Source organism: Pseudoalteromonas sp. MMG005, assembly GCF_018101015.1.
GTDB lineage: Bacteria > Pseudomonadota > Gammaproteobacteria > Enterobacterales > Alteromonadaceae > Pseudoalteromonas > Pseudoalteromonas aurantia.
Genome location: NZ_JAGJEK010000025.1, coordinates 1 through 110,982, shown reverse-complemented (window position 1 = coordinate 110,982; position 110,982 = coordinate 1). Strand labels below are relative to the sequence as shown.

Annotated in this window: 89 protein-coding genes and 25 tRNA genes; 51 read left to right on the top strand and 63 right to left on the bottom strand. The window is 40.3% G+C overall.

The window, feature by feature from the left end; all coding sequences use genetic code 11:
* Positions 1-220 precede the first annotated feature (220 nt).
* Together J8M01_RS19250 and J8M01_RS19245 are read right to left on the bottom strand one after the other, a co-directional pair.
* The gene (locus tag J8M01_RS19250; RefSeq protein ID WP_211058997.1) at positions 221-1,546 is read right to left on the bottom strand and encodes an SEC-C metal-binding domain-containing protein; all 1,326 of its coding nucleotides are present in this window, start codon (positions 1,544-1,546) and stop codon (positions 221-223) included.
* Between the two features lie 360 nt (positions 1,547-1,906).
* A complete protein-coding gene (locus J8M01_RS19245; RefSeq protein WP_211058996.1) occupies positions 1,907-2,872 on the bottom strand; it encodes a DUF5050 domain-containing protein in 966 nt (321 codons plus the stop codon).
* A 119-nt stretch (positions 2,873-2,991) separates the two neighbouring features.
* Here J8M01_RS19245 and J8M01_RS19240 point away from each other — a divergent pair, with 119 nt between their 5' ends.
* Positions 2,992-3,237 (top strand): hypothetical protein, encoded by a 246-nt coding sequence (locus J8M01_RS19240; RefSeq protein ID WP_211058995.1) that lies wholly within the window; start codon positions 2,992-2,994, stop codon positions 3,235-3,237.
* 75 nt (positions 3,238-3,312) lie between these two features.
* Here the strand turns inward: J8M01_RS19240 and J8M01_RS19235 are convergent, their stop codons facing one another.
* Both J8M01_RS19235 and J8M01_RS19230 read right to left on the bottom strand, forming a co-directional pair.
* Complete coding sequence (locus tag J8M01_RS19235; protein WP_211058994.1) at positions 3,313-5,199, bottom strand: PKD domain-containing protein; 1,887 nt, start codon at positions 5,197-5,199, stop codon at positions 3,313-3,315.
* Positions 5,200-6,363: 1,164 nt separating this feature from the next.
* On the bottom strand, positions 6,364-7,734 hold the full coding sequence (locus J8M01_RS19230) for a hypothetical protein (RefSeq protein WP_211058993.1): 1,371 nt from the start codon (positions 7,732-7,734) through the stop codon (positions 6,364-6,366).
* 328 nt (positions 7,735-8,062) lie between these two features.
* Here J8M01_RS19230 and J8M01_RS19225 point away from each other — a divergent pair, with 328 nt between their 5' ends.
* Genes J8M01_RS19225 through J8M01_RS19210 form a run of 4 tightly spaced genes read left to right on the top strand, consistent with a single transcriptional unit; the run spans position 8,063 to position 11,558 of the window.
* A complete protein-coding gene (locus tag J8M01_RS19225; RefSeq protein ID WP_211058992.1) occupies positions 8,063-9,175 on the top strand; it encodes a hypothetical protein in 1,113 nt (370 codons plus the stop codon).
* Positions 9,172-10,251: a hypothetical protein gene (locus tag J8M01_RS19220; protein ID WP_211058991.1), complete on the top strand. Its 1,080-nt coding sequence runs from the start codon at positions 9,172-9,174 to the stop codon at positions 10,249-10,251. Before J8M01_RS19225 ends, J8M01_RS19220 begins: the two co-directional genes overlap by 4 nt.
* Before the next feature lie 19 nt (positions 10,252-10,270).
* On the top strand, positions 10,271-10,696 hold the full coding sequence (locus J8M01_RS19215) for a capsule biosynthesis GfcC family protein (protein WP_192508238.1): 426 nt from the start codon (positions 10,271-10,273) through the stop codon (positions 10,694-10,696).
* A gap of 10 nt (positions 10,697-10,706) precedes the next feature.
* A complete protein-coding gene (locus J8M01_RS19210; RefSeq protein ID WP_211058990.1) occupies positions 10,707-11,558 on the top strand; it encodes a pesticin C-terminus-like muramidase in 852 nt (283 codons plus the stop codon).
* Between the two features lie 177 nt (positions 11,559-11,735).
* Here J8M01_RS19210 and J8M01_RS19205 read toward each other — a convergent pair whose 3' ends face one another.
* A complete protein-coding gene (locus J8M01_RS19205) occupies positions 11,736-12,485 on the bottom strand; it encodes a hypothetical protein (protein ID WP_211058989.1) in 750 nt (249 codons plus the stop codon).
* A 23-nt stretch (positions 12,486-12,508) separates the two neighbouring features.
* Positions 12,509-13,291: a CPBP family intramembrane glutamic endopeptidase gene (locus J8M01_RS19200; RefSeq protein WP_211058988.1), complete on the bottom strand. Its 783-nt coding sequence runs from the start codon at positions 13,289-13,291 to the stop codon at positions 12,509-12,511.
* Between the two features lie 205 nt (positions 13,292-13,496).
* Here J8M01_RS19200 and J8M01_RS19195 point away from each other — a divergent pair, with 205 nt between their 5' ends.
* From J8M01_RS19195 to J8M01_RS19185, 3 genes are all read left to right on the top strand, one after another.
* Complete coding sequence (locus J8M01_RS19195; protein ID WP_211058987.1) at positions 13,497-15,026, top strand: winged helix-turn-helix domain-containing protein; 1,530 nt, start codon at positions 13,497-13,499, stop codon at positions 15,024-15,026.
* Between the two features lie 585 nt (positions 15,027-15,611).
* Positions 15,612-19,775 (top strand): hybrid sensor histidine kinase/response regulator, encoded by a 4,164-nt coding sequence (locus J8M01_RS19190; RefSeq protein WP_211058986.1) that lies wholly within the window; start codon positions 15,612-15,614, stop codon positions 19,773-19,775.
* 285 nt (positions 19,776-20,060) lie between these two features.
* Positions 20,061-21,095, top strand: a complete 1,035-nt coding sequence (locus tag J8M01_RS19185) for an AraC family transcriptional regulator (RefSeq protein ID WP_211058985.1) — start codon at positions 20,061-20,063, stop codon at positions 21,093-21,095.
* 61 nt (positions 21,096-21,156) lie between these two features.
* Here the strand turns inward: J8M01_RS19185 and J8M01_RS19180 are convergent, their stop codons facing one another.
* The 4 genes from J8M01_RS19180 to J8M01_RS19165 all read right to left on the bottom strand — a co-directional run bounded on the left by J8M01_RS19180 (position 21,157) and on the right by J8M01_RS19165 (position 24,568).
* On the bottom strand, positions 21,157-22,005 hold the full coding sequence (locus J8M01_RS19180; RefSeq protein ID WP_211058984.1) for a hypothetical protein: 849 nt from the start codon (positions 22,003-22,005) through the stop codon (positions 21,157-21,159).
* Between the two features lie 34 nt (positions 22,006-22,039).
* Positions 22,040-22,834, bottom strand: coding sequence for a hypothetical protein (locus J8M01_RS19175; protein WP_210995556.1), 795 nt, complete (start codon positions 22,832-22,834; stop codon positions 22,040-22,042).
* 34 nt (positions 22,835-22,868) lie between these two features.
* The gene (locus J8M01_RS19170; RefSeq protein WP_211058983.1) at positions 22,869-23,693 is read right to left on the bottom strand and encodes a hypothetical protein; all 825 of its coding nucleotides are present in this window, start codon (positions 23,691-23,693) and stop codon (positions 22,869-22,871) included.
* A gap of 653 nt (positions 23,694-24,346) precedes the next feature.
* Entirely contained in the window at positions 24,347-24,568 is a 222-nt protein-coding gene (locus J8M01_RS19165; RefSeq protein ID WP_211058982.1) for a hypothetical protein, read from the bottom strand.
* 445 nt (positions 24,569-25,013) lie between these two features.
* On the opposite strand from J8M01_RS19165, the gene J8M01_RS19160 reads away from it, so the two are divergent.
* Positions 25,014-26,003, top strand: a complete 990-nt coding sequence (locus J8M01_RS19160; protein ID WP_192508227.1) for an FHA domain-containing protein — start codon at positions 25,014-25,016, stop codon at positions 26,001-26,003.
* A gap of 175 nt (positions 26,004-26,178) precedes the next feature.
* Here the strand turns inward: J8M01_RS19160 and J8M01_RS19155 are convergent, their stop codons facing one another.
* The 5 genes from J8M01_RS19155 to J8M01_RS19135 form a co-directional block, all read right to left on the bottom strand.
* Complete coding sequence (locus tag J8M01_RS19155) at positions 26,179-27,408, bottom strand: hypothetical protein (RefSeq protein WP_211058981.1); 1,230 nt, start codon at positions 27,406-27,408, stop codon at positions 26,179-26,181.
* Positions 27,383-28,795, bottom strand: a complete 1,413-nt coding sequence (locus J8M01_RS19150) for an MBOAT family protein (protein ID WP_211058980.1) — start codon at positions 28,793-28,795, stop codon at positions 27,383-27,385. Before J8M01_RS19150 ends, J8M01_RS19155 begins: the two co-directional genes overlap by 26 nt.
* Before the next feature lie 200 nt (positions 28,796-28,995).
* Entirely contained in the window at positions 28,996-30,555 is a 1,560-nt protein-coding gene (locus J8M01_RS19145; protein WP_211058979.1) for a M56 family metallopeptidase, read from the bottom strand.
* Positions 30,556-30,597: 42 nt separating this feature from the next.
* Positions 30,598-30,978, bottom strand: coding sequence for a BlaI/MecI/CopY family transcriptional regulator (locus J8M01_RS19140; RefSeq protein WP_210995563.1), 381 nt, complete (start codon positions 30,976-30,978; stop codon positions 30,598-30,600).
* 286 nt (positions 30,979-31,264) lie between these two features.
* The gene (locus J8M01_RS19135) at positions 31,265-32,533 is read right to left on the bottom strand and encodes a DEAD/DEAH box helicase (protein WP_211058978.1); all 1,269 of its coding nucleotides are present in this window, start codon (positions 32,531-32,533) and stop codon (positions 31,265-31,267) included.
* A 776-nt stretch (positions 32,534-33,309) separates the two neighbouring features.
* On the opposite strand from J8M01_RS19135, the gene J8M01_RS19130 reads away from it, so the two are divergent.
* The 5 genes from J8M01_RS19130 (at position 33,310) to J8M01_RS19110 (ending at position 39,705) form a co-directional block, all read left to right on the top strand.
* Positions 33,310-34,824 (top strand): S8 family peptidase, encoded by a 1,515-nt coding sequence (locus J8M01_RS19130; RefSeq protein WP_211058977.1) that lies wholly within the window; start codon positions 33,310-33,312, stop codon positions 34,822-34,824.
* Between the two features lie 30 nt (positions 34,825-34,854).
* A complete protein-coding gene (locus J8M01_RS19125) occupies positions 34,855-35,634 on the top strand; it encodes a Hint domain-containing protein (protein WP_210995566.1) in 780 nt (259 codons plus the stop codon).
* Positions 35,635-35,699: 65 nt separating this feature from the next.
* The gene (locus tag J8M01_RS19120; protein WP_211058976.1) at positions 35,700-36,485 is read left to right on the top strand and encodes a hypothetical protein; all 786 of its coding nucleotides are present in this window, start codon (positions 35,700-35,702) and stop codon (positions 36,483-36,485) included.
* Positions 36,478-37,938, top strand: coding sequence for a hypothetical protein (locus J8M01_RS19115; RefSeq protein WP_211058975.1), 1,461 nt, complete (start codon positions 36,478-36,480; stop codon positions 37,936-37,938). The genes J8M01_RS19120 and J8M01_RS19115 overlap by 8 nt, the downstream gene beginning before the upstream one ends.
* A 132-nt stretch (positions 37,939-38,070) precedes the next feature.
* Positions 38,071-39,705, top strand: a complete 1,635-nt coding sequence (locus tag J8M01_RS19110; RefSeq protein ID WP_211058974.1) for a hypothetical protein — start codon at positions 38,071-38,073, stop codon at positions 39,703-39,705.
* 55 nt (positions 39,706-39,760) lie between these two features.
* On the opposite strand, the gene lnt is transcribed toward J8M01_RS19110, so the two are convergent.
* From lnt to miaB, 5 genes are read right to left on the bottom strand one after another with little or no spacing between them, the layout of a single operon-like run.
* On the bottom strand, positions 39,761-41,338 hold the full coding sequence (gene lnt / locus J8M01_RS19105; protein WP_211058973.1) for an apolipoprotein N-acyltransferase: 1,578 nt from the start codon (positions 41,336-41,338) through the stop codon (positions 39,761-39,763).
* On the bottom strand, positions 41,316-42,194 hold the full coding sequence (gene corC / locus J8M01_RS19100) for a CNNM family magnesium/cobalt transport protein CorC (protein ID WP_192508215.1): 879 nt from the start codon (positions 42,192-42,194) through the stop codon (positions 41,316-41,318). Before corC ends, lnt begins: the two co-directional genes overlap by 23 nt.
* 21 nt (positions 42,195-42,215) lie before the next feature.
* Positions 42,216-42,674 (bottom strand): rRNA maturation RNase YbeY, encoded by a 459-nt coding sequence (gene ybeY / locus J8M01_RS19095; RefSeq protein ID WP_211058972.1) that lies wholly within the window; start codon positions 42,672-42,674, stop codon positions 42,216-42,218.
* A gap of 8 nt (positions 42,675-42,682) precedes the next feature.
* Entirely contained in the window at positions 42,683-43,720 is a 1,038-nt protein-coding gene (locus tag J8M01_RS19090; RefSeq protein WP_211058971.1) for a PhoH family protein, read from the bottom strand.
* A gap of 54 nt (positions 43,721-43,774) precedes the next feature.
* Entirely contained in the window at positions 43,775-45,208 is a 1,434-nt protein-coding gene (gene miaB / locus J8M01_RS19085) for a tRNA (N6-isopentenyl adenosine(37)-C2)-methylthiotransferase MiaB (protein ID WP_211058970.1), read from the bottom strand.
* 253 nt (positions 45,209-45,461) lie between these two features.
* On the opposite strand from miaB, the gene J8M01_RS19080 reads away from it, so the two are divergent.
* Entirely contained in the window at positions 45,462-46,625 is a 1,164-nt protein-coding gene (locus J8M01_RS19080; protein WP_211058969.1) for an FAD-dependent oxidoreductase, read from the top strand.
* Between the two features lie 190 nt (positions 46,626-46,815).
* On the opposite strand, the gene J8M01_RS19075 is transcribed toward J8M01_RS19080, so the two are convergent.
* The 17 genes from J8M01_RS19075 to lolB all read right to left on the bottom strand — a co-directional run bounded on the left by J8M01_RS19075 (position 46,816) and on the right by lolB (position 54,030).
* A tRNA-Leu gene (locus tag J8M01_RS19075) sits at positions 46,816-46,900 on the bottom strand.
* Positions 46,901-46,961: 61 nt separating this feature from the next.
* Positions 46,962-47,036: transfer RNA gene (locus J8M01_RS19070), tRNA-Gln, on the bottom strand.
* 140 nt (positions 47,037-47,176) lie between these two features.
* Positions 47,177-47,261 (bottom strand) — tRNA-Leu (locus tag J8M01_RS19065).
* Positions 47,262-47,320: 59 nt separating this feature from the next.
* A tRNA-Gln gene (locus tag J8M01_RS19060) sits at positions 47,321-47,395 on the bottom strand.
* A 139-nt stretch (positions 47,396-47,534) separates the two neighbouring features.
* Positions 47,535-47,619: transfer RNA gene (locus J8M01_RS19055), tRNA-Leu, on the bottom strand.
* A 59-nt stretch (positions 47,620-47,678) separates the two neighbouring features.
* Positions 47,679-47,753, bottom strand: a tRNA-Gln gene (locus J8M01_RS19050).
* Positions 47,754-47,893: 140 nt separating this feature from the next.
* Positions 47,894-47,978, bottom strand: a tRNA-Leu gene (locus J8M01_RS19045).
* Positions 47,979-47,994: 16 nt separating this feature from the next.
* Positions 47,995-48,071, bottom strand: a tRNA-Met gene (locus tag J8M01_RS19040).
* Between the two features lie 2 nt (positions 48,072-48,073).
* Positions 48,074-48,148 (bottom strand) — tRNA-Gln (locus tag J8M01_RS19035).
* A 146-nt stretch (positions 48,149-48,294) separates the two neighbouring features.
* A tRNA-Leu gene (locus tag J8M01_RS19030) sits at positions 48,295-48,379 on the bottom strand.
* A 45-nt stretch (positions 48,380-48,424) separates the two neighbouring features.
* A tRNA-Met gene (locus tag J8M01_RS19025) sits at positions 48,425-48,501 on the bottom strand.
* Between the two features lie 559 nt (positions 48,502-49,060).
* Entirely contained in the window at positions 49,061-50,152 is a 1,092-nt protein-coding gene (ychF, locus tag J8M01_RS19020; protein ID WP_211058968.1) for a redox-regulated ATPase YchF, read from the bottom strand.
* Between the two features lie 49 nt (positions 50,153-50,201).
* Positions 50,202-50,786, bottom strand: coding sequence for an aminoacyl-tRNA hydrolase (gene pth, locus J8M01_RS19015; protein ID WP_211050849.1), 585 nt, complete (start codon positions 50,784-50,786; stop codon positions 50,202-50,204).
* Between the two features lie 18 nt (positions 50,787-50,804).
* On the bottom strand, positions 50,805-51,419 hold the full coding sequence (locus tag J8M01_RS19010; RefSeq protein ID WP_210998370.1) for a 50S ribosomal protein L25/general stress protein Ctc: 615 nt from the start codon (positions 51,417-51,419) through the stop codon (positions 50,805-50,807).
* Positions 51,420-51,594: 175 nt separating this feature from the next.
* Positions 51,595-52,542 carry a ribose-phosphate pyrophosphokinase gene (locus tag J8M01_RS19005; protein WP_192508208.1) on the bottom strand — a complete coding sequence of 316 codons (948 nt, stop codon included), beginning with the start codon at positions 52,540-52,542 and terminating at the stop codon, positions 51,595-51,597.
* An 83-nt stretch (positions 52,543-52,625) separates the two neighbouring features.
* The gene (ispE, locus tag J8M01_RS19000; protein WP_211058967.1) at positions 52,626-53,471 is read right to left on the bottom strand and encodes a 4-(cytidine 5'-diphospho)-2-C-methyl-D-erythritol kinase; all 846 of its coding nucleotides are present in this window, start codon (positions 53,469-53,471) and stop codon (positions 52,626-52,628) included.
* Between the two features lies 1 nt (position 53,472).
* Entirely contained in the window at positions 53,473-54,030 is a 558-nt protein-coding gene (lolB, locus tag J8M01_RS18995; protein WP_247671199.1) for a lipoprotein insertase outer membrane protein LolB, read from the bottom strand.
* Positions 54,031-54,140: 110 nt separating this feature from the next.
* On the opposite strand from lolB, the gene hemA reads away from it, so the two are divergent.
* The 12 genes from hemA to rlmM all read left to right on the top strand — a co-directional run bounded on the left by hemA (position 54,141) and on the right by rlmM (position 65,475).
* Positions 54,141-55,397: a glutamyl-tRNA reductase gene (gene hemA, locus J8M01_RS18990; RefSeq protein WP_192508206.1), complete on the top strand. Its 1,257-nt coding sequence runs from the start codon at positions 54,141-54,143 to the stop codon at positions 55,395-55,397.
* A 7-nt stretch (positions 55,398-55,404) separates the two neighbouring features.
* The gene (gene prfA, locus J8M01_RS18985) at positions 55,405-56,490 is read left to right on the top strand and encodes a peptide chain release factor 1 (protein WP_211050855.1); all 1,086 of its coding nucleotides are present in this window, start codon (positions 55,405-55,407) and stop codon (positions 56,488-56,490) included.
* Between the two features lie 2 nt (positions 56,491-56,492).
* Positions 56,493-57,338: a peptide chain release factor N(5)-glutamine methyltransferase gene (gene prmC, locus J8M01_RS18980; RefSeq protein WP_211058965.1), complete on the top strand. Its 846-nt coding sequence runs from the start codon at positions 56,493-56,495 to the stop codon at positions 57,336-57,338.
* A gap of 43 nt (positions 57,339-57,381) precedes the next feature.
* Positions 57,382-58,923 (top strand): DUF3369 domain-containing protein, encoded by a 1,542-nt coding sequence (locus J8M01_RS18975; protein ID WP_210998365.1) that lies wholly within the window; start codon positions 57,382-57,384, stop codon positions 58,921-58,923.
* A 22-nt stretch (positions 58,924-58,945) separates the two neighbouring features.
* Entirely contained in the window at positions 58,946-59,320 is a 375-nt protein-coding gene (locus J8M01_RS18970) for a SirB2 family protein (RefSeq protein WP_192508202.1), read from the top strand.
* Between the two features lie 182 nt (positions 59,321-59,502).
* Positions 59,503-60,306, top strand: a complete 804-nt coding sequence (locus J8M01_RS18965) for a tetratricopeptide repeat protein (protein ID WP_211058964.1) — start codon at positions 59,503-59,505, stop codon at positions 60,304-60,306.
* Positions 60,307-60,333: 27 nt separating this feature from the next.
* Positions 60,334-61,584, top strand: a complete 1,251-nt coding sequence (locus J8M01_RS18960) for a DUF819 family protein (RefSeq protein WP_192508200.1) — start codon at positions 60,334-60,336, stop codon at positions 61,582-61,584.
* A gap of 12 nt (positions 61,585-61,596) precedes the next feature.
* Complete coding sequence (gene kdsA, locus J8M01_RS18955) at positions 61,597-62,451, top strand: 3-deoxy-8-phosphooctulonate synthase (protein WP_211058963.1); 855 nt, start codon at positions 61,597-61,599, stop codon at positions 62,449-62,451.
* 51 nt (positions 62,452-62,502) lie between these two features.
* Complete coding sequence (locus tag J8M01_RS18950; protein WP_192508198.1) at positions 62,503-63,396, top strand: transcriptional regulator GcvA; 894 nt, start codon at positions 62,503-62,505, stop codon at positions 63,394-63,396.
* A 2-nt stretch (positions 63,397-63,398) separates the two neighbouring features.
* Complete coding sequence (locus tag J8M01_RS18945; RefSeq protein WP_211058962.1) at positions 63,399-64,028, top strand: alpha/beta family hydrolase; 630 nt, start codon at positions 63,399-63,401, stop codon at positions 64,026-64,028.
* Positions 64,021-64,389 carry a DUF423 domain-containing protein gene (locus tag J8M01_RS18940; RefSeq protein WP_211058961.1) on the top strand — a complete coding sequence of 123 codons (369 nt, stop codon included), beginning with the start codon at positions 64,021-64,023 and terminating at the stop codon, positions 64,387-64,389. The genes J8M01_RS18945 and J8M01_RS18940 overlap by 8 nt, the downstream gene beginning before the upstream one ends.
* A gap of 12 nt (positions 64,390-64,401) precedes the next feature.
* A complete protein-coding gene (gene rlmM / locus J8M01_RS18935) occupies positions 64,402-65,475 on the top strand; it encodes a 23S rRNA (cytidine(2498)-2'-O)-methyltransferase RlmM (protein WP_192508195.1) in 1,074 nt (357 codons plus the stop codon).
* A 68-nt stretch (positions 65,476-65,543) separates the two neighbouring features.
* On the opposite strand, the gene J8M01_RS18930 is transcribed toward rlmM, so the two are convergent.
* Together J8M01_RS18930 and cysZ are read right to left on the bottom strand one after the other, a co-directional pair.
* Entirely contained in the window at positions 65,544-66,848 is a 1,305-nt protein-coding gene (locus J8M01_RS18930; protein ID WP_211058960.1) for a glycerophosphodiester phosphodiesterase family protein, read from the bottom strand.
* Between the two features lie 112 nt (positions 66,849-66,960).
* Positions 66,961-67,686 carry a sulfate transporter CysZ gene (cysZ, locus tag J8M01_RS18925; protein ID WP_211050866.1) on the bottom strand — a complete coding sequence of 242 codons (726 nt, stop codon included), beginning with the start codon at positions 67,684-67,686 and terminating at the stop codon, positions 66,961-66,963.
* A 623-nt stretch (positions 67,687-68,309) separates the two neighbouring features.
* Here cysZ and J8M01_RS18920 point away from each other — a divergent pair.
* Positions 68,310-68,900 carry a hypothetical protein gene (locus J8M01_RS18920; protein ID WP_211058959.1) on the top strand — a complete coding sequence of 197 codons (591 nt, stop codon included), beginning with the start codon at positions 68,310-68,312 and terminating at the stop codon, positions 68,898-68,900.
* 111 nt (positions 68,901-69,011) lie between these two features.
* Here J8M01_RS18920 and J8M01_RS18915 read toward each other — a convergent pair whose 3' ends face one another.
* Positions 69,012-69,308 (bottom strand): hypothetical protein, encoded by a 297-nt coding sequence (locus J8M01_RS18915; protein WP_210998352.1) that lies wholly within the window; start codon positions 69,306-69,308, stop codon positions 69,012-69,014.
* Positions 69,309-69,745: 437 nt separating this feature from the next.
* Here J8M01_RS18915 and J8M01_RS18910 point away from each other — a divergent pair, with 437 nt between their 5' ends.
* A complete protein-coding gene (locus J8M01_RS18910; RefSeq protein WP_210998351.1) occupies positions 69,746-70,453 on the top strand; it encodes a response regulator transcription factor in 708 nt (235 codons plus the stop codon).
* On the opposite strand, the gene J8M01_RS18905 is transcribed toward J8M01_RS18910, so the two are convergent.
* The 5 genes from J8M01_RS18905 to J8M01_RS18885 form a co-directional block, all read right to left on the bottom strand.
* Positions 70,446-71,240 carry a CsgG/HfaB family protein gene (locus J8M01_RS18905; protein WP_210998350.1) on the bottom strand — a complete coding sequence of 265 codons (795 nt, stop codon included), beginning with the start codon at positions 71,238-71,240 and terminating at the stop codon, positions 70,446-70,448. The two genes, J8M01_RS18910 and J8M01_RS18905, sit on opposite strands and share 8 nt — an antisense overlap.
* Positions 71,237-71,650, bottom strand: a complete 414-nt coding sequence (locus tag J8M01_RS18900) for a curli assembly protein CsgF (protein WP_210998349.1) — start codon at positions 71,648-71,650, stop codon at positions 71,237-71,239. Before J8M01_RS18900 ends, J8M01_RS18905 begins: the two co-directional genes overlap by 4 nt.
* 1 nt (position 71,651) lies before the next feature.
* Positions 71,652-72,035 carry a CsgE family curli-type amyloid fiber assembly protein gene (locus J8M01_RS18895; protein ID WP_192508187.1) on the bottom strand — a complete coding sequence of 128 codons (384 nt, stop codon included), beginning with the start codon at positions 72,033-72,035 and terminating at the stop codon, positions 71,652-71,654.
* A 65-nt stretch (positions 72,036-72,100) separates the two neighbouring features.
* Positions 72,101-73,615, bottom strand: coding sequence for a curlin (locus J8M01_RS18890; RefSeq protein WP_192508186.1), 1,515 nt, complete (start codon positions 73,613-73,615; stop codon positions 72,101-72,103).
* A 24-nt stretch (positions 73,616-73,639) separates the two neighbouring features.
* Entirely contained in the window at positions 73,640-74,119 is a 480-nt protein-coding gene (locus J8M01_RS18885) for a curlin subunit CsgB (RefSeq protein ID WP_210998347.1), read from the bottom strand.
* Between the two features lie 497 nt (positions 74,120-74,616).
* On the opposite strand from J8M01_RS18885, the gene J8M01_RS18880 reads away from it, so the two are divergent.
* From J8M01_RS18880 to msrB, 7 genes are all read left to right on the top strand, one after another.
* Entirely contained in the window at positions 74,617-77,136 is a 2,520-nt protein-coding gene (locus J8M01_RS18880) for a S8 family serine peptidase (protein ID WP_210998346.1), read from the top strand.
* Positions 77,137-77,284: 148 nt separating this feature from the next.
* Entirely contained in the window at positions 77,285-78,016 is a 732-nt protein-coding gene (locus J8M01_RS18875; protein WP_211058958.1) for an RNA methyltransferase, read from the top strand.
* A 49-nt stretch (positions 78,017-78,065) separates the two neighbouring features.
* Positions 78,066-81,458 carry an AAA family ATPase gene (locus tag J8M01_RS18870; RefSeq protein ID WP_211058957.1) on the top strand — a complete coding sequence of 1,131 codons (3,393 nt, stop codon included), beginning with the start codon at positions 78,066-78,068 and terminating at the stop codon, positions 81,456-81,458.
* Between the two features lie 17 nt (positions 81,459-81,475).
* Positions 81,476-82,207, top strand: a complete 732-nt coding sequence (gene zipA, locus J8M01_RS18865) for a cell division protein ZipA (RefSeq protein WP_211050884.1) — start codon at positions 81,476-81,478, stop codon at positions 82,205-82,207.
* A gap of 85 nt (positions 82,208-82,292) precedes the next feature.
* Positions 82,293-84,311 (top strand): NAD-dependent DNA ligase LigA, encoded by a 2,019-nt coding sequence (gene ligA / locus J8M01_RS18860; RefSeq protein WP_211058956.1) that lies wholly within the window; start codon positions 82,293-82,295, stop codon positions 84,309-84,311.
* A gap of 69 nt (positions 84,312-84,380) precedes the next feature.
* On the top strand, positions 84,381-84,863 hold the full coding sequence (locus J8M01_RS18855) for a DUF2919 domain-containing protein (RefSeq protein WP_192508179.1): 483 nt from the start codon (positions 84,381-84,383) through the stop codon (positions 84,861-84,863).
* A gap of 554 nt (positions 84,864-85,417) precedes the next feature.
* The gene (msrB, locus tag J8M01_RS18850) at positions 85,418-85,864 is read left to right on the top strand and encodes a peptide-methionine (R)-S-oxide reductase MsrB (protein ID WP_211058955.1); all 447 of its coding nucleotides are present in this window, start codon (positions 85,418-85,420) and stop codon (positions 85,862-85,864) included.
* On the opposite strand, the gene J8M01_RS18845 is transcribed toward msrB, so the two are convergent.
* The 8 genes from J8M01_RS18845 to J8M01_RS18810 all read right to left on the bottom strand — a co-directional run bounded on the left by J8M01_RS18845 (position 85,861) and on the right by J8M01_RS18810 (position 88,344).
* Positions 85,861-87,495: a tetratricopeptide repeat-containing response regulator gene (locus J8M01_RS18845; RefSeq protein WP_211058954.1), complete on the bottom strand. Its 1,635-nt coding sequence runs from the start codon at positions 87,493-87,495 to the stop codon at positions 85,861-85,863. The genes msrB and J8M01_RS18845 overlap by 4 nt on opposite strands.
* A 173-nt stretch (positions 87,496-87,668) precedes the next feature.
* Positions 87,669-87,744: transfer RNA gene (locus J8M01_RS18840), tRNA-Val, on the bottom strand.
* Between the two features lie 21 nt (positions 87,745-87,765).
* Positions 87,766-87,841 (bottom strand) — tRNA-Val (locus J8M01_RS18835).
* A gap of 34 nt (positions 87,842-87,875) precedes the next feature.
* Positions 87,876-87,951, bottom strand: a tRNA-Val gene (locus J8M01_RS18830).
* 16 nt (positions 87,952-87,967) lie between these two features.
* Positions 87,968-88,043 (bottom strand) — tRNA-Val (locus J8M01_RS18825).
* Positions 88,044-88,081: 38 nt separating this feature from the next.
* A tRNA-Val gene (locus J8M01_RS18820) sits at positions 88,082-88,157 on the bottom strand.
* Between the two features lie 16 nt (positions 88,158-88,173).
* Positions 88,174-88,249: transfer RNA gene (locus J8M01_RS18815), tRNA-Val, on the bottom strand.
* A gap of 19 nt (positions 88,250-88,268) precedes the next feature.
* A tRNA-Val gene (locus J8M01_RS18810) sits at positions 88,269-88,344 on the bottom strand.
* A gap of 1,210 nt (positions 88,345-89,554) precedes the next feature.
* Between J8M01_RS18810 and J8M01_RS18805 the strand changes: the two genes are divergently transcribed.
* The 8 genes from J8M01_RS18805 (at position 89,555) to J8M01_RS18770 (ending at position 92,713) form a co-directional block, all read left to right on the top strand.
* Positions 89,555-89,630 (top strand) — tRNA-Ala (locus J8M01_RS18805).
* Between the two features lie 39 nt (positions 89,631-89,669).
* Positions 89,670-89,745: transfer RNA gene (locus J8M01_RS18800), tRNA-Glu, on the top strand.
* A gap of 193 nt (positions 89,746-89,938) precedes the next feature.
* Positions 89,939-90,014: transfer RNA gene (locus J8M01_RS18795), tRNA-Glu, on the top strand.
* A gap of 93 nt (positions 90,015-90,107) precedes the next feature.
* Positions 90,108-90,183, top strand: a tRNA-Glu gene (locus J8M01_RS18790).
* 162 nt (positions 90,184-90,345) lie between these two features.
* Positions 90,346-90,421: transfer RNA gene (locus J8M01_RS18785), tRNA-Glu, on the top strand.
* Between the two features lie 164 nt (positions 90,422-90,585).
* A tRNA-Glu gene (locus J8M01_RS18780) sits at positions 90,586-90,661 on the top strand.
* Between the two features lie 164 nt (positions 90,662-90,825).
* Positions 90,826-90,901, top strand: a tRNA-Glu gene (locus J8M01_RS18775).
* A gap of 231 nt (positions 90,902-91,132) precedes the next feature.
* Positions 91,133-92,713 (top strand): PAS domain-containing methyl-accepting chemotaxis protein, encoded by a 1,581-nt coding sequence (locus J8M01_RS18770; RefSeq protein WP_192508176.1) that lies wholly within the window; start codon positions 91,133-91,135, stop codon positions 92,711-92,713.
* A gap of 450 nt (positions 92,714-93,163) precedes the next feature.
* Here J8M01_RS18770 and J8M01_RS18765 read toward each other — a convergent pair whose 3' ends face one another.
* Positions 93,164-93,802: a class I SAM-dependent methyltransferase gene (locus tag J8M01_RS18765; RefSeq protein WP_210997283.1), complete on the bottom strand. Its 639-nt coding sequence runs from the start codon at positions 93,800-93,802 to the stop codon at positions 93,164-93,166.
* Positions 93,803-93,941: 139 nt separating this feature from the next.
* Here J8M01_RS18765 and J8M01_RS18760 point away from each other — a divergent pair, with 139 nt between their 5' ends.
* Entirely contained in the window at positions 93,942-94,838 is an 897-nt protein-coding gene (locus tag J8M01_RS18760) for a LysR family transcriptional regulator (RefSeq protein ID WP_247671198.1), read from the top strand.
* Between the two features lie 347 nt (positions 94,839-95,185).
* On the opposite strand, the gene J8M01_RS18755 is transcribed toward J8M01_RS18760, so the two are convergent.
* On the bottom strand, positions 95,186-95,779 hold the full coding sequence (locus J8M01_RS18755; protein WP_247671197.1) for a DoxX family protein: 594 nt from the start codon (positions 95,777-95,779) through the stop codon (positions 95,186-95,188).
* Between the two features lie 9 nt (positions 95,780-95,788).
* On the bottom strand, positions 95,789-96,049 hold the full coding sequence (gene grxC / locus J8M01_RS18750) for a glutaredoxin 3 (RefSeq protein WP_210997284.1): 261 nt from the start codon (positions 96,047-96,049) through the stop codon (positions 95,789-95,791).
* Between the two features lie 82 nt (positions 96,050-96,131).
* Between grxC and J8M01_RS18745 the strand changes: the two genes are divergently transcribed.
* On the top strand, positions 96,132-97,040 hold the full coding sequence (locus J8M01_RS18745; RefSeq protein WP_192508173.1) for an AraC family transcriptional regulator: 909 nt from the start codon (positions 96,132-96,134) through the stop codon (positions 97,038-97,040).
* Positions 97,041-97,129: 89 nt separating this feature from the next.
* Here J8M01_RS18745 and J8M01_RS18740 read toward each other — a convergent pair whose 3' ends face one another.
* From J8M01_RS18740 to J8M01_RS18715, 6 genes are all read right to left on the bottom strand, one after another.
* Positions 97,130-97,609 carry a YHS domain-containing (seleno)protein gene (locus J8M01_RS18740; protein ID WP_192508172.1) on the bottom strand — a complete coding sequence of 160 codons (480 nt, stop codon included), beginning with the start codon at positions 97,607-97,609 and terminating at the stop codon, positions 97,130-97,132.
* A gap of 312 nt (positions 97,610-97,921) precedes the next feature.
* Complete coding sequence (locus J8M01_RS18735; RefSeq protein WP_211058953.1) at positions 97,922-99,154, bottom strand: HAMP domain-containing sensor histidine kinase; 1,233 nt, start codon at positions 99,152-99,154, stop codon at positions 97,922-97,924.
* Positions 99,155-99,166: 12 nt separating this feature from the next.
* Entirely contained in the window at positions 99,167-99,856 is a 690-nt protein-coding gene (locus J8M01_RS18730; RefSeq protein ID WP_192508170.1) for a response regulator transcription factor, read from the bottom strand.
* Between the two features lie 87 nt (positions 99,857-99,943).
* A complete protein-coding gene (locus J8M01_RS18725; RefSeq protein ID WP_192508169.1) occupies positions 99,944-101,203 on the bottom strand; it encodes a serine hydrolase domain-containing protein in 1,260 nt (419 codons plus the stop codon).
* A 387-nt stretch (positions 101,204-101,590) separates the two neighbouring features.
* Positions 101,591-102,886 (bottom strand): HAMP domain-containing sensor histidine kinase, encoded by a 1,296-nt coding sequence (locus J8M01_RS18720; protein ID WP_211058952.1) that lies wholly within the window; start codon positions 102,884-102,886, stop codon positions 101,591-101,593.
* Positions 102,883-103,581, bottom strand: a complete 699-nt coding sequence (locus J8M01_RS18715; RefSeq protein ID WP_211058951.1) for a response regulator transcription factor — start codon at positions 103,579-103,581, stop codon at positions 102,883-102,885. The genes J8M01_RS18720 and J8M01_RS18715 overlap by 4 nt, the downstream gene beginning before the upstream one ends.
* A gap of 148 nt (positions 103,582-103,729) precedes the next feature.
* On the opposite strand from J8M01_RS18715, the gene J8M01_RS18710 reads away from it, so the two are divergent.
* Together J8M01_RS18710 and J8M01_RS18705 are read left to right on the top strand one after the other, a co-directional pair.
* Positions 103,730-104,425 carry a DUF4386 family protein gene (locus tag J8M01_RS18710; protein WP_211058950.1) on the top strand — a complete coding sequence of 232 codons (696 nt, stop codon included), beginning with the start codon at positions 103,730-103,732 and terminating at the stop codon, positions 104,423-104,425.
* Between the two features lie 10 nt (positions 104,426-104,435).
* On the top strand, positions 104,436-105,125 hold the full coding sequence (locus tag J8M01_RS18705) for a hypothetical protein (protein ID WP_211058949.1): 690 nt from the start codon (positions 104,436-104,438) through the stop codon (positions 105,123-105,125).
* A gap of 216 nt (positions 105,126-105,341) precedes the next feature.
* Here J8M01_RS18705 and J8M01_RS18700 read toward each other — a convergent pair whose 3' ends face one another.
* Positions 105,342-107,066, bottom strand: coding sequence for a 7TM diverse intracellular signaling domain-containing protein (locus J8M01_RS18700; protein WP_211058948.1), 1,725 nt, complete (start codon positions 107,064-107,066; stop codon positions 105,342-105,344).
* Positions 107,067-107,169: 103 nt separating this feature from the next.
* Between J8M01_RS18700 and J8M01_RS18695 the strand changes: the two genes are divergently transcribed.
* From J8M01_RS18695 to J8M01_RS18685, 3 genes are all read left to right on the top strand, one after another.
* Complete coding sequence (locus J8M01_RS18695; RefSeq protein WP_211058947.1) at positions 107,170-108,264, top strand: serine hydrolase domain-containing protein; 1,095 nt, start codon at positions 107,170-107,172, stop codon at positions 108,262-108,264.
* Positions 108,265-109,007: 743 nt separating this feature from the next.
* The gene (locus J8M01_RS18690) at positions 109,008-109,715 is read left to right on the top strand and encodes an AraC family transcriptional regulator (protein WP_192508162.1); all 708 of its coding nucleotides are present in this window, start codon (positions 109,008-109,010) and stop codon (positions 109,713-109,715) included.
* Between the two features lie 100 nt (positions 109,716-109,815).
* Complete coding sequence (locus tag J8M01_RS18685) at positions 109,816-110,760, top strand: EamA family transporter (RefSeq protein ID WP_211058946.1); 945 nt, start codon at positions 109,816-109,818, stop codon at positions 110,758-110,760.
* Positions 110,761-110,982 lie beyond the last annotated feature (222 nt).

Below are 110,982 nucleotides of genomic sequence, written 5' to 3'. Positions count from 1 at the left end.
CCAATGCCAACTGGACAAGTCAAAGATGCTGAGGGGGATGAGATTTATAAGCGCGGGTATGTGAGCGGGTTGAGGAAGTTGCTTTGAGGTGAGCGAATTCTAACCTGGTGGTTGTCTAAATGTCAGAAACGGACCATCAGCGTAAGTCGTTTCTGCCCCATTCAAAGTGAGGTACTGATAGAAAATATCCATTTTTGATCTTTTTTAGCGATGCTTACAATTAAGTAAGAAAATAACAACATTTTTTATACTTTATTCCACTGTTACATGGACACGGAGCGTTCCTACCAGTTTTTTTTCTTTTGTGTTTTTCCCCAAAGCGTTCTGAATAAAATTTAGTCAACTTTTCATCACTTCTTTTCTTTTCTATATCCATAAAATCTTGAAAATATTTCTCTTCATTTGCAATATCTTCTTCGTATAAGTGACGGTTGTATTGGAGTTCAGCCTCTCGCATAAAAATTTCTTTAAGAGGTCTTCGTTCTGTAATTCTTGTTCTTATTGGACGTAATCTACCTTCGGAAAAAGTAAACGAACTGAAATCACTAGTAATTTCCATTATTTTACTCTGTGAAAACTTTTCAGAAGATAGTTTTATTTTTGCTTTAGGATTATGGAAAATATATAAGCCATCAAATAAAGATTCGGGAGTAGTGGGTGTTACTTCCATTGGCATGCTGCGAATGAAATCCCCATCAATATTTTCATCAAGCAATTTGATCAAAATCGATGACTTGAATGATGGCATGCCTTGTGAAATGGCGAGTGAAGTAAGTTTGCCTAAGGTTAAATTACATGTAAATATAACTGCTGAAATGTCAGAAAATGACTCATCTTTAAAAATACCTAACTTTATATCTGAATCTGTATCAGGCTTTTTTATAGATTCTTTTACTTCATATTCGTACTTCTCTGGAGAAAAATAAATTCCATACAATAATGCTAGCATTGAATAAAACGATTCTTTTCCATATTCAATTTGGTCATAAGAAGCAAGAGCTATTACGAAAGGTTTAGTTTCATCTACCCAAGAAAGATCTCTATAACCTTTCTTTATTTTGCCATTATTGCTGTGCCCAATGTATTTTTTTAATTTCGATTGCATCGAGTTTGAGTGCCTGACAATAGCCTCATCAATTATTGAAGAAAACTCCTCATCACTGCTAAATTCCATCAAATTTTGAAGGAGGTGCTCATATGTTCGGCTACTCTCGGGTTCTCCGTCAGCTTTAATATTTGAAACAACAGCTTCAACGTTAAATCCATCTTCTCCATTTAATATAAAATCTGGCGCGTAGTGCTTCGGGTCGAAATCTATTGAAAACCCCATTTCATTAAAAGCTTTATGTAAATATAGCTCCCAAAATGATGAATGAAACGTAGTTTGGAACTCATTGACAAATTTACCATCTTTATCCTGAAAATTTATCGCCCAATCGCTAATAATGTCTTTTTCAATACAATACGCAGGTTCTGTGCAGAGCATCGAAAATTTATTGTGGTACTTACCGTCTTCCAATGGTAATTGAACATCAAATAATTTCATCTCGTTGTACTCTCATTAAATTATTATTTTTCAAAATAAACCTATTTTTTGATCTCAAAAGTAGCTTAACAGCAGGAGCATCAACTTTTAACCCCTAATAATGCAAAAATTTATTGCTTAATAACAATTACTTGTTTAGAGATTTCTAATACGTTTCTGTCCAAAAACGAGTTTACTGGCCGTCTACTTCTCGCTCTTAACTGCCTGTCAGGTGGACTCTTAACCAATCTACCAGAAATGTATTTTTAGATATGTTATTAGTTACTAAATTTGTAGACTTCCCTGACTTTGCTAGATACAGATAAGAGTACCTGTATCTAGATGATGATTCTTGCCAATACTCCGTTACGCCATGTTTGTTTATTGTTGTCTGGCGTGCGCTAACCTTTCTAGATAGTGCTTATCAACGTGATAGACAGTGGCTGTTTGAGACGCATTAATTAGCACTCTTTCAGTGGATGAGCCATCTTTGTCGACCTTATAAATATCATAAATTCCAAATACGTTCTGTGATGTAAAAAAGACTTTAGAACCGTCAGGAGACCAGGCAGGGTCACCATCTCTAATTCGGTTTCTAGTAAGCCGTGTTTGGTTGGAGCCATCGACGTTCATCACATAAACCTCTTGATTACCATCTCGATTTGAAAGGTAAGCGATTTGGGTGCCATCAGGCGAGATCTTTGGGTTGAAGTTATCTGTATCATCATTGGTAAGTTGGATCACGTTACTACCATCGATATTGGCAATGCTTATTTGCGCTGCAGCCGTTTTAGAAAAGCGGCCTTTAGAATGAAAGAGTAGTCGTCCATCGGGCATATACTCAGGAGCGCCTCCCTCTAATCCTTTTATCTGGTGTTGTTCGGTGCCGTCTGAGTTCATCAGCCAAATTCCTTCTTGCATGTCGCCGTTTTTATCAGTGTACTCTCGGCCGAATACAATGGTTTTCCCATCAGAAGAAAAAGCAGGGCCGTAGTCCCAAGCGTTTTTTAAATCGGTTAAACGGCGCATGTTGGTGCCATCGATATCAGCGGTGTGAATAGACCAAGTTTTTCGTTTGTCGTATTTACCATAAAAAGCAATTTGCTTACCTGTAGGCGAAACAGCAGGGTAGCCGCCTGCGTTATTAGGAACATCAATAATTTTTATACGTTTCTTCCCTTGTTCATCGCTCAAATAAATTGATTTATTATCACCTTCTTTGAACCCATAAATAATGGAAAAAGGTTGGGAAGTCACTTTTTCATTCGTTTGACATCCAGTCGTTACGCTAAGAAAGCAGATAGAAAACAGTAGACATTTTATTCCTGAAATTTTTTTAGATGACATAGAGCACCGTCTTTATTTTAATGAAAAATTTAGGGAAATTATAAAGATATTAAAGAGGTAAACATGACGTTTTACTGATTTTTCACTGATTCTTGACGCTATAGTATTTATAGGAGGTATTGAGTAACGGAGCGACTGTAGAATATCTGATCCATGATTTATTGGAGCAAGCATCTAGTTTTCGTGTAATTGAATTGACATCATACTTGAAGAAAGGGCGCCTGCTAAAATACTCTGCGTTAATAGCATATGATGCTGATATATTGGAGCTAAATAGTACTGTAAAGCAAGCGGCTGACCCGCATTATTTAGCGAATTATACACTTTCTAGTATTCAGCCACTAACCGTCACATCTATTTTATAAACGTGGAAATAAAAGGTTGAACCAAGTCAAGGCTAGCACTTTAACTCGGTTCAATCTTGTATTAGTTCAAATCACTTAATTACAGTTTCTCACCCATTTCCAAACAGCCCATGTAGACGAGTTATCTGCCGGAGACTGAGCTTGTGTCCACCATTTCGCTTCATAAACGCTGCCATTTTGAGACGCTTGGTCGCCTTTGAGGTAAACACTTGAACTATCCCATACGGCAACATTACAGTTGCTATCCGAAATGACGACTGAACTTGATTTAGTCGATTGTTCACCTTGTGCATCGGTCACTGTGAGTGTGACAGGGTAAGTACCTGCAGCAACGTAGGCATGAGATGGGTTTTGCATTTGGCTGCTATTGCCATCACCAAACGCCCATAAATACTCTATAACGCCTGAGTCATCTGTTGAAGCATCGGTAAAGTTCACTGCCAGACCATTAGTTGAATACGTGAAGTCAGCTACAGGAGCTTGGTTACCTGTTGCGGTGACTGTCACCTCAACTACGGCACTGTCTTGCGCGTTGCCGTTGTCTGTCACAACCAGCGAGACGTTATATGTTCCGGCTTGCTGATAGGTATGTGTGACTAATCCAGCAGTCGTACTTGTTGTACCATCGCCAAAATCCCACGCAGTCGCGACAATATTACCGTCAGAGTCAGATGACATGCTTGAATCAAAGCTGCATGTTAATTGCGAACACTGTGTCGTAATCTGAGCAACTGGCGGGTTATTGCCTGAGTTACCATTATCTCCTACTGGTAACACACCACCAAAATGGGTGGCTACTTTTGGCCAAATTAACTCAATACGTGTGCCGCGGTTTAATTTAGTTGTACACTGCGTGCTATTACCATAATGGTGTAGGGCAATAACATCGTTGTTTTTTGCCGACAGTACAGGTGAGCCTGAAGAGCCTCCGATGGTGTCACATTTGTAACCCATGTCTGTATCGCTACCACGACCCGCTGTGACGGTTTGGTCAATCTGACATAGCCCATTTGCGTTTAAGTCACTTTCAATTGCCAACTCTTTCGGGTTACCCGCACCATGCTGCGGGATATAGATACGCTCGCCTTGATTTTGTGCATTTGCATCTAGCCCAAAGTGGCCAAACTGTTTAATTTTTTCAAACTCTTGCACAGTAAATAAGGTGTAATCTAGCGCATAATCGGTGGCCAAAAGCTGATCGCCGTTTACTTTCACTGTGCTATTGGTTGTGCCAGTACCACAGCCTGTGCGCTGGTAATTAAACCACACTTCAACATTTTTGGTATCTGCTGCACTACTAAAGCAGTGATTGTTGGTAAACATATGATTATCGGCACCAACACGCCACGCAGTACACAGGCTACGACCACCGATAAGCAAGCGTGCAACAGGGCGGCTACGTTCATATTCAACCGGGTGAGACTCTTCCCAACAGGCAACGTCTTGACGCTCATTAACACCGCAAGTCGAGTTAGGCTGAATATCACCACTTTCAAAAATAGCGGCTCTTTCAGCTAATTCAAAATCAGAGAAGCCGGCATAGAAATCTTGTATTTCAACACCATGACTTTCGTCCCATTGTACTGAGCTAGGTGAAACTAGCGTTACTTTAACGGTGTCTGATGACACCGACATAGATGCTTTGACATCGCTGTCATTGTGGTCATAACGATAGCTTTCTGTACCTTCTAAATTACTGACTTCAATGTATGCGCCTTCAGGTAACGACAACTGCGCAAAGTTTATTTTAATAAACTGTGCATCAGGGTGATTAATAATATGCTCTTTAACATCTTGGGTGGTGATCCCAGCGTGCCCCGCATTAAGCGATAGCTGATGAGAAACAATTTTAGCGATGTCTGTTTTTTGCGCTGAGGCGTCTAATACACCAGCAAAAGTAGCTGATGACAAAAGCAATGCACATACTGGAAGCACGGCCTTGCGAACTTTACACGGTATCATAGGTATTATCCTTTAATTTTAGTTGTTGTGTTTTTGAACAAAACACAGAGAATGTATGTTAATTAAAGGTTTCATTCAAGTGTTTTAAATGTATCAAAGAAAGTGGGGTAGAATTTTTATTATCAGGAGTAAGTGACTTAGTGCTTTATTTTTGGGCGTTTTATTTAGATCAAGATTACGTTAATACTACAGCAAGGTATATAGCGTTTCTTGAGGTGGTGTATTAGACGAGTAAGAAAACACGCCCTTGTTAACTCCTGACACTAAACAGTCGAAATTCGATTCAATGGCTAATATGAGGAATATTATTACTCTGATCGAAGTCGGGGGTAATTAATATGACATTAATTACAAAGCAATTTAATACACCTCATTTAATATCTGCTTTTGGAAGTTTCTTAATGATATTTTAAACACCAGAATATTCTGACGCAGAAGCGTATGGCATGCTATGTTTTTGTGTTACTGAGATACGAAAGAACGCAAAACTACTTAGTAGCAACTATGTTAGTAGTTATGTTAGCGACTTGAAGGATGAGCTCTTGTTTGCTTTTGAGCAAGATGAATCGTTTTGGCATTGGCTAAATTCTCTAGGAGTAGTCACTTATGATTTTGATTGGGGGGCAAATGATCGTGATTGAAATGTGTGAAATGACTTATCCAACAGCTTATGATGACTTATCCAACAGCTTATGATGACATAGACGACAGCGGTGAAACCTGTCAATTATGAAATGTTGAAACTATAGATGAGAAAGAGTGTATGGGGGTATTATTTTCAGGTGAAATACCGCCAAATTATACTGAACTAAGCTCAGGTTATTTCCCTTATTTTGAACAGCTGAAAAGTCAGCGTTAATTTCATTAGTCTATGAGTTCCAAATTTTTTCTTTATAAAAACTAAGAAAAGGGTATTTGTTAACATGCTTGGAGTTAACGGTCACAGTATTGATGGTATATGTTCAACTATATAAACTATTCAATATCTATTATTAATTGCCTGATAGTTAAACATACTTTTTATTTTCCTAAGCAGTCATGTATAAGCCATTGCGGTATTAAGTCATTAAGATACGAATGCGATAATTTTATTCATATGCTGATCACTTTTTGACAGATTATAATTGACGCTTCCAAGTTTCATTGATGTAGCGCTTTTGTAGATTACTCTGCTACTGCTTCGTCCATCAGTTCAATCGCAACAATTTCAGAACGATTCATGGTGAGTTTGTAACGTTCTAGTTGCGTACTGTGATCGGTTGAAAAACGTAGTACAAGGTTAATTTGGTAGCGCCGTTCTACCGACTTTTTAGATACTTTTTGGCCTTCTAAGGTATATAGCTTTCCAGCACCTTTCTTCAGGTAGCGAACAAATGAAGCCATGTTGAAGGTAATACGCTGCTGCACTTCATCGTAACCGGGCAAGAATTCACTGACATGAACTTGATCTTTAGTACAGAAATGCATTAAATGTGCAGCCTGCTTATTTTGCTGTCGGCGTTGTTTAAATAGTTTATTAACCTCAGATGGTAGGTCTTTTTTGCGAATGTGCTCGAGCCAAATGGTTTGTGTGCAGACGATATCGTCACTCACGGAGTTTTTAAATCTATTACGCCATTTGGGGCGACCTCGCTGTATTAAGCGCCATGCCCATTGGGTTAAATCTTCTTTGAATGTTTCCCTGAGTCCATAAATTACACCTAGTAGCGCGATGAGGGCAACGGTAACCTCTTGAAAATTAGAGCGCGCGTTAAGCACAATAAACATCACAAATGCCATGATCACACCGGTTACGAGTCCTTTTACTAATCGCTTTAAGTTTAACGTTAAGTCAGTGGTTTGTTTATTAAACACCACCCCATATTCAATCAGTCGTTCGAGTAGCTTCATTTTATTGGTGATGCGATTCGGGTCGTCCAATGTCACTTGTGAGTTGTAGGTTTGTTCAGTTCTGTATTGGCTTTCTTGCTGACAAAAATCAATTAACGTGGCACGTTCTTCGCTAAACTCACTTGATTTAGGGCCTCTGGAGAGTAACTTTAAAAATGTTTGTTCGGTATGCCAGCTGAGGTAGTTGTCAGCATTTTGAAAATATGATTTGAGCTTGTTGTCGGGCGGGGTATAGCGCCTTAAACTTTTCAGTAAGCGGTCTGTTTGTTCAACTAACATAGCCACGGCAGGGAAAAATTCATCAGGCTCTTTAAGTTGTAGTGTGGCTTTCACATCGGCGTCTAGTGCGATTCTGAGCTGGTAGCAAAATAAATTTAAGTTGAGCCGATAACCGGTTTTTTCTCGCTTGGTTTGGCTGATAAAGCGACTATGAACCAATGGTAAATGTAATTGCTCAGAGTAGTAGGCACTATGAGATTTAATGTTGGCATTGAAGAAGTCGACTTCATTGAGTGTATTTGTATTGATCCCCATATCGGTTGGGATTGAAAAATACAGGTCGAGTTGATTGGTTTCTTTGGGAAGAAGTTGATAGTTGATCTTGAAGGATAAGTTCTCATCTTGACTTAGCTTTGCTCTACTCACTCTTAGTTACAGCCTCCTGAGTTAATGTCTTTTATAGTTTAGCACAAATGCTTGAGTTACATTGGTTTATGTTAAACCATATTGTTTAGCTTGAATCAAATTGAAGACTAACACATATAAAATATCGCCTTACTGAGTGACTTTTTATTACCCAGATGTATTTTTCTCTTGTGTTGTTACTAGGGTGAACTATTTCGAGCACTTTCATTGAGTCATTGTGGCTTCAGCATAGATTACTTGCGCTTTTTTAAATTATCCCCTATATCTGTATAGTGTTGTATGAAAATTGTACAGATTAAGCTCACTACTATTAACTATGGATGGTTATATGTTCACACCTCAGCAAAGTCGAAAGTCAGGGCAAACTTTTGTTAGTGGTTTAATCTTATTGACCATTTTTTGGGTGATTTTGTATGTTGTATCTCACTCTATGTCGGATGAACAGCTTAACTTCACTAAGATCAATTTGAGTGAATCTTACCGTCTCTCTCCACAAGGAGAATTCTTTCTTTATGATACCGTCGCGATTAATTGGGCAATGGGAGAAGCGAATGCATCGCCGATACTAAAACGTTTAAATGAGAGAACGAATCAAATAAGACTTTTGATGGAGAACCTTAGATTAAGCTCAGACCAATTAGCGAAAAGCTTAGGCCAGGAAAGTGACATAACTGCACTTTCAAAAAACAACCCTGTTACAGTTATTGATGATGCACTGGCTCATTCTCTGTGCGACCAAAAAAAGATTAGGTGTGCTGTTTGGGACCAGGCAAAAAGCAGTTTGCAACGTTTATCTGAAGAGCTAGCTTCGATAAAAAGCTTTGAAGAATCTAACAACATTATGAATAAATTATTAATTACGTTGTCTGATTTACAACAAAAAACCTATGCCCAACATTTAGATGCAAATGCACTTAGACTCAGTAATGCCCGTTCATTTTTTTGGTCAAGCCCAGCAGGTAGCTCAATTGAGATTATATTTTTTGCCGTATTTGGTGTACTAGCTAACTTGTTAGTGACTTCTGCTGAGTATCTACGCCATAACAACTTTAGGCCAAGTGAACGGTGGGTTGCTTACACCAAACTAGTTTATGGCCCGATTTTAGCGTGGATATTAGTGACGGCAATTGCTGTTGGCTGGTTTGATTTAGGTGAGTATGAAGTTGGTGTATATAGTCTACCGTTACTTGCCTTTATTCTTGGCTTTTATTCGCGAAAAACCGTTGCGTTATTTGATAAGTTCGGTAAAAAGTTACTCGGAGAAGCGGGTAAATCTATCGAAAAAGGACCTGCCCACATTGCTGCTAGGCGACGAGCAAGTTTTGAGCAATATTTACATTCATTACATCCTCGAGACTGTAATCAAATAAAGCAATCTGCTTTTGATATCCATAAGGATATTGTTAAAACCATTGTATTTGAAAAGGAAGCAAATAAATGAAATCTTCACTGCTTGTTTTTATGTTAATTGCGCTTTTTCTAAATGGTTGTATGAATACTTCACAAACAACACAAGAAGTTGCGAGCACCGTTATTGATACAGCCGAAAGTTTGCATATCAGGCATATTCAAACAATTGACGCTTATATTAAGTCATTAGAAGCCGCTAAGAGTGATACTGAACGCTTACTCAATGCAATACAAGGCGATCGAAAAAAGATAGTAAAGCTCAAAAAACAGATCATGTCTATGAGAGCAGAAATCTTAATTGGTAAGGCGTTACAGTCATACCACAACCAAGCACAAGAAGATATATTTAGTAAACTTGACCAACAGATTGAAGCTAACTTCTGGCCAGAAATCGTTGCACAGCATGCTGTATATCGAGATCAGGCCGATGCTTTTGGTGAAGAGATAAAGGCCCATCCTTGCAATAATCGAGATAGCGGTTGTACCAGTATTTCAGCTACTAATTTCAATATGATACAAACGAAATATCGAGATAGCAGTGTTGCTGCTGAATATATTTTGCATCTTGGCTACGAACAAGAGACGCTGATATGGCAAAACGCCATTGAGTCATATCAGAAACAAACAAAAATGATTGAAGCGGAAGTATTTCGGTTTTTAGCAAAGCAACCCAACGAACTTAATATCTCAGTTACGACCTTGGCTAATGAGTTAACGCAGGTCGACAATAAATTTGCTCAGACCATTACGCAGTTAAAACGTGAAAAAGCGCAAATAGAGCAGCACTGGGCCTCAACGAAAGGTGCCATGCAATTGTTACAAAAAGAGATTTCTAAACCGGCTGTGTGGAAGTTGATTTTAAAGGGAGCCTCTACACAAACTAAAGGTATTTTGGCCGGTTATAGTAGCAATATTAACCAAGCGGTCAGCGGCATATTTGGCAGTGACATTGGCAAGATTATGGGTGATAGATACCAAAAGAAAGTTATGGAAATAGCTGGTAGCGGTTTTGAAAAGTTAGAATTAGTCATAAATAAGACGATCGATAAAGCCACCAGTAAAGTCACAAAAAGTGTTGATGAATTTAGTCATTCAGGTCAAAATTAGATAAAAGAAGGAGTTACACATGCCTAGCTTTCGGCCACCAGATATTGATCCTGCATTAACTCAAGAAGCTCAAGAGGTTGTTAATGAAGCTTCTACCAAAATTGAAAACTGGCTAGTTGAAGCGTTTGGTAAACTTGAAAAGGATTTTGATAATAGTCTTGATGTTATTCAACAAAAACTAGATGTTGAAAAAAAAGCATTTATCGAGGAGGAAATGCGTCAAGCCAAGCAGTTTCAACAACAGCTTGAACAATTAAAGGCGGCAGCACGTTATCTTACCCCTATGGATCCTGACCAACATGATGTTATTGAAAAACTAAATAAACTCGTTGAGCAGGCAGATCGAGATTTAAATACACGTGAACAAAGGTGGACAAGCTTTGGTAGCAAAGCTGTGTCTATAGCGCACTCAGGAGTAAAAACGCTGCTTAAAGGAGCTATTTAAGGGCTAATGTATGTTGAAACTTGATGATGGCTTTAATCGTGGCAGAGTAGAATTTAGAGATGAAGTTCGACATTTGCAGCGTGTTTTAAGACTAATAGGTATTCGCTTGGAAGCAGATGGGTACTTTGGTGTTAGCACACAAGATGCGATAAAGAAGTTGCAGCAAGAAAACGCATTGATTGCATCGGGTGAAGTAGATAATAACACCTGGCTGGTGATTGAAAATAAACTCGTTGATGATGTTAAATCAGATGTAACCGAGCTAGAAGCACCTTCAGAAACAGTCATTAACTTGTTGCAGTCATTTCGAGGTGATTTGGCTTGGATACATACTCGTGAAGGGCATGCAGGAAAAGCTTACTGGCCAGGCGGCCACTCAGGGGTTACATTAGATCCGGGATTTGATTTAGGGCAACAAAGTAAAGATGAGTTTCTTAAACACTACACTCATATTTTGAACCAAACGCAATTAAACGCATGTATAGATTGTATAGGCTTAACAGGTAGAGAAGCGAAAAGTCATTTAAATAAGGCTAAAAATCTGATTGATATTCGTATTAGTAAAGGCCAAGCATTGCAAATACTGCCAGTAATTATTGACCCTTACTGGGTCGCTATTGGCAAGAGGTTTCCGCATTTGTTGCACGCAACAACTCCGGATAGTGTGCAAACAGCATTATTGTCTTTAGCCTTTAATCGGGGGGCTCATAATCGAGGACTAGATATTTTAAATACACCAATAGCGCAAGGAAACTGGAATGAGTGCGCTAATTTTATTGGGAGTATGCAGCAAAACCACCAATTAGAAGGGATCCGTAGGCGTCGCCGTATGGAAGCTGCATTAGTTCAAACGTCGAGGTAAACAATATTATTTGTTACATCATACCAATTTTAAAAGGTTAGGGGTGGCCTAAGCCTTTTAAAACAGTATTTATTGCAAATGTAAACTGATATTCCAACACTTCGCCCTCACTGTTACTTTAAAGTATGCCGGTTATGCTAAATTCTTGTTATTTAGTGTGAACGCTGTTTTTAAATTTTAGGGTAATGAAGGTTGTTTAACCATTCGAAAGTCAAGGAACTTTGTGTTAGATGATTCATCAACTGTCATAAAAAATGCATAGCTGCCTTTCACGACTCTTGAAATAGACTTAGCTACCCAAGGACCGTCTGGCCAAGTTTGTCCATAGTCTATATTTACGTGGAATTTACTGATCTTCACTAAAGACTCAGGTTTAAACGCTTGTTTCGAATATGTTTTCAATGACAAAAAGCGCATTGATTGTTTAGAAACCGTTAGCTCAGACGTTAACGCTGACATCAACCGTGCGTTGACTTTATTGTTGTCTACTTGCTCCACTGTGTCGTCAATATCTGCGCTGACCATAGTTGGAATATGGAATATCCACGTCGTTTCGGTTTCATTAATAAGTGCGGGGTTATCTGGAAATCTAGCGGAGTTAATTAATAAACTGCTTTCCCAGTTTAGCCCAGTTTGTGCTTCACGCTGTGTCGAGTTATCCAATAGTGTGATATGTTCTTCTCCACTTGAGGTTAAACTCAGTAACTTTGCAGTGGATTTTGATTCCCCTGTTGGTTCCTCGTGAACTTCTACAAATGAAATAGACTTGCTTGCCAGCAGCAATGCCCGATCAGACTCAACTTTAAGTAATGCCTGTTGGTAAGCTAATTGCGCGGCGGTCGTCGCTGTACTTTCGTTTTTATTCTCAGCAGCCATAATGGGCATAACGGCCAATGATAAAATTAATAATATTTTATATAGTGTCATATTTAACCTCTGCGTCTATTTTCTCAGTAGCCGTTTTGTTCTGTTACATGCAGCTGACTGGCTTTAATATAAAGCAAACCGGGTAATGTTGAGAGTAGTAAAAAAATCACAATGATCACAATATACCCAGTAAAACCAGGGCTTTGTAATTCATTCGTGTGCGGTACTAGATAGTCGTTAATGGTGCCAGCGCAATTGATTATGGTATGCACGATAATGGCAGGCCATAGTGACTGTGTGAAGTACACGAGCCCAGCAAAACCGATGCCGATCAAAGTCGCAAATATGACTTGTGCGCCAACGTCTATCATAGGCATATGGTATAGGTTACCAAGGTGCGCTAAACCAAACACGATGGCTTGGAACACAGCGGCAAGGAGTACGCCTTTCTTGGTCGCTCCCCAAGCTTTAAGTAATATGTAAAAACACATACCACGCATGAGAACTTCTTCGAAAAACCCAGTTGCAAAATTTGAAAAGAGCCAGGCAATTAGCACCTGCGTTGAAAGTTGTACTTCAGCCCAATTTGCACTTGTCATACTTAAAAGTGCAATGAGTAGTAGTGGGGTGGTACAAAGAAGCCACTTAGGGTGCCAAGATGAGTATGGTGAAGTGACCCCGACGCTTTTAGTCCAACCAAATTGTTTTAGCATACTAAGTATGGCAGCAGAACTGACCGTAATGAGTATTAATCTTGGCCAATTAAATAATGGAGCTGGGGTTGGCTCGAATACTTTGACAACAAATAATGCGCCGACAAACAAGCACGTCATGATGATGGTGACCATTGCAGGGTATATATGCATATATTTTTTAAGTTTGTTCAATTGTAAATTCACAGGTTGCGTTGATTTGGCGCTACAATATCGTAAATAGCGTAGTATCGCGTATTATAAAACTCTATAAGTTTCTATAATTTCATATTTAACAGTTGCTTACTGTTTTTTTTGAAAGGGAGAACCCATGATGTTTTATATGACCTAAACAGTAAAAATTGAATTGAGAACAAGCATGTTAAGCTATTTTCAGGTTGGTGAGTGGTTATTTTACCCCCATAAAAATGAAATTCATTGTAAAGAAGAAGTGTTTAAGATCAGGCCTAAAACAGCCGAAGTATTTAAGGTATTACTGCAAGCTAATGGTGAGATAGTCAGTAAACATGATTTACTGCAACAAGTCTGGAACGACGTAATCGTTGAGGAGCATGTTGTTTTTCAGTCTATGACTGAATTGCGTAAAATTTTTAAGGGCACATCAACGATAAAAACACACCCACGCAAAGGGTACTCCATATCTGAAACTATCACTGAAATTGATATGCACAGTGGACGTGAAGAGCCAGCCTCTAGCATAAGGTCGCGTTTTAAATTAGACGACCATAAAAAATATTATTACTTAGCTCCCCTGATTGTTTGTTTATCTTTGTTGCTTTTATTAGCTGTAAAGTACAGCACGGGAAATCACGTTGCGAAACAGGGTTCTGTCATGGTATTACCGGTCACGAACAGAATCGAAGACTCTGAACATATGTGGGTCAAATATGGCGGTATGGATCTGTTGATTAAATACTTACAACCTCAGTTAGATGCACCAGTATTACCTACTGAAGAGGTACTTGATACATTAAAACGTGTTGATGTTAACCAAGAAGAATTTGATGAAGTAACGGTTTCAAGGTTATTTGAAGTATCAGGTGCAGAGGTTATTGTTGTGCAAGCTATGTCTGGGTACAGCGGAGATTATCAGCTTGTGTATAGTATTTATAAGAAGGGGAGTATCACGCGAGGTGCGTTATTTGCCGATAATACCAACCAGCTATACTCCGATTTATATTCACTGATACTTCATTCTATGGGGGTGAACGAGATTAGTGAGATTCAAACGTATCAGCACAACTTTGCAAATGAGATGCTTGCGAACGCGATAGATGAGATGCAATCCGATAGTTTTACAACCGCAGTGACTATGCTTCAAGCTGTGCTTGTCACTGAACCTGAGAATCTCTTAGCAAGTAGAATGCTAGTAAAGTCATTGGTTTATTTAAATAAATATGAAGAAGCTAAGCAAGCAGCCAAGCGAGGGATTGAGTATGCGATTAAAAATGATGATACGAAAAATTTAGGCAGACTCCTGTTTTGGCAGGCGTTAAGCACGACTCAGCAAAGGCAGTTCGATGAAGCTTTAGCGATTTTGTATCAAGTTAAAATTAAAAGCAAACAAACCAATGACTTACTGTACTTAGCTAATACATATAGAGTGATTGGTAAAATACACCTTCATAAGAAAAGATTCAGCCAAGCAAGAGAGGCTATCTTTGAGGCGTTAAGGTTTTATCAAACCATTCAAGAGCCGTATGGGCAATCGAGTATGCATATTGATTTGGGGGAACTGGCATTAGCTGAACAAGATTGGCAAGCAGCCATGTCATCGTTTAATACCGCGTTGGCCCTTGCAACTAAAAGTAACATAAGTCAGCTTGTTGCTATGTCAAATGAATGGATAGCGAAAACTAATGAGGCAAGAAATGACACAATAAACTAAATTGAGAGTGATTTAGGTTGTTACCTATTCTGGGACTTAGCTGGGAGTTTGTTCCTTTTTCATTTTTTGTATCTGAAAATAGCCAGCGCTTTTTTGATGCGTTTGAAATGAATAAAGAGGGTCATCATTACGTAAAGTGTTTATGAATGGGTCTCAAATTGCCACTGTGACATAGCGAGATAAGCACGCTTTAAACCATTCACGTCAAAGCTATTTAGGAAGAAGTTGATTTAAGGGCGTGCATTTAAGGATATGCATTTAAGTCATGTGTATTTCAGGTAAGTTGGCTGTCCCACATTAGACAATGGCTCAAAGGCAAGTATTGTTTAATGTGGTACTTCCTAACCTAATTCATAGCGTTACGATCCCTTTTTGAAGCATTCATAGCAAAATCAAATACTAATCAAGCAAGTGCCAAGCGAGTTGTTTAATAACTCGTGGTTCAGTGCAAGTTCACCAGCTAGCCTAAAAGCTTTATAAAATTTAATATCTTAAGGATAGAAATAGTTTACGATATAAACTAATCTAAGATTACTTGCATTTCATTTTTCATGTGATGAATTACGGCGGCTTCAAAAACTTCTTATGAATAAACAGTTCACTTTAATCCGCATCATCGTATTGCTTACAACAATAGCTTCAACGTATTGTTTTGGCCAAATCCCCATGCTTGCGAATGAATATTCTGTGAAAAAGCTCACCGCAGAAGATGGCTTTGTGTCCTCAGAAATTTATTCGATTATTCAAGATCAACAGGGGTTACTGTGGTTTGGAACCGCAGAAAATGGGGTGATGCGATATGATGGACGTAAAGTCACCCTGTTTGAGTTTGATAGTACCAGTACTAATGGATTGTCACACAATGATGCTGGCAACTTAATGCAAGATAGACATGGTAATGTATGGGTTGGTACCTGGGGCGGCGGTGCAAATCGATATGATCCACAAACGGGGCAGTTTGAGAATTTTTTGCATGATCCGAAACGCCCAGAGTCATTATCTGCAAACCGGATCCAGTCACTGTATCATGACTTAGACGATTCAATTTGGTTAGGTTCTTATGATAAAGGGTTAAATCGATACCTGGGTAACAACCAGTTTGAGCACATCGTCAAAGCCCAGCAAGGAAATTTAGGCTTGTCACATAATCGAGTCTGGGATATTGAAAATAATGACGTACATAGCTTATGGGTCGCCACAAGTTATGGTTTAAACTTGTATAATAAGACAACGCAAACCTTTCACTACTTCTTCCCGAATCCAGATAACAATACGCCCACAGGCGCTAATGAAATAAGACATATATTAAAAGCATCAAATGGGAAACTTTATGTGGGTACACAAAAAGGCCCTTTTATTTTTGAACCGACGGTAGGCCAGTTTACACAACTTGGTGTTGTGGGTGAAAGCCATTTAGGTCAAGTAAATTCAATGATTGAAGATCATGAAGGGCACATTTGGTTTGTGACGAGTAAAGGTGTGTTTAGGTTGTCACATTTGAGCCAGAAAATAGAACAGCTTGATCTTGAGCACAATAGTGGCCTACGCGTGATTTTTGAAGATAATTCGAAAACAATTTGGATCACAAATGAAGTACATGGGATATATAAACTGGTACCACATCGAAAGTTTAAATCTATTAATAGCCCAGAACTTGTTGCACCTAATGGCATTATAACGGATGACAATGGTGATTTGTTGATAGTGACGTCATCATCTGAATTATTTAAATGGCATACTTCAACACAAAAGTTAGAACCACTTACTTCTTCAATTTTTCATGCGCTTAATGGCTTTGACGAAAATCGATTATTAGAGCGACCAGTCTTATACCTCAGTGATGCCCACACATTATGGGTAGCGCAAGATGAAGGGTTGGCTAAATTTGATTTAGCAACGAAACACATAGAGTTATTAACGTACCCTGATACTGAGCCGCATCATGAAGAGTTTCGAGAAATACGGGCATTGAATGTTGATAAACACGGTAAACTTTGGATCGGTACCTATAAGAATGGTGTTTACACTTATGATATTAAGAATAAGAAATTTAGTCACTTAGATGAAAGGCTTGGCCTGTCACACCCGGAAGTTTTGGAGATATACAAAGATAACGCACACAATATGTGGGTTGGTACCGGTGAAGGTGTCAATTTGTGGCTCGAAGAGCGTCATCGTTTCCAGTCTTTCATAACTAACAAGTACAAATCAGATAGTTTATTGGGCAGTATTGTCCAAGATATACATCAGTCACGAGATGGTAATATATGGATTGCCACACAAAAAGGGCTGAATTTATATCAACCACAATCGCAGAGTTTTACCCATATAAGCACGGAACATGGGCTACCAACCACATTAATACGGGCCATTGCTGATGATAAAGAAGGTAATTTGTGGTTAACCACGAATAAAGGTGTTTCTAAGTACGCGCCGCTGACCGGTGATGTGGACAATTTCGACAGCCAAAATGGTTTACTCGGATTAAACTATTACCCTAGTAGTTTAATTAAGGGTAAAGATAATACGCTATTTACGAGTAGTCAGAGGGGAATAGAATACTTTAGTACCTTACCCCTTGAGTTGAGTCAAAGTGAGCCTAACTTGATTCTAACGGGTTTTAGTAAAATGGGGCAGTCAGCAAAGCTTGGCATGCCATACTCTTATGTAACTGACATTGAAATATCTTATCTAGATTATATTTTCTCTTTTGAGTTCTCTGTGCTCGACTTTATTTCTCCTAGTAAAAATCAATACGCTTATAAATTGGTTGGGTATGATGATAATTGGATTGAAATAGGCAATAGAAATACGGCTTCATTCACAAACTTAGATGGTGGCTCGTATCAATTTCAGGTCAAAGCAACAAACAGTAATGGTAAGTGGGGAGAAAATATTCTCTCTATTAACTTGTATGTGTCACCGCCGCCATGGCTAACGTGGTGGGCATACTGTTTATATGCACTGATACTTGCGTCAATTATTTTTGTGGTTATTTACATGCGGACCCGTTTGCAAAAAGCGGAAATTATTCGACAGAAACAGTTTGTTGTGCAACTCGAAGAGCAAGTATCAGAAAAGACGGCATCACTCGAAACACAAGCGCGCGACTTGGCCGATGCGCTACAAGAAGCGGAAGCTGCGACACAGCTAAAATCAGAGTTTTTAGCCAATATGAGCCATGAGATCAGAACACCCATGAATGGTGTTTTGGGTATGCTAGACATTTTAAAGAACACTGAATTGACCTCAGAGCAAGCCCACTCGGTCAATATAGCCAGTGCAAGTGCACACTCCTTATTGACTTTAATAAATGATATTTTGGACTTTTCAAAAATCGAAGCAGATAAACTTGAATTAGAATACATCGATTTCGATTTAAGAAAGCTCATTGAACAGCTATCGGAATCAATTGCTTTGCCCGCTCAAAAAAAAGGGGTGGAGATCATCCTAGATTTAGCCGATATCCATACGCAACACGTTAATTCTGATCCCGGTCGTATTAGGCAAATTCTCACTAACATATTAAGCAATGCGATTAAGTTTACCGAGCAAGGAGACGTTACCATTAGTGCGCAGCTTGAAGCCACGAATGATGCGGATCAATATGTATTTAAATGCCTTATTCGAGATACTGGAATAGGGATCCCCAAAGCGAAAATTTCCGCGTTATTTGATTCTTTTAGTCAGGTTGATACATCTACAACAAGAAAATATGGTGGCACGGGGCTCGGACTCAGTATCACAAAAAGGCTGTGCCAATTGCTCAATGGAGATGTGACGGCATCAAGTGAAGAGGGGCTAGGGAGCTGCTTTACCATAACATGCTTGGTGAACAAAAGTACTGTTGAAGGGAAAGAAACCCCATCGTATGAGCACCTAAACCTAAACTTACTTATTGTTGATGGAAATGCCTCTAGCATTGATGCGCTTCGCAAACAGTATGAGCAGTGGGGAGTGAAAGTGTTTCAAGCAATGAATGCAACCGATGCCATATACATGTGTAATAAACATTCTATATCTAATGATTTGGCTAAATTCGATACTGTGCTTTTCAATAACAACTTGCCTGACATGACAGGTGAACTGTTGGTGAAAGCGCTTAAAAAAGAAGAAAAGTACGCGAATTTAAAGCTGGTAATGATGACTCAGTTAGGTGAACAGTATGATACCAACGAGATAAAGAAAAGTGGGGTGAATAGTGTCTTTTCAAAACCGGCTACAGCTTTTGATTTACTTAATACCTTAGCGATTACCAATGAAGAGATCAAAGCTACTTTATCTGATGGGCACCAGAGCACACAACAAGCAACTCATGATGAGTTGACTGTCAGTGATAATGAATGGGTTAAGCGGACTCACGTACTGTTAGTCGAAGATAATAAGGTCAACCAGCTTGTTGCATTAAGAGTGTTAAGTAATATGGGGTTAATAGCCGATGTGGCTGAGAATGGGGTGGAGGCATTAAGTAAACTCAAGGAGTCAAATGATACTCGCCCTTATACCGTCATTTTGATGGATTGCCAAATGCCTGAAATGGATGGCTATGAAGCGACAAAGCATATCAGAGAAGGGCAAACGGGTCGTTATTATATGTCTATTCCAATCATTGCTATGACCGCAAACGCCATGCAAGGAGATAAGCAAAAGTGCTTAGACGCCGGTATGGACGACTATATAACGAAGCCAATAGATGCAAGCAATGTTTTGCAAGTCGTACAACATTGGGCTCATCAGATTCATGGCTGAAGCGGTGACAGGTTCAGGCTTACTTACTGGGGTTTATACTTAGTTAATTCGTTTGGCGTCTCACATTTAATGAGGGGTAAGCCATCGTGTCACTTTATAGCAATTCACTTTGTCTTAAGTTCAATTAAACGCTAGCGAACACATTCTTTTTAGTCATTAACGTATCGAGTTGGATTTGAAATGGGTATTTAAGAAATAAAAATGAGGTTTTTTTGTAGCTGAAATGTAATTTATTTTGAGGTGGGCGGTCTAGTACGGTAATAAAGTCAAATAAGGAATGTTGAAATGTTACAGATTTTTATTGAAATTACTCGTAACTTTTATGTATTAACCCTATTGTTAGGCTGCTTACTTTGCTTTTTGCTATTAACAAATAAGTCTAAAACTCAAGCGTGCAGCTTATTAAGTGTGTGGATTCTAGTTTTTACCTTAGAACTTGTACAAGTTGCATTGATTTTTTTTAATGTCGTTCAATATAAGTCATACCTCACTTTTGACCCGTTTTATGGCCCTTTGTTTTACTTGTATGCTAGATCTTTAATTCACAATACGCGGCTGTCTCATAACGACATATTTCATTTATTACCTATTTCAGCGTCTTACTTATTTATGTTTACATGGCCATTTTGTTTTGGTGTTGTGTGCGCTTTGGGCTATTCAGTGTATACGCTGATACATCTTAAACAGCCGATGTTTACGCAAGAGACTCGCAAAAACTTAATTTGGTTGCGTCGCTTGAGCCAATATCAATTGAGTACTTGGGTTATTGTTTTTGCTATGTTGTGTATCGATAATGTGTTTCCGGTGCCTTTGAGCAAATGGGTATCACTTGCCAGTTATATACCTATGAGCGTAGGCCTGTTTATTCTCACTTACCTTAACTTAACGAAACCTAATACAGTGCAACGCTTATCTTCGTTGGAGGATATAAGCAGCCCTCAAAAAAAGTTCAAATGTGCGGAGCACGTCGATTTAGTGAAAAAATTAACTTATGCGATGCAATCTGAAAAGTTGTTTTTGAATCCTCAATTGAGCCTTTCAGAACTGGCTGAGCATATTAAAATTAATAACACCGATGTATCTGCAACGCTTAATATATGCTTACAAATGAGCTTTTATGATTTTGTTAACCAATACCGCATTGATGAAGCTAAGCGGCTGTTATGTAAAAGCAGGTGTAAAATTTTGGCCGTTGCATATGACGCAGGGTTTAATAGTAAATCTAATTTCAACCGCTTATTTAAAGCGCATACGGGTGTCACGCCCAGTCAATATCGTAAACACAGTTGTGCTATTGAAAGTCCGCAGTTTGCTAATTAAAAGTACCGTTTAAGCCATACTATCTTGTATGGCTTAAACGCACTTTTAGGAGGCTCGTTATTTACTGATTAGAGAAGAAATTAGCCCCTGCTCGATAGTCGTGCTTGCCTGTAGTACTGCGCTTTAGGCCGCCAGCGACAGTGGATAGTTCACCGTTTGCTTCGTTATCTCGGCCACCAAGTACTACTGCGGCACGGGCTGTGGCTTTGTTCTGTGAGCCACCAACAACCACTGCAAGTTCACCGGAGGTTTCATTAAATTGGCCACCGCTAATAGCCGAAGCGCGCGCTTTTGCGGTATTGTGACGACCTCCAACAATACTGGCTAAATGCGCTTCGACATTATGAGATTCTCCGGCAGAAATACTGCCCCAGCTCACGCCTGCGGCAATGGTATTACCTGCGCCACCAAAAATGGTGCTGTAGTCACCATGTGCTTCATGGTATGAACCTGACAGCACTGTTGAAGCAATCCCATTGACTTGATTGAAGACACCTGCGACAACGGCAGAGCGGTTTGTTACTCGGTTATTCGCGCCTGCTATAATGGCACCCGTTGACTGGTAACTATGGCCATCTCCAATAACTAAGTTATGAGAGCCTGTATGAGAGTATGCAGGGGTGCCAGTGGAGGTATTAATAACGTTATAGCCAAGAATAAGGTTACCTAGTCCATTGGCTGAACTTGTGCCATCAGACTTTTGGTGTGTTTTATTACTGCCATTGGCTAAATGCAAGTTACATCCATTGATCACAAGCGTGTTATCTACTTTGGTCATACATTGTAAAATTGCACGTAACGCGTGCTCGCTTTGTATAGGGTCATTGCCATGGTCATGTGAGTTAGCCATTACACTGCCAGCTGTGATGCCGAGGCCAATAAGTACTGCGATTTTATGTAGGTTGAGCATAGTATTTTCCTTAAATTTTATTTATTTCGTTGCATTACTTTTCAGAAAAGAAATAACCGGCTTGATAGTTATCTCGGCCATGAACTGCGCGTTTTAGACCACCACCAATGGTCGATGTGAAGCCATTAGCTTGGTTCGCTTCTCCACCTAAGATAGCACTGAGTTCGCCTGTTGCTTTATTGTTTATCCCACCAGTAATGCTAGAGCTTGGCCCAGTTGTGCTGTTTAATGTACCGCCTAAAATGACAGAGCTTTGTCCGGTTGCGATGTTTTGCTCACCTCCGAGTACCATTGAGAAGAAATTACTCGCTGTATTTCGTTTACCGCCAGCTATGACGGCAAAGTTATGCAGGTCTGGCGTGTGGTTTTCTTGGCCACCTAAAATGACAGAGAAGAGGCCTTCTGCGGTATTTGATTCTCCTCCCCAAACGGCGCTGTGAAAGCCTTTAGCTGAGTTGAACCGGCCTGCGACAGTCACTGATTCTGCAAGAGCGTTGTTGCTATCGCCTGCGACAACTGAACCAACTGATGTGTATTGGTGAAAATCACCAACGACGAGGTTATGAGAGCCAGTTTTTTGTGCGTAAGGGCTATCTGCTCGGTTGTAGCCTAAAATGACATTGCCTTTACTATTCGTTTCATTGTTACCATGTAAGCCGTTGACGACTTGTACATCACAACCTGTGACAACCAGGGTATTATGAACTCGGTCTAAGCATGAAAGAATGTCGATCAGGGCTGTTTGTTCTGCTTCTGTAAGGGCGGCATTGGCGGCCATTGAACTGGTTGACAGTGTAATAACAGCCGCTAATTTTGATAATTTAGTCATGGATATTTTCCTTTAATGTGGTCAGTGACGGTGTTTAGTTTTTTGCGTTAAAATGGCCAGCTCTGAATTCTTGCCATTCTGTGGTTTGTCTGTCAGCACCACCTGCGATGGTAGACTGAAATCCATCAGCTGCATTGTTTTGCCCGCCCAGTACAACAGCTGCTTCTGCTGACGCTGAGTTAAATCGGCCACCCGCAATCACCACTTGTTGCTTGGTAATAACATTGTCTTCCCCCCCCAGGATATTGGCTTGTAATGCATTGACCACCTTATTGCGAACACCCCCAGAGATAGTACTGTATTGACCTCTTACCTCATTATGGTTGCCACCTAGTATCACCATATGCGCAGAGCTAAAATCAGAAATTGTATTATTATTCCCGCCAGCAATGCCGCTTAGTACGCCTTTAACGACGTTACCTAGACCGCCTGCGATGGTGCTTCGCTGGTAATGAGCGTGATCGATCGTGCCCGACGCTCCAGTGGCAAAACTTGCATCGCTTGACACTAAATTGTTTCTGCCAGCGATAAATGAGCCGTTACCTGTATAAGTATGGCCGTGTCCTAAAATGAGGTTATGTGAACCGCTGGCCTGCGGTGATGGGGCTGAAGGGGCCGTTGCGCCATTGTTATACCCGATAATGAGGTTACCTGTACCGTTACCGGTATTGGTATCACCAGAACCATTTACAATTTGCAAGTTACAGCCATGTATATGGATGGTGTCATTGGATTGCGACATACAGCCTAAAATTGCATCTAATTTGCTTTGCTGATCGGGCGTTAAATGATCTGCACTGGCATTAAGTGATGCAAAAGCAAGTCCTGCAAAAACTGTATATTTAGTAAACTTAGTCATATCTATTATTCCTGTCGTTCCTTTAGAAAGTACTCATCAATTATGCTTATTCGCTCAGTTAATGAGGCCATGTTGTATCGATGTGAAAACGTATTCTCGTTAACACCGGAATAAATTTAACGAAAAGATAAAGCATTGACGCCCAAATAAATTGGATAAGACCCTTTAATTTAATAGACTTTCAATGTATTGATTTTATTTATTATATTTTTTCATTACGGAGAGGTTAAAGTAGGTAAGACTTTACTTGAGACGTTTTTGGATTTTATTTAGCAAAAAAAGTGGAGTAGGTTTGAGTATGTTGACCTGTTAACGTTGCAAATGAAATCATCAGTAATGAAATAGTGGGGTAGTGGAGACTTTTTAAATATTGTCCATCTTAAATACGCAAAGGGCTCGATATTTGTTAGCTTTGTGTCAATACGAGTAAGCCAATATCATAGAGTGCGGTTGAATCGAAGGCCTTATAGTTACAACACGGGCTATAGTGACTGAGGGCTACTCTATGATTTGGAAGCTGAGAATACAGCACCTGAGTCGTACGAATCACTGCAAGTCGGAAATATTTTTACTGAGGTTGCTTTGCCAAGCATTAAATACTTTGTCATTGCTATTACGTGCAGCGTTACCGCGTGTTGCACGGGGGCGTCTGGTCAGTGGGTATTTTTGATTCCTCTTGATATCCGGTCATTGCCACTGCCAGGTGGTATGGCGTCACTTGAGTTGCCGTCAAAAGTTAAATCATGACAGCCGCCGGTTTGAATGGTGTTTTTGCCATTTGTACCGTATACCGTCATATTTGAGCGCTTGCCCGCTAATAGGCTGAAAGATAAATATTTCATATGTTGATTTGATAGTGTTTCTTCAATTGTCATGGCACTTCTATTAATACCGTCAGAACATAAGCTCCAAAACATTGCGTGAGAATGTGAGCTAATACACATCAAAGTTAAAGTTGGCATAGTGAGCGAATGTTTATCTAGCATGCTTATTATATTTATGATGGATTGAATACGAGTGTAAGGTAAGGCGTAACTGTGCAAGCAATATCTATATCAATACATATTGGTAATATCGAAAACACATGGACATTATCGGTTTGGGGTAATAATATCCTCGACCGCCAAAACGAGCAGTGTGACATTTGGTGTAACCGACGCCTCTATTGATATTTTCAGAGTTTTGAGTATGGCTTAGAGATTTAATTTCCAAGTTATGATTGTATTATTGTGATGTTGGCTGGCAGCTTGTTAAGATCAATTTAAATGATAAGGCTTTGTTTTTTTTTATTGAATACTTTCTATTTTCAAAGGGGGGGCTATGGCGTATTTGTTATCAAATCTGGATAGTACTAAGCTGTATTTAAAAGCATTTCACTGTATAGGCCGGCTGCATCAGTCAGTTGATAGCTGTGTAGATCATCCTGAGATATCAAGAATGCATGCGATTATTGAATGGCTTGATGAAAAGTGGTGGATTCGAGATGTGAGTAAGAATGGCGTATGGATAAATGATCTCAAGATTAACTCTAAGCAACCACAGCAATTGCAACTCAATGATACAGTCTGTTTAGCCAATGTTTCCGGCGCGACGTTTAAGGTCGCAAATTTAAGCAGCCCACAGGATGTTTTAATTCCGTTTTACGATGAAATTGAGCAAACGAATACAGTAGATGAAGAGTTGTTTTTACACCAATATCATCTATTACCGTCACAAGAGAGCCCCGATGTTGTTATTTATTATGATAATGTCGCTAAGCAATGGTGGTGTGAAAATATTGCTGATATGCAAAGTCGGCCAATCAGGGATGGTGAGCAGCTCAACATTGGTAGTACGAGTTGGCAATTGTTGCAAATAGTTAATAGGAGCACCGAAGAGACCGTTGATATAAGTGATGAGTCAGGGAAAAGTTTGAGTTTTGTTTTTCAAATAAGCCAAGATGAAGAAATGACAGAACTCAAAGTATACTGTGATGAAGAGGTTATTGATTTGGATGTTCGCAGTCACCATTATTTATCAGCTTTACTTGTAAGGTATAAGGCGGATATGGAGAAAAAAGGCATTTTACAAGGATGGGTGTCAATTGAAAGGTTATCGAGAGATCTCGGCATGGGTGAGAATCATGTCAATATCCAAATCCATCGAGCTCGAAAACAATTTGCTGATGCAGTGTCTTGTTTAGGCATAGAAGTACCTTTATTTATCGAAAGAAAAAAAGGGCATGTACGATTTTTTTCAGATAGATTTAAAATATTTAAAGGCAGTAAATTGGAGTTCAGTACTGATAGCCTCAAGCATTTATCATTGTAATATATATGAATTGAATTTTTACGGTAAATAATAGAAGTACTACGATCAGTCATGATTTGTGATGGTTTAACAAACACAGATAAATAAATGAGGGCTATTACCTTCGCTCATGGGAAAGGTATTTTAAAGGCGGCTAAGAGACTGACTCACTTGAGTGAGTCTCTTTTTAATTAGATTATAGACTCTTGGCATATTCCTTCACTAAAAAGTCTGTATAGGCAATATCACCACGGTAACGGGATAGGTGTGTGGTGTCTCTGAACATATCAGGTGTGACCGCGTTAATATCTTGATGATTTTTGATTGTAATACCAGTAGCCTGTTCTATTTGCTGAATTGCTTGAACTAAGCGTTGTTTGCCTGCTGCCGAATAAGTAATATAACGACTGTTTTTTGGCAGCATGACCACCTCAACAGTATTTGAAAAACGCTGAAAGTTTTTCACAATGTTAATAAAGCTTGTAATTAAGCGCGGCTCAAAATGCATGTCTTCAATGTCAGTGGTACGAATACGACTGAGCCGGTCATTTTTCATCTGGGCGTCAGTTTGTGTAACTGCATAATACTTATCAAATACTTCAAGAGTGTGGGCTGCACGCTCTTCAGGAATAGTGCCAGCGCCTTGCCAGGGGTAATACCACTCTTCACCTTGGTAATTAGGATATTCTTTCTTAAATAATGTATTTAACTCACGACCTAATTTGCGACGTTCTAGGGTAACTTTCTCATTATCTTGAAAAACATCTCTTCTATATGGTGGAAATATTTCTCGCGCATAGTAGCTGGTGATCATCTCAGCAGAGACATGATTACGAATATACTTAATGTTGTATAAATGCACCCCACGAGTTAGGTCCTCACGTAATATGCGCCATAGTTCATCATTGTTGGCCAGCATTGTAATGTAGGAGTCAACAGTAAATTGAGCTCGATCCCATCGAGTAGTCGTAGCTTGAAAGGGGTTAAACTCAATGAGTGCCAGTTTTAATTGCCTATTTTTAGTGACAAATTGTTCAGCAATACGTCTTGAAAGTAAATCTTGGTAATAGGGGTTTAAGCCGCCAAAGCCAAAATTAAAAGAAGTGATGTTTTTCCCCATATTTTTTAAATCACGGTCAAACTTTCGGGGCGAGAAGCCAGCTCTTACCATAGAGGAGCCATAAAACATAACGAGATCATTTGGCTCGGCAATAATGTTTGGAAGGGCTGCTTTTGCCTGTAATACTCGGCCTAAAATTCCTTGTTGATTTGCGCCGTTAGCATCCAGTAATACGCGTACTAACCCCATAGCTGTTACCATAACTAACGTGATAGCTAAGGTTATTTTCATAAAAACACGTCGGCTTTGTACGGGGGTGCCGATGTTTGAGTTATCTTGATCAGAATTGGAAGTAGATAAATTCATTACTCGGTTCTCCTATTAATAAACACAGGGCTTGACCCACAATGATAACAAACCAAAATAGCCCGTTCTTGTTCTCTAATTTGTTAGCTGATTTAATAACATAGTGGTCCATAACATGAACCAGTAAAACCCATACCGCGGTTAGTGCGAAAATAAGCCACGCATGTGCGCCAAGTTCCGTTGCACTACCGATGGTGTGTAAATTACCAATAATGGTTACAGCACTGTGCATATCAGGCGCCCTAAAAAATACCCAACCAAGTAGAATTAAGTAAAAAGTGACGGCCCATTTAACCAAACGAGTCGTTAACCGATTACTGTGATTAAAGCGAGTGAATAAAGGTTGGCTGGCTAAGTAATGGGTTAAGGTAATAATTGCGCCATGAAATGCGCCCCATGCCACGAAAGTCCACGCTGCTCCATGCCATAAACCACCAAGCAACATGGTGATAAATATATTGCGAGTGCGTTGGTTATATCGGTTACCACCCAGAGAAATATATAAGTAATCTTTGAGCCAACTTGATAACGAAATATGCCAGCGTCGCCAAAAATCCACAGGCGAAAGGGCAAAGTAAGGCACCCTAAAATTAAGGGGGACGTTAAAACCGAGTAAGATGGCAAGGCCAATTGCCATATCGGTATAGCCTGAGAAGTCACCGTAAATCTGCCCCGCAAAGGCAAGTACTCCGGTCCACATCTCTAGTGTGCTTAAAGATTCCTGGGCAGCAAATGCTTTGTCTGCGGGGATTGCGAGAATGTCAGCCCCAGTTTTTTTAATTAAGCCAACAGTGATGAGCAAAAAACCATGCTTTGCTTCGCCCCATTTGGGCAGAGAAATTTTGTGCATTTGTGGCAAGATATGCTTAGCTCTGAGGATTGGACCTGCAACGAGTTGTGGAAAAAATGATAAAGCAGCGATGAACTCAACTAAGCCTTTACGCGGTTTTAAGTCCCCTCGATACACATCAATAGTGTAACTTAAGCTTTGGAAAGTATAGAAAGAAATACCAACAGGGAGCACCCATGACAGTGTTTCCAATGATGCGTTGTAGCCAATACTGGATAAGAGTGCAGCGACAGATTCGATGGCAAAATCAGCATATTTGAAGACCGCTAAAATGCCCAAATTAATGGTCACTGAAAGCATTAGCCAGCGTTTTTTATTTTTTTTGTCAAGCGAATTAGCCATAGCTTGGGCAATGAAGTAGTCGGCAATACCGCTACCAACGAGCAAAGGGATGAAGCTATAATTCCATGCGCCGTAAAAAACTAAACTGCTAATAAGAAGACAATAAAGTTTGGGGGTTTGTTTTAAAAACACAAAGCCATAAAATAAGATGAAAATACAAAAAAACCAGAAAAATAACGGGGTGTTAAAAATCATACAGACCTCCATTTTGTTGCATCTGGTTAAGACTATTTAAGAGGAAATACATACGAGTCTCTTTTTTTAGAGACGAGTCTGCTGAACCCAAGCATAAGTTAGGAAAAGAATTCTCGTCTTTAGATTTAATTGGGTGCTAAGTCAGCTCAGTATTTGAGTGACATACTGGGTATATGCTAGTGGTAAAATAACGTCCCTCGTTATTTGATGGCACCTTGGTCAATCAGGTAATCAGTGATCTTTTGATCACGAGACATATTCAATGGGCTTCGGATTTTATTCCCATCGGACATACCCGTTTTAACGGATAAGTTCACATCGGCACCTTGGCTAACGAGTAAGCGAGTCATTTCAAAAAAACCTCTTCGAGTGGCATTAATTAAAGGCGTTTCGTCGCGTCGTACAACGGCATTGATATTTGCACCGTTATCAATTAAGAGTTGAGCAAGATGAAGGTTGTTGGTCATCGCTGCATTAATGAGAGGGTTGCCGTCGCCATTTGATGATTGATCTACGTTGGCACCTAATTTAATTAATGCTTGCACCATTGCTTCATTGTTTTGCTTCACGGCAATAATGAGTGCCGTACCATCACCAATCGCAGGAATGTTAATATCAACGCCTTGATTTTGTAGGTGTTGAATTTGTGTAATATCGTTGCGCATAACGGCCGCAATTAATTGCTCACCTTCGGTCGGGGGCAGCAATGAATAATGTAAGGCGTTTTGTCGCGTATCACTAATACTCACCTGCGGGACAAATGCTTGTGATACCTTAATGGTTGATGCTGATACAACAAAGCAAACCGCTAAAATACTGATGATGTTAGGTATCTTCATTTTTTTACTTTGAAGTACAGCATTAACACGGTTGTTGAGTTCTTTTTTTTGGTTAAATAATCCCATAGCTAATATGCTCCTGTTTTGGGTTATCATTAATTTTGCGCAATCAATCAGAGATTGTGCATATTGTTTGTCGTTATTGAGTTGCTTTACCGCACGTAAATCACACGCAAGCTCTCGGTCAATGTGAATGCGATTGTTTAATATGCGAATGACAGGACTCCACCAAAAAGCGATGGCAATAAACTCTTGAAGATAGTTAAACCATATATCATTACGTTGAATATGTGCTAGCTCATGTAAAATGATAGGGGTGAGCTGCTCAGTTGATAATTGAGTCACAATGTTTTTAGGGATAATGATTTTTGGCTTTATTAAGCCCACAACCATAGGTGAAGCAGCTTGTTTTGAGCTGTAGAGTTTAACCCGCGTGTTGGTGATTAAGTTACACACGTGAGCATGTTCGATGCCTTGACATGTTTTGAGCAATCGACGCGTGCGTATAAAAGACTGTAATACCGAAACGCTGCGCCATATACATCCCACTAGCCACACACAGACCAATAACGTTAGTATCGTACTGAATTGAAAGACAATCTCACTGGGCATATGCCACAGTGATTGATGAGTACTTGTTGGCACCGTGACGTCGTAATTGTGTAAAAGAGTGATAGGGTTAGGGTCTGCATTTATGGTTGAGTGTTCATCGATAATTTTGTTGTCAAATAATGAGCTGGTGGACAGTAAAGTAATAGGCACAATGGTGGAAGTAATAAAAGCACTCATTAATACCCAACTGCGCATTTCTGCGCTAGAGCGCAATACTTTATTTAGTATGAATAAAATGCAGATTAACACGCTACCAATGATAACGTGGTGCAACGCTAACGTGGTTAATAGAGTATATTGCGCTATCATCTGAAAGTCCTTTGATTAGCTGTAAATTGAACGAAAAGCGGATTAATCGTCGGCGCGATCAATATGTTTTTGTAACTCGGCCAAATCATCTAATTCGATATCAGTTTCCTGTATTAAATGCTGAGCGAGTACTTCAGGCGAGCCCCCAAAAAACTTGTTTAACAAGGATGTCAGAGCACCCTTTCTTGCTTCTTTTTGAGTAATTTTAGGTGTATAGATAAATGCCTTTCCTTCTTTTCGAAAGTCGACATAATCTTTGTCTGCTAAGATTTTACACATGGTTTGTACAGTCGTATAAGCGGTTGCTTTTTCTTCACTGAGTGCTGCAGTGATTTCACGTACTGAGGCTTGCTCTTTGTGCCACAGAATTTCCATGATGCTTTGCTCACTGTCGGTAAGCTGGGTTGATTTTTTGCGGGCCATTTTGTTTCCTACTAATTAATTAGTTTTAAGTACTATAGCGATAGCCTAAAAGATTATCAACTAATTAATTAGTTTTTATCTTAAGAAGAAAAATAAGAATGGCTGAAGAAGAGATTTTTAACAATGTGTAATAAGCGCTCAGTAGGAGTGAGATAAAAGACGATTTAGGTACAATAAACCCATACTGGTGTAAGCCAATATGAGTTTATGAAAGTGAGATTAACACTATTTACTATAAGGTTTTGAAGGACGTTGAATACATTAAAGCTTATAGAATAACGGCGTATTACTTTCTGCGCTTACGGCTCGATGTGGTATTTGAGCGGCTGTTACGGCCTGAGAATTTACCATTGCGGCGAGGCGTAGGGTCAGCTTCGAAATTACCGTATTCATCATCGTCATATTTGACGACGGTGGCTTTTTTAGTAGGTGCAAATCCAGGAATAACTTCTTGGCTAAACGTTCGATTAATCATACGTTCAATGACGAGCAGTTGTTTTGTTTCACTGGTACTCACCAATGAAATTGCGAGCCCTTTGGTACCCGCACGACCAGTACGGCCGATACGATGTACATAGTCTTCAGCAATATCAGGGAGCTCAAAGTTAATGACGCAAGGAAGTTGGTCAATATCAATGCCACGAGAGGCAATATCGGTCGCGACTAGGACTTTAATTTTACCACTTTTAAACCCCTCTAATGCATGAGTTCGAGCATGTTGTGTTCTATTTGCATGAATAGATGCGGCGGGAATGTTCGCATGTTCTAATTGCGAGACTAACTCATCAGCCCCTTTTTTGGTGCGACTAAAAACTAAGACTTGACGCCAGTTGTTCGTTTTTATCAGGTGGATCAGTATTTCACTTTTTCGTGCTTTATCGACAGGGTGTACTTTTTGCCTAATTGTATCTATGGTGCTATTTACAACACTTACTTCAATAAGTTGGGGGTCATTTAACATGCTACTAGCGAGTGTTTTGATTTCTTGTGAAAAGGTGGCGGAAAACATCAGAGTTTGCCGCTTTTTTGGCAATAAAGAAACAATGTGCGAAATGTCTTCAATGAACCCTAAATCTAACATGCGGTCAGCTTCATCTAATACCAATACTTCGAGTTGTGCAAAATTAATGGCTTTTTGGTTGTATAAATCAATCAAACGGCCAGGTGTGGCAACAAGGATGTCTAACCCAGCTTGAAGTGCAGCAATTTGAGGTTCAATCCTGACCCCTCCAAATACCGCTGCAGAACGCAAATTCACGTGGCTACTGTAATTCTCGACGCTATTGGCGACTTGTGCGGCAAGCTCACGGGTTGGGGTAATGATCAACGCACGGACATGATTTGCTTGCACTGGGGAGCCATCAGATAAGCGTTGTATAACGGGTAACGTGAATCCAGCGGTTTTCCCCGTGCCAGTTTGTGCTACTGCCATAACGTCACTCAAATTAAGTACTGCAGGAATAGCCTTTTGTTGTATTGGTGACGGGGTTGTATAGCCTTGTGCAGAAATAGCTGTGAGCAACTCGGTGCACAAGCCTAAAGAGCTAAATGACATAGCGATAAATTCCTTGAACTGAGTAAGGTGTCAGTTGGTTAGTAGAGTAGCAATGGATACAAGAAGCAAAGCGGGTGTGGAGCCTCCTCGAAATAAACGTGAGAAGCATACGACCAAGTTACCCTTTTGACATTTTTGTTATGCTAAATGACCTTAAAATTAAGCGTAAATCTTTTGTGCTTTGCACAGAACTTGTGACGAAGTATCAGCGTTATGATAGCGGATCATAACGTGTTCCAACAGCCATTTTTAGTAACTTATAAACTAGCAACACCTGTTTTTGCTTATTGCGTTACGACTGATGGGCAAAGTGCACTTGCATGACTGCTAAAAATGAATGTTCTAGTCTGCAATTAAGTACTCACATCAATATGTCTTCAAAATGCAACAAGTGGTCTAAGTAATAAATTATTCAACAATGTCCCTGTATTGATTGTTATATTATTTTTATATTCAAATTAATTTGTTTTGCGCATTAATGCTCATTGTGGCTTTAATTTGTTGGGTTATTGGCTTTTACTATTTTTTACTTAGGAAAAAAGGATGTGATGGTGAAAAAATTCTTACTTTATTATGTTGAATTTATTAATTAAATAAAAACAGTGTTACTTTTTTGTTTGTTTTGTGTTTATTTTTATTTTTTTATCTGTCAGGATTTTATTGCACCTCATTTAGGGAGCATGTGGATTGTCTCTGAAGTTTGTAGTAGCGATTATTACTATTTGTTCGGAGGGGTGTAATTAACATATATCTAACAATCACAATAAGGATAAATCATGAATAAATGGAAACTTACGCCTATCGCGCTGAGCCTGCTAACAGGTACCGTGTTTTCTGCTCAAGCAGCGGAGTTTTATAGCAATGCTGAAGGAACTAAGGCGATTGAACAGAGTTATATTGTTGTTTATAAAGTGCCACAAGTGGTTATTAACAGTGATAAACAAGCAAAGTCAGAATTTACAGCCAAAGTTACCGATAGACTCAGCGCTGAAATAGGTGTTGAAGTCCAACGCGAATATTCAGCAAGTTTATCTGGTGTGTCAGTTATCGCCAATCCAGACCAATTAGTTAAATTGCTAGCCCACCCTGATGTTGATTTTGTAGAGCAAAATGCGGTTGTTTCTGTACAGCCAATTAAGTCAGATTTTTCGATGTTACAAAATAACCCTGTTTGGGGTTTAGATCGTATTGACCAAAGAGCTTTACCATTAAATAACAAATATGAAGCGCCAAACCAAGGTTCAGGTGTGACCGCATATGTTATCGATACTGGTATATTGAATAGTCACGCTGAATTTGGTGGTCGTGCCAGCAGTGGGTATGACTTCGTTGATAATGATGGCAATGCATCTGATTGTAATGGCCATGGAACGCACGTTGCCGGCACAATCGGTGGCTCCGCTTATGGTGTGGCAAAAAATGTAAACCTAGTTGGCGTTCGAGTGTTGAATTGTCAAGGCTCAGGTACTTATGCAGGTGTTATTGCAGGTATTGATTGGGTTGCTAACAATGCCAATGGACCGTCTGTCGCTAATATGAGTTTGGGCGGTGGTAAATCGCAAGCAGTTAATAACGCTGTAACAAGTGCTGTTAATAAAGGGATTGCATTTGTTGTTGCTGCGGGAAATGAAAACTCTGATGCATGTGGGCGTTCCCCTGCAAGCACACCTGTGGCAATCACGGTTGCATCTTCTACTTCGAGCGACCGTCGTTCAGGGTTCTCAAACTATGGTAAGTGTATTGACGTATTTGGGCCTGGGTCTTCGATAAAATCGGCTTGGATAGGATCAAACAGCGCAACCCGTACAATTAGTGGTACATCAATGGCTGCACCACATGTAGCTGGTGTTGCTGCTTTGCAGTTAGCTAATGACCCTTCATTAAGCCCAGCTCAAATAGACAACGCTTTATCTTCTGGTGCAACGCCAAATGTGATCGGTGACGTAAAAGGTTCACCTAACAAGTTGGTATACGCCAAGCTAGATGGTGATGATGGCGGCTTGGTTAAAGTTATTAGTGGCGCTAAAAATGAAGATAAAGTATTCACTTATGATGTTCCAGCGGGTACATCACGGTTAAATGTCACTCTGTCTGGCGGTACGGGTGATGCAGATCTATATCTTAAGCATGGTATTGCACCTTGGCCGCTAGATAACGACTGCGCATCAGAAAATCCAGATACTTCAAACGAATCATGTGTAATTAGTAACCCTAAAGCGGGCACATGGTATATATCCGCATATGGTTACTCTGCGTTTAACAACGTAACTCTTAAAGTAAATCATCAATAAAATTAGTTAATAGTTAAAAAGGAACTGAACATGAAAGTACTATCTTTATTTTTTGCTGCCATAGTGAGTTTGTTTGCATTCAATGCGAGTGCAACGATGGATTTAGCCGCATACTCTAACCGTGCTCAAGTTGATGCGGGTATAGCTGGGCGTTGTGTATATCAACCAATTTCTCAAAGCGAGTGTCACATGAGAATTGATTGGGCTGTTGATAATGGCAAGATTTCTCGTCGCGCCGCTGATTGGGGTAAAGCAAATGGCTTCTATCCAATCATTGACTTTTTTAGCCAAAATATTGCAGCAGTATGTAAGTGTGGTTGTTTTGAGCAAGATACACTTATTCGTGTATTGAAGGATGGTTCAATTCAAGATATTCGTGCAAAAGAGCTAGATAACTCATTTGGCCTTGTTGCGTTATCAGGCGAAGCGACTTTAAACGATTTAGGTACAGACTCGTTTGAAATGAAAACTCGTACTAAGGGTCCTGAAACTCCAGCTTTATATGTATTTACATTTGAAGATGGCAACGAGCTAAAAGTAACTCAGCATCACGGTATGTTGTTAGGTGACGGTACTATGATTTCTGCAAAAAATGTTAAAGCTGGTCAAACTATGCTAAATGCACAGGGAACTGAGCTTGAAGTAACATCAATCACTCGTGAGTTCACCAAGCATGATGTTTACAACTTTGAGACAAATGGCGACGCTAAAGCAAGCCACATCATTGTTGCAAATGGCATGTTTGTAGGTGACCTTACTTGGCAGAATCAGCTTCACGCTGACCTTGGTAAAGTAATTATTCGTAAGTAACCTTCTAAAGGTAAAGGGAACACAGGTTTCCTTTACCTTCCGTTACATTTATCTGGAGGTTTAGGATGGGTACAAAAAGGATTATTCTATCGGCAGCATCGATTTCAGTGTTCGTTGGAGCCGTATTTTATTATATGGTCGATGTTGAGCATAGTGAACTAAGTAAAAAAAATGATAATGCAGTACAATCTTTAATAACAACAAATACAGCCAAGCTTGAGCAGATTGGCGCAAAAATTAGCGACAAAATCGATGCTGAAATGCCTTTACCAAAAAGTGGTGAAGTTAATACAAAAGAGCGTATGTTAATTGCTTTTGAACGTATGCAAATGTCTGTTGGAAAATTTAATTCATCTGCTTTTATGAAAGCTGAATTACAAGAGCTGTTAAAAGATTCTAATACCGTCGACATTGCAAAAAATACCCTGCTGAATTTAGAAAGCGCGAAGCAGAACTTTGGTGAAGAGCAAGCTTTAGCCCGAGTCTATTCAATCAAACTGCTTGAAGAATTGGCAAATCAGGGGGAACCGTACCAACTATATGATACCACAGTTAAGTTGGCTGAAGTACTTGACCAGCAAGCCTTAGATAATCAAGAATTTCTGAAACGCCAAGATTTAGACTTAGAAGAGCTGGTGCATGCTTCGATTAATACGTTTGAAGAAGCACAGGTACTTGACCATCCTGAAACAGTGATGACTGAGCTCGGCTACAGTGATGAGCAACATGATCGGGTACGGAAGATATATGCAAATATTTTTGGCTCAGTTTTTCTAAGAAACTCTAGTATTGATGAGTCTATCGCGCGCGTACAAGCATTATTTAACAAACAAGGATCTAGTAATGGTTAAGTTATCAATAGTGAGTGCATTGATGTTCGGCACTTCTTCACTGCCAGCTCTTTCATTTTCTCATCCAACTAAAGTATTCAGTGATGAGTATGTAACGCAAACAGTTGACTGGATATCGCAAGAGGGTATTCAGTGCGGTCAAAATACGCATGCCATGTGCGATACGACCCATGTTGAGTTCAATGATGGCGCACATGATCCAGCACGCGTTGATAGCCGTCAAACGGTATTAGTCTTGGACTCAGGCATGGATTTGGCAAGTGTCTTAAGGTATCGCAGTCGGATCAAGGCACATTATAGTTATGATGTGTCATCACAGACATTTGTTGAGAGTAATCCAAGTGTTGCTATCTCCAAGTTGGGTAAGAAGTTATTGACTGAGTTAGATCAATTTCAATATACAGATTTCAATACTCAACAGCAGAAGCCTGGTTTTTTGGCTTCAGCATGGTTAAGAGATTTAGCGCTCGCATATGGTGCTGCAGCGCCTGCGGATACAGCTGATCATGTGACTGGAGTGACACATTTTAGTCATGGCTCTAAAGTGCTTGGTTATTTGGCTCAGCATAACCCTAGAGCGGAATTTGTATTAATTGATACAGCGAGCTTTTTACCGCTTTTGCAACATACATCACTGGTGTGTGATAAAGATCATGATGCGCTTTCATCTTATATGCAAACTGCTGCAAGCTCGTTACGAACAGACGTGATAGATGAGCATGGTGTTGAGTATGTCAATTATTCTGGCGGTTTTACACGTTCACATGTACAACAAGCGTGGCAGCAAAATGAGTGTTCCGGTAGTTTGTCAGACTCTCGTGCGAAAAAATTGTTGGAGTCTTTGAAGCCGGTTTATCAAACTTTGTTTGAGTCACCCAAGACACTGGGAATTCAATCAGGAAAAAGGGACACGAGCAGTAATGCTGACGCATTAGATGTTATCGAATATGTGAATAGAATTCGAGTTCAGCCTTACACAACCGAAACCTTCGATACTAATGTTTCTGTGTATGGCGACTCTGGTTGGCAACACGTGTTCGATAAATTTAAAAGTGAATTCGATGGTAATCAAAGCATAGATATGTACGTCAACTTTGGTTATGGTCGTGTTAATTTTTTTCAGCGAAATCAAACGCCTAAAATGACTTCTGATATGTTTGGCATGCAGTATGCTCCCGACTGGGCTTTATTGTCTTCGTCTTGGGCAGCGCCTGTTGTTACTTCACATGCAATCAATACACAGAGTAAAGTTTATGAGGTCAACCCTCATGCCGTATTTTCACCTAATTTGCTGAAAAATCAATTGATTTCATACAATTGTTATAACTATGGTGGTTATTACTCTTGGAGTTTGTACCAATTTATTCGAAACGGTTCGAATCAATGCAGAATTCAAGACCCCCTTAAGCATCGCTCAGATGAATTGAACCGGCTGGGATATTTAGCTCAGTAACAATAAATAACAATTGTTACATTTTATTATTTCAGGTGTTAATATATATTATTCGTAGCTGATCATTTTCAGTTACGAATAATTCATGAAAATTTGTCTATCACTGAGTGAACTTAATGTGGAAGGAGTCCTATGATAAAGTTACAACTTAGAACAGCTGCAATCGCCCTCGGTGCAGCCTCAAGTATTTTCCTTTTTGGGTGCGGTTCGTCATCTGATAATGAACTCCCACAGCCTCCTGTAGCAGAGCTGCCCGATCCTGTAGTACCACCAACAGATCCTGTAGTGCCACCAACAGACCCTGTAGTGCCACCAACAGACCCTGTAGTGCCACCAGAGCCGGAACCGGTAGATCCGATGATTTCTTTACAGGCACTTAAAACTCAAAGTGAAGGTTATATTTCAGATAAAAAGCAATGGTTTAGTGATGAAGCGGTTGATTGTAATGTAGGTATCACTGAACAACATGAGCTGTGTACGGTTGAAAGCATATCTTTTTCTAATGGCAGCTTTGATGAAGTACGAACGGATAATAAGCAAACGATTATGGTATTGGATGCAGGGATGGAGTTTCAAGCTATTTTGCGTTATCGCAGTCGAATTAAAGCCTACCTTAAGTATGATGTGCAAAATAAGGCGTTTATTGAAAGCAACCCTAGTATTAAAGTGACTAAAGTGGGTCAACAGTTGATGTCACAACTAGATACCTTTACTTTTGAGGACCCTAATCAAAATGGTGCGATGGTTCCGGGCTTTATACCTGCTAAATGGTTAGAGGAGCTTGCGAAGGTTTATACAGAAAAGGTACCTAGTGACATCTTTGATCCCGATACCAATATGATATATGCGACACATGGCACTATGGTGCTAGGGTATTTGGCGGAGCATATTCCTAAAGCTGAATTTGTGTTAGTTGACACTGCGAGCTTTTTACCATTTCTGCAGCACAGTGATTTAATGTGCAATAAAGATAGCAATGCATTGCTGTCGTATATGCAAAGTGCAGCGGATTCTCTTAAAGCAAACGCGATTGATAAGTATGGTGTTAATTTTGTAAACTTCTCAGGCGGTTACACACAAGATCATGTAACGAATGCCTTTAATAATAAGTGTGAAGGTACGTTGCAAAGTGGTGAAGCAACCTCCTTATTATTGGCGGTTAAACCTGTATACGATGTGATGTTTAGCTCAACGGATGTGTTGGGTATTCAAGCTGGAATAAGAGGGGTTGATGAAGTGAGTAGCGTGTTAGATACGGTCGCTTATGATAACCGTGTCAGAGTCGCTTCTTACACAACAGTGGAGCAAGACTCCCCATTGGACAATGATGGAAAAGTTCAGTGGCGGGACGTTTTTAATAACTTTAAACAACACTTTGGTGGGCATGAGCATATAGACTTGTATATAAATTTTGGAATTAAAGGGTTTAACTCTGATGTGACCAATAGCACACCTAAAATGATATCTGATGTTTTTGGTATGCGTTATGCGTCAGAGTGGGAACTTCACTCCTCTTGGGCTGCGCCGGTAGCGACCGCTTATGCTGTGTATCAACAGAGTAAACTCATATCAGAAGATGAGCAGTGGCAATTTCAGCCGAGTGATATTATTCGGAATATGATCCCACTAGCATGTATGAAAAAAGATGATGATGTGGCGGATGTTTTGAACTTTATTCGAGATAACGGGGCATGTCGTATCCAAGATCCACTCAAATTTAAAGGAGATGAGTTAAACCGTCTTGGGTTCTTCTCTCTCCCTCAATAACTTTTAAGTCGAGAGGCTTTGGTGTAAAGCTCTCGACTGTGTTGTTTGATTCCTACTACAAAAAGTGTTGTTCTAACTTAGCGGCTACAAGCCGCTTTGCATTGACTAAAATCACACTGATTAACATACCAATCACAATCCACCACATTGGTGTTTGACCATGTTGGCTGAATGGGGAAATACCGCTAATGAGTTTAACATCTACTTTTAACACATCATCGGTAAATTGTGGCAAAGAGGTTTGAATTTTTGATATTGGGTCAAATACACCGGTAATTCCATTGTTGGTGACGCGTATTAATGGACGTTGTAGTTCTAGTGCGCGCATTCTCGCAATCTGCATATGCTGATGGGGTCCGTGGGAGTCGCCGAACCATGCATCATTACTGACAGTGAAGAGTAAATCAGACTCTTCTGTAAAATTGTCTCGCACTAATTCACTAAACGCGATTTCATAGCAAATAGCCGGTAGGATATTCAGCCCATTAGCAATAAGGTTTGTTTGTACGCGTTCACCACGGTTAAAGGATGACATTGCCAAATTAAATAAAGGGGCTAACGGTCGCAATAGCTCTTCAAAAGGAACAAACTCTCCAATAGGCAGTAATTGGTGTTTTTGATATCGGTTTGGGTGCAGGTATTGGTAATGCCCAGTTTGATCATCGTTATTCTTTTTACCTAATACTATAAGGGTGTTGTATACGGTTTTAGTGTTAAATTGGTAGTCAGGAATACCCGTAATAACCGCGGTATTATTAAAAGCCGCAGCTTTGTCTAGCCCTTCTAAAAAAGGGTATGCGATGTCTTCTATTTCAGGAATCGCAGCTTCAGGCCAAACTACTAAATCAGTGTTTTGCCAATGAACGCGCGTCATATCGCGATACTTTGACATAGTCGGCCAAAATTGTTCAGGCTCCCAACGCAGGCTTTGCTGAATATTACCTTGTACTAACAGCGTTGTAATAGTTTTGTGATTATACGAAGGTGATTGTACAAAGTGGCTAAGCAAAAATAGCAAGGAAACGGCGATTACAGTAAAGGTAGATAATAAATATTGCCGAGCAGTGACGAGCGCATATAAACAAGCGCCGAGCAATACGCACATTAGCGTTAAGCCCATTTCGCCAATAAGGGGGGCAAGGCGATTAAACGGGCTGTCTGTTAATGTGTAGCCAAAGCTGAGCCATGGAAAACCAGTTAGTAGCTTGCCCCTAAAAAATTCGAAAATAGCAAAACCACTAATGAGTAAAAATACGCGTTGCCATGGTGCTCGGCTAAACTTATGTGCACATAAAAACGCAAGTGTTGGAAACAATGCTAAATATCCACACAATAGCGCCATAAGTAATAGTGAAACTGGCAAGGGTAGCCCACCAAACTGTGAAATAGAGACATGCACCCAGCTTATCCCTGCGGTAAACCAGCCAAAGCTAAAAATAAAACCATATTTAGCTGCTTGTTTTGAGTATTGAACGTCAGTGCAATAACAGGCAATAGCTATGGCTACAAAAACGAGAGGCCAGAGGTTAAATGGCGCATAAGCAAAGGTCAGCGATAGGCCTGCAAAGAATGCAAGCCATGCGCGTAAATCTTTAGAAAGGGTAACGAGTTTATTCAGTTTCTTGTTCAACATGCTCGGTCTTGGGTACGCTGACCTGTAGTTGAATAATACGACGATTGTCAGAATTAGTGACTTTAAATTGCAAGCCGTCTATATCAATTGTTTCACCCCTACTTGGCATATGGCCAAAAGCATGGAGAATAATCCCGCCAATCGTATCAGCTTCTTGAGTATCATAACCCGTTTTGAAGAACTCATTAAATTCATCAAGGGGTGTTAGCGCTTGCACCATATATACATGCTTTGATAATTGACGAATATCTTGTTGTTCTTCGTCATCATCATGCTCATCTTCGATTTCGCCAACAATAATTTCAAGAATATCTTCGATAGTAACTAAGCCTGATACACCACCGTATTCATCAATAACTATGGCCATATGATAGCGCTTTTGACGGAACTCATTGAGTAACGTGTCAACGCGTTTACTCTCGGGTACGACAATCGCTGGGCGCAAATATTCTCGAATACCAGGTAAGGCTGCATCTTTATTTAAGATCAGAGGTAATAAATCTTTAGCCAGCAATATACCTTCTACATGATCTTTATCTTCACAGATCACAGGAAAGCGTGAGTGCGATGATTCAACCATACTAGGTAATTGCTGCTCTAACGACTCATCTACATCGAGCGTGATCATTTGTGAGCGCGGGATCATGATATCGCGAACTTTTAGTTCTGAGACACCTAATACACCTTCCATCATATCTTTTGTTTCAGGATCGATTAAATCACGTTCCTGAGCATCAGCTATGACTTCTACCAACTCTTCTTTGTTTTGGGGTTCCCCTTGCAGCATCTGAGTGATGCGTCCCAACCAGGTTTTGCTAGAAGAACCCTGGCTACTATGCGAGTTATCGTCGCTCATTACTATGTCTTACTCCATCGTTTAAATATCATCGCGATAGGGGTCTGAAATCCCTATCTCGGCTAGAAATTCTTTTTCAAGGCTTTCCATTTCTATCGCGTCTTGTTCATTTATATGGTCAAACCCTAATAAATGCAAGCACCCGTGGATCACCATGTGTGCAAAATGTTCGTGGAAAGGCTTTTCTTGTTCAATAGATTCACGCTTAACCACTTGAGGGCAAATAATTAAATCGCCAATAAGTGGTAATTCTATACCAGGAGGAGCTTCAAAAGGAAACGATAATACATTCGTTGGTTTATCTTTACCTCGGTATTGGCTATTGAGCTCTTGGCTTTGTGTTTCGTCAGCGATTAAAATGGTTAACTCTGGGCTCTCGTGATAAGGCAGTAGTGCCTTACTCGCCCAAAGTTCAAACTGCTCGTGAGAGGGTAAATTCTCGAACTCACAGGCAATTTGTAAATCTAATTCAATGCTCATAGTAACTCTTAGTCCGACTTTGCTGCGTTATGACGCGCTAATTCTTTTGCGGCTTTTTCTTTACGCTCAGCTTCTTCTTTTTTCTCATAGGCTTCGACAATACGAGCGACCACAGGGTGCCTAACAACATCGTGGGATTTGAAAAAGTTAAATGATATTTCGTCAACATCACCCAATACGTCGATTGCATGACGTAGTCCTGAACGCGCACCTCTGGGTAAATCTATTTGTGTAATATCACCTGTGATCACCGCCTTGGAATTAAAGCCAATGCGGGTTAAGAACATTTTCATTTGCTCTGCAGTGGTATTTTGACTCTCGTCCAAAATAATAAATGCATCGTTAAGTGTTCGACCACGCATATAGGCTAAAGGCGCAACTTCAATGACATTTTTTTCAATTAAGCGTTCGACCTTTTCAAAACCGAGCATTTCAAACAAGGCATCGTAAAGAGGGCGTAGATATGGGTCTATTTTTTGTGTTAAATCACCAGGCAAAAAGCCAAGCTTTTCACCTGCTTCAACCGCAGGGCGTGTTAATAAGATACGACGAATTTCTTGGCGTTCTAATGCATCAACGGCTGCGGCCACAGCCAAATAGGTTTTACCGGTACCAGCAGGGCCAACACCAAAACAAATGTCGTGCATTAAGATATTAGCAACATACTGACTTTGGTTTTGATTACGAGGCTTAATGACACCACGGCGGGTTTTTATGTAAACTTCTTTATCCCAAGCGTTTGGTGTATCTTGCTCTAAACACTTTGACTCAGTAATTGCTAAATGAACATTGTCAGGTTCAATCTCTTTGATTTCACCGCGAACAGGGGCGGTATCAACATAGAGTGTCTTTAAAATATCCATCGCGGCTTTAATTTGCACCGCTTGGCCCGTGACTTTGAACCAATTGTCACGGTGAGTAACCTCTACACCGATACGGCGTTCTATTTGTTTTACATTCTCGTCGAAAGGACCGCACAAAGAAGAGAGGCGTGCGTTGTCTGATGGCTCTAAATAAAACTCAATATTTTTTGTTGGACTACTCAAAATTGCTTCCTGTAATAATTACGCCAGCATATGCTGGCGTAATTTAAATTAGCGTTATGGCGTAAAAGTCGCTACACCAAGCTCATCAGCTTCTGGTTCAGCAGGCGCACGATTCAAAATAGATGACGGTGCTACCTCTTTACGCAAGTTCATTTCAGCCTCGGTACGAATTAAATCACCACGTAATGAGTTTGGTAGTGCCTCTGTAATACGTACATCAACAAACTGACCGATCACTGAGTGCGGGCCTTCAAAGTTTACTACGCGATTATTTTCAGTACGACCACGTAACTCCATTGGGTTTTTCTTTGATGGGCCTTCAACTAAAATACGTTGCTCAGTATCAAACATTTTACGACTAATGTCTTGTGACATTTGGTTGATACGGTTTTGCAAAATGTAAAGACGCTCTTTTTTCTCTTGCTCTGTGACATCATCAGGCAAGTCAGCTGCAGGCGTGCCGGGGCGTGCTGAGTAGATAAAGCTGAAGCTCATATCGAAGCCAATGCTGTTGATTAGGTTCATTGTTGCTTCAAAGTCTGCGGTAGATTCGCCTGGGAAGCCAATGATGAAGTCAGACGACATACTCAAGTTAGGGCGCACTTTACGTAATTTACGAATTGTTGATTTGTACTCGAGTGCAGTATGACCACGTTTCATTAAGTTCAATACACGGTCTGAACCGCTTTGTACGGGCAAGTGTAAGTGATCAACTAGCTCTGGTACGTCTTCGTATGCGTCGATAATGTCAGGCGTAAACTCAACAGGATGAGATGTGGTATAGCGAATACGGTCAATACCATCAATGGCTGCCACATAACGCAGAAGATCTGAGAAATAACAGATTTCACCATCGTGTGTTTCACCACGATAAGCGTTTACGTTTTGCCCAAGTAGATTTACTTCACGCACGTTTTGCTCTGCTAGCTGAGCCACTTCCAGTAAGACGTCATCTAACGGACGGCTCACTTCTTCACCACGTGTGTATGGTACAACACAGAAAGTACAATATTTAGAACAGCCTTCCATAATCGAAACAAATGCAGAAGGGCCCTCAGCTTTAGGCTCAGGTAAGCGGTCAAATTTTTCGATTTCAGGGAAAGAAATGTCAACTACAGAGCCTTGCTTAGTTTGTACTTGTTTGATCATTTCAGGTAATCGGTGCAATGTTTGCGGACCGAAAACGATATCAACAAAGGGTGCACGCTTACGAATTGTTTCACCTTCTTGTGAGGCAACACAGCCACCGACACCAATAACCAAGTCAGGGTTATCATCTTTTAGTAGTTTCCAACGACCCAACTGATGAAATACTTTCTCTTGTGCCTTTTCACGAATTGAACAGGTATTGAGTAAGATGACATCCGCTTGCTCGGCTTCTTCGGTATATTGATAGCCATTAGTGGCATCTAGCAGATCTGCCATTTTCTGGGAGTCATATTCATTCATCTGACAACCCCAGGTTTTAATATGCAATTTTTTACTCATTGAAATATTGCCTCGTATTCAATTCGGACTTCAGCACATAGCGCGCAATTTGACGTTTGCAAAGCGATCAGTGTTTCGTAACCACAAAGCTTAAAGGACGCGTATTTTATATGACCTAGCGTAACTAGCCAAGTATAGTTTTTAACTTTAGAAACTGGGATCAAACATAAGCGTATTTCCTGCATTACAAACGGACAAAACTGCGTAAGTTACGATACAATTTAAAGGCATTCATTTGATTAAGGCAAAAGGCATGAAAAACAAGGTGGTGATTGTTGGTGGCGGCATGGTTGGCGCAGCTGCAGCGGTAAAACTAGCAATGCAAGGTGCAGATGTGACTGTTTTAGAACATCAGCTCATAACTCCTGAAAATGTGCTTAGTAGCGATAAGGTTGATATTCGCATCTCTGCCATTAATCGTTTCTCAGAAGCGTTACTCGATGAACTCGGGGCCATGCCGGTATTGCGTCAGAGTAGGATTGCGCTTTATCAACAACTTGAAGCATATGAACAACCCTCAAATCGACTCCTATTTGATTGTGCTGATATGGCAGAGAGTCACTTAGGTCACTTAATTGAAAATAGTTTAGTACAAGCTAGTTTATGGCATCAATTCGAAAAGTGGGGTATTCGCGTCGAGCAAGTAACCAGTCAGCCAACAGAGATTGAGTATGGTGTAGAGGATGTGGTTTTGCATTATGCTGATAAGAGTTACGCCGCTGACTTATTAATTGCGGCCGATGGCGGGCGCTCTCAAGTACGTCAATTAGCCGATATAGGGACTACGGGTTGGCAGTATCAACAAAGTTGTATGGGAATATTAATAAAGTTAGATGCTGAGCAACAAATAAAAACATGGCAACAATTCAAGCCATCAGGCCCCATTGCGTTTTTACCTATGCAAGCACCTTATGCAAATTTAATATGGTATCAAGACAGTGATACATTGGCGACACTATCAAAGATGAACAACACGCAACTTAAAGCGCAAATTGAAGCGTATTTCTTTGAGTTACCGGGTGACTTCAGTGTCTGTGAAAAAGCGGTGTTTCCGCTTACTCGCCAACATGCTAATAGTTACAGTAAAGGACGAGTGGTGCTAATCGGTGATGCAGCGCATACAATTAATCCATTGGCAGGGCAGGGAGTTAACTTAGGGTTTAAAGATGTCGCCGCGTTAGCTGATTGTTTGGCGGAACAGCCTGATTTAGGTGCGTTTACTTTATTAAAAGCTTATGAAAAAGCACGACGAAAAGATAATTTAGCAATGATGAGCATGATGGATGCCTGTTACTTTGGCTTTTCTAATGAGTTAGCACCTTTGAAATTATTGCGAAACAGCGCTTTAAAACTGGCAAATAATGCTGGGCCTTTGAAGAAACAAGTATTGAGGCACGCAATGGGTGGTGTTTTTTAACGTTGCTTTCGTAAAAATATGTCGAATGAATCAATAACGGGCTTTGGCCCGTTTTTATTGGGCAAGGAATAAGAATACCAGGTAAGCAAACTGTGTCGGTAAAAAGAAAATAAAGATTACAAGACTGAATGTGTAAGAAAGTAAAAAATATTAATATGTTTGGAAGAATTTAATTTTCATAAATATAAAATGGTGCGGAGGGAGAGACTTGAACTCTCACACCCTAAGATACTGGAACCTAAATCCAGCGCGTCTACCAATTCCGCCACCCCCGCAGGTGAGTAGTTAAGCTACTAGCTATGGGATTGTAATACACTTTCATCAATGATGAGAAAGTGGCTGGAATACCAGGATTTGAACCTGGGAATGGCAGGATCAAAACCTGCTGCCTTACCGCTTGGCGATATTCCAACAATAATTACTTTCAATTCAATCGTTGAACCAGTGAATTTAATCTGGGGAAGAATAGAGAGTATCAAAACCTCTGTTTCTGTCCTTACCGCTTGGCGATATTCCAACAATAATTACTTTCTGATTTTACATCTAAAAGATGGTGCGGAGGGAGAGACTTGAACTCTCACACCCTAAGATACTGGAACCTAAATCCAGCGCGTCTACCAATTCCGCCACCCCCGCAGGGTTTGTAGTTAAGCTACAAGCTTTAATTATATAAACACTTTCATTGGTAGAGAAAGTGGCTGGAATACCAGGATTTGAACCTGGGAATGGCAGGATCAAAACCTGCTGCCTTACCGCTTGGCGATATTCCAACAATAATTACTTTCAATTCAATCGTTGAACCAGTGATTTGAGTCTGGGGACGAGAAGAAGTAGCAAAACCTCTGTTTCAGTCCTTACCGCTTAGCGATATTCCAACAATAATTACTTTCTGGTTTTACATCTAAAAGATGGTGCGGAGGGAGAGACTTGAACTCTCACACCCTAAGATACTGGAACCTAAATCCAGCGCGTCTACCAATTCCGCCACCCCCGCAGGGTTTGTAGTTAAGCTACAAGCTTTAATTATATAAACACTTTCATTGGTAGAGAAAGTGGCTGGAATACCAGGATTTGAACCTGGGAATGGCAGGATCAAAACCTGCTGCCTTACCGCTTGGCGATATTCCAACAATAATTACTTTCAATTCAAACGTTGAACCAGTGAATATAATCTGGGGAAGAATAGAGGAAATCAAAACCTCTGTTTCTGTCCTTACCGCTTGGCGATATTCCAACAATTAGCTTTCTAATTTTACATCTAATAAAGATGGTGCGGAGGGAGAGACTTGAACTCTCACACCCTAAGATACTGGAACCTAAATCCAGCGCGTCTACCAATTCCGCCACCCCCGCACAGAGGGTAAGTAAATGGTGGCTATGCCCTGATTTGAACAGGGGACCCCATCATTATGAGTGATGTGCTCTAACCAGCTGAGCTACATAGCCATTGGCTGGAATACCAGGATTTGAACCTGGGAATGGCAGGATCAAAACCTGCTGCCTTACCGCTTGGCGATATTCCAACAATCATTACTTTCAATTCAAACGTCGAACCAGTGAATTGAATCTGGGGAAGAATAGAGAGTATCAAAACCTCTGTTTCTTTCCTTACCGCTTGGCGATATTCCAACAATTACTTAGTTGATAAGTTTACTTCTTATCTAGAAGTTGGTGCGGAGGGAGAGACTTGAACTCTCACACCCTAAGATACTGGAACCTAAATCCAGCGCGTCTACCAATTCCGCCACCCCCGCATAAAGCGTCAGCAATTTATAATGAGATTTTGGTAGTAAAAAGATTGGTGGCTATGCCCTGATTTGAACAGGGGACCCCATCATTATGAGTGATGTGCTCTAACCAGCTGAGCTACATAGCCATGTCTTTTTTATATCTCACCGTTGCTGGTGCGGGGCGTATTATGCTGATATGGTCTAAAGTCGTCAACACCTTTTTTGCAAAAAATTGCTGCCAGTGGTTTGTTTGCAGATTAAATAAACGAATTAGCCCAATAAACACAAGTGACAGAAGAGATTTTATACAAAAAGTGTATGCGTATCTATATTTGGCAGAAAAATTCTGTGGTGGCTGTTTACAAGGAAAGTCATCAATATCGGTGTATTGGTAAAATAATGTACTGAAAGTCTCTGACCAGCGTAAAGTGATGATTAGGTTTATGTGAGCGTTGACTGTCTTTTATAAGCCTTTATAACAAATTTCGGTATGCGCTTTACCATGTATCGTGTGTTTGGTCACTATAACGGTCTAAATAAGCAATTAGCTGTGTTAAAAACAGTGCATATTGAAAACTTGATGCGATTAAGAAGAAGTTGTCGTGTTACTGCAGATGATAGTTTAGCAGTGTGGTGTTGCTGTATCGCGACTTAAAAAGCAAAAAGGGCCATAGTTGACCCTTTATATTAAGATTCAATGCTTAATTAAACATTGAATAAGAAGTTTAAGACATCACCATCTTTAACGATGTAATCTTTACCTTCTTGACGCATTTTACCTGCGTCTTTCGAGCCACTTTCACCGCGAAACTCAATGTAATCATCAAATGCGATGGTTTGAGCACGGATAAAACCTCGCTCAAAGTCAGTATGAATTTTACCAGCGGCTTGTGGTGCAGTAGCCCCAACAGGGATGGTCCAAGCACGTACTTCTTTTACACCTGCAGTAAAGTAAGTTTGCAACTTAAGAAGTTCATAGCCACCGCGGATCACAAGGTTAAGTCCTGGTTCTTCTAGACCAAGATCTTCCATAAATTCACGTTTGTCATCTTCTTCTAGTTCAGAAAGCTCAGACTCAATTGCCGCACATACCGGAATAACGACCGCGTCTTCTGCTGCAGCTATTTCACGAACTTTATCTAAGAATGGGTTATTTTCAAAACCATCTTCAGTCACATTGGCAATATACATGGTTGGTTTAATCGTTAGGAAGTTAATGCTTTTTATTGCATCTTTTTCTTCTTTGGTTAGCTCTAATGAGCGCAACGTTAAACCTTCATCAAGGTGCGCTTTTACTTTGACCAAAACATCATTTTGATATTTTGCGTCTTTATCGCCACCTTTGGCTTTTTTTGCATTACGCTGGGCTGCGCGATCTGCGGCATCCATATCAGCAAGTACCAGCTCGGTATTGATAACGTCAATATCATCTGCTGGATCAATAGTACCTGATACGTGAACGATATTTTCATCTTCAAAACAACGGACAACGTGTCCTATTGCATCTGTTTCACGAATATTAGCTAAGAACTGGTTACCTAAGCCTTCACCTTTTGATGCGCCTTTAACCAACCCTGCAATATCTACAAACTCCATTGAAGTTGGGATAATACGCTGTGGATTAACAATTCCAGCAAGTTGGTCTAAACGAGCGTCAGGCACTGGTACTACACCAGTGTTTGGCTCGATTGTACAAAATGGAAAGTTAGCGGCTTCAATGCCGGCTTTGGTTAATGCATTAAATAAGGTGGATTTACCTACATTAGGTAAACCGACAATGCCACATTTAAAACCCATAGTTTTGAACCTTTATGTTACTCAAAAAACCGTAATAACGATGCGTTATTTACGGCTTAAATGAATGTAGTCTGTTTTGTGCTTTTAGCACACCATCTTTCGCTAATATTTCCATACAACGTACAGCTTCATCAACCGCTGCATCAATAACGTCTTGGTCTACTTGAGGGGCTTTTCCTAATACCCAGCCTGTCACTTTATCTCGGTGTCCAGGGTGACCAATACCGATACGAAGTCGCATAAAGTCTTTATTGTTCGCCATTTTGGCGATAATGTCTTTTAAGCCATTATGCCCCCCATGTCCGCCGCCTTTTTTTAATTTAGCAACACCTGGGTCTAAATCCATTTCATCATGTGCAACGAGAATATTCTCAACAGGAATTTTAAAGAAATTCGCTAAGCTGCTCACTGATTTACCACTTAAGTTCATGAAAGTAGTCGGGATTAGTAGTTTAAATTCTTGGTTATTGATGAGTACTTTACCTGTTAGACCGTGGTATTTGGCATCAGGTTTTAGTTGGCAATTATAGCGTCTGGCTAGCTCTTCTATGAACCATGCACCAGCATTGTGACGTGTGTTTTGATATTCGGGGCCTGGATTAGCCAGACCCACAAGCATTTGAATATTATTCAAGGTGCTGACACCTTAAAATTATTCTGCAGCTTCTTCAGCTTCTTCTTCAGAAGCAGCGCCTTTAGGCGCGTTTAGAGTAACAACCGCTTGGTCGTGACCTGCACCTTTAGCAAGCTCAACTGAAGTAACGCCAGCTGGAAGAGTAACGTCTGAAAGGTGAAGAGTAACACCAACTTCTAGTGCAGCTACATCGATTTCGATGAACTCAGGTAGTGCAGCTGGAAGACATGTGATTTCAATTTCAGTTACTTGGTGTGCTACAGTGTTTCCACCTTTAGTTGCCGCATCTTCGTTTAGGAAGTGTACAGGTACTTTAGTGTGGATTTTGTGAGAAGCATCTACACGTTGGAAATCCATGTGCATTACTTTAGGCTTAAATGGGTGACGTTGAATGTCTTTAAGAATTGCTTCAACAGACTCACCAGCGATGTTTAGCGTAAGGATGTGGCTGTAGAAACCTTCATCTTCTTGTGCTTTGATCACTTTGTTGTGCTCAAGAGTAAGCGCTAGCGCTTCTTTATCTGCACCGTAAAGGATCGCTGGAACTTTGTCTGCGTGACGTAGGCGGCGGCTCGCACCCGTACCTAGATCAGCACGTACTTCGGCATTCAATGTGTATAATTCGTTAGACATGATGTCTCCAAAAATAATTTGATTAATATTTTAAGGTACTCGCGACCAAGTACCTCACAACCTAAAAAAGGCGCGCTACTATACCATTGGCATCGCGTAAATAAAACTATAGATACAAAAAAAGCACCCTTTGGGTGCTTTTTATTCTCTTAGAATGTGTCACACATAATAAATATTAGTGTTGGAACATTGCAGAGATAGACTCCTCGTTGCTGATACGGCGAATAGTTTCAGCCAACATATCTGCGAGAGTAAGTACTTTAATGTTATCTAGACTACGTAATTCTTCAGACAGAGGAATTGAATCTGTCACGATAACTTCATCGATGACTGAGTTACGTAAATTTTCAGCTGCCGCACCAGATAATACCGGGTGTGTCGCATAAGCAAATACACGCTTGGCGCCGTGCTCTTTTAATGCTTCTGCGGCTTTACATAAAGTACCGCCAGTATCAATCATGTCGTCGACGATAATACAATCACGGCCAGCAACGTCACCAATAATGTGCATAACTTGTGATACGTTCGCTTGTGGACGACGTTTATCAATAATTGCAAGGTCAGTGTCGTTTAATAACTTGGCGATTGCTCGAGCACGAACAACACCACCGATATCAGGTGATACAACTACAACATCATCGAACTCACGTTCTTTCATGTCATCGAGTAAAACAGGGCTACCGAAAACGTTATCGACAGGTACGTCAAAGAATCCTTGGATTTGTTCTGCGTGAAGATCAGCCGTTAATACACGGTCTACACCAACACTTGATAGGAAGTCTGCAACGACCTTAGCAGTAATTGGTACACGGGCTGAACGTACACGACGGTCTTGACGGGCATACCCAAAGTAAGGGATTACAGCTGTAATACGACCTGCAGAGGCACGACGCAAAGCATCGACCATAACGATAAGTTCCATAAGGTTATCGTTAGTAGGGGCACAAGTTGACTGGATAATGAAAACATCCGATCCGCGTACGTTTTCATTGATTTGAACACTGATTTCGCCGTCGCTAAAACGACCAACTACAGCATCACCTAATTCAATGAATAAACGTTTTGCAACTTTTTGAGCTAACTCAGGTGTTGCGTTACCAGCGAAGAGCTTCATGTCAGGCACGGTAGGGTTCCTCAGGCACTGAATTTTTGGACTAACATGCAATGACAGAGTCAAAACAGGCTAACTTAAACAATATACTTCTACTATTTTAACCAGTTTTCTAACTGCGTATGAGCAGGAGAAATCGTGGTGTTCGGGGCTACAAACCCATGCCAGCATGACGGTAATGAATTGAGCACACGCTGTGCGGCTATTTGTGAATCAAGTTCAACAAAGCAGCACGCCCCTGTTCCCGTCATTCTGGACGGGCCGTATTTTAGCAACCAGAGCAGGGTCTTTTCAACCTCACAATTGAGCTTTTTGACTAAAGCTTCACAATCGTTGCTTGTATCGGCCAGTTTCCAATCCTCAGATAGCTTAGGAGTATTGCGCGGTAATTCAGGATGAGTAAATATTTCAGCGGTACTAATATGTACATTTGGGAAAACGACACAATACCATTTTTTTGGTAAGTTTATGCTTGTTAATTCTTCACCAATCCCTTGTGCTATCGCGGTTTTACCATGAATGAATACCGGCACATCCGCGCCTAAATTGAGTCCTATTTTTGCCAATTCCGCAATGCTTAAGTCACATTGCCAGAGGTGGTTTAAAGTTAATAAAGTGGTTGCTGCATCGGAAGAGCCACCACCTACACCACCACCCATGGGTAATTTTTTAATTAATTTAATATTAATTCCTAAAGGGGTGTTTTTGTAAGGTTGTAACGCTAAAGCCGCTTTATAGATTAAATTATCCTGTTGTGGAATGTCGCTGATATCACCACAAAGTATGATCTCTTTTTCATTTCTTAATGTGAAAGTTAATTCATCACCAAAGTCTAAAAATGTAAATAAGGTTTCCAGCTCGTGATAACCATCAACACGCTGATGGTTGATGTGTAAAAAGAGATTAAGTTTTGCTGGAGCGATAATTGAAACGGGTGTCATATTAAAATTGCCATGTGTTTAACTGAATTTTTATACTGAGATTTTTATGTGTCAATATCATCCGAGAAGGCAGCCACATTTGACGATGTAAACTATATTTTTGATATTTTGCGTGCCACACTTGACCTTGTGGATCGACCCAAGTAGTCGATACTAGTCGTTGTTGAGTATCGTATTCATTTGCATCACTCTCAACGGTGGCCGAGAGCCAAAGAGGGGCTTGGCTCATTGGTAATGTAAAACCGCTTAGGCGTTTTATTAAAGCGCTGCTATTGTCGTCTAGGTATGTTTTTCCATCATAAATGAGTTCACTATGGTTTTGATGCTCTATGAGTTCAAGCAAGCGAGTACCAATAAAGCTGGTGAGAATGAGATGTTGTTTAGCGTTGTCGAATTGCCAGTTAAAATTGGCGGATTGGCGTTCTTTTGGGCTAATAAAAGCCAGCTTTCCTTGAACTTGCCATACTGAATGTTCCTCAAATAGGTTTGAATGCTGAGTATTTTCTGTGTTAATTGGTGATATTTTTTGCGCACATCCGCTGATAAATAAAAAAAACATGAGCAAAATCAAATGAAATTGTGTCAAATGAAGTTCCTTACTTTCCATATTCGATTGAATTTTGGTAAAATTGCCCGCTTTGAAGCAGGGCTCGGGCAATACTGGCATCTATGACCATCATCGCACTTGGTATAAATCACAAAACCGCATCGGTTGAATTACGCGAAAAAGTCGCGTTTTCGCCTGAGCAACTATCAGATGCACTAACGCAACTTGCGCAAAGTGCGCAATTTAAAGAGTCTGTCATTGTCTCGACCTGTAATCGCACCGAGCTCTATTGTAGCCTTGAGAGTGAAAATTCCCAAGCGCTTCTCAGCTGGTTGGCATCCTTTCATAATATTAATGAAGCTCAACTGAGTGATAATATTTATATTCACCATAATAATGATGCCATTAATCATTTAATGCGAGTTGCTTGTGGACTGGATTCTTTGGTGTTAGGTGAACCACAGATCTTGGGGCAAATTAAACAAGCTTATAATACTGCTAAGCATCATAATGGCATTCGCCCAACTTTCGAACGGCTTTTTCAAAAAACCTTTTCAGTCGCTAAACAAGTAAGAACAGAGACTGAAATAGGGGCCAGTGCAGTATCCGTTGCTTATGCCGCGGTGAATTTGGCGAAACATATATACGGCAAACTAGATAAAACGCGAGTGCTTTTGATTGGTGCGGGTGAGACCATTGAATTGGTTGCAAAACATTTGTACCAACATCATCCCAAGTCAATAACGGTGGCAAATAGAACCATTGAACGCGCGCAGGGGTTGGCTGAAGACATTGAAGGAAATGTGATTTCGTTGGCCCAGTTGCCAGAAGAGCTGCATAAGTCAGATATCGTTATTAGCTCAACAGCGAGTACCTTACCCATTATAGGTAAAGGGGTTGTGGAGCAAGCTTTAAAGCAAAGACGTCACAAACCCATGCTACTCATTGATATTGCTGTGCCAAGAGATATTGAGAGTCAGGTTGGGGAATTGGATGCCGCATATTTGTATTCAGTGGATGACTTGCAAACCATTGTCAGTGAAAACATGGCAAGTAGAGAGCAAGCTGCACGTCAAGCACAAAAAATAATAGAAGATAAAACGCGGGAATTTATTCAATGGCAGCGTTCTTTGCAGTCAGTTGATGTAATTCGTGAATATCGCAAAAATGCGCAAGAGGTAAAAAATGAACTGGTTGATAAAGCACTCAATCAGTTACAATCAGGTAAGTCATCAGAAAAAGTCTTGCTGGAATTGGCCAATAAGCTTACCAATCGCTTAACGCATGCGCCAACACGCGCAATTCAAGAGGCGGCTAAGCTGGGTGATATAGAGCAGTTGGCACAACTGAAACAAACATTAGGAATTGAGCAGGAATAATAAGTTAATGAAAGAGTCTGTATATCGTAAGCTAGAGACCTTAACTGAGCGCTATGAAGAAGTACAAGCGATGTTGAGTGATCCCAGTATTATTAGCGATCAAAATCGTTTTCGAGCATTGTCAAAAGAATATTCTGAGTTAGAAGGTGTTGTTAAAACATTTGGTTCGTATCAGCAAGCACAAGAAGATGTGTCAACAGCTGAAGAGATGTTAAAAGATTCGGATCCAGATATGCGAGAAATGGCGCAAGAAGAATATAAAGAGGCGAAAGCATCTATTATTCAGCTTGAAGATGATCTACAAGTGTTAATGTTGCCAAAAGATCCTAAAGATAATAACAACGTGTTTTTGGAGGTGCGTGCTGGTACAGGGGGTGATGAAGCGGCTATTTTTGCGGGAGATCTATTCCGTATGTACAGTCGTTATGCTGAAACGCAAAAGTGGAAAATAGAAATAATCAGCGTTAATGAAGGTGAGCACGGCGGGTACCGTGAAGTGATTGCCAATATTAGTGGCGATGGCGTTTATGGTAAATTAAAGTTTGAATCAGGGGCGCATCGTGTACAACGCGTTCCAGAAACTGAATCTCAAGGTCGCGTTCATACATCTGCATGTACTGTTGCAGTTATGGCCGAGGTGCCAGAAGCGGAAGCGATTCAAATAAATAGTGCCGACCTAAAAGTGGACACATTCCGTGCCTCTGGTGCTGGTGGTCAGCATGTTAATAAAACTGATTCTGCAATACGGATCACCCACCTTCCAACCGGTGTTGTTGTTGAATGTCAAGATGAGCGTTCTCAGCATAAAAACCGTGCTAAAGCTATGTCAGTCTTAGGAGCGCGTTTACAACAAGCTGAAGATGAAAAACGTCAAGCTGCTGAAGCGTCAGAGCGCCGTAATTTAGTTGGAAGCGGAGACCGTTCTGAGCGAATAAGAACGTATAATTATCCTCAGGGCCGTATTACCGATCATCGAATTAACCTGACACTGTATCGTTTGAATGAAATAGTAGCCGGAGAATTAGGTGCCATCGTTGATCCTCTATTGCTAGAACATCAAGCTGATTTACTTGCAGCAATGGGTGATGAATAACTGTGAGTTGCTATACCGTAGCCCAAGCGATAGCTTGGGCCACCTCGGAATTTGCTGATTTATCAGATACCGCTAAGCTCGATGCCGAAGTATTGCTACTCCATATACTTGCAAAACCACGAAGTTATTTATTTGCATGGCCTGACGCACAATTGGTAGATGTGCAATACAATGAGTTTAAAAAATCTGTGGCGCGACGAGTAAAAGGGGAACCAGTTGCACATATTATTGGTGAGAGGGAGTTTTGGAGCTTACCATTAAACGTGAACAGCAGTACTTTGATCCCTCGACCAGATACCGAAACTTTAGTGGAGTATGTATTAAGCCTCACATTCGCTGAAGATGCACAAGTACTTGATTTAGGCACTGGTACGGGCGCAATAGCGCTAGCGTTGGCTTCGGAGATGCCAGCTTGGCAGATCACCGCGGTTGATTTTTCTAATGATGCTGTTGCATTAGCGCAAAGCAATAAACGTAAATTAGCAATTAAAAATGTTACTATTATGCAAAGCGATTGGTATCAGTCTGTCGCTGGACAGCACTTCGATTTAATTGTTAGTAACCCACCCTACATAGAAGCAGACGATATACACCTGACGCAAGGTGATGTACGTTTTGAGCCTTTATCCGCACTGGTTGCGTTAGATGAAGGAATGTCTGACATAAAAAATATTATTGATAAAGGCCGCGATCACTTAAAACCAGGTGGCGTTTTATTAATTGAACATGGTTACCAGCAAGCTATTAAATTGCAGCAGTATTTTGCACAAATGGCGTATACCAATATACTTACTATAAAAGATATGTCAGGCTGTGATCGTGTTACTTTAGCGACTTGGCCTAAGTAAGAATTTACCCCTATAACAACAGTGCGTTTAAAGGATGCAAGCAATGGATGATTTTTTGTTTTCAGATGAGCCAAATGAAGTGGTTGAACAAGAAGCCAGTGGCACTTGGAAAGTCATAATTGTTGATGATGAACCTGAAGTACATGCAGTTACTAAATTGGCATTGAGTGACTTTGAATTTCAGAAAAAGCGGTTAGAATTTCTCAGCGCGTATTCTGGTGAAGAAGCGCGCAAAGTGATAATTGATCATCCAGATGCAGCCATTGTTTTACTCGACGTTGTCATGGAAACTGATGACGCAGGGTTGCAGGTGGCGAAGTATATTCGCGAAACAGCAAAAAATAATCACATTCGAATTATATTAAGAACAGGCCAACCAGGGCAGGCACCTGAACGGCAAGTTATTGTAAATTATGATATCAATGATTATAAATCAAAAACTGAATTAACCGCGCAAAAACTATTTACAGTGGTGATGTCGAGCTTACGTTCATACCGCGATATTTTAGCAATAGATCAATCTCGGCAAGGGTTAGAAAAAATTATTTGTGCGTCGAGGGATATTTTTGCAACACATTCAATAGAGCATTTCATCAAAGGGGTAATGCAACAGCTTACATCTTTGTTGGGAACCGTTGACGAGGCTATTTATGCCACATCATTGGTTGCAAGTAACGAACCTTATCAAAAGAATGATCAACTGATTGTTTTTACCGGTCGTGGGGAATTTGAAGAGTCTGAAGGTAAGCCAATTTCTGAAGTACTTAAACCTGAGCAGTTAGCGGCGTGTAATGAGGCATTGCAGCAAAAAGGTATTATTTATAAAGATAATTATCTCTTTGCTTATTGCTCAAGTGAGTATAACCATAGCTCTATGTTATTTATCTCAGGGATCCCTGAGTTTTTAACAGATACACAAAAACACTTAATCAAAATCTTTACGCAAAATGTACAGTTGGCTTATGAGAATGTGCAGTTGCAGGCTGAAATAGAAGATACACAACAAGAGCTTGTTTATCGACTCAGTGAAGCTCTAGAGTTGCGCTCTACAGAAACGGGTAATCATGTCAAGCGCGTGGCATATATTTGTTATGCGTTAGCACAAGCGTATGGATTAAGTAGCCGAGAAGCGGAGTTGGTGAGAATGGCCTCTCCTTTACATGACGTTGGTAAAGTGGGTATACCGGATGCAATCTTAAATAAACCTGCCAAACTGGGTGATGATGAATGGAAGGTTATGCAAACCCATACGGATAAAGGTTTTCAGATCTTAAAAGACTCTCGTCGTGAGATTGTAAATACAGGCGCAATTATTGCCAGAGATCATCACGAAAAATGGGATGGCACTGGATATCCTTTAGGAAAGAAAGGGGAAGACATACACGTATTTGGTCGTATTGTTGCACTGGCAGACGTTTATGATGCATTACGACATAAGCGTTGTTATAAAGCGCCCTGGGAGGCAGAGCAGGTTGTTGAAGAAATAAATAAACAAAAAGGGCTACATTTTGACCCGAAATTGGTTGATGCATTTAATGAAATCATCGAAGATCTAGAAGCGATTTTAGTACGCTTCCCTGATTAAACACATATAACAACGAGAAATTATGGAATATATTGCCCTAAAGCATACACATGTCATGTTTGCTGTTTTAAGTATCTTATTGTTTTTTACGCGTGCGTTTTCACGATTGAGAACCGGTAAACTCGCTGCACATAAAGGCGTTTTTATTGCGAGCCATAGTATAGATACATTATTGCTCGTATCCGCGGTTGTATTAGCTGTATTTGCTAGTTTAAATCCGGTCAACCAGCCTTGGTTAATGGAAAAAATTATTTTAGTTGTGGTATATATAGCTGCGGGTATTGTAAGTGCAAAGGCTAAAACTAAACGAGTTCAAGTGAGTACTTTATTAATCGCGGTTTGTGCATTACTTGCTGTTGGCTATTTAGCCGGTTCAAAATCAAGCTTTATATTGTAACCCTTTGATGCATAAATGATCGTATATTGTTTATGCATACTCTTATATTTCAACAAATAACAACAATCAACCCCTTACTATGATGTGTACTGTACTGGCGGTAATTTCCATGCTTGGGTCTTTTCTAAAAAGTGGTAAACTAGCCGTTCGATTAAAAAAAATAATGAGAACACTCGGTAGTTATGACTGATACTTGGTTTGAAGAGCGCGAAAGAGCACAAGATTATATATCGCAACAAACACTATTACGCTGTATTGGTGCTGAATCGCATTGGGATGCGCAAGCTGTACTGGAACATAGCTATTGCCAATTAGCCGAATTAGAGTTGCAGGTTGATCAAATCAGTCATAAAGTGCCTGATTTACATCAACGCTTGAGTGCAGTACTTGATGCTTTTTATACACAGTGGCTTTTTTGTGGTAGTGAACAAAATGCACCAGAGCATCAGCTGAATAGTGTGTGTTATGTATTAAAAATGCGCAGTGGTTCACCAACAGCTTTGTCTATTGTGCTTTGCCACCTTTTAGAGCGCGCTGGATTAGCTGCAAATTTAGCGATGGAGCAAGGTGAGGTAATGGTTCACGTCGGCTTTAGCTATGATGAAGGATATATTGTCGAACCCTGTAGTGGTCAACAAACTTGGTATATAGTACCTGAAAATGAGCAGGAAAAGCAGGACGAACCACTGGAAATAGTTACTGGTGATGAAGCTTTTAAACTGTATTTAGCGCAGCAAAAATGGGCGTTTATTGCTGCGGATAAGTTTGGTCACGCATTAAGTTGTGTAGAGCTACTCATGGGCATGCTAGGGGATGATCCTTACGAACGAAGAGATCGAGGATACTTACTGAACCAAATTAACTGCCCTAAGATGGCCAAAGAAGACTTACAGTATTTTGTTGATGAATGTCCAGATGATCCAACAATTGATATTATTGAGCATCAAATATCTGAACTCGCAGATCATAATCATGTATTGCATTAAATAAAAATAAAAACGTGAGAGGGTACAATGCAGGAAAGCAGCGCTTTAGTCACAAATAATGCCGTTATTTTGGGTTTGATCTCAATAATATTAGGATTCGTTTTCTACACATCAAACCTAAAAGAGGGTATGTGGGCCAAATTTTATAAGTATGTTCCCGCTTTATTGATGTGCTATTTTTTACCCTCATTACTAAATACGTTTGGTATCGTTGATGGCAACAATAATGATGTTTATAGTGTTGCTAAGTACTTTCTATTACCCGCCTGTCTTGTTTTACTCACTCTCAGTATCGATCTTAAAGCGGTATCCGAACTTGGAAAAAAAGCCGTTATTATGTTTTTGACCGGCACGGTTGGCGTAGTAATCGGTGGACCTATTGCACTATTAATTACGTCCGCTGCGATGCCTGAGTTATTGGGAGGGGCTGGTCCTGAAGCTGTATGGAGAGGAATGGCAGCGCTTGCAGGGAGCTGGATCGGTGGTGGTGCAAATATGGTCGCCATGAAAGAAATTTATGGGGCTGGTGGAGAGATATTTACTATCATGGTCACGGTTGACATTGTGGTAGCAAACTTGTGGATGGCGGCATTACTTTATATTGCTGGGCGACATAAAGAAATTGATGCGCGTTCAGGTGCGGATACTTCATCAATTGATAGGCTTATCGATAAAGTTCAAAAGTTTGAGCAAGAGCATGCACGAAAGCCTGAATTAAAAGATTTGATGCTACTTATTGCATTTGCGTTTGGTGCCACTGGATTAGCGCATTTTGCAGCCGATTTATTGGTCCCATTTTTTGTGGAGCACTACCCAGAACTTAAAAAGTTTTCTCTACATAGTAAATTGTTTTGGGTTATTGTTTTAGTGACCACAATAGGTTTAGCATTATCGTTTACGAAGGCACGCAATTATGAAGCTGTGGGGGCATCTAAAATTGGCTCCAGCTTTTTGTACATCTTGGTTGCGACCATCGGTTTACATATGGATATTACTAAAATTGTTGAAGCGCCAAAATATGTCGTGATTGGTTTGATATGGATGGCTGTACACATCGGTTTATTGTTTCTTGTCGCTAAGATTATTAAAGCACCTATTTTTTATGTGGCGGTGGGAAGTAAAGCGAATATAGGTGGGGCAGCATCTGCGCCAGTTGTTGCGTCGGCTTTTCACCCAGCCTTGGCACCAGTTGGAGTTTTATTAGCGGTACTTGGCTATGCACTAGGTACCTATATGGCTTGGTTGTGCGGGCAATTATTACGCATAATAGGCAGTTAAGTTGGAAAGAGTATGAATACGCAATTAATTAAGGTCGCCAATGTTGAAGTGGCGAATGACAAACCGTTTGTATTGTTTGGTGGTATGAATGTGCTAGAGTCTCGCGATTTAGCGATGACCATCGCAGAACACTATGCTGAAGTGACAACGAAGTTAAATATTCCTTATGTGTTTAAGGCGTCTTTTGATAAAGCGAATCGTTCTTCAATTAACTCATATCGAGGGCCTGGAATGGACGAAGGGCTTAAAATATTTGAAGAAATTAAGCGAACTTTCAATGTACCTCTAATCACAGATGTTCATGAACCTCATCAAGCTGCACCTGTGGCAGAAGTTGTCGATATCATCCAATTACCAGCGTTTTTAGCACGTCAAACTGATTTGGTTGTGGCTATGGCTAAAACTGACGCGGTTATTAATGTGAAAAAGCCGCAGTTCTTAGCACCCCGTGAAATGCGTCATATCATTACCAAGCTAAATGAGGCAGGCAACGATAAAATTATTTTGTGTGAGCGTGGCAGTAGCTTTGGTTACAATAACTTAGTTGTCGATATGCTAGGTATGGATGACATGAAGCATATGGCGCCTGTTATTTTTGATGCAACTCATGCATTACAGCGCCCAGGTGCGCGTGAGGATTCAGCTGATGGTCGCAGAACTCAAGCCGCAGAGCTTGCTCGCAGTGGCATGGCTTTGGGTTTAGCAGGATTGTTTATTGAAGCACACCCAAACCCAAATGAGGCAAAGTGTGATGGACCATGTGCATTACCATTAGCAAAACTTGAAGGGTATTTGAAGCAGATGAAAGCAGTTGATGAGTTGGTGAAAAGCTTCCCTGCTTTAGACACAAGCGCAGCTGATTTATAATAATAATCATGGCAGCTCTATGAGCTGCTTTTTAACGAAGGCATCGCATTCATGTCGAGACGACTTCCCCCACTAAATGCTCTTAAGGCCTTTGAAGCTGCGGCAAGACACTTGAGTTTCACTAAAGCAGCAGAAGAGTTATTTGTTACGCAGGCCGCTGTAAGCCATCAAATTAAAATATTAGAAGAGCACTTAGGTTTAAAGTTATTTTTAAGAAAAAACCGCTCCTTGTTATTAACAGAAGAAGGTCAAGGCTATTTTCTGGATATTAAGGAAATATTTTCTCAGCTTATAGACTCAACAGAAAAACTGCTTGCGCGAGGGGCTAAAGGCTCGATTACAGTGAGTTTAACACCAAGTTTCGCTATTCAATGGTTAGTACCTAGATTAAGTCAGTTTAATGAATTACACCCTGAAATAGATGTACGGATTAAGGCTCAAGATCATGATGAAAACTCACTAACTGATGATGTAGATGTCGCAATATACTATGGTCGAGGTCATTGGAGTGGTGTGCAAACTCATAAGTTACATACTGAATACTTAGTGCCTTTGTGTAGTCCATTGCTGCTAAGTGGTCCAAAACCTTTAGATCAAGCGAGTGATTTAGAGCATCATACGTTATTACACGATATGACTCGACGAGCTTGGAAGGCGTGGACGAAAACGGCGGGTGTCCGTAATGTTCAAGTAAATCAAGGCCCGATATTTAGTCATTCATCTATGGTATTGCAAGCAGCCATACATGGACAAGGTGTGGCGCTGGGCAACAGTGTGCTGGCTAAGCCTGATTTAGATGCTGGACGGCTAATTATTCCTTTTAGCCATAGTCTTGAAAGTAAGAATGCGTACTATTTAGTGCTCAGAGAATCCCAAGCGGAGCTTGGGAAAATTGTATCATTTAAAGACTGGATGTTGAGTATGGTTGAGCAGGAACAAATATAACGATGATTGAGTGGTTTAAATCGCAGCAACCAGCAATAGCGCAGCTTATTTTTGCACACGGAGCGGGTGCGGGCTCCGATTCCGAGTTTATGCAAACGATGGCCAAGCACTTGTGCGCGCATCATATTCAGGTTGGGCTATTTAACTTTGAATATATGCAATTGGCAAAACAATTGGAAAAGCGTCGACCACCTGACAGGGCACCGAAGCTACTAGCCTACTATGAAAAGGTTCTGACGCATATAACGCCGGGTATACCTTTGTTCCTTGGTGGTAAGTCAATGGGCGGGCGTATGGCATCCATGTTGGCGGTACAAACAGCACAACCTGTGCGAGGTGTAATAGCGATGGGTTACCCATTTCACCCACCTGGAAAGCCAGAAAAATTAAGGACTGAGCATTTTACGCAAATAGAATGCCCGTTTCTAATTTTGCAGGGGGAGAGAGACACATTTGGTATGTATGAAGAAGTACAAGCGATGGGACTTGTGGAGCCTATTCAATTATGCTGGTTTGCAGATGGCGATCATTCTTTAAAGCCTCGTAAAAAAAGTGGATTCAGTGAAGAGTCACATTTATTGAAAGCGGCTAAAGAGACTGCCGATTTTATTAAAGGAGTGATCCATGATTAAATTATATTTGCTGGCTGGTGGTATTTTCTGTCTGCTGTCAGTCGCATTGGGTGCATTTGCAGCGCATGGCTTGAAACACTATGTGAGCGAATACTCAATTGGCGTTTTTAAAACAGCGGCAGAGTATCAAATGACGCATGGTTTGGCACTGGTTGCGGTTGCTATGCTGCTTCGGTGGGGGGTGAGTGTGTCTGCAGCAGGTTGGTTCTTTATAGTAGGTATAGTATTATTCAGTGGAAGTTTATACTTACTATCGATAACAGGCTTGAAATGGCTAGGGCCAATAACCCCAATAGGTGGGTTGTGTTTTTTGGCTGGTTGGTCTGTATTGATTTATAAAATCGCGAAACATTCATTTTAAAAGAGAGCACAAATGTCAAGTGTCGTTATTTATTGCCGCAGTGGGTTTGAAAGTGATGCCGCTGCAGAAATTAACCATCATGCCGCATTGCAAGCTGTCGCCGGATATGTAAAAGCGAAGCCGAATACAGGTTATGTTATTTTTGAATGTTTTGACCCCCAACAAGCAGAGCTACTTGTAAAAAAAGTAGACTTCAAAAGTTTAGTCTTTGCTCGTCAATGGTTTGCCGGTGTGTTGCTGAATAATATGCCAGTTGAAGACCGTGTTAGTGAGATTAAAGCCGTTGTGGGCGATTTTCCGCTTTGTGGTGATTTACGAGTTGAAACTCCAGACACAAATAGTGGTAAAGAACTTTCCAAATTCTGCAAGAAATTCTCAACACCATTAGCCAAGAGTTTAGAAAAGCAAAATAAATTAACACGTGATCACAAACCAACAAAGCCAGTGTTACATGTATTGTTTTTAAGCAATGATACTGCGTATGTAGGTTATTCGTTTAGCTCGAATAACTCGCCATTTTTTATGGGGATACCACGTTTGCGTATGCCAAGTGATGCACCAAGCCGATCAACATTAAAGCTAGATGAGGCATTTAATGTGTTTATTGGCAAAAGTGAGAGCGAAGGGCGAGTTGAGCCTGGAATGCGCGCGGTTGATTTAGGCGCTTGTCCTGGTGGGTGGACGTACCAATTAGTACGTAGAGGCATGTTTGTTACCGCAATTGATAATGGGCCAATGAATGATGCATTAATGGAGTCTGGCCAAGTTAAGCATTACACAGTTGATGGTTTCAAATACTTGCCGGAAAAGAAAAATGTGACTTGGTTAGTATGCGATATGATAGAAAAACCGCTTAAAGTCGCTAACTTGATGTTAGATTGGATAGTCAATGGGTATGCAAAAGAGTTGATATTTAACCTTAAATTACCCATGAAAAAGCGTTTTGACACTGTGTATGAATGCTTAACGCTTATTCATGAAGAGCTGGCTGAGTACGGCGTTGATTATCGTTTACAAGCAAAGCACTTGTATCATGATCGAGAAGAAATAACCGTTCATATTCAAGTAAAGAAGCTATCCAAATAAGTTTGGTGATGAACTCACTCAGAACATAACGGCGACAGCGATACTGTTATGTTCTGACATATATACGTCTACTGGCTTTGTTTTATACCCATACAACTTGCGTAGTAAGTTGTCGTTGCTGGCCAATCACTGAATACGCCAATAACCCCCACTTGCTGCGCGAGCACATCAAGTAGTATCAGCGCATCATCATCGCTGTTTATCGCATCTTTGATAGATTGATAGTACCAACCACCGCCATGTTCAAGCGACGCCGAACGCTCTAATGTCCATGTGATTATTTTTAATCCGGCTTGCTTAGCAGCGATAGCGTAATCAGAAGGAACAATTTGGTTATTATTATCTAGTGTTACGAGCACCCATAATGGTGGAGCGATGATTTTTACCCCTTCATCAACAAGCTGTGTCATGCTTGGTTGCCAGGTTTGTGCATTAGGTGGGTTGAAGCCAGCGCTATTATAGCGGTCATCTAAAAATACAGCTTGCTGTGCAAATTCAGGTTCATGCTCTAGCCAGTATTTTACATCTTCTAAATTGAATGATTGCGGAAAGACTTGGCTGGCGGGTACATCTGCAGCATGATACTCATCTAACATTTTTTGGGCATACATTTTTTGGGTCATGCCATTGAATGGCATTGCAACACTTGCTGACTTAAGTTCAGGTGTCATTTTCACATTTAAAGACTTAAATAATTCAATACTTTCTCTGTGGGTTAATAGGGTCCCTTGAGTTGCGTATAAATCAGTACGCCAATTTGCAGTGCCATTGAGGTAGTCATTGATCGTTGTTGCTTGGCTATTTGCACTATCCATTTTAGCTGAAAGTTGTTTGAACTCAGACAGAGTGATATCTGACGTACAGCACATTGCAGAAGCAAGACTCTGAGTGGTTGGATCTGCGGGTGTAAACGGTTGAGTGCACTTTTCAGCAAGTTCAGGGATAGTAAGAATATTGGTCGTCGTATGCAAATCACATTGAGAGTGACGACACACCAGGGCCTTATCTTTGGTAAATGTAACGTCACACTCTACAATACCAGCTCCCATTTTGGCCGCTGCGATGTAAGACTCTTTAGTATGTTCAGGAAATTGCAAAGGCGCACCACGGTGGCCGATAGAAAAATCGGTTTTATAAAATGGTCCATTACTACATGCATCAAGCTTACTTTTTAGTACTCCGCTAGAAAGCTGGTTTACTAAAAATTGTGGCCGGGCTCCAACTTGGACATTATTTATCATTGTTGTGGGTTTATTATTATTTTCGATGTGCGGAGTACTTACAGTTACTTTCTCAGTGCTAATAGTATCGTTATCACTGGCACAGCCCGCGAGTACGATAGTAGATACTGCGAATATCATTCTAATAGGCATAGTTGTCACTCTTTGATAATTTATGCAAATAAATTATAGGTTTAAAGTGACAAGTTGATGAGGGATAGATGACAATTGAATTGACATCATACCGGTGCCAGTTCAAGGGGGGTTAACGATAGTTAACTCGATAATTATCAACCCATAATCGTGTTGCCCCACACACAGCGACAGGCATGACAATTAAGTTGATAAATGGAATAGAAGTTAAAATAAAAACAGCAAAACCAAATCCGTATGAAAGACCCTGTTTACTTTTTAAGTCAGCTTTCATTTGTTTAAAATGGATTTTGTGGTTATCGAAAGGGTAATCGTTGTATTGTACGTTGTACATCCAACAGGTAAATAATATCCATAAAATCTGGCCAAAAATAGGCAGAATCCACAGGAGAATAAAAAAGCCGAGGGCACGTGGTATATAGTAACAAAGTTTGGTCCACTCGCGCGCGAACATTCGTGGAACATCTTTAAATGTATCCGCTAGGTTGTCATCATTTACTGGCTGTCCAGTCAAATGTAATTCAACTTTTTCACTCAATAAGCCGTTAAAGGGGGCCGCAATAAAGTTAGTAATAACAGTAAATATCATGGAGTAGCTGAACAATATGACTAATATTGCAATAGGCCACATGAGCCACTCTAGCCAGGTTAACCAATTTGGTAATAGAGTATTTAGATAATTAAACCCGTCGACGAGCCAATCGTATAGGAAAAATAATGAACTACCAAAGAGTAAAATATTAATTAGCAGAGGAATAAAAACAAAGCGCTTTAGACCTTTTTGCGTAATTAAAGAAAAGCCGGAAAAAAAGTATTCCATACCTTGGGCTAACTGCACTTGACACCTCAATGAAAGTTTAAGAGATATATTTGTCGCCAAGTATATCTTAGTCAATGTATGAAGTATGCCTAATTAAGTAACAAACTGTTGCAGGAATCGGGGTTTAGGGCTGTAGGTTTTGTCTTAATATTATGAAATTAATGTTTTTATTTGTTTTTCTATATTCTGCTACGTCATCAAAGCGAGATTTATTGATGGTAGAGGCTTGTTTATCACGAGTGATGACCATACACTATTCTACAAGGTTGAAAGTCATTTATATTTGAGCTTGGAGCTTTATAAACGTGCAGTTTCCTAGGTGGTTTATTATATCTGTGTTGTGTGTATTGTTATGTTTAATAGCAAACGCACCGCTTGGTTATGCGTCCACTGAATTAAGTTATCAGCAACAGCTTATTATTTTTGACGAATCCAATCAGAGCGAGATTGAGCCAGATGAATTCACGGCTTCAGAACTTTTGCAACCCAACCATGTTCAATATCCTGAGTGTGATAAGTCGTGCTTAGTAACACAGAGTTTTGATAAGCATACGATTTATATAATACGAGCACCGCCTACAATTTAAGCAAAAAACATAATTCATTTTTGTTGTCAGCTTAAATTATTAATAGGCGGTAGTATGTCAGTTTATACTTCAATTAACACTCAAAGTTTATCTAAATATGACCAAGTTGATTGGTTGTTACATAATGACGCTCAGTTGTCATTAGACAGTCCTGCATTTCAGGCTATGCATTGCTTCAACGTAATACCAGCGCAAGTGATCGAAGGAAGTATTAATTTAAATGAGGCTGCGCTCATTTTAGATAAAACGCATATACGTACGAGTTTTGTTATTGATCAGCAAAGCTTAATACAAGGTATGATTTCAAGAGCGCGTTTATCCAGTCGTCACATATTAAAAATAGCAACTAAGTTAAGACTCAAACGTCACGAGCTTACAGTATCTCAAGTCATGATCACTTTGCCACAATTACATAGCATATCAAGCCATATTGTCACTCAGTTACAAATTGGTGATATTTTAAAGACGATGGAAAGTGCAGGTCATGAATATTTATTAGTAACCGATGAAGAGAATGGTCAGCTTTGTGGATATTTTGACTTAATTAATTTGTCAAAAATGATCAAACGACCATTAAATCAAGCAAAGCAGGCAAACACTTTTAGTGAAATTGTTGACTCTTTGTGGCACCACACTGAAATATAACGTATTTCCAACCATAGGGCGTGCAGTCGTGCCAGATGGTTAGATTGTCCAAAAGTAATGTAAATTAAAGAAAAGCCAAGGCGCCGTTAGGCGCCTTTTTCATGATTGTAACTATCGGGAAAACATAACTTGCCATCGTTTAGCGTACCAAATGAACATAGGTACTTGTAATATGATAAACGTCAGTAAGGTGAACCAAAACCAGTTTACATTAAATGCGAGTAAGGTGAAGTTAAGAGTTGTGTTCATGAAGCTTGTTCCAATTACAAGCAGCGATACACTGAGTGCCATTACATCTTGCATCAATATCTTACGTAAACAATTACCAGCAAAGCTTGGGTTCAGTAATCCATAGGCAATGACCAGCACTATCATATTTAGTGTGAGCACCGCGAACTCAATACCCATTAAATTTATGCCTTTTATAATTAGTGATTATTCAAACAAGCTATCGACCTATAAAGTGAATACTTTAGAAAAATCATGATTTATTTTTAGCAAAAGTCAGTATCAAGAAAAGAAACTGAATGATAACAAGAGTAGATGTACCTTTTTGTACGGAAGAGTGAATGGTTTTGTTAAAATAAATCGATAAAATGTTTGCTGTCAACATAAGTTTTTTTGCTTTTTTTTGCTTTTTATTGAGTGCTCTTGATGGTGTTTTTATGTCATATAAATATGTTTTATATGCTTTTAATTTTTGTTTTGGTATTTATTATTGCATTTGATAAACTATTTTGTAATAAAACATAATATTTACATATATGTTTTTTTTGTGTAGTTTAATTCTAATCGGAACAGAAACAAGTTCATCGGGTGCTTGTGGAAAATGAAAAGGTAATCACATGGGAAAAGCTGCGCGTTTGGCTACAATTGTTACGGCACAGCAAACGGTAAAAGAGCAGAGTAATTTATATTATTTACGAAGTATTTTACTCATGCTGGAAGTTGAGTGTGTTTTTTCATTGAATCTTGATATGGCTATTGAGCAAGTCTCAGATGACAATATTCATGATGTCGTGTTTATTGATATGGTTGGGGTTAAATGGAATGAGTATATCCCTGCAAATATAAGTGCACTTGCAAAACGAAACTCTATTGTATTAGTAAATGTAAAAGAGACAGCAGTGTCTGAAAGGAGCGCATTGCTGGCGGGTATTAAAGGTGTGATTTATGATACTGATACGCCTGATGTACAGCTAAAAAGTATCCGTTCTATTATCGATGGTGAGTTGTGGTTTCGTCGAAGCATAATTAGTAGCACATTCTCTGAGTTGTTATCGGAACATTTACAAACAAAAAATATAACACCTGCTGCAGAGATTGATGAAACGCAATATAACTTAACTAAGCGTGAGAAAACAATTATTAAGCTGATTGCAGAAGGGGCTCAGAATAAGGAAATAGCCAACAAATTGCATATTAGTGATCATACGGTAAAAACACACTTATACAGTGCTTTTAAGAAGACAAAATCGCGTAATCGCATCGAGTTACTTAATTGGGCCAGACAGTTTTTCCCCGATGCGTTAACTCGTTACCATACTAACTGAGTTTTTTAGGTGACCAAATTCCTTTTTTAATACCACTTTGAATTAAGTTTACCAGCGCTTTTTCAATCGCCTGCTTTACACAAATATGCATAGGTTCGTTATTTGTGTAGCCGGCTTCAGCTTCGGCTAAGCGCTTATAACTAACGAAACGGAAAAATCCAGCTCTAACCTCATGGCTCAACACCGTTTTGGTTGTTGCAACTGATGTGAGAACAACTCCAGTTCTTACGTCAACAGCACGCATATAGATAGAAATAACATCTTCTCGGTATAATTCAGAAGTGCTTATACCAAAATATTCGGCCCCTAGACCGCCGGTTTTTGTGTTGGAATCGTAACTAATAATACCACCTTCAATCAGTATTTTTGCTGTTTTCAGTGGAGGAAGTTTATTCTTTGTGCCTGTATTGCTGTCTTGCGCAGCTCGTATTATTTTTCGCTCTGTTAGGATATTTTGTAAACCTTCTCGCTCAACAGGTATAAACCAATCTGTTTCATTGAGTGCTTGTACTAATATAGCTGAAGCACCTTGTGTTACAGCCGTCGAAAATGAGCTTACATTAGCAATTGGCTTATATTGACCTGTTTGATCTCGAAATGAGTAGACCGATACAGGGATACTCCCCATCGGTTTTGGTAGCGTTTGCAATTCGGAGAACGTATCTGTTTGTTCTAATGTTTGGGCTATTTTAATATCTGGGGGAAGCACTTGCGATATGTTTGAACAGGCTACAGTGTACCCTAATAGTATAGTCATCATTATTATTTTTATTGTGTACTTTATCATGGGTTAAACCTAGGTACTTCGATGGTCACAACTTCACCATCAATTAAATTAGTGATCTGTACAGTGATACTGTCAGAGTTGCTGGTGATCATCTTAATTTCGTAGTCACCACTTATAAAAGTTGAGTCTTGTCCGAATACATTATCAGCTGGGTTTTCACCAAATGCGAGGTCAGTGAGCTCTCGAACGATTTTATTGATGTATGAACGTTCTAATGACTCTTGTAATCGTTCCGCATACGTCTTTTCTGTTGTATGAGCTTTATGCTTATTCTGAGATTGTGCCTTATTCATGAGCATGCTGGCATTGAGAGGGCTGCCGCCAAAGCTCGGGTTTATTGGTGTATAGACCAATTCACTTGCCAGTAAGTGTGGTGAGATGAATAGGGTAGTAATGAGTATTTTTTTCATATTAAAGACCGCTGCTTGCCATGTCTTGGTTAAATTCACTGAAGTTGTTTGATGCGATGAGGTTGACCAGCGTAATGGCTGCCTGCTCGACTTGTTCATCAATCGGTTTGAGTCGTCTCCCCATAAATGTTTGATAAACAATTTTGTTATTGAGCTCAACTTTTAAAACAGTCCCAGCACGAGGAATTAAAGTTTCTTTTATAACAACACTTGCACCTGATGTATTGGGGATATCTTGCCACAACATGCTTAATTGATAATAAAACTCGTATCCAGATCGGCTAATGCTTTGATCTAATAAAAAACCACCAATATCTTCTTGTGCACGAATGGAATTGGAAGTAGAAATAATTATGAAAAAGAAAATTTTCAGTACTGCATTCATAATAATGACTCTTAAGTTGTATGAAAGCAGTACGGGAGCTGCCCGCACTGCCTTGTCATACTCTATTACTTTTGTGTTACTGTCGTTGTATTAAAGTCGCCAACTTGCGTAATTGAAACATCGCCATTTAATTGAGACATACCACCTTCGACAAGGTTACCAGTACCCGTTTGGTTGATTGTTAAGCTCAGCTCATTGCCAGCCAATAGGAATGCCCCGCCATCGATACCTGAGACCATGTTCATGTCTCCAATTTGTGCAATGTCAATGCTATTACCTGTGCCTTCAAGCATTAAGTCTATGGCATTTAGGCCACCATCTTGTACAAATGTAACTGTGTTGTCGTTACTTGCAATTACACTACTAAGTGTAACGCTCACGTCATTCTCACTGCCTGTTTGCGTTACATCAATAGTGTTGTTAGACGTTTCTAATGATGTATCAGGGTAAGAGGTTTGGATTGTTGCGTGGTTTAAATCCCCACCAGTTTGAGCAATCGAGAATGTGTTATTTGAGCCATTAAAATTTGCGATATGGCTATTGTTTTCGTTGCCATCTTGCATCGTTGAGAAGGTATTATTATCACCAATAACACCTAAATAGGCTTTGTTATCATCGCCTTTTTGTCGAACATCAAAGTCATTGTCGTTACCTTGTATATCCAACTCTAGCGTATTGGTATTACCAACTTGATTTGCAACAACTTCGTTATCATTGCCTTCAAATAAGCCACTTGTTAGCGTATTGTTATCGCCATTTTGTTCAAGCGATAGGTTATTATCATCTCCTGTTACAGCTGCAAACTCTAACTTATTGCTATCGCCAATTTGTTCAACTTTAATGTCATTGTCGTCACCAACAATGGCTTCAACGGTTAGACGGTTTCGGTCGCCTTCTTGTTCAAATTCAATTTCGTTTTCGTGTCCTTCTAGGCTATCAACCGTTGCAACATTCCAAAACCCATCTTGCTCGACATCAATTTCATTATCATCGCCTTGAATGCTATTTAAATGAACCTCGCCCCATTCGCCATTTTGGGTAACGTTAATTTCATTTTCGTTACCTTGTAAGTCTCTCACAAATGTCCAATGACCACCGTCGCCTTGTTCAATGCTAAGTTTGTTGTCAGTACCGTTGATATTAGTGATTACTTGACTACCAATGTTACCCAAACCCGCTAAGCCGTCTTGAGTAATCGCAAGCATATTCGCGTCACCAGTAATATTGATTTGTGTTTTAGCATCACTGCCATTTTGATTATTGGCAAGGTGGTTATCGTTACCAGTGATGGTGGTCGTTTGTAAGTTATTGTCACCGGCTTGTACACTGCTCAGCTGGTTATCGTCACCGGTGACAGTAATTTGTGCACCATTGACAGTACCTGTTTGTGTTACAGAAACGGCATTACCTATCGAAGGGTTAGTAGACGTTTGACTGATCTCCACTTTATTTTGTTGTGCATTTGCCATAAAGTCTGAGTGAATTGTATTGCCTGTGTCTTTTGAATCAGCAGCAAGTGCTGCATTACCATAACCAAGAGCAAGCGCAATGGCACATGTAATGAGTGATTTTTTTAGCATAGTAATATCCTGTTCTATATTGAATTATTTTGTAACGCTGACGTTCACTATCATATCGTTACCTTGCTGATGGATAACGAATGCGTGTTCGCCTAATTGCGTTAGGTTGACGATATTTGCATCACCTTCTTGTATAATTACAGCAGAGTTATTACTGCCTTGCTGTAGTAAGTTGATGGTGTTATTTGATCCTACTTGTGTAATGTTTGCGAGGTTGTATGTCCCAAGCTGTAATACATTCACGGAGTTCAAATCGTCACTAGATTGATATATTGTTGCTTTATTAAATGTACCGTTTTGTTGAACTAGCGCACTGGTGTGTTGAGCCCTAGCTAAAAAAGACGGGTGTATGCTTATTGATAGTGGAGATTCTTGTAAGTCATGGCTATTGGCACTGATTTTTAACGATACAAAAAACAAATACAATACACAAAGAGCAACACACTTTTGCATTGGCAAGAGTAATTGTTGATGTGCATTGTCCTTTGAGTTTTTTGTTAACATTTTATTTTTCGTGTGTTCACTTATGACCTGAACTCACTGTAATAAAGCAGTAACCTATAATATATAGGTAATTTTATTGAATTATTTATTGTTTTAAATCAATTGATTGGTGTTTTTTGTGTTGAGTTTTTAAATTTTCAGTCAAAAAGGATGGCTTTTTTGGCATGATAGCTAAGAAGTAGACTCATACTATTTTGTTAAAAAAATGTATTTTTTAAATGTGCTAATCAGTTTTTACTGTTTTTCATATTTACGCTTGCAGCATCAATTTTTTTAATGTTATCTATTAGTCGTTGCTTATTTTATTGCTTGTTGTAAGGCGTGCTGACCTTACACGTGATAGCACTCTGTTTTTTACAGGTGTTCGCGAAAACGAGTATGTTATTGATATTGAGAGATCCGAAAACGAGTGTGACGAACACTAAAATTAATTTAAATAATATTTAAATGGTGGGCAAAACCATTTTGAGTATTATGAGAAAATACTGGATCTAACAATGAAATTAAAACTATCTGCTTTGACGCTTGCGTTACTACCGTGTTTTTCGCAAGCTGCTATCAACGTTGTAACTGATACTGAACATTCAAGTGCAACAAATGACTCTGTTATTGTTGTATTTAAAGAAAGTGCAACCAAAGCGCAAAGGTTGGCCGCTCGTCAATTAGTCAGCGCAAAAATTACCGATGTAAATAAAGACGAAATAGACGACGGCTACAAGCACGTCTTAAAAGGTCGCTTAGCTGAATTTAAACTAGATAAAAAGAATCCAAAAGCCGTTATAAAGGCACTTTCTGAACATGAAGCAGTGCAGTATGTTGAGCCAAATTACCGACTAACAATTCAAGGTACTCCAGATGACCCTAAGTTTTCTGAACTTTGGGGCCTTCATAATACAGGTCAAACAGGCGGTACAGCTGATGCAGATATTGATGCCGTAGAGGCATGGGATATTTCAGTGGGTAGTCGTGATGTTGTGGTAGGGGTTATTGATACCGGTGTTGATCATACTCACCCAGACCTCACTGCCAATATGTGGATCAATCCAAATGAGATAGCTGGAGACGGTATTGACAATGATAACAACGGTTATATTGATGACATGCATGGGATCAATGCGATAACAGATGTAGGTGACCCTATGGATGACCAAGGCCATGGTACACATGTATCGGGTACGATTGGTGCGGTTGGTAACGATGGCGTAGGTGTTGTTGGTGTAAATCAACAGGTATCCATAGTTGGTTGTAAATTCTTAGATGCGTCAGGCAGTGGTTCATCAGCAAATGCAATAAAATGTATCGATTATTTAGTGGGCTTAAGAAATGCTGGTGTTGACGTCAGAGTCTCTAATAATAGCTGGGGCGGCGGTGGTTTTAGCCAAGCAATGTCAGATGCATTAACCAGTTCAGAAGAAGCGGGCATTTTATTCGTAGCAGCAGCAGGTAATAGCGCGGTTGATAATGATACTAACCCACACTACCCATCAAGCTATGAGCATGCATCAATATTGTCAATTGCCAGCACAACACATACTGATGCTATGTCGAGCTTCTCGCAATGGGGCTTGACCAGTGTTGATTTAGGTGCACCTGGCTCAGCGATTGTGTCAACAGTCCCTGGCGGTGGTTATGATAGTTACTCTGGTACTTCCATGGCTACTCCACATGTTGCTGGCGCTGCAGCATTAGCGTTATCTGTTAACCCTGATTTAACGACCGCAGAGTTAAAAGAGTTACTCATGAACTCTGGTGATGATAATGCAGCTCTAAACGGAAAGACCGTGTCAGGCAAACGCTTGAATGTCGCAACCGCGTTGGAAGAAGCTGATCCAACGCCAGGCTTTAGACTATCAGCAACACCAGTATCGCAAGAAATTACTGCGGGTGAAACAGCTTCTTATACTTTTGAAGTTGCGTCAGTTGCAGGATGGAGTGGTGATATTAGCTTGGCTGTAACAAGTGATTTAGCCGGGGCTGTGTTATCAACAAGCACAGTGCAGCCAGGCGGCTCATTCACATTAACAGCGCCAACAACAGCGGACACTCAATGGGGCAGCTACTCATTTACTGTTGAAGCAACCAGTGGTGATTTACGTAAAGACAGTCAATTATCTTTATATGTAAACCCTCAAGGATTAACTGAGTTTGATTATAGTAATAATGAGAAAGTTGATATTCCAGATAATGATCCTACAGGTGCATCTTCTATCATCAATGTGTCAGACGAAGTAACCATATTTGGTTCAGACACATTAGTTGATATATCACATACTTATATTGGTGACTTGGTTGTTACGCTAACCTCACCAGCAGGAACTACCGCAACATTACATAATAAAGCAGGCGGTGGCGCGGACGATATCAATCAATCCTTTGCATCAAGTGCATTTAATGGTGAAGTTGCACAAGGTGATTGGACACTAAAAGTGGTCGATACGTATGCTGAAGATACTGGGTCAATTAATCAGTGGGCATTAACACTGACAGGTCTTGGTGAAGTAGGTCCAAGAGCCCCTGAAGCAGATTTCTTACCTGTTGTAGATTCGTTACAAGTCAGCTTTTTTGACGGTAGCCGAGATGCAAATGATGACATTTCGACTTGGGCATGGGATTTCGGTGATGGCAATACATCATCAGAACAAAACCCTGTACATGTCTATGGCGCAACGGGTTTATATCCAGTGACGTTAACCGTAACAGATGCCACGGGATTGACTGATTCAAGATCTATGGATGTGGTGGTTGCCGGTGATTCAGATACTGCACCAGAGCTCAAAGTAAAGCGTGCAAACAAAACAAGATTGGGTTTTGCTCGTATCGAATTATCATATCAAGGCGCGGCGACATCAACCGTTGATGTTTACCGTGATGGCGAGCTACTGGCGACGACTTTGAACACCGGCGCGTATCGTGATTTCATTCGTCGCGCTACACAAAGTCAATATGTATATAAAGTATGTACATCAGTTAACTCTGTAGACATTTGTTCTGAAGAAGTGACTGTTACTTTTAATTAATCACTCCCCAAGGTACAAAATAAGGCTCATATGAGCCTTATTTTTTTGGGAAATGGATCAACCACTGTTTCGCCTTTTCAATACAAAGAGATATTCGCAATCTTCTTTACCTCAGGTATAATCTTCGTCACTCAACACTGAGGTGGCTATGATCTCTAAGAACCAATCCAAACTCTTGCGTGCTTTAGCGCAAAAAAAATACCGCAAACAGCATCAACTATATTTAGTTCAAGGAGAAAAGAATGTCCTTGAATTACTAGATGCAGGTCTAAAAATTGAACAACTATTTGCAACGGCAGAGTTTTTGTCTAGCTATCAACTAAAGTTGCAGGGCGTTAAGGTAACAGAAGCGGATAGTGAAAGTTTAACAAAAGTAAGTACGTTAGTGAGTAATAGTGCAGCAATTGCTGTGGTGCCGTTTCCAAAGGGGAGTGAGATAGATACCTCAGGTATGGTTTTGGCTTTAGACGGTGTATCAGATCCTGGCAATCTGGGGACGATTATTCGTGTTGCTGATTGGTACGGATTAAAGCAAATTATTGTCAGTGAAGATTGTGCCGATCATCTAAACCCAAAAGTGATCAGTGCAACGATGGGCTCTTTTGTTCGCATTAATGTGGTGCGTTGTGATTTAACTGAATTTTTAGCGTCTTACTCGGGTGCTATATATGGCGCGTATTTAAATGGCGAAAATGTACATAAAACGGTGTTTTCCACTCAGGGGGTACTCGTGATGGGAAGCGAATCGCACGGTATCCGAGAGCCCGTAAGTAAGTACATAAATACACCTATAACCATCCCTGCGTTCGGTGTTGCGGAATCTCTTAATGTGGCAATGGCGACAGGTATTATTTTAGATAATATCAAACGTCACCAATAACTATGTTTTTGTTTGTACATATTCATATTAATGAGTAGCTAATTAGTATATGCGCTTAAGTAGTATTAAACTTGCGGGCTTTAAGTCTTTCGTTGAACCCACGAAAATTTCATTTGTTGATCAAATGACCTGTGTTGTTGGTCCCAATGGCTGTGGAAAGTCGAATGTTATTGATGCCGTACGATGGGTACTTGGTGAAAGCTCGGCGAAGAATTTGCGTGGTGATGCGATGACTGATGTAATTTTCAACGGCTCAACGAATCGAAAGCCTATATCGCAAGCGTCAGTTGAGCTCATGTTTGATAACGCACAAGGTCGTTTACCAGGAACCCTGGCCGACCGAAGCAAGGTGTCTATTAAACGACTCGTAACGCGAGACGGTCAATCACTTTACTTTCTTAATGGCAGTAAATGTCGAAAACGTGATATCACGGATATTTTTCTTGGTACTGGCCTTGGGCCTCGTAGTTATGCCATTATTGAGCAAGGCATGATTTCGCGGCTGATCGAGAGTAAACCACAAGAGTTGCGTACTTTTTTAGAGGAAGCGGCTGGGGTATCAAAATATAAAGAGCGCCGGCGTGAAACTCAAACTCGAATTAAAAGTACCAGAGAAAATTTAGAACGTCTACTCGATGTCCGGAAAGAGTTGCAATTACAGCTAGATAGGCTTGCAATACAAGCAAAAGACGCACAATCATACCGTACACTTAAACAGCAAGAACGCACTTATAAAGGGCAACTTGCGGTGCTTAAATGGCAAAATTTTCACGAAAAACAGCAACAAAAATTACACCATATAGAAAAGGTACGCTCAGAAATCGATTTTTTGAATGTTGCGCATAGTGGGCATAATGATATTTTGGCAACCCTTGATACCCAAATTGCGCAGCTTACAGATAGTGCAGCTGAACAACGTCAGAGCCTGCATAAAACACATACTAGTTTGACTAAAGCAGAACAACAAAAAATACATTTTATAGACAAATCTCGCGGCTTACAGGCGCAAATAGATAAACACCGTAAAAGTGTCATAGAAGAGCGTGCGCAGCTAGAAATCAATCAAGCTGATATTGTCGTGCTAGATGGGGCGTTACAAGACTGTGTAAACAGTGTGCTTGCATCACATACTCAATTAGAAGAGTTGGAAGTATATTGCCAGCAGATAATGCAAGAGTTTCAGAGCGTTGAAGCGCACCAACAGCAGTTGGCCGACGAAGTAGCACGTGCGCAATCATCTCATATTAAAGCGGAGCAGCAGTATACACAATGCCAGCAGCATGAAAAGCATACAGCAGAAAAGTATCGCGAATGTGAAGTGCAATTACAAGTTTTAGGGCAAGAAGATCCAAGTAAAAAGCTCACCGATGTGCAACATGAATTAGCAGCGAAAACACGCCAGGTTGCTAGGTTGCAAGCCTCAGTTCAAGACCAGCAAAACATAACAGATACACTGACCGGTAATTTAAATGTGGCTAGACAGGCGTTTGATAGTCACCAACAAAAGAATACAGCTTTGGTTGCAAGTATAGAGGCTCTGACTGGAGTACTAGATCCAGAAAACAGTGAGCCTTATGTTTCTTTACTGAGTGAATTAAGAGTGAAAGCAGGGTTTGAAGTACCAGTGGAAAGGGCATTACTTGGGTTAAATCATTTGAAAGTCACCACATCTGCTGCAGATGATGCTGTGTGGCCTGATGCTTCTGGTGTAATAAGTGGGTCTGTTGCGGAAGTTATTGTAGATGGTGTGTATCCAGCACTATTAAATCACATTCAGTTGTTAGCGCAAGGGGAGTCATTTAATCCCTCACAGTTTTGGGTTTTGGGGGTCGACAGGGCTGGGACCTTATATGGAAAAAATTGGCGTGCGACGCTCAAACACACTGATTCAGATAGCTTGTTGAGCCAACATGCAAAGTTAAGGGCGTTGCAGCAACAAGTACCGCAAGCGGAGTCTCAACTGACTAAGCTGGAAGAGGAAGTGGAGACTTTGATAGCCCAAAGGGCACAAAGCGCTCATGCTGAAGTTGTTAATAAGGAAGAAATACACGCTTTAGCGCAACAAGTTGCAGGATTGCAATCACGCCACGAAATGCTCAAATCAGCCGTGGAACAGTGGCATGAAAGTTATGCTATGCTGGAAAAAAAACAAGCTGAGTTGTCAGGTCAGTTACGTACTGAACAAGCTGCATTAGCCAAACTACAAACAGCATATGAACAATCGCAAGCACGTTTATCACAGCATCAACTGCACATTACAGCTTCTAAAGCCGATTACGAGCTAAAAGCACAATCTCAGCAGCATGCACTGCGCGACAAAGATCGTGCATTAGCGAATGTACACGCACAAACCTTGAAAGAACAGCAAGCTAGAAGTACCCTGCAACTGGCACAATCAAAAGTTGACCATGTGCAAAAAAGTCTTGATGTGGCGCATGAAAGGGCGCAAGGGTTATTGGATGAGCAGCAATTACTTCAGGAGCCTATGCTTGATGTCGATGAGCAAATTGTCAGCTTATTGGCCGAGCAGACAAAACAACAGACTGCTATCGATTCACTGACTGTACAATTACAAGCAGCGAAAACTCAGCTACAACAAAAACAGGTGAGTTTAAAGGGAGCAAGCAGTGAAGTGGCTCGACTTAAAGAGTTATTGCAAAAGCACCAGCTAGAGGAACAAGGGTTGGCGATTAAAGCACAAGCGGCGTTAGAGCCCCTTGAGGCATTAGATCAAGACTTGCAAAAAGTACAGGCCAACTTATTTGATGGCGCACATATTTCGGGTTTACAAACTATGTTAAACCAGACGGTTTCTTCATTAAATGAACTTGGTGCGGTTAATTTAGCCGCCATTACAGAATTTGATGAGGCTGCGCAGAGGAAAACTTATTTGGATGATCAACTGGATGATTTAACATCGGCACTGAAGACATTAGAGAATGCAATCCGCAAAATAGATAAAGAGACGAAAATACGATTTAGAACCACATTTGACCAAATAAATGATGACTTAAAAGAGTTATTTCCTAAAGTTTTTGGCGGAGGTAGTGCATACTTAGAACTGACAAGTGATGACTTATTAGAAAGTGGCGTCAGTATCATGGCGAGGCCACCAGGAAAGAAAAACTCCACAATTCATTTGCTAAGTGGTGGAGAAAAAGCGCTGACCGCATTATCATTGGTATTTTCTATATTTAGACTGAATCCAGCACCTTTTTGTATGTTAGATGAAGTTGATGCACCGCTAGATGATGCCAATGTTGGACGCTTTTGTCGTTTAGTGGAGGAAATGTCACATTCGGTGCAATTTATATACATCAGTCATAATAAAATAGCGATGGAAATGGCTGGTAGGCTGACGGGGGTAACTATGGCGGAACCTGGTGTTTCGAGAATGGTTGCCGTTGACGTAGAACAAGCAGTGCAGATGGCACAAGCATGAGAATAAAAAGGTGAGCAATGGCCACAGAATTGAGATGGGCGCTAATCGTGATCAGCGCGTTAGTAATTGGTGGATTACTGATCCATGGTTTATGGTCTGTTCGTAAAAAGGAACAGCCACAAGAACAGCAACGAGAAAAAGAGCCTGAACCTGTGCAAACAGACTCTTTGCGAAATAATGATGAGCCTGACATGGGTGAAATGAATTTTGCGGCTGTTGATGAGGGAACTGTCATAAATAGCTCTGAAGAAGATACGAATGAGCACTCTCAAAATGTGTCAACAGACAGTGAGACTGAAACGCCAACGACAGGCGCTGCAGAGCACTCATCACAAGAACCAAGTGATTTTATTATATTGCATATAGCGATGCCTGAAGGGCTAACAATGGCTGGTTCTCGTTTGTTACCAACAGTACTGAGTTTGGGTTTTAAGTATTCAGACGAAGGCTTTTTTAATCGTCATGTAGAGCCATCAGGTAATGGGCCAGTGCTATTTCGTTTAGTTAATATGTTTAACCCAGGCACATTCGATATAGACAATATGGAACAGTTTGGTACTGCGGGTGTGAGCTTATTTATGACGCTGCCATGTGAGGGTGATAGTTTAGCCGCTTTTAACATGTTGCATGGTGCGGCTAAAAAGTTAGCTGATGAGTTTGGCGCGACAGTGTTAGATAGCAATCGAGAGCCCTTGTCTGTGAACGCCGTGCGTGCCTACGTAGAAAAAGTACGTGAATACGCTGCATAGTTAAAGTTTAGGCGCCATCGCCGTTTTTATAAGCCACGAGCTGCAGCCGCGCACACTCGTGGCTTTTGTTTTTCCAGAGGTTGAGATGTCAGAGTCAATTAATAAACAAATTCAGTTATTAAAGCAGCAATTAGAGGAACATAATTATCAGTATTATGTGCTAGACAACCCTTCTATTCCCGATGCTGAGTATGATCGTATGATGCGTGAACTAATGGCATTAGAGCAAGCTCACCCTGAGTATCTCACTCCAGATTCACCTTCACAAAAAGTAGGCGGTGAAGCACTTGGTAAGTTTGAGCAAGTTAATCATCAGGTGCCTATGTTATCGTTAGATAATGCATTTGATGAAACAGAGTTCAGCGCATTTAACCGTCGCATCAAAGAGCGATTGCTTGAAAGTAAAGAGTTAGAGTTTTGTTGTGAACCCAAGTTAGATGGGTTAGCGGTGTCTATTTTGTATCGAAATGGTGCGCTTGTACAAGCCGCCACACGTGGTGATGGGCAAGTAGGTGAGAATATAACGGCGAATGTTAAAACGATACGCAATATTCCACTGCGTTTGCGGGGAGACAATATTCCTGAAGAAGTGGAAGTGCGTGGTGAAGTATTTATGGATAGCGCAGGGTTTGCACGTTTAAATGAAACGGCAGCCGCGAAAGATGAGAAAACGTTTGCAAACCCTAGAAATGCAGCCGCAGGGAGCTTGAGGCAACTCGACTCCAAGGTCACAGCTAAAAGACCTCTGATGATGTACGCTTACTCTATGGGGGTTGTCACTGGGGTTGATTTACCAGAAACGCATTTTTCGCAGCTTGAACAGTTGAAAGCATGGGGACTGCCTATGTGTCCAGAAACAAAGTTGGTTTCTGGAGCACAGTCTGCATTGGCATATTATCAAGATATTATGCAGCGTCGTACAGAGTTACCCTATGAGATTGATGGGGTCGTTATTAAAGTGAATGACAAGGCTTATCAACAGCAATTGGGCTTTGTTGCGCGAGCACCGAGGTGGGCGATTGCATTTAAATTTCCAGCACAGGAAGAAATCACGCAGCTACTTGATGTGGAATTTCAGGTAGGCCGAACGGGGGCAATTACACCCGTCGCACGCCTTGAGCCCGTGTTTGTGGGGGGGGTGACTGTGTCTAACGCGACTTTGCACAACCGTGACGAGGTTGAACGATTAGGCGTTAAAATTGGTGATACTGTCATTGTGCGCAGAGCAGGGGATGTGATCCCACAAGTGACGCAAGTCGTGTTAGAGCGGCGTCCGAATGATGTAAAAGACATTATATTCCCTGATTCATGCCCAGTGTGTAGTTCTCATGTTGAGCGAGTAGAAGGAGAGGCTACAACGCGATGTACCGGTGGTTTAGTATGCCAAGCACAACGAAAGCAAGCCATTAAGCATTTTGCATCGCGCAAAGCGTTAGATATTGATGGCTTAGGGGATAAAATTGTCGAGCAGCTGGTTGACCGAGAGCTGATACATACACCTGCTGATTTGTTCATATTAAAGCAAGGGCATTTTGAATCATTAGAACGTATGGGGCCAAAATCAGCGAAAAATTTGGTGGCTGCGTTAGAGGACGCCAAAACAACGACTTTGGCCAAGTTTCTTTATGCGCTCGGTATTAGGGAAGTCGGTGAGGCAACGGCACAAAATCTTGCCAATCATTACTTAACGCTTGAAAAAGTCTCAGTAGCCACCATTGATAGTTTACAAGAAGTCAGTGATGTGGGCGTTATTGTTGCGCAGCATTTACATGCCTTTTTTAATGAATCGCACAATCAAACCGTCGTGAGTGCGCTTATTGAAGTTGGTGTTAACTGGCCAGACATCGCTGAAAAGTCATCATTAAGTCAACCGCTTGAAGGGCTGACCTATGTGCTGACAGGGACTTTAACTCAGCTAAATCGTAATGATGCTAAAGCACGCTTACAAGCACTCGGTGCGAAAGTGTCAGGCAGTGTTTCTAAAAATACTCATGCGCTCGTTGCAGGTGAAAAGGCGGGGTCTAAATTAACGAAAGCACAAGATTTAGGCATTGATGTGCTTGATGAAGATGCACTTGTTGCATTATTTTCTGAGCACGAATAATTGAAACTGAAGCGTTACCAGTAATGACTCATTAGTCGTGGGCTCCTTGCTGGTGGCCGGAGTGTTGTTATGAAGCAATATGGCCCAGAGTATTGGGATAAATATGGTGTGTATAGAACCCCAATTGGGTTTAATCTTACTCTGTTAGTATTACTACGTGCTTACTTGTTGTGGATTTTTTCTGCGGTAGCTAGGCGGCCTGATTTAGATTTTATGTCACTATTTTTTCAGTCTAAACAACACTTTTTTGTCTCTTTGGCCATTGGTACAATCGCCTTGGTCCCGACGGTCATTTTCTCATTGCGCAGGCCAACAAGTTCGCAAGTGTTGGCTAAATACTGGCGATATATGCGTTGGCCTTTACTCATCACGGCAGCAGCTGACCTAATATGGTTAATTTTGCAAGCATCGCAAAGTTACTATCAATTTTCATTTTATTTAGCGGTGCAGATGGTGATGCTGTTATGGGTGATTTTGTATTTAGTGAAAAGCCGTTATTTGGTCTGTTTTTTCAATGACTGGCCAGAACCCGAAAGTAAATTAAAAACCTAGAGGTCTTATTATACGGGTGTAACGGAGTATATTGATTGTAATAAGGTAGATGGTGAGTCTGTTGATATTGATGTTATGGCTTGGTGGGGCCTATCACAGATGTACAACAGAAGCCGTTTTATGTCGATACGTGCTGTGTGTAACGTGGATCAGGGGGATTTGGCGCTGCACACGCCTAACGAGTTATTTTCAGAGGGCGTGAGGGCAACATTTGACGGCTAAATAGTGCCTTTGTCAGTACTGATCAAAGTATACTCAATGATTTATAGTGCAAAAGCTGAGCACCAGTTACTGCGTAAATATCATAGTGCTGTTTATTGTGTTAGCTCGGCTCAAAAAACAGATATGATTGACTTACGCTCCTAAGAACGGGCTGTGGAAACTCTGGTATTGGGTTTACGCTTGTTTGTTTCATCAGAGGAGCATTATCAGCATTATGATATGACTGATCCGCCCTGACTTTTGTATGACTCGAATTCAGCCGCAGCTTGAGTGTTTAGCAAATGAATTTCCAAATTATTTTAATGATGTATTAATTAACTGAGGTAATAAACATGCTTAAATGGCGCGATATATTAAGATTCAGTAATGAAGGTAACCCAATGCCTTCGCGCAGAGTCGAAAAAACAGCGGCTCAGTGGCAATCTCAATTACCAGAAGAGGTATATTATATTACGCGAAACAAGGGCACGGAACGGCCCTTTAGTGGCGGTAGTTGTACTTTATTTGAGCCTGGTAAATATGGCTGTGCATGTTGTGATAACCTGTTATTTGATGCGCAAGAGAAGTTTGATAGTGGTTCTGGTTGGCCTTCATTTACGCAACCTGCAACTGAAAATGCAATTGCGTATATTGGCGATGACTCACATGCGATGCAACGTATTGAGATCGTATGCAATGTATGTGATGCACATTTAGGGCATGTTTTCCCTGATGGGCCAAAGCCTAGTGGCTTAAGGTACTGTGTTAATGCGCTTTCAATGGTAAAAGTGTCAGATTAATCCACTGATAAGCCCATTTCTTTAAGTTGAGCTATTAGTTTATCCAATCGAGTGATTTGTTCGGGTTCTAATGTACTGCTGCTGTTCAATGTTGAAATGCACTTTTTTGCTAATGTTGAATTGAATGTTTGGCCATTCTTACCCGTGTTATCAAGCAAACATTGTAGGAGGTTAAGGGCAATGCTCGCGTTTTTTGGCATAATCCGAAAAGCTTGTGAAAATGCTTCTAAAGCCATATCAAGGTGGCCACGATTAAATTGATTGACCGCATGGTTGTTTAATTCTTTTGGGCCCATGGTGATATCACGACGTTCACTTTGCTGCTGCTGAATATAGTGCATGGTAATAGGATCACTTACATTATCGTGGCGTTCACAATGTGCCACAATTTGCGCGAACAGCTCTTGAGCTTTGTGGTGGAACCCCAGTTCATGGTACGCCTTCGCTTTATCCAAGGAGGCGTCAACTGAGCGTATGGATGGCTCATCTTCTAATTGCTCAATGAGTTTTCGGGCGTTTCTACTTTCATCTTTTAAATAATGAATACGAGCATTAAGTACATCTATTTGCGCTTGATTATCAGCGTTTGGGAATTGCTTTTTGAGTTCACCCAAATATTGCTGAGTTTGCCGGGTAATACGGCTGATCTGTTCAGTTTGGTCTGTGCTTAAGGCGAAATCGATTCCGGCTCTCACAGTATTTAGGTATATTTCGGGGTTATCATGAATTGAATGCTTAGCGTACTGGGCAATGTCTTTTTGTGCATGATAGCTGCGTTCATAATCGTGGTTTATCAAAGCAATGCGGCTTAGAGACTTTTGTCTATCAATGTTACGGGGGGCAATTTTGGATGCTTCACTTAAGAAGCCCTGAGCCGTTTCAAACTGGCTTAACTTAATTTCTAATCGCCCAAGTAGGTCTAGGGCAATTAAACGTGTCTCAGAGCGCTCAAGCATGGTTTTAAGCATACGCTGAGCAAGCGCATCTTCGTTATTAGCTATAAGTGCTTCGATAAGTCCAATTTTTGCCCATGTAAATTTCTGTACATTCAAGGCAGATTTATAAAATTGTTTTGCATCTTTAACTCGGCCAAGGCGCAGTAATGCTTCCCCTTTGAGTTTTAGTAAAATAGGGCTGTGGGTATGTCCACGCTTATCAAGTTCTGCATCAATGAACCTAACAGCTTTTGAATCATTGCCATCATCAATAAAGGTGTAGATTTTTTTTAAAGATTGTTTACGTTTAAGAACGCGCTCAATCCTACTTCGAAGTTCTTTGATAGTGAATGGTTTTACTAAAAAGTCATCCGGTTGCAATTCAATAACACTGTGGACCAATTCTCCACTGGTTTCGGCGGATACAAAAATAAAGGAAGTGGCATTTCTGACAAGGCGTTTACTTTTTAACTCTTCGTAAAGTTGATAACCATCTTGACGTTTAGTTAAATCAAAAGAGCAAATGACGAGGTCAAATTTATCAATTCGGCAGTGTTCTATCGCGGCTTGTGCATGTTCAGCAAATTTCAGGTTACGAAAATCTAACTGCTCTAGTGAGCGCTTCATATGGCTAAGCGCCAAAGGTTGCTCTTCAACAATTAAGATTTTGGTGTTGATAAATGGCTGAACACTCATGCAAATGAATAACTTATAATAAATAGTGCTGTGAATAGTTTAGTCGGTTAATGCGGTTTTTGAAATAGCTTTTATGTGGACAAAAAAATTTAATTCGCGTAATTGATTCAGCGAAAAATATAGCTGAAAAGAGAGATGAAGTATAAGGGTAAAAAGGATTCTAAACCTATATGTGGTGGGTGATACTGGACTTGAACCAGTGACCCTCGCCTTGTAAGGGCGATGCTCTCCCAACTGAGCTAATCACCCACATATAGTTTTTTGATTATTTGGTGGGTGATACTGGACTTGAACCAGTGACCCTCGCCTTGTAAGGGCGATGCTCTCCCAACTGAGCTAATCACCCAAATAATCAATATTTGCAACCACCATAATAAAAATGGTGGGTCGTACTGGACTTGAACCAGTGACCCTCGCCTTGTAAGGGCGATGCTCTCCCAACTGAGCTAACGACCCGCAAATGTTTCTAAAATGGTGGGTCGTACTGGACTTGAACCAGTGACCCTCGCCTTGTAAGGGCGATGCTCTCCCAACTGAGCTAACGACCCATTTTAGAATTGCAAAATAATCTGATGTCCACAAAAAGTGGTGGGTGATACTGGACTTGAACCAGTGACCCTCGCCTTGTAAGGGCGATGCTCTCCCAACTGAGCTAATCACCCAGATTATAATTCTATTTGGTGGGTCGTACTGGACTTGAACCAGTGACCCTCGCCTTGTAAGGGCGATGCTCTCCCAACTGAGCTAACGACCCAAATAGAATATTTAGATAATGGTGGGTCGTACTGGACTTGAACCAGTGACCCTCGCCTTGTAAGGGCGATGCTCTCCCAACTGAGCTAACGACCCATATCTAAATCAACAACGTTTGCTGCGTCATTGTGGGGCGCTATTATAGGGAGACTTGAAATAGAGTCAACACTTGAAGTTACAAAATTAGTTCATATGCGGTTTTTATCGCCAATTTTCTTTAGCTCTTCATTTATTACCTATAGGGAATTTATTTTTTAGTTGAATTGAGAAGGCGCTCAATGTTGCTGCAATATGGAGTATGCCATTAGCTTTTACGTGTTGTTTTTATAGCCATTTGTTGTAACTCTTGCTGATTAGGCAGGGGTTAATCTATAAGTTGGCAGTATTGAGCTTCATATGAATGAGCAGCATAGAGGTGCCAATGAGTAAGAATTATCTAGGAGCTGTTGAACTTTGCTGTTCTATTTTTGTTCTCTTTTATCGCGGCGCTTAATGTGGCTTAGTAATCTAAGCGAATATTAAGCAACAAAGAGAAAGGGGTGCTCAAAAGAACCGGTAGGCAGCGCTTGATTGGCTTTTCTACTGTGTTATCGGCTGACTCACATGGAATAACCATGCCACGCAACCTCTGCCTTGTATAAAACCCAATCAAACGGCTGCAAAAATGAACCTGAAAGATCAACAGCCCCTAATCAGTAAGAGTAACTATAACGAGTAAAGCAACACGGGGAGGTCAACAAGAAGCACGCATAAATAGCGCAGCTTGTTACGGCGTCATTTTTTGAGCTGAGTCGTGTAATAGCCGCCGTATTTGTTAATGGCTGGCGAACCACTTTACTTTGATGTTGGGAGTTAAATTGATTGTGGTTACGTGAATCGTGAAAGTATTCCTCTGAATCGGGATTCTCTATTTATGGTGGAGAGCTGGTTACCTATAGAAGTGGAATGGCTTCATAGGTGATAGAAGAGAGGGCTATGGGTACTTACGCATACTTTCATTGGCCAATGACTGTAAATAAAATGAATCAATCGGGTGCTTACTGTTGGATTATCATGTTAAATCACTCATATACTTATGATTGATTATTACTTGAGTGGACTATTGGTAGTTTTTTGAACAAAAACAAGGGTTTTAATTGAAACATGATGGCGGTGTGGTTATATTAGCACCAAGTTGGTGGTTTTTAGAACGCTCGATAAAAAGTTCCGTGAAAACTGTTGACTTTGTTTGTGTGCCTGCATAGAATGCGGCCCGCACTCAGCGATACAGACACGAAAGATAAATCTTTCAAAGTTTGCTAGGTTTGGGGCTATAGCTCAGCTGGGAGAGCGCTTCGCTGGCAGCGAAGAGGTCTGCGGTTCGATCCCGCATAGCTCCACCAAATTATCATAGTGCATTGTCCTAGAGTACACATTTAAGTGTCCCCATCGTCTAGAGGCCTAGGACACCGCCCTTTCACGGCGGTAACAGGGGTTCGAATCCCCTTGGGGACGCCATCTATTTATTAGATGATGTCATTGCTGTAAATTCTCGAGTAATTTATAGTAAACAAACTCATATGGTGCGAGTTTAAATAACCAGTCCTAGTGACACAGATATTTTTCTGCAATTAAGAGTAAGGTCATTCGCCTCACAGGCTTGGTCTCATCTAACGCAGAAATAGCAAATTATTTGCAAAACAATTTCTGCGTCCCCATCGTCTAGAGGCCTAGGACACCGCCCTTTCACGGCGGTAACAGGGGTTCGAATCCCCTTGGGGACGCCACTTTACTTCGGTAGGGTACGTTAAACTCATATGGTGAGAGTTAAAATAGCCAGTCCTAGTGACACAGATTTATCATCTTAAATGATACATTGTGTCCCCATCGTCTAGAGGCCTAGGACACCGCCCTTTCACGGCGGTAACAGGGGTTCGAATCCCCTTGGGGACGCCACTTTACTTCGGTAGAGTACGTTAAACTCATATGGTGCGAGTTAAAATAACCAGTCCTAGTGACACAGATATTTTTCTGCAATTAAGAGTAAGGTCATTCGCCTCACAGGCTTGGTCTCATCTAACGCAGAAATAGCAAAATTATTTGCAAAACAATTTCTGCGTCCCCATCGTCTAGAGGCCTAGGACACCGCCCTTTCACGGCGGTAACAGGGGTTCGAATCCCCTTGGGGACGCCACTTTACTTCGGTAGGGTACGTTAAACTCATATGGTGAGAGTTAAAATAGCCAGTCCTAGTGACACAGATATTTTTCTGCAATTAAGAGTAAGGTCATTCGCCTCACAGGCTCGGTCTCATCTAACGCAGAAATTGCAAATAATAATTTGCAAATCAATTTCTGCGTCCCCATCGTCTAGAGGCCTAGGACACCGCCCTTTCACGGCGGTAACAGGGGTTCGAATCCCCTTGGGGACGCCACTTTACTTCGGTAGAGTACGTTAAACTCATATGGTGCGAGTTAAAATAACCAGTCCTAGTGACACAGATATTTTTCTGCAATTAAGAGTAAGGTCATTAGCCTCACAGGCTTGGTCTCATCTAACGCAGGAATAGCAAATAATAATTTGCAAATCAATTTCTGCGTCCCCATCGTCTAGAGGCCTAGGACACCGCCCTTTCACGGCGGTAACAGGGGTTCGAATCCCCTTGGGGACGCCATATCTTCTTTCTTCATAAAATCCATAAACCTCATTAGATTTAATCATTTAAATTACTTTTCGGTAATTTTATTTATTTCTGCTAGCTTTAATCATGCGTCTGCTTTTTGCTTGTTTAAATATTAATCTAAGTGTTGCTGTTTTTGATCCGCAACAAAGTTTTCTTAGTTTTTGTCACATTCAGGCTAAAGTAATGATTTATTATTGTTTTTTAATCGTTTGAGTGAAGACTATGGCAACAGGAAGATCCGACTATACCAATCGAGAATATGATTACCCAAATACCTATAACTTACTCTCTACTACCAATGTAAATGGTCAAATCAAATACGCCAATAAACAATTTTGTGAAGTAGCAGGGTTTGAACTAAAAGATTTGGAAGGGAAACCACATAATATTGTACGACATCCCACTATGCCCAAAGTTGCGTTTAAGAACTTATGGGATTTTATTGGCTCAGGAAAGCCTTGGATGGGGATGGTAAAAAATCGTTGTAAAAACGGCGACCATTATTGGGTGAATGCTTATGTAACACCAATTGCAGATAAAAACGGGAAAATAGTAGAGTATCAGTCAGTTAGGACCAAACCTGACAGAAATGTAGTGAATAGAGCTGAAAAAGTCTATGCACAACTAAATAATGGCACACCACCTGAATCAATTGCTAGGCAATCATGGTCACTATCTAGTCAAATGATAGCAATTATTATCGCGTTTTATGTACTCACATTATTTTTAACATCGTTAGCTTCTCCTTGGTCTTATATATTGGAGACGGTTCTTGTGATAGGTATTATTGCGTTAACGTATTCTCGTTTAGCGCCAATTAGAGTGTTGAGTGAAAAAGCAAAGAAAGTATATGACAACCCGCTTATGCAAAAAATTTATCTAGATCGCGTTAATGATATTAGTGCCATTGAACTGGCGCTGTTAGCCAGAGAATCCGAGTTAAGGGCTGTGTTAGGTCGAGTAAAAGATTCAAGTAGTACAGTAACAGAGCATGCTGATGAAACGGTGGCTGAATGTAATCGCAGTGCCGACTTATTAAACTCTCAGCAAGCTCAAACTGGGTCGTTAGCAACAGCCATTAATGAGATGACGGCCACCATTGCCGAAATTGCCAGTAATACAACCAATGCGGCGTCTCAATCAGAGTCCGCATTAGAATCGGTTAAGGCTGGAAGCATGGCTGTTAACGAAAATATGGAGAACAACTATGCACTTTCGGAAGAACTATCAAAAACCCAAAAAGATATAGAAGATTTAAACGCGCAAACCGTTAACATTGGCGGGGTTGTTGACGTTATCCGTGGGATATCAGAACAAACTAACTTACTCGCGTTAAATGCAGCGATTGAAGCGGCAAGAGCAGGTGAGCAGGGAAGAGGATTTGCGGTTGTGGCAGATGAAGTAAGGGCCCTTGCACAAAGAACGCAAGAATCCACGAAAGAAATTGACAGTATCATAGCGGATCTTCGCCAACGCGCTGAGCGTGCCGTGGGTGCAATTCAAAATGGTGTAGATAAGTCAGGGGAATGTGTTAGCAAAGCTGAAGGGACTAAACACAGCTTGGAGAGTATTAATGCACTCGTAAATGATATTTCAAGTTTGAACTACCAAATAGCGACGTCTACTGAAGAAATGTCGGGCGTGTCGAATGAACTCAATAACAATGCTGTGACCATTTCACAGTTAGCGAATGACTCGCTTGAAAGCTCCGATAGAACACTAAAAACCATGTCAGATACGCAAACTTCTTTGGTTGACCAAGAAAGTTTAGTGGATCAGTTTATGGCAAAATTTATTCGATAGAGTTTTTGCATACCAGTAGGGCCTGCATGATTTCAGGCTCTTCTTAATTTACTGTATATTTTTATCGTTGCTGGCCGACGCGAGTTGGGTAAAGATTAGTGCTATTTTTCAGTCAGATAAAGTTTCACATTTGTACTGATGTATTTATAGTGGGGACTTTTCCTTGTCTGAATTATTGTCTCTTTTGTTCAATAATTCATTTTTTACTTCCTTTAGCATAACGGTTATCAGCCTAAGGTAACTTAATAGCGGTGCTCTGTACTTTTATAAATCAAATATACCGGTAATTTTTAATCTGGTTAATGAATCATTTAGCCCGTTAAAAGAACAATATTTTTGTTAATTTGGTAAAATAAAAGCGCTGAATTTTAGCACCTGACTTAGGGCTGCAGAGCTTAATTTCAATCTATAGATCATAAAAAACTCTTTTTGGCTAGCGAACATTCAATATCATTGCTTTTTGACAACGATAAAGTAACTCGAAGCACCTTTATATATTTGGTCACTTTCAACTAGTTGGAAGCTTTCCGTGGTAATGAGTTCATCGATGTGAGCACTTTTGTATCTACGTATTGCAATTGGAATTACCCCTATTTTGGATAATATTGTGACCAGATACATTTGCAGGGAAACGAGTAATGATTTCTTGTCAGCTAGGCAAGGGGTTGAAGAAATAAAGAGACCATCATGTTTGAGCAGTTCATGTATTCTTTTGATAACTTTGAGTGGGTTGTCCACGGTATGTAGCATATTAAACGCGAGGACGACATCAAAGGATCCTTCTTGATATCTCTCATCAAAGAGTGTTGTTTGCTGAAAATTTACATTGTTAATATTTTTAGAGGTGGCTTTGCTTTTTGCAATATCAATCATTTCTGAAGATATATCGATAGCATGAATTTCTTCTACTCGATTTGCAAGTTCACAAGACTTGGTGCCGGTTCCACAGCCAAAGTCCAAAACGATATCTGTATTTTTCAGGTGATTTTCAGCTTTTCGCCCTGTTTTATTATGAATATATTCAAACCGCTCCTCAGATTTATCATAATTTGCGGAAGTCTTATTCCAAAATTCTTCTGCTTTACTCATATTGAATACCTACTTGAATTTATTGACGTCTAACAGAGAGCATTATGATAAAGCACTTTGATAGCTAAGTTTGTATTGTCAGTATTGTATCAATGCTAATATGAATAGATACGGTCAAAAATGCATTTTAGGTATTCATATGGGAATAGATTGGAAAACCATAGATTTTGATTGGAATCGTGCGAGAGCCTTTCTTGCCACAGCTGAATTAGGATCTTTATCTGCAGCAGCCAAGGCGCTGAGCTGCTCTCAACCGACATTGAGCAGGCAGGTAAGCGCATTAGAGAAAGAGCTCCAAGTTGTTTTATTCGAGCGTGTAGGAAAAGGGCTCGCTTTGACACCGAGTGGTCTTGAACTACTCACATGTGTCAGAGATATGGGAAATGCAGCCTCTTTTTTATCACTTGTTGCCTCAGGCAAAGCTGAGTCATTGGAAGGCATCGTTTGCGTCAGTGCTTCAGATATTATGGCAGTTTATGAGTTACCTCGCATAATTGCTAGATTGAGAAAAGCGGAACCTAAAATTACCATTGAAGTTATTGCATCGAACTCCAGTAGTGATTTAAAAAGAAGAGAAGCTGATATTGCATTAAGGTCTTATCGACCGACGCAGCCCGATTTAATTGCAAAGAAAGTCAGAGACGATAATTTTTACCTTTATGCGACAACGGGTTATCTAGAATCGATAGGGAGGCCAAAAACGATAAGTGATTTTAATAGTGCGGATTATGTGGGAACACCTGATCCAAAAGACATTATTTCTATGTTAAATCGCCGGGGTATGTCTGTTTCGTTAGCTAATTTTACGACTATGACAAGTAACCACGCGGTGTATTGGGAATTGGTTAAACAAGGGGCTGGTATTGGGTTTATTCAAGAACAGTTAGGAGAAACAGAAGCGGCGGTTGAGAAAGTTTTGCCTGCATTAGGTGCATTCTCAACCGAATTATGGCTTGTAACTCACCGAGAGCTCAGAACTAATAGGCGAATTCGACGCGTTTTTGATTTTATAAACAAAGAATTAGCAACTACATAAATCAATTTCTTTAATCAAATGCTTTGTTAGTTGCTCTGATTGAATTAATGGGACTTAATATGCGTATCCACTGACTTACTGACTTACTCACTTATCACTGCCATGGCTGTTACTTGCTACCCCTATATCGGTTTTAATTTGTAAACGCTTAACGACCACCTTACATGTCAAAGACAGATCATTGAATGCGTATAGCACACGCAAATTAAATGGGTTACGAACGAAGAAAAATCAGGGTTAACCGTCAATATATTAAGGTTAACACCCTGACCTTGAGCCATTTCAGATTATTTTAATCGCGTTTGTCGTGTGAATTATCGTTTGAATTGGTTATAGGCAGTGGCCGTTTATTTACGCATATAACGCGTAAGCCAATAGTCGATACTCGCATAACTTCCAGCACCATTAAAAAACAATACCAATAGCATAATAAAGTACGTGGCAGCAAACTCAATGCCATTTTTTAACACAGTCAGGTGTCCCGCTTCTGATAACCACGCATAATTTCCGTGTTCTTGTAAAATTTCAATAGCCCTATTTTTACGAATACCGGCTTCAGCAATGAGATCACTTCGCCATTCCCAGGGCACGGTTAATTCTGCTTCTGGTAAAACATGCCAACCAAACTGCCAGTGAGCGCTAATTGCAGCTACGACCATTATAACCATGAGCGGGATTGAGATTAAGCGTACAGCGAAACCAAACAATAATATAATACCGCCGCCAAACTCTGTTAGCGCAGCCAGCCAGGCCATTAATTCTGGCGCGGGAATACTTAAGCTATCGAACCAATAGATTACATTATCAATGTTATTTAACTTGTTGTATCCTGCGAGTATAAAGATAGGCGCTAAATAAACACGCAGTAATAGCGGACCAATAAAGTCGACTCTACCTAATTGTTTGATGGCATGTTGATAAGTCATATAGATTTGATTCATGACCACTCCTTAAGCTATCTCTAACTGGTTGAACGGAAATTTTTTACTCGAGAAGCGAGATTGTAAATCGTCAAAGCCACCGATATGCGTGTTACCAATAAAAATTTGCGGCACCGTTCTACGGTCACTTTTTTTAACCATTGCGGCGAAGGCTACGGGGTCATTCGTTACGTCAATGGCGTTATATTCAAACCCTTGCTGCGTTAATAGTTGCTTAGCTGCTTTGCAGTAAGGACAGTAATCTTTATGGTAGATAGTTACTTTATTCATACGAAGTTTTCTTACTCTGTTTAACGTAAATTAAGTATACTGTTTGGTAATTCAATCCTTTGTATTCCTAAAGCCTGAAACTATGTCAGAAAGTCCTAATATTTATTTGAGCGATCCTGATCCGCTGAGTGTTTTGCTTACACGCTTAGATTTAAAAGCAGAGGTGTACGTCAATGGTGATTTTTGCGGCGCTTGGGCGATTGATACGGGTGGCAGTAAGCGTATTCCATTCCATTTAGTTGGTTCTGGTAGCGCTTGGCTGCATTTTGATGGAAAAGACGCTCAGCAGTTAAACGCACATGATTTAGTGGTATTTCCTAATGATGCCCACCACATTATATCAAATTCAAAAGCAAAACCTGCCCTCGAACTCGTTAATACACCAATGAGCAATGATGGCGATATTACTAATATGGTGTGTGGATTTTTTGAATTTCGAAACCCACTGTTGTTTCCAATATTAGCTGCTTTACCTCAAGTTGTTGTTATAAAAACTGGAGAAAAGCAGGATGAGAATAGAATTGCGTTTTTAATAAAGCAGATGTTAAATGAGTTAAAATATGAACGGCCTGGTTTCTATACAGCGATTGATCAAATGGCTTTTTTGATTTTTATCGAAGTGGTGCGCCAGCAAGTCGAAGTTGGGGATTTAAGCAAAGGAGTATTGAGCGCCTTATTTGATCCAAGGTTAGGTAAAGCGTTAAATGCGATCCATCAGCGGCCTGAGTCAGCTTGGACATTGGAGGGGTTAGCACAAGAAGCATTTATGAGTCGTTCGACCTTTGCGGATGTGTTCAGTAAAACAGTAGGCTTAACACCCATGAAATATTTAACACAGTGGCGGATGAGTCAGGCGAGGCATCTTTTAAAAACGACACAATTATCAGTTGCGCACATTGCTCAGAAAAGTGGTTATGATTCTGAAGCGGCCTTTCGAAAAGCGTATCGGAATACGTTAGGAGAACCTCCAGGCGTTGTTCGAGCACATTAACTTTAGTAACAATGTTAACCGTCGCGCGTATTGTCGATAAAACCAAAGAGCAAAACGCCGTCGGATAGACGGCGTGCTATTGAAGCTGCTTATAGTTTGTTTGCTGGCACTTTTTCAACAGTTGGCCATTGTTGGTTCGCTTGTGAGATGTGCTTGGGAACATCTTTTTTCCATGCTTTGTAAACACTCAGGTTTTTGTTTACAAATAACTTACCGTCAACGATTTCAAACGCTTTGCCATCGATTTCAAACTTTTTACCAAAAGTCATACCATAGGCACAAAACCCGCCATACTGTGGTGCGTACTTTGATGGGTTGGCTTTAAAAGTATCACGGTTTTTTGCACTACTAAAACGATAAATTGCATCATTGTGAACGGCAGTAAACTTAGCAGAGCCTTCGACTGGCTTATTATCGGTAAAGTAGGCAACAGCATCATGTCCGGCAAGGATGACACCATTGGCATCTGTATCGGTATCAGCACCTGCACTCGCAAAAGCGCTGACACTCAGAGCCAAAATAGCAATAAGGTTTTTGAAAGGGGTTTTAAAAAATGTTGAGAATGACATGGTGTCTTCCTTTTGGGTTATTGTTAAGTACAGGGCTAGTTTAGAGAAAATGGTGTTTAGGGGATATGTTCAAAAGTCAGGTTGTTGTGTCTAAAAGTCCGTAGATCCATTAAGAAATGAGTGAGACCCAGCATGTATAGTTATGTGGATATAACCGATGTTAAATACGTGATATGCAGTGGAGCAATGAAGTCGTAAATAGGCTGTCAGTCAGAGTGGGCATTAGCTCGCAAGTTACCATTGGCATAGTTTGTGAGCTTCTTTGTTGTATTACTGGCGTACCATCAATTTTAACTCTATGCGTATCAATAATTAGTGCGAGTGAGTTGAAAGCGTAATAATGAACTGCTCACTATGCTCTGTCAGGTGAAAGCCGATATTAAAGCGTTGCGCTAGCTTTGTGACTAAAGTTAACCCAATACCAAAATGTTCATTGGCTTGAACGACATTTTCTTTGGGTCTTGCGTTTAAAAATTGTATCTTCGTTTGGTCAATTAATATTGACCAGTGTCGTTGTTCTAGTTCCGCAGATGCGTGGTGAACGACATTATTGAATAAATTAAATACGAGTAATTCAAGCACTTCTTCTGGCATGGCGATTGGGCAAGGGTGTTTCACTTCTATGTTTGTTTTTACTTGATGGACAGCCATCAAATCTTGCATGCTGTTGATTGTCTTTCGTATGATGGCAGCTGCATCAATGTGACAATCATAGGTGTGCTGTGACGTGAGCCATAAAAGGGCGTTGCTTAGTCTTTGCATTCGTTGAACTGATTTTCCTAATCGTTTAAAAGCGGGTACTGAGACTATTTCATTCTGAGTATGTGCTAATAACTCTATAGAGTTTTGCATAACTTGCAGGGGGGTGCGTAATTCGTGTGCCATACCTTGATTGAAATTTTCCTGCTGTGCTAAAAGCGCAGCTTTTTGATGTAATGCATGATGCAATTCTTCAGCTATTTCCCTCACATCTACTTCTTGAATATTGTTAAACGTTTTGCGCTCCAATGGATAAGTGTTGGTTTTTTTTAAAAACATCTCACGCAGTTGATGAAATGGTTTCAATGCATGCTTAGCTGTCAGGTGCGCTACCCAGTAGGTGAGTAATGCACTGGGAATTAAAAGCACGCATAATATTAGGAAAATATCATCTAAGGCACGTTGTATTATGGCCGCTTCTGTTGTGTCGTATAGTAAAGTACCTTGCTCGGTTACCAAATAGTGATAGTGGTGGTTACCGACATTAAACTCTCCGCGTTCTTGGTTACTATCTAATTCAAGGTAACGTAGCTTTTGCAGCAAATCAGGCTCTAGAGTTTTATGGGTTTGTATTAAGGTCATGTTGTTAGGTGTTGGGCCGCCATTTTTTATTTGCTCGTGTGCTTGCTTTAGCCTGTCATTTAATAATATATCTTCAAAGGCATACGAGATCAGCAAGATGGCGCCAGTAAAAAGCATCACGATTGAAAAGCTAAGCAGTGATAAAACTCTGACGAGTCTACTTGATAAACTTGGCGCTTCAGTCAGTTTTAGATTAAGTATCATAATAGATAAAGCCTACTTTTCTTGGTCGTCGAGTTGAAACTTATAACCGACACCGCGAATGGTGGTAATAAACTCTTGGCCAAATGTGGTCTTCAGTTGTTTTCTTAACTTGTATACATGTGCCCTGAGCGGATCACTGTCTGGTGTATCCTCATTCCATAAAAATCTATGAATATGCTCGGTTTTCACGGTATTGGGTGCCTTTTGCAATAAGAGTTTTAGTAACTCAAAACCAACCCGATGCAATTGCGTGGAGGTATTGTTAAACGACATAGTCATATCATCGCAGTTCAAGGTAACATCATTTAAGTTAATTTCATTCTTTGAGCTACTGTTATTAGATACCTTTGCTAAACATACGGTAATTCTTGCTGACAGCTCGGCAAGGGAAAATGGTTTCGCTAAATAATCCCAAGCACCGCTATCAAATCCAGCTAAGATATCTTTTTCAGTATTTCTAGCTGACATAATGACCACAGGAACTGACGTGAGTTGCGTGGTTAGCAGTGTACGACATACATCTAACCCATCGACAAATGGCAGATTTAGATCGAGCAAAATCAAATCGTAACTATTGGTGGCAATAAAGGTTAATGCTTGTTTGCCGTTATAAGCAAAATCAAGTACGTGTTGGTGTTCAAGGAACTCTGCTATGCCACGTGAAATATCAATGTCGTCTTCTACACACAGTATGTTAGCCATCGTTTTCCCTTTAAAATGCGTTATTCTCAATAAACAGGAGTGTGTTAGTAGGCGAGTAGGTTTCACCTAACTCACCTTGTTTAGCGGCTAATTATTAATTAGTTGGTATACCTGTGGGATCAACCACTTTTCAAGACCAACCCAACCATCTTCAACTTGCATCATAGCAACGACTTCTAGCTCAGATTGCGGATCGCCCCAAAATATGGTGCCACCCATCCCGCCCCAGAAAAAAGTGCCTTGTTTTCGGGTATCTCCAGTCACTTCTTTAATGCCAATACCATAGCCAAAGCCTGTGCCGTTATATACGCGTGGCATAAAGTGAGTATCTAAGCCTTTGGTGTGCGAGCTCAGCATTTTGTCGATTAATTCTTCTGACAATAATTGTGCGTTATTGTGCTTACCTCGATTAAGTAACATACTAACAAACTGACTATAGTCTGTCGCAGTAGAAATTAGGCCTCCACCGCCTGATAATAGGGTTGGTTTCTCTAGAAATTTACTGTCACTGCCTTTTTCAACAAACAAGATTTTTTCTTTGTTAAAGATATAAGCTTGTTCAAATGTCCCAGCGTCATATTCATACATATCAACTAATCGCTCAGCTTGTTCTGTTGGCACGCTGAAATGTGTGTCTTTCATATTGAGCGGTGTGAATATATTACGAGATAAGTAAGTGTCTAATGGCATGGCAGCGACTTTCTCAATGATGGCACCTTGAATGTCACTGGCTATGCTATATTCAAATTTTTCACCCGGAGCGAACTTTAAATCGATACCAGATAAGTCATTAACAAGGTCCTCTAAGGTATTATTTCGACTGAGCGGGTTTGCAAGTAAATACCTTATATCGACCCAGTTTTTAATGCCCCCGCCATAGCCAAACCCCGCGGTGTGTGAGAGCAACTGATGAATGGTCACCACCTGTTTTACACCATCAACTTCAAATGGTTGGAATTTAGGCAAATATGTTCGAATGTCGTCTTCTAGCGATATTTTTCCGCTATCAACAAGTTGTAATAACGCAAATGCAGTAATCGGTTTACTCATTGAATAAATTCTAAATAATGCATCTTTGGTAATAGGCTTGTCGTTATCCACATTTACTTTTCCATGTGCGGAGTAGTGAATAATTTCACCTCGATGTTTTATTTTTAATACTAAACCCGGCAAATCATATTTATTGAGTAATGCGTCTATATTTTGATTGAGAGCTTGGGTCTTGGTTGCAACAATCAACGCTTGTTCTACAGGTTCACTGTAGGCAGCGACGACAGCAGGTTGAATTAACAGATTCATACCAATCGAGCATAAAGCGAATATAACCTTTCGTTTTAAATTGTTCATTTTGATCCCTTAGTTATTAGGTCTACGTTGTTTCGATGAAAGTAATATAAGCGAGTCAATGTAAAACCAATGTAAACTCAGAGGAATGTTGGATGAATATTGCTGTTTAATGATGCCTTCACCTTAGCGCTCAGTGTGCTTATCTCTATTTAAACGCCGTTTTTATTTATGGCAAATTGCGTGTCGCACAGTAAGGTGGCCAAATTCAATGTATCACTACAATACGATGACAGTGAATCAACCGAATACTAAGTGCGTATTAACTGCAATAGGTAAGTTGTGAGGATTAAACAATCATTCGATTTGTCACGTTGGTTGAGTTAGTTGTTGGGCCCACTTTCCCTGTGTGTACTTGAAATGGCAAGGCTGTAATTAGATGAATACGAGTTACCCGTGCTCCACGATGGGGAGTGTGACAGTGAACTCGCTGCCTTTCCCTATTTCACTGCTGACACTTAATTCTCCCCCATGGACCAAAGCAATGCGCTTGCATAAAAACAGCCCTAGCCCAACCCCCTGGCTGTTTCGGTTATCTACTCCTGTCGCTTGTGAAAAAGGGTCAAATATTTTCGGAAGAAACTCAGCTTCTATGCCGGAGCCAAAATCTCGAACGCGAATAAATAACTCCGTGCTTTCTTTCGAACAGGTTAGGATCACTGGACTCGAACTGTACGAATGCGTGAGGGCATTCTCGATGAGATTACGAATCAAGAATTTAAAGCGCCCGAAATCAATATCTATGGCTATTTCTGGAATTGTACCTTCAACCCTTAATGCGGGATTGTTATCGAAACTATCGAGTATGCCAGTGAGGACATTTGGGAGAAAGTAAGTTTCAAGATTCACTAGTTTGTGAGAGTCTTTCAGGCGTTCACTTTCTAATAACTGTTCGACAATCTCGTCCATCTTGTTAATTTCACTATTTAACTTCGATACGGTTTCGTTATGAGTGAGTAGGGCTAGTAGCACTTTCATTCTGGCCATAGGAGATCTCAACTCATGACTGACGGAAAGCAGTAGCTCATTTTTGGACGAAAATAACTGTTCTAAACTTTCCGCCATGGCGTTTAGGCCTTGGGTTAAATTACTTAGGTCATTTTTTGGGTGCTTTTCAATTCGAAACTTAAAGTTGCCTTGGCTTATTTGTATTGCGCTATTGATGGCGGTGTTTATGGGCTTTAACTGACTATTAAGCACTTTATAGCTGATCAGTAGCACACATAATGCTGCGAACCAGGGCCACAGCGTTAACCCGTTGGAATAGACAATCAAATTTGCTATTTGAGACGTAACGACAATCGTGGTGTTATTCGATATGGTATACACGAAATATTTAGCGCCGACTTTGGTAAAATAGATCTTTCCAAGTGGTGTAGCGTTTTCTTGTAATACGGTTATGGTTGGCAGCTTGCCCCCCGTGTTCCAGTGTTGTGTGCCGCGCGTTATTTGTATTTCAACACGGTTTTTTTTCGCTTCTACTTTGAGCTTTTTAATATCAATGGGTCCTGCGACAAGTTGGGCCATTATTTCGTATAGCGCCTCATGCCGATCATAGACTATTTTCTTAGCTTCTTTTTCTGACAGAGAAAAGCTCCCCATCAGAATGAATACCACCAATAGAATTGTTGTCACTGTGAATAGCAAAAAAAATCGGCCATACAAGTTTAAATGAGGTAGCTTCATAGCGGTGTGCCAATAAATGTGTAGCCAATACCTCTTATCGTCTTCACAAACCTAGGTGTTGATGGAGAGTCGTGCAACTTTTGTCTTAATCTACTTAATAATATATCGACTGAGCGTCCAAATAGGTCGATTTCAACCCCTTTTAAAGCGCCTATAATTTGCTCTCTATTGAACACTTTGCCAGGATGGGTGGCTAGCGTGTAGAGTAAATGATACTCCATACCCGACAGCTTTACTTCGCTGCCGTCGACTTTGACGAGTTGTTGTTTAGGGACGATTTCTAATCCAATAAATGTTATTAGTTCAGTGGGCTCAAACTGCTTGGTATTATTATCTGTACTTCTGCGCAGTAACGCGTGTACTCGAACCAATAACTCTAATGGTTCGAATGGTTTAGGCAAATAATCGTCGACACCAATTTCGAAACCTTGGATCTTATCTTCTAACCTCCCTCGCGCTGTAAGCATAATTATAGGCAAGCTATGGGTTGCTCTAATCTTTTTACACAAAGTGAAACCATCAATTTTGGGCATCATCACGTCTAATAACAATAACGCGGGAGATTCAGTTTCTAACAAGTCTAATCCATGCGATGGATCATTGGCATAAATTAACTCAATTTGGTGCTGATGGAAAAAAATGGATAAGCTTTCAGTTAAGCACGCGTCGTCATCAATCATTAGTAACTTTTTCATAGCAAATAACTTGGTAATTTGTTGAGTACCATACTCCCTGATTGGCTGCCTAAAAACAATTCTACAGATGTCATTGTTACACTATGTTACCCAATGCTGATATAGAAACGGGTAAGATTTCTCTAAGTTAATTTTACGGAGTGAATCTATGTCATCAATCTATTACCCCAATCACAAGGTTGCGGCAAAAACGATTGCGGGGTTAATGCTGTTGCAAATGGCGTTGGGGTTACTGCTAAATTTCTACTTTTTAACGCCCATTCTTACTTTCGATGGTTCGGCCTCTATAGAGGGGATCACAGTCATTTTGGGATGTGCCACGCTCGTTGCTTTGCTGATCAGCGCAATGAATTTAGTGTTCGGGCTGCTCTTACCAAAAAGTCGTATCAAGGAACATGAAGGAACATTTATCTCCCTTATCGTATTAGCTGCGGTAGGAATAGCCTTATGCGCATATGAATATGCAAAACTAGCCGAGTATGTCTCCTTTTTATCCTCTTTTTCTGTCCACGAGTCTAATACGAGTGTCATGAAAAAAATGTTAGCCGTGGGGAGAAACGAAGCCCATTTTTTTTCTATTTTTATGTCAAGTTGTAGTCTAGCTGCGTTCTATATTTTACTGATCCGTGCTGAGCTAATCGCGAAATGGATTGCTTACCTCGCGCTCGCATCGTGTGTATTACAACTGATTGCGGTTGGACATACTTTTTTTCAAGCACCGATCCCAAGCTTAGCTCAGCTACCGCTGGCACTGTCACAATTATTGGTCCCCATTTATCTGTTAGTCGCTGGATTTTTAACATCACTCGGCGCACGTACAGATAACCTTCAATCAAATAGCTAGGAGAAAAATTATGTTTTTATCAGTAATGACGATACACATTTTGTCAGGCGCGATGGCTTTACTCGCCGGTTACGCCGTCATTCTTTTCCCTAAAGGAGAAAGCAGTCACAAGTACTTGGGAAGAGCATATGTCGGCGCAATACTAACACTTGGTATAACAGGTACTTACATTGCTATATTACGAGATGTTCCAATATCTATCATGAATGGCTTAGTGCTATGTTATTTTGTACTGTCGGCGTTAAATACAATCTGGCAGCCTGTAAATCGCATCAATGTATTCGATAAAGCACTTTTTGTTTTCGCCTTATTGTTAACGGTGGGTTTTATTTGGTATTCATATCAAACAACCCAAGTTGACGATGGAAAATTGGGGGGCTTTGGTATTGAAGCATACTTGGCTTTTGGTAGCGTCATGGCATTTTGCACTGTGGCTGATTATCATTATATCAAGTTGGGAGGATTAAGAGGCCGCCGCAAGCTGGTTAGGCACTTATGGCGTATGTTCTTTCCTCTTTTTATGTCAACTGCCGCTTTCTTCCTTGGACAAGCTAGGCATTTACCTGAAGCGTTGCAAAGCATAGAGTTTATTTTACTCCCTGTTGTATTCGTTATATTGTCAGCGATTTACTGGGTAATAAAAGTAATGGCTAGGAAGCGCAGCCGAGCCATTTCATGGTCTCAGTTTGATAAGGAGTAAATGAATTTGCCTTTAGAAGCAGCGTTAGAGGCCGCTTTTTCTCAAGGCTACTTGCCACTTATTCATCTTTAAGCGCATATAAACATACTGGGAAGTAAGAACGATGTATACGTTTGCTGGTGGGGCTGGCATCACGATAATGTAAAATTAATCTTTGGCGTACAGCGACGTTGAACAGGCGGGCCCATGGCAAGTTTAGTGCGGATAAAGCGTGGGTTAATATCCTGATTTACTCGGGTTACGTGAACCATGGCCGCTAAAAATGGGTTTGATTTCCTTCAAATATTTACGGCCTACGGGGACATGAACTTGATTGAATACCAAATCGTAATCAGCAGAAGTTCTTCGGTGAAGATGAAAGCCAGTGTTCAAGCTGATGAGGTAAGATTTATGACAACGGGCCAGCTTTGTTATAGCAATTGAATTTTCGATGGCCTGAATATTGGTATCAACTAACATTTCTTGTATACCATACGCATTTTGATAAAAAACAGTCGAATAGTTACCAGCGGCTTTTATGTATACAGTGTGCTCTAGCACAGATATGACTTTGGCAATGTGTGGGCACAGAGAATTATTCGATTCGGTGCGACGTAACTGTTGTTCTATGTTTGCTAATTGCTGCTCGGTTGTTAGTAATTTGGAATGTAAGCTTTTACTACGTGTTTGTTCATCTGAAACATGACTCAATGATTGTTTATACCAATACATTAACGCCGTGGTTAATAAGGTCATATCAAGCACCGAGCCTATTTTTATCAGTGTCCATTTTACTTGATAGTCTATTAAAGAGGTCATAGATAAACCTGAGATAATACCGCAGAGAAAAAGTACACACAGTGCAGAGATATAAAATAGACTGTGCTTATGCTCGCTTTTATAAGATAAAATTGCAGCGATGAGTGACGTTGTGAGAATAATAAAACAAACGAGCAGTGCACAGCCATAGATAATTTGGTAAAGCGTTGGTTCGGCGCTATTAAATGACAAGCAATAAGAAAGCCAAATAATTGAAAGTATCAACTGACAGCGTTTAAGTATGCAGCCAAGCAGGCGCTGTTGTTTGCTAAGTTTTAGGTAATCATAACTAAAAAGGGCGAACGAAATAAAGAAAAGTAAGCCCAATGAATTGGCTGTAAAAAATGGCTGATGTGTAAAGTACGGTATAAAAAGCGTTAGCCACCCTTCACCGGCAGCAATCCATACGGAGATAGAAGCCAATAAGGTGGCATACTTTAGGAAAATGGCATGACGAAATAGTAAGTAGCTAATCAGGCTTAACGTAAAGATCAGCGCCGTAAAGCCAAAATAAAGGCCATCTTGAACTGACGTCCATTTAATATAGTCGGTAAATTCCTGAGTGTTTAAAATTTGGATATCACCTCTTAAATAACGACCAGAGACCAAAATAAACAGCGGTTCAGAAGATACGTTCTTAGGCATGGCAATGCTGAGTATTTTTGCATCTTTAGTGGATGACTTCATAGGCTCTGTATACGGCGTTGCATTGACCTGATAACTTAAACTGGCTTGTGTAAAAATATTATTTTTGGATAGAACAATCGTCAATTCTTCACTCGCACCAGAGAGTTCTGTGCGGCGGGGCATAATTTTAATGATTCCATGCTGGTGAGAGCCGAGGTTAAATGTGCCGGCATTAGATTTCTGCCAGGGGATATCTGCATTTAATACATAGTCAGTGTTTTTATGGTGACTGAAATGCGTGAAAATAGTGAATCGACTTTTCGAGTCTTTTACTCCTTCCTCAGACAAGTTGGTTGAACTGAGTAAAGAAAAAGTCAATACAACGACTGCTGCTATTAAAATCACTAAAACAGCATACTTGGGTGAGGTGAACTTTATACTGTTTATCAATTTAGAAATAGACCATAAATTATTATTATTTAACTTAATCAATTGGTTAAGTGTATCTTGTTGCATGCTGTATACGGTTGGTAAATAACCTTGAATGACACCTCAAATACAACCGCTGTATAAGTTAATCTAAACATAATTAGCATAAAAATTAAATGGAAAGAGGTGTATGAAAAGCAGAAATTGTTTTCAGATGTTGATGGTTATCAGTGTGTTGTTTACCATTGGGTGCAATAATAATGGCAAGTACAAAACAATCGAAACGGGTGTGCAAACGAATCTAGCGGCAACACTCGATGCAGTGCTAGAGGCCAACCTCAATGCGGATGGGCCCGGTTTGATTGTTTCTGTATGGCAAAATGATAAAAACCTTTATACAGGAATGAAGGGTGTTGCACGTCCAATGCAGCCAATTACCGAAAATACGCAGTTTCGTTTAGCGTCCGTGAGTAAAACGTTTACTGCGGTGGCAATTCTGAAGCTTTACGAGCAAGGCCTTTTGGGGCTACACGATTCAATTGTTGATTATTTGCCTGAGCTAGATTCATCTTGGCAAGAGATCAGCATTCATCATTTACTTACTCATCAGTCAGGCATACCCGATATATTTAATGACTTAAATACCCATGAAGTTATTAATAATGACATTACCAATCCAAAAATATTACAGTACTTCATAGAAAACCATCAACTTGAATTTGGGTCTGGACGTAAAGAAGAGTACAGCAATACGGGGTATGTTCTGTTAGCTGAAATAATTACAAAGGTGGCAAATATGCCATTTCCGGAATTTATGGACCTTGAAATATTTGCCCCACTTAATATGAATAACACATATATACTTGATGAAGACGTGGATATAACCGAACGCACAGCGATGAATCATGCACAGCATCATCAAATTTATGGACGTAATGTGTTTGCTGTAGGCTCATCTTCGCAGGTGAGCTCAATGCATGATATGGAGCGCTTTATGTATGCCCTTATGGCAGGGAAAATACTACAAGCTGAAACAATGCGTTTAATGTTGAAAGCGCACATCAGTAAGGCCGATTCCTCGTTGAATGGCACAGGTTACGGGATCTTTTATTTCAGTGGCGATGGCAAAACAGCATATGGTCATAGTGGAAAGCATGATGGATTCAGAACGATATATGCAATAAACAGAGATAAAAATGCTTTTATTATCATGCTAGGTAATGGTGGCGATTATATGCCTGACTTTACCTATATAGTGGACTTGGCGGGTGAGTTTTTAGAGTAAAACGGTTAAGTGTCTAGCAAAAGGCACGGACGTTTGTCTTTGAAAAACTTGTTACCAAATAGATACGCTTAACAAGGGGCTTTCATACTCAGTACTTTCCATCGCTTTATGTGCATAGGTGAAACAGTGATATCTTGAGTCAAAAACCCTTCTTGTAACTCTACTTTTGCTACTTGTATCAGGTTATAAAGCGATATAGATAAAAGGTACACTTGAAGAAACAGTACAAAAAACTGCGTAGCATATTCATCAAATATTTAAATGAATGAAACGTCGAGCAGAGAAAATGGTTCGTAGGTCGAGCGTATTCCTTAGCGGATATAGCATAGATTCCGTAATATTTATTGCCTAGCGCTATAAGGTTTTTATTACAGCAATACCATTATGTAACGGCTAGGGCTGATATGATTAAAATTCGCCCAGCATATAAGAGGCTATTAAAAATTGGCAACCAAGTGAACCTATGTGGCTATTGAAGCAGATAATGCGCGTTTGATCTGATTTACTGCTAAGACTTGTTATTTTATCGTATAACGAGGAAGGTGAAAGGGGCATTGAATATGATTTATAAAACGCATGCTAACCTTCACATTAGTAATGATCGTGTGTACATTTGTGAGCGTGAGTTCATCACCCCGATGAGAAATACCACTAAAGTGTTAATAGGTGCTTCACATTAATACTCATTACTCTAATATATAACCAAACTCATAATGAAGTACGGCCATATATTTTCTGCTATTATGAAAAATCAATTATCCATTCGCTCTTATAGCACAAAGCCTGCACGGCATTCACATCACTTTAATCAATTAGTTTTACCTATACGTGGTGTGATAAATATATGCGTTGGTGATTTCAACGGTAAAGTTGCACCGAGTGAATGTGTTGTCGTGAAAGCGAATGAAGTACACATGTTCACTGCGCAGACTGAAGCTAGATTTGTCGTGGTAGACATGGAAAATCTACCACCGAATATTCTATCTTCTCATTGTATTGTTTTTATGATTAATGCATCTCTTAGAAGCTACTTAACTTTTATTGAAAATCAGCTCGAAAACAAAGTGAATGTCCAATTAGAACAGGCGATGTTTGACATGTTTGGTTTATTGCTAGCAGAGCAACCTTTATTGCCAAAAGTTGATACACGCCTAGGTATGGCTATATCCGTTATAGAGCAAAATATTGACGAACAACTGTCAATTAAATGCTTGGCTGAATCCGCTTGTTTGAGTGAAACACAGTTTAAGAAGTTATTTAAACAACAAATGGGGATGACAGTGATGACATTTATAACAAAAAGGCGGATGGAAAAAGCAGAAGCTTTACTGACGCATACGGATTATCCGTTACAAATTATTGGCGAAAAAGTAGGTTATAAAGCACTTTCAGCCTTTAGCCGAAAGTTTTCACAGTACTTTGGCTTATCTCCAACTCGGTTCAAAAAGTAAACTTAGTCTGAATGGTCAACAATAGCGTCTTAATTGTTAAAAACACACTGTATTACTCGCGTACTATTTCTGTATTGAAGTTATCTAAACAGGTTTCACTATGGAAAATCATCACGGCAATGTTAAAGGGGTTATTGCAATCGTTATGGCCAGTTTTTTATGGGGAACAACTGGCACTGTCGCAAGTTATTCTCATGATGTAAACGCTTTAGCCATTGGTGCATTCTCTATGGGAGTAGGGGGAGTGTTACTTGTCATTATGGCATGGAAAAAATTAGTTATTGATTATAAGCGCATGTTTAAACGGCCTAAAGTATTGCTTTTAGGGGTTAGTTCTGTGGTTATTTATCCGTTATCATTTTATTCCTCAATGCAGTTATCTGGTGTTGTTATTGGCACGGTCATATCTATTGCTATGGCGCCGTTTTTTACCGCAATCCTTGAACGTCTAATAAGTCATAAAAAGATATCACTGCAATGGGGCGTGAGCTTTGTCATTGGTGCGATAGGGATTGCTTTTTTGACGTTTGGCAAAGAGCAAAGCAGTGGTACTGCTTACAACATGTATCAACAGATCATGGGGGTTTTTTTGGGGGGTATTGCCGGATTGAGTTATGCCGGTTATTCATGGGCTGCGAAGCGCTTAATTGAAAGTGGCGTTCATTCTCAATCATCCATGTCTGGGCTGTTCGGGTGTGCTGCTTTATTGTTGCTCCCGTCGTTATGGTTTACAGGAGGTAACTTATTTTCAAGCCCAACGAATGTGTTGGTATCTTTGTATACTGCCGTGATCCCAATGTTTTTAGGGTACTTGTTATTTGGATTTGGCTTGGGTTTTGTAGATGCAAGTAAAGCGACACTCATAACCCTTATTGAACCTTTAGTTGCAACTGTTTTCGCTGTTTTGATCATTGGCGAAAAGCTTAAGGTCATTGGGTGGGGAGGTATTTCTTTAGTATCATTGTGTTTAGTGATCCAAACCATTCAGCCGCAAAGTAAGTTATTTTATATGCTGAGCCCACTAAGGTTAAAAAAGAGCATGTGACCTGGGTTTCATCTAAGATTCAGCGACCGCTTTAGAGTCAATGCGGTCAAACATTATTTCGTCTTATTTTTAATTCTTCAATAGGACAAGAACCAAAAATAGGTTTACGGGCAATCTTTTGACATGTGCAGCGCTTATGAGTGAATTACATCGTTTAAAGCACCCATAATCCCCAACCAGATTGAAGGCCATCAACATACATGGTCGATATGGGGGCTACTG

Bases quoted from the DNA above. Each gene is read 5' to 3' on its own strand.
- J8M01_RS19210 (WP_211058990.1), top strand. From the start codon at position 10,707: ATGTTGAAACTTGATGATGGCTTTAATCGTGGCAGAGTAGAATTTAGA.
- prfA (WP_211050855.1), top strand. From the start codon at position 55,405: ATGAAAGAGTCTGTATATCGTAAGCTAGAGACCTTAACTGAGCGCTAT.
- J8M01_RS18950 (WP_192508198.1), top strand. From the start codon at position 62,503: ATGTCGAGACGACTTCCCCCACTAAATGCTCTTAAGGCCTTTGAAGCT.
- J8M01_RS18885 (WP_210998347.1), bottom strand. From the start codon at position 74,119: ATGTTAACAAAAAACTCAAAGGACAATGCACATCAACAATTACTCTTG.
- J8M01_RS19200 (WP_211058988.1), bottom strand. From the start codon at position 13,291: ATGCATATATACCCTGCAATGGTCACCATCATCATGACGTGCTTGTTT.
- J8M01_RS18755 (WP_247671197.1), bottom strand. From the start codon at position 95,779: ATGAATCAAATCTATATGACTTATCAACATGCCATCAAACAATTAGGT.
- J8M01_RS19170 (WP_211058983.1), bottom strand. From the start codon at position 23,693: ATGACTAAGTTTACTAAATATACAGTTTTTGCAGGACTTGCTTTTGCA.
- J8M01_RS19120 (WP_211058976.1), top strand. From the start codon at position 35,700: ATGGGTACAAAAAGGATTATTCTATCGGCAGCATCGATTTCAGTGTTC.
- J8M01_RS18730 (WP_192508170.1), bottom strand. From the start codon at position 99,856: ATGGCTAACATACTGTGTGTAGAAGACGACATTGATATTTCACGTGGC.
- J8M01_RS19160 (WP_192508227.1), top strand. From the start codon at position 25,014: ATGGCGTATTTGTTATCAAATCTGGATAGTACTAAGCTGTATTTAAAA.
- J8M01_RS19190 (WP_211058986.1), top strand. From the start codon at position 15,612: ATGAATAAACAGTTCACTTTAATCCGCATCATCGTATTGCTTACAACA.
- J8M01_RS18940 (WP_211058961.1), top strand. From the start codon at position 64,021: ATGATTAAATTATATTTGCTGGCTGGTGGTATTTTCTGTCTGCTGTCA.
- corC (WP_192508215.1), bottom strand. From the start codon at position 42,194: ATGAGCGACGATAACTCGCATAGTAGCCAGGGTTCTTCTAGCAAAACC.
- J8M01_RS19175 (WP_210995556.1), bottom strand. From the start codon at position 22,834: ATGACTAAATTATCAAAATTAGCGGCTGTTATTACACTGTCAACCAGT.
- J8M01_RS18890 (WP_192508186.1), bottom strand. From the start codon at position 73,615: ATGCTAAAAAAATCACTCATTACATGTGCCATTGCGCTTGCTCTTGGT.
- J8M01_RS18945 (WP_211058962.1), top strand. From the start codon at position 63,399: ATGATTGAGTGGTTTAAATCGCAGCAACCAGCAATAGCGCAGCTTATT.
- ybeY (WP_211058972.1), bottom strand. From the start codon at position 42,674: ATGAGCATTGAATTAGATTTACAAATTGCCTGTGAGTTCGAGAATTTA.
- J8M01_RS19250 (WP_211058997.1), bottom strand. From the start codon at position 1,546: ATGAAATTATTTGATGTTCAATTACCATTGGAAGACGGTAAGTACCAC.
- lnt (WP_211058973.1), bottom strand. From the start codon at position 41,338: ATGTTGAACAAGAAACTGAATAAACTCGTTACCCTTTCTAAAGATTTA.
- J8M01_RS18745 (WP_192508173.1), top strand. From the start codon at position 96,132: ATGTCAGAAAGTCCTAATATTTATTTGAGCGATCCTGATCCGCTGAGT.
- J8M01_RS19110 (WP_211058974.1), top strand. From the start codon at position 38,071: ATGATAAAGTTACAACTTAGAACAGCTGCAATCGCCCTCGGTGCAGCC.
- J8M01_RS18700 (WP_211058948.1), bottom strand. From the start codon at position 107,066: ATGCAACAAGATACACTTAACCAATTGATTAAGTTAAATAATAATAAT.
- J8M01_RS18870 (WP_211058957.1), top strand. From the start codon at position 78,066: ATGCGCTTAAGTAGTATTAAACTTGCGGGCTTTAAGTCTTTCGTTGAA.
- J8M01_RS18765 (WP_210997283.1), bottom strand. From the start codon at position 93,802: ATGAGTAAAGCAGAAGAATTTTGGAATAAGACTTCCGCAAATTATGAT.
- J8M01_RS19150 (WP_211058980.1), bottom strand. From the start codon at position 28,795: ATGATTTTTAACACCCCGTTATTTTTCTGGTTTTTTTGTATTTTCATC.
- J8M01_RS18880 (WP_210998346.1), top strand. From the start codon at position 74,617: ATGAAATTAAAACTATCTGCTTTGACGCTTGCGTTACTACCGTGTTTT.
- J8M01_RS19155 (WP_211058981.1), bottom strand. From the start codon at position 27,408: ATGAATTTATCTACTTCCAATTCTGATCAAGATAACTCAAACATCGGC.
- J8M01_RS18685 (WP_211058946.1), top strand. From the start codon at position 109,816: ATGGAAAATCATCACGGCAATGTTAAAGGGGTTATTGCAATCGTTATG.
- J8M01_RS19135 (WP_211058978.1), bottom strand. From the start codon at position 32,533: ATGTCATTTAGCTCTTTAGGCTTGTGCACCGAGTTGCTCACAGCTATT.
- J8M01_RS19010 (WP_210998370.1), bottom strand. From the start codon at position 51,419: ATGTCTAACGAATTATACACATTGAATGCCGAAGTACGTGCTGATCTA.
- J8M01_RS18855 (WP_192508179.1), top strand. From the start codon at position 84,381: ATGAAGCAATATGGCCCAGAGTATTGGGATAAATATGGTGTGTATAGA.
- ligA (WP_211058956.1), top strand. From the start codon at position 82,293: ATGTCAGAGTCAATTAATAAACAAATTCAGTTATTAAAGCAGCAATTA.
- J8M01_RS18725 (WP_192508169.1), bottom strand. From the start codon at position 101,203: ATGAACAATTTAAAACGAAAGGTTATATTCGCTTTATGCTCGATTGGT.
- J8M01_RS19185 (WP_211058985.1), top strand. From the start codon at position 20,061: ATGTTACAGATTTTTATTGAAATTACTCGTAACTTTTATGTATTAACC.
- J8M01_RS18910 (WP_210998351.1), top strand. From the start codon at position 69,746: ATGGGAAAAGCTGCGCGTTTGGCTACAATTGTTACGGCACAGCAAACG.
- J8M01_RS18960 (WP_192508200.1), top strand. From the start codon at position 60,334: ATGCAGGAAAGCAGCGCTTTAGTCACAAATAATGCCGTTATTTTGGGT.
- J8M01_RS18720 (WP_211058952.1), bottom strand. From the start codon at position 102,886: ATGAAGCTACCTCATTTAAACTTGTATGGCCGATTTTTTTTGCTATTC.
- J8M01_RS18975 (WP_210998365.1), top strand. From the start codon at position 57,382: ATGGATGATTTTTTGTTTTCAGATGAGCCAAATGAAGTGGTTGAACAA.
- grxC (WP_210997284.1), bottom strand. From the start codon at position 96,049: ATGAATAAAGTAACTATCTACCATAAAGATTACTGTCCTTACTGCAAA.
- J8M01_RS18965 (WP_211058964.1), top strand. From the start codon at position 59,503: ATGACTGATACTTGGTTTGAAGAGCGCGAAAGAGCACAAGATTATATA.
- J8M01_RS19205 (WP_211058989.1), bottom strand. From the start codon at position 12,485: ATGACACTATATAAAATATTATTAATTTTATCATTGGCCGTTATGCCC.
- J8M01_RS19080 (WP_211058969.1), top strand. From the start codon at position 45,462: ATGAAAAACAAGGTGGTGATTGTTGGTGGCGGCATGGTTGGCGCAGCT.
- J8M01_RS18715 (WP_211058951.1), bottom strand. From the start codon at position 103,581: ATGAAAAAGTTACTAATGATTGATGACGACGCGTGCTTAACTGAAAGC.
- J8M01_RS19130 (WP_211058977.1), top strand. From the start codon at position 33,310: ATGAATAAATGGAAACTTACGCCTATCGCGCTGAGCCTGCTAACAGGT.
- J8M01_RS18920 (WP_211058959.1), top strand. From the start codon at position 68,310: ATGTCAGTTTATACTTCAATTAACACTCAAAGTTTATCTAAATATGAC.
- J8M01_RS18970 (WP_192508202.1), top strand. From the start codon at position 58,946: ATGGAATATATTGCCCTAAAGCATACACATGTCATGTTTGCTGTTTTA.
- kdsA (WP_211058963.1), top strand. From the start codon at position 61,597: ATGAATACGCAATTAATTAAGGTCGCCAATGTTGAAGTGGCGAATGAC.
- ychF (WP_211058968.1), bottom strand. From the start codon at position 50,152: ATGGGTTTTAAATGTGGCATTGTCGGTTTACCTAATGTAGGTAAATCC.
- J8M01_RS18895 (WP_192508187.1), bottom strand. From the start codon at position 72,035: ATGAATGCAGTACTGAAAATTTTCTTTTTCATAATTATTTCTACTTCC.
- J8M01_RS19245 (WP_211058996.1), bottom strand. From the start codon at position 2,872: ATGTCATCTAAAAAAATTTCAGGAATAAAATGTCTACTGTTTTCTATC.
- J8M01_RS18690 (WP_192508162.1), top strand. From the start codon at position 109,008: ATGAAAAATCAATTATCCATTCGCTCTTATAGCACAAAGCCTGCACGG.
- msrB (WP_211058955.1), top strand. From the start codon at position 85,418: ATGCTTAAATGGCGCGATATATTAAGATTCAGTAATGAAGGTAACCCA.
- J8M01_RS18770 (WP_192508176.1), top strand. From the start codon at position 91,133: ATGGCAACAGGAAGATCCGACTATACCAATCGAGAATATGATTACCCA.
- J8M01_RS19145 (WP_211058979.1), bottom strand. From the start codon at position 30,555: ATGATAGCGCAATATACTCTATTAACCACGTTAGCGTTGCACCACGTT.
- J8M01_RS18695 (WP_211058947.1), top strand. From the start codon at position 107,170: ATGAAAAGCAGAAATTGTTTTCAGATGTTGATGGTTATCAGTGTGTTG.
- J8M01_RS18705 (WP_211058949.1), top strand. From the start codon at position 104,436: ATGTTTTTATCAGTAATGACGATACACATTTTGTCAGGCGCGATGGCT.
- J8M01_RS19195 (WP_211058987.1), top strand. From the start codon at position 13,497: ATGTTAAGCTATTTTCAGGTTGGTGAGTGGTTATTTTACCCCCATAAA.
- lolB (WP_247671199.1), bottom strand. From the start codon at position 54,030: ATGTTTTTTTTATTTATCAGCGGATGTGCGCAAAAAATATCACCAATT.
- J8M01_RS19220 (WP_211058991.1), top strand. From the start codon at position 9,172: ATGAAATCTTCACTGCTTGTTTTTATGTTAATTGCGCTTTTTCTAAAT.
- J8M01_RS18930 (WP_211058960.1), bottom strand. From the start codon at position 66,848: ATGCCTATTAGAATGATATTCGCAGTATCTACTATCGTACTCGCGGGC.
- J8M01_RS19235 (WP_211058994.1), bottom strand. From the start codon at position 5,199: ATGATACCGTGTAAAGTTCGCAAGGCCGTGCTTCCAGTATGTGCATTG.
- J8M01_RS18735 (WP_211058953.1), bottom strand. From the start codon at position 99,154: ATGATACTTAATCTAAAACTGACTGAAGCGCCAAGTTTATCAAGTAGA.
- J8M01_RS18845 (WP_211058954.1), bottom strand. From the start codon at position 87,495: ATGAGTGTTCAGCCATTTATCAACACCAAAATCTTAATTGTTGAAGAG.
- rlmM (WP_192508195.1), top strand. From the start codon at position 64,402: ATGTCAAGTGTCGTTATTTATTGCCGCAGTGGGTTTGAAAGTGATGCC.
- J8M01_RS18905 (WP_210998350.1), bottom strand. From the start codon at position 71,240: ATGATAAAGTACACAATAAAAATAATAATGATGACTATACTATTAGGG.
- J8M01_RS18710 (WP_211058950.1), top strand. From the start codon at position 103,730: ATGTCATCAATCTATTACCCCAATCACAAGGTTGCGGCAAAAACGATT.
- J8M01_RS19180 (WP_211058984.1), bottom strand. From the start codon at position 22,005: ATGCTCAACCTACATAAAATCGCAGTACTTATTGGCCTCGGCATCACA.
- ispE (WP_211058967.1), bottom strand. From the start codon at position 53,471: ATGACACCCGTTTCAATTATCGCTCCAGCAAAACTTAATCTCTTTTTA.
- J8M01_RS19140 (WP_210995563.1), bottom strand. From the start codon at position 30,978: ATGGCCCGCAAAAAATCAACCCAGCTTACCGACAGTGAGCAAAGCATC.
- J8M01_RS19125 (WP_210995566.1), top strand. From the start codon at position 34,855: ATGAAAGTACTATCTTTATTTTTTGCTGCCATAGTGAGTTTGTTTGCA.
- J8M01_RS18740 (WP_192508172.1), bottom strand. From the start codon at position 97,609: ATGTCATTCTCAACATTTTTTAAAACCCCTTTCAAAAACCTTATTGCT.
- J8M01_RS18900 (WP_210998349.1), bottom strand. From the start codon at position 71,650: ATGAAAAAAATACTCATTACTACCCTATTCATCTCACCACACTTACTG.
- zipA (WP_211050884.1), top strand. From the start codon at position 81,476: ATGGCCACAGAATTGAGATGGGCGCTAATCGTGATCAGCGCGTTAGTA.
- J8M01_RS19165 (WP_211058982.1), bottom strand. From the start codon at position 24,568: ATGACAATTGAAGAAACACTATCAAATCAACATATGAAATATTTATCT.
- J8M01_RS19115 (WP_211058975.1), top strand. From the start codon at position 36,478: ATGGTTAAGTTATCAATAGTGAGTGCATTGATGTTCGGCACTTCTTCA.
- miaB (WP_211058970.1), bottom strand. From the start codon at position 45,208: ATGAGTAAAAAATTGCATATTAAAACCTGGGGTTGTCAGATGAATGAA.
- J8M01_RS18875 (WP_211058958.1), top strand. From the start codon at position 77,285: ATGATCTCTAAGAACCAATCCAAACTCTTGCGTGCTTTAGCGCAAAAA.
- J8M01_RS18915 (WP_210998352.1), bottom strand. From the start codon at position 69,308: ATGGGTATTGAGTTCGCGGTGCTCACACTAAATATGATAGTGCTGGTC.
- J8M01_RS19215 (WP_192508238.1), top strand. From the start codon at position 10,271: ATGCCTAGCTTTCGGCCACCAGATATTGATCCTGCATTAACTCAAGAA.
- J8M01_RS19225 (WP_211058992.1), top strand. From the start codon at position 8,063: ATGTTCACACCTCAGCAAAGTCGAAAGTCAGGGCAAACTTTTGTTAGT.
- J8M01_RS18760 (WP_247671198.1), top strand. From the start codon at position 93,942: ATGGGAATAGATTGGAAAACCATAGATTTTGATTGGAATCGTGCGAGA.
- hemA (WP_192508206.1), top strand. From the start codon at position 54,141: ATGACCATCATCGCACTTGGTATAAATCACAAAACCGCATCGGTTGAA.